This window comes from Curtobacterium sp. MCBD17_034, assembly GCF_003234515.1.
Classification (GTDB): Bacteria; Actinomycetota; Actinomycetes; order Actinomycetales; family Microbacteriaceae; genus Curtobacterium.
The window spans coordinates 399,975-515,317 of record NZ_QKTN01000001.1; the positions used below are offsets into that span (position 1 = coordinate 399,975).

Annotated in this window: 99 protein-coding genes (2 of these 99 cut by a window edge); 60 read left to right on the forward strand and 39 right to left on the reverse strand. The window is 72.1% G+C overall.

What is annotated here, in order from left to right:
• A protein-coding gene (locus DEI92_RS01990) for a DUF4190 domain-containing protein (protein ID WP_111012151.1) crosses the window boundary here: on the forward strand, positions 1–308 show its 3' portion. It extends 229 nt beyond the left edge of the window; 308 of the gene's 537 nt are visible here — the last part of the coding sequence; its start codon lies beyond the left edge, outside the window; it ends in the stop codon at positions 306–308.
• 137 nt (positions 309–445) lie between these two features.
• On the opposite strand, the gene DEI92_RS01995 is transcribed toward DEI92_RS01990, so the two are convergent.
• The gene (locus DEI92_RS01995) at positions 446–1,636 is read right to left on the reverse strand and encodes a class I SAM-dependent methyltransferase (RefSeq protein ID WP_111012152.1); all 1,191 of its coding nucleotides are present in this window, start codon (positions 1,634–1,636) and stop codon (positions 446–448) included.
• A gap of 213 nt (positions 1,637–1,849) precedes the next feature.
• Between DEI92_RS01995 and DEI92_RS02000 the strand changes: the two genes are divergently transcribed.
• From DEI92_RS02000 to DEI92_RS02035, 8 genes are all read left to right on the forward strand, one after another.
• The gene (locus DEI92_RS02000; protein WP_111012153.1) at positions 1,850–3,028 is read left to right on the forward strand and encodes an EfeM/EfeO family lipoprotein; all 1,179 of its coding nucleotides are present in this window, start codon (positions 1,850–1,852) and stop codon (positions 3,026–3,028) included.
• Positions 3,025–4,344: an iron uptake transporter deferrochelatase/peroxidase subunit gene (gene efeB, locus DEI92_RS02005; protein WP_111012154.1), complete on the forward strand. Its 1,320-nt coding sequence runs from the start codon at positions 3,025–3,027 to the stop codon at positions 4,342–4,344. Before DEI92_RS02000 ends, efeB begins: the two co-directional genes overlap by 4 nt.
• Before the next feature lie 57 nt (positions 4,345–4,401).
• Complete coding sequence (locus tag DEI92_RS02010; protein ID WP_111012155.1) at positions 4,402–6,117, forward strand: phospholipase C; 1,716 nt, start codon at positions 4,402–4,404, stop codon at positions 6,115–6,117.
• Between the two features lie 138 nt (positions 6,118–6,255).
• A complete protein-coding gene (locus tag DEI92_RS02015) occupies positions 6,256–7,257 on the forward strand; it encodes an NAD(P)-dependent oxidoreductase (RefSeq protein ID WP_111012400.1) in 1,002 nt (333 codons plus the stop codon).
• Between the two features lie 118 nt (positions 7,258–7,375).
• Positions 7,376–7,672 carry a co-chaperone GroES gene (gene groES / locus DEI92_RS02020; RefSeq protein WP_111009800.1) on the forward strand — a complete coding sequence of 99 codons (297 nt, stop codon included), beginning with the start codon at positions 7,376–7,378 and terminating at the stop codon, positions 7,670–7,672.
• A 193-nt stretch (positions 7,673–7,865) separates the two neighbouring features.
• Complete coding sequence (gene rarD / locus DEI92_RS02025) at positions 7,866–8,828, forward strand: EamA family transporter RarD (protein ID WP_258369900.1); 963 nt, start codon at positions 7,866–7,868, stop codon at positions 8,826–8,828.
• A 256-nt stretch (positions 8,829–9,084) separates the two neighbouring features.
• The gene (locus DEI92_RS02030; protein ID WP_111012156.1) at positions 9,085–10,425 is read left to right on the forward strand and encodes an ABC transporter substrate-binding protein; all 1,341 of its coding nucleotides are present in this window, start codon (positions 9,085–9,087) and stop codon (positions 10,423–10,425) included.
• Between the two features lie 98 nt (positions 10,426–10,523).
• The gene (locus tag DEI92_RS02035; protein ID WP_111012157.1) at positions 10,524–11,324 is read left to right on the forward strand and encodes an SDR family oxidoreductase; all 801 of its coding nucleotides are present in this window, start codon (positions 10,524–10,526) and stop codon (positions 11,322–11,324) included.
• A gap of 152 nt (positions 11,325–11,476) precedes the next feature.
• Here the strand turns inward: DEI92_RS02035 and DEI92_RS02040 are convergent, their stop codons facing one another.
• On the reverse strand, positions 11,477–11,764 hold the full coding sequence (locus tag DEI92_RS02040; RefSeq protein WP_220037435.1) for a DUF3253 domain-containing protein: 288 nt from the start codon (positions 11,762–11,764) through the stop codon (positions 11,477–11,479).
• An 11-nt stretch (positions 11,765–11,775) separates the two neighbouring features.
• Positions 11,776–14,226 (reverse strand): phosphoketolase, encoded by a 2,451-nt coding sequence (locus DEI92_RS02045; RefSeq protein WP_111012158.1) that lies wholly within the window; start codon positions 14,224–14,226, stop codon positions 11,776–11,778.
• Between the two features lie 163 nt (positions 14,227–14,389).
• Between DEI92_RS02045 and DEI92_RS02050 the strand changes: the two genes are divergently transcribed.
• On the forward strand, positions 14,390–15,400 hold the full coding sequence (locus DEI92_RS02050) for an aldo/keto reductase family protein (RefSeq protein WP_111009796.1): 1,011 nt from the start codon (positions 14,390–14,392) through the stop codon (positions 15,398–15,400).
• Between the two features lie 6 nt (positions 15,401–15,406).
• Here DEI92_RS02050 and DEI92_RS02055 read toward each other — a convergent pair whose 3' ends face one another.
• Together DEI92_RS02055 and DEI92_RS02060 are read right to left on the reverse strand one after the other, a co-directional pair.
• Positions 15,407–16,045, reverse strand: a complete 639-nt coding sequence (locus tag DEI92_RS02055; RefSeq protein ID WP_111012159.1) for a DUF1992 domain-containing protein — start codon at positions 16,043–16,045, stop codon at positions 15,407–15,409.
• Complete coding sequence (locus DEI92_RS02060; RefSeq protein WP_111012160.1) at positions 16,042–17,859, reverse strand: glycoside hydrolase family 15 protein; 1,818 nt, start codon at positions 17,857–17,859, stop codon at positions 16,042–16,044. The genes DEI92_RS02055 and DEI92_RS02060 overlap by 4 nt, the downstream gene beginning before the upstream one ends.
• Before the next feature lie 448 nt (positions 17,860–18,307).
• Between DEI92_RS02060 and DEI92_RS02065 the strand changes: the two genes are divergently transcribed.
• Positions 18,308–19,474: an RtcB family protein gene (locus tag DEI92_RS02065; RefSeq protein ID WP_111012161.1), complete on the forward strand. Its 1,167-nt coding sequence runs from the start codon at positions 18,308–18,310 to the stop codon at positions 19,472–19,474.
• 21 nt (positions 19,475–19,495) lie between these two features.
• Here the strand turns inward: DEI92_RS02065 and DEI92_RS02070 are convergent, their stop codons facing one another.
• The gene (locus DEI92_RS02070; protein WP_181434591.1) at positions 19,496–20,122 is read right to left on the reverse strand and encodes a TMEM175 family protein; all 627 of its coding nucleotides are present in this window, start codon (positions 20,120–20,122) and stop codon (positions 19,496–19,498) included.
• 68 nt (positions 20,123–20,190) lie between these two features.
• Between DEI92_RS02070 and DEI92_RS02075 the strand changes: the two genes are divergently transcribed.
• On the forward strand, positions 20,191–21,060 hold the full coding sequence (locus DEI92_RS02075) for an SMP-30/gluconolactonase/LRE family protein (protein ID WP_111012162.1): 870 nt from the start codon (positions 20,191–20,193) through the stop codon (positions 21,058–21,060).
• A 124-nt stretch (positions 21,061–21,184) separates the two neighbouring features.
• Positions 21,185–22,279: an alpha/beta fold hydrolase gene (locus DEI92_RS02080; protein ID WP_146249075.1), complete on the forward strand. Its 1,095-nt coding sequence runs from the start codon at positions 21,185–21,187 to the stop codon at positions 22,277–22,279.
• A 28-nt stretch (positions 22,280–22,307) separates the two neighbouring features.
• Here the strand turns inward: DEI92_RS02080 and DEI92_RS02085 are convergent, their stop codons facing one another.
• From DEI92_RS02085 to DEI92_RS02100, 4 genes are all read right to left on the reverse strand, one after another.
• On the reverse strand, positions 22,308–23,501 hold the full coding sequence (locus tag DEI92_RS02085) for an NAD(P)/FAD-dependent oxidoreductase (protein WP_111012164.1): 1,194 nt from the start codon (positions 23,499–23,501) through the stop codon (positions 22,308–22,310).
• A 14-nt stretch (positions 23,502–23,515) separates the two neighbouring features.
• On the reverse strand, positions 23,516–24,316 hold the full coding sequence (locus DEI92_RS02090; protein ID WP_111009788.1) for an SDR family NAD(P)-dependent oxidoreductase: 801 nt from the start codon (positions 24,314–24,316) through the stop codon (positions 23,516–23,518).
• A 159-nt stretch (positions 24,317–24,475) separates the two neighbouring features.
• Positions 24,476–25,000: a Dps family protein gene (locus DEI92_RS02095; protein ID WP_111009787.1), complete on the reverse strand. Its 525-nt coding sequence runs from the start codon at positions 24,998–25,000 to the stop codon at positions 24,476–24,478.
• Between the two features lie 110 nt (positions 25,001–25,110).
• On the reverse strand, positions 25,111–25,620 hold the full coding sequence (locus DEI92_RS02100) for a MarR family winged helix-turn-helix transcriptional regulator (RefSeq protein WP_111009786.1): 510 nt from the start codon (positions 25,618–25,620) through the stop codon (positions 25,111–25,113).
• Positions 25,621–25,837: 217 nt separating this feature from the next.
• Here DEI92_RS02100 and DEI92_RS02105 point away from each other — a divergent pair, with 217 nt between their 5' ends.
• The 5 genes from DEI92_RS02105 (at position 25,838) to DEI92_RS02125 (ending at position 32,096) form a co-directional block, all read left to right on the forward strand.
• Positions 25,838–27,490: a glycoside hydrolase family 13 protein gene (locus DEI92_RS02105; RefSeq protein WP_111009785.1), complete on the forward strand. Its 1,653-nt coding sequence runs from the start codon at positions 25,838–25,840 to the stop codon at positions 27,488–27,490.
• Positions 27,491–27,627: 137 nt separating this feature from the next.
• The gene (locus DEI92_RS02110) at positions 27,628–29,571 is read left to right on the forward strand and encodes a DUF11 domain-containing protein (protein WP_146249076.1); all 1,944 of its coding nucleotides are present in this window, start codon (positions 27,628–27,630) and stop codon (positions 29,569–29,571) included.
• Positions 29,572–29,723: 152 nt separating this feature from the next.
• A complete protein-coding gene (locus DEI92_RS02115; protein WP_258368540.1) occupies positions 29,724–30,365 on the forward strand; it encodes a DUF308 domain-containing protein in 642 nt (213 codons plus the stop codon).
• Complete coding sequence (locus tag DEI92_RS02120) at positions 30,362–30,616, forward strand: hypothetical protein (RefSeq protein ID WP_111009783.1); 255 nt, start codon at positions 30,362–30,364, stop codon at positions 30,614–30,616. The genes DEI92_RS02115 and DEI92_RS02120 overlap by 4 nt, the downstream gene beginning before the upstream one ends.
• 82 nt (positions 30,617–30,698) lie before the next feature.
• A complete protein-coding gene (locus DEI92_RS02125) occupies positions 30,699–32,096 on the forward strand; it encodes an MFS transporter (RefSeq protein WP_146242903.1) in 1,398 nt (465 codons plus the stop codon).
• On the opposite strand, the gene DEI92_RS02130 is transcribed toward DEI92_RS02125, so the two are convergent.
• Positions 32,066–33,040 (reverse strand): LysR family transcriptional regulator, encoded by a 975-nt coding sequence (locus DEI92_RS02130; RefSeq protein ID WP_111012166.1) that lies wholly within the window; start codon positions 33,038–33,040, stop codon positions 32,066–32,068. The two genes, DEI92_RS02125 and DEI92_RS02130, sit on opposite strands and share 31 nt — an antisense overlap.
• An 81-nt stretch (positions 33,041–33,121) precedes the next feature.
• Between DEI92_RS02130 and DEI92_RS02135 the strand changes: the two genes are divergently transcribed.
• The gene (locus tag DEI92_RS02135) at positions 33,122–34,399 is read left to right on the forward strand and encodes an MFS transporter (protein ID WP_111012403.1); all 1,278 of its coding nucleotides are present in this window, start codon (positions 33,122–33,124) and stop codon (positions 34,397–34,399) included.
• Positions 34,400–34,414: 15 nt separating this feature from the next.
• On the opposite strand, the gene DEI92_RS02140 is transcribed toward DEI92_RS02135, so the two are convergent.
• Positions 34,415–35,329, reverse strand: a complete 915-nt coding sequence (locus DEI92_RS02140) for a cation diffusion facilitator family transporter (protein ID WP_111012167.1) — start codon at positions 35,327–35,329, stop codon at positions 34,415–34,417.
• Positions 35,330–35,386: 57 nt separating this feature from the next.
• On the opposite strand from DEI92_RS02140, the gene DEI92_RS02145 reads away from it, so the two are divergent.
• Positions 35,387–36,061, forward strand: coding sequence for a DUF4166 domain-containing protein (locus tag DEI92_RS02145; protein ID WP_111012168.1), 675 nt, complete (start codon positions 35,387–35,389; stop codon positions 36,059–36,061).
• An 83-nt stretch (positions 36,062–36,144) separates the two neighbouring features.
• On the forward strand, positions 36,145–37,155 hold the full coding sequence (locus DEI92_RS02150; protein ID WP_111012404.1) for an epimerase: 1,011 nt from the start codon (positions 36,145–36,147) through the stop codon (positions 37,153–37,155).
• Here DEI92_RS02150 and purB read toward each other — a convergent pair.
• On the reverse strand, positions 37,110–38,495 hold the full coding sequence (purB, locus tag DEI92_RS02155) for an adenylosuccinate lyase (RefSeq protein ID WP_111012169.1): 1,386 nt from the start codon (positions 38,493–38,495) through the stop codon (positions 37,110–37,112). The two genes, DEI92_RS02150 and purB, sit on opposite strands and share 46 nt — an antisense overlap.
• The gene (locus DEI92_RS02160; RefSeq protein WP_111009897.1) at positions 38,492–39,016 is read right to left on the reverse strand and encodes a low molecular weight protein-tyrosine-phosphatase; all 525 of its coding nucleotides are present in this window, start codon (positions 39,014–39,016) and stop codon (positions 38,492–38,494) included. Before DEI92_RS02160 ends, purB begins: the two co-directional genes overlap by 4 nt.
• 297 nt (positions 39,017–39,313) lie before the next feature.
• Between DEI92_RS02160 and DEI92_RS02165 the strand changes: the two genes are divergently transcribed.
• On the forward strand, positions 39,314–41,992 hold the full coding sequence (locus DEI92_RS02165) for a LuxR C-terminal-related transcriptional regulator (protein ID WP_146249077.1): 2,679 nt from the start codon (positions 39,314–39,316) through the stop codon (positions 41,990–41,992).
• Between the two features lie 119 nt (positions 41,993–42,111).
• On the opposite strand, the gene guaB is transcribed toward DEI92_RS02165, so the two are convergent.
• Positions 42,112–43,614: an IMP dehydrogenase gene (gene guaB / locus DEI92_RS02170; RefSeq protein ID WP_111009777.1), complete on the reverse strand. Its 1,503-nt coding sequence runs from the start codon at positions 43,612–43,614 to the stop codon at positions 42,112–42,114.
• A 432-nt stretch (positions 43,615–44,046) separates the two neighbouring features.
• Between guaB and DEI92_RS02175 the strand changes: the two genes are divergently transcribed.
• The 12 genes from DEI92_RS02175 to guaA all read left to right on the forward strand — a co-directional run bounded on the left by DEI92_RS02175 (position 44,047) and on the right by guaA (position 56,559).
• A complete protein-coding gene (locus tag DEI92_RS02175; protein WP_181434632.1) occupies positions 44,047–45,357 on the forward strand; it encodes a branched-chain amino acid ABC transporter permease in 1,311 nt (436 codons plus the stop codon).
• Between the two features lie 10 nt (positions 45,358–45,367).
• Positions 45,368–46,354: a branched-chain amino acid ABC transporter permease gene (locus DEI92_RS02180; protein WP_111009776.1), complete on the forward strand. Its 987-nt coding sequence runs from the start codon at positions 45,368–45,370 to the stop codon at positions 46,352–46,354.
• Positions 46,347–47,354 (forward strand): ABC transporter ATP-binding protein, encoded by a 1,008-nt coding sequence (locus DEI92_RS02185; RefSeq protein ID WP_111009775.1) that lies wholly within the window; start codon positions 46,347–46,349, stop codon positions 47,352–47,354. The genes DEI92_RS02180 and DEI92_RS02185 overlap by 8 nt, the downstream gene beginning before the upstream one ends.
• A complete protein-coding gene (locus tag DEI92_RS02190) occupies positions 47,351–48,103 on the forward strand; it encodes an ABC transporter ATP-binding protein (protein ID WP_111012171.1) in 753 nt (250 codons plus the stop codon). Before DEI92_RS02185 ends, DEI92_RS02190 begins: the two co-directional genes overlap by 4 nt.
• A gap of 147 nt (positions 48,104–48,250) precedes the next feature.
• Positions 48,251–48,445: a hypothetical protein gene (locus tag DEI92_RS02195; protein WP_111012172.1), complete on the forward strand. Its 195-nt coding sequence runs from the start codon at positions 48,251–48,253 to the stop codon at positions 48,443–48,445.
• 116 nt (positions 48,446–48,561) lie between these two features.
• A complete protein-coding gene (locus tag DEI92_RS02200; protein WP_111009773.1) occupies positions 48,562–49,680 on the forward strand; it encodes a GuaB3 family IMP dehydrogenase-related protein in 1,119 nt (372 codons plus the stop codon).
• An 82-nt stretch (positions 49,681–49,762) separates the two neighbouring features.
• The gene (locus tag DEI92_RS02205; RefSeq protein WP_111009772.1) at positions 49,763–51,586 is read left to right on the forward strand and encodes a glycerol-3-phosphate dehydrogenase/oxidase; all 1,824 of its coding nucleotides are present in this window, start codon (positions 49,763–49,765) and stop codon (positions 51,584–51,586) included.
• Between the two features lie 131 nt (positions 51,587–51,717).
• Complete coding sequence (locus DEI92_RS02210) at positions 51,718–52,248, forward strand: cation:proton antiporter regulatory subunit (RefSeq protein ID WP_111009771.1); 531 nt, start codon at positions 51,718–51,720, stop codon at positions 52,246–52,248.
• 4 nt (positions 52,249–52,252) lie between these two features.
• Positions 52,253–53,668, forward strand: a complete 1,416-nt coding sequence (locus DEI92_RS02215) for a cation:proton antiporter (protein ID WP_111012173.1) — start codon at positions 52,253–52,255, stop codon at positions 53,666–53,668.
• 12 nt (positions 53,669–53,680) lie between these two features.
• Positions 53,681–54,520, forward strand: coding sequence for an SURF1 family cytochrome oxidase biogenesis protein (locus DEI92_RS02220; RefSeq protein ID WP_181434593.1), 840 nt, complete (start codon positions 53,681–53,683; stop codon positions 54,518–54,520).
• 9 nt (positions 54,521–54,529) lie between these two features.
• A complete protein-coding gene (locus tag DEI92_RS02225; protein ID WP_111009768.1) occupies positions 54,530–54,982 on the forward strand; it encodes a DUF3817 domain-containing protein in 453 nt (150 codons plus the stop codon).
• Complete coding sequence (gene guaA, locus DEI92_RS02230) at positions 54,979–56,559, forward strand: glutamine-hydrolyzing GMP synthase (protein ID WP_111009767.1); 1,581 nt, start codon at positions 54,979–54,981, stop codon at positions 56,557–56,559. Before DEI92_RS02225 ends, guaA begins: the two co-directional genes overlap by 4 nt.
• 198 nt (positions 56,560–56,757) lie before the next feature.
• Here guaA and DEI92_RS02235 read toward each other — a convergent pair whose 3' ends face one another.
• Complete coding sequence (locus DEI92_RS02235; protein WP_111012175.1) at positions 56,758–57,630, reverse strand: Bax inhibitor-1/YccA family protein; 873 nt, start codon at positions 57,628–57,630, stop codon at positions 56,758–56,760.
• Positions 57,631–57,865: 235 nt separating this feature from the next.
• Between DEI92_RS02235 and DEI92_RS02240 the strand changes: the two genes are divergently transcribed.
• A complete protein-coding gene (locus tag DEI92_RS02240) occupies positions 57,866–58,900 on the forward strand; it encodes a glycerophosphodiester phosphodiesterase family protein (protein ID WP_111012176.1) in 1,035 nt (344 codons plus the stop codon).
• A gap of 10 nt (positions 58,901–58,910) precedes the next feature.
• Here DEI92_RS02240 and DEI92_RS02245 read toward each other — a convergent pair whose 3' ends face one another.
• Positions 58,911–60,377, reverse strand: a complete 1,467-nt coding sequence (locus DEI92_RS02245; RefSeq protein WP_111012177.1) for an MFS transporter — start codon at positions 60,375–60,377, stop codon at positions 58,911–58,913.
• Between the two features lie 51 nt (positions 60,378–60,428).
• Between DEI92_RS02245 and DEI92_RS02250 the strand changes: the two genes are divergently transcribed.
• Complete coding sequence (locus DEI92_RS02250; protein WP_111012178.1) at positions 60,429–61,037, forward strand: TetR/AcrR family transcriptional regulator; 609 nt, start codon at positions 60,429–60,431, stop codon at positions 61,035–61,037.
• Positions 61,038–61,128: 91 nt separating this feature from the next.
• Positions 61,129–63,597, forward strand: a complete 2,469-nt coding sequence (locus DEI92_RS02255; RefSeq protein WP_111012179.1) for an ATP-dependent helicase — start codon at positions 61,129–61,131, stop codon at positions 63,595–63,597.
• 36 nt (positions 63,598–63,633) lie between these two features.
• Here the strand turns inward: DEI92_RS02255 and DEI92_RS02260 are convergent, their stop codons facing one another.
• From DEI92_RS02260 to DEI92_RS02285, 7 genes are all read right to left on the reverse strand, one after another.
• A complete protein-coding gene (locus DEI92_RS02260) occupies positions 63,634–64,179 on the reverse strand; it encodes a GNAT family N-acetyltransferase (RefSeq protein WP_111012180.1) in 546 nt (181 codons plus the stop codon).
• Between the two features lie 19 nt (positions 64,180–64,198).
• Positions 64,199–64,861, reverse strand: coding sequence for a pyridoxal 5'-phosphate synthase (locus DEI92_RS16410; protein WP_181434594.1), 663 nt, complete (start codon positions 64,859–64,861; stop codon positions 64,199–64,201).
• A gap of 187 nt (positions 64,862–65,048) precedes the next feature.
• Complete coding sequence (locus DEI92_RS16415) at positions 65,049–65,741, reverse strand: hypothetical protein (protein WP_181434595.1); 693 nt, start codon at positions 65,739–65,741, stop codon at positions 65,049–65,051.
• Positions 65,742–65,895: 154 nt separating this feature from the next.
• Positions 65,896–66,693 carry a hypothetical protein gene (locus DEI92_RS02270; RefSeq protein ID WP_111012182.1) on the reverse strand — a complete coding sequence of 266 codons (798 nt, stop codon included), beginning with the start codon at positions 66,691–66,693 and terminating at the stop codon, positions 65,896–65,898.
• The gene (locus tag DEI92_RS02275) at positions 66,690–68,486 is read right to left on the reverse strand and encodes a putative T7SS-secreted protein (RefSeq protein WP_111012183.1); all 1,797 of its coding nucleotides are present in this window, start codon (positions 68,484–68,486) and stop codon (positions 66,690–66,692) included. Before DEI92_RS02275 ends, DEI92_RS02270 begins: the two co-directional genes overlap by 4 nt.
• A gap of 2 nt (positions 68,487–68,488) precedes the next feature.
• Positions 68,489–68,815, reverse strand: coding sequence for a hypothetical protein (locus DEI92_RS02280; protein ID WP_111009758.1), 327 nt, complete (start codon positions 68,813–68,815; stop codon positions 68,489–68,491).
• A gap of 76 nt (positions 68,816–68,891) precedes the next feature.
• Positions 68,892–69,188, reverse strand: coding sequence for a WXG100 family type VII secretion target (locus DEI92_RS02285; RefSeq protein WP_111009757.1), 297 nt, complete (start codon positions 69,186–69,188; stop codon positions 68,892–68,894).
• A 179-nt stretch (positions 69,189–69,367) separates the two neighbouring features.
• On the opposite strand from DEI92_RS02285, the gene DEI92_RS02290 reads away from it, so the two are divergent.
• Positions 69,368–73,810 (forward strand): FtsK/SpoIIIE domain-containing protein, encoded by a 4,443-nt coding sequence (locus DEI92_RS02290; protein ID WP_111012184.1) that lies wholly within the window; start codon positions 69,368–69,370, stop codon positions 73,808–73,810.
• Positions 73,811–73,824: 14 nt separating this feature from the next.
• Here the strand turns inward: DEI92_RS02290 and DEI92_RS02295 are convergent, their stop codons facing one another.
• The 6 genes from DEI92_RS02295 to DEI92_RS02320 all read right to left on the reverse strand — a co-directional run bounded on the left by DEI92_RS02295 (position 73,825) and on the right by DEI92_RS02320 (position 78,757).
• Positions 73,825–74,430 carry an FHA domain-containing protein gene (locus DEI92_RS02295; protein WP_111012185.1) on the reverse strand — a complete coding sequence of 202 codons (606 nt, stop codon included), beginning with the start codon at positions 74,428–74,430 and terminating at the stop codon, positions 73,825–73,827.
• Complete coding sequence (locus DEI92_RS02300) at positions 74,430–75,065, reverse strand: hypothetical protein (protein ID WP_111012186.1); 636 nt, start codon at positions 75,063–75,065, stop codon at positions 74,430–74,432. The genes DEI92_RS02295 and DEI92_RS02300 overlap by 1 nt, the downstream gene beginning before the upstream one ends.
• An 80-nt stretch (positions 75,066–75,145) precedes the next feature.
• Complete coding sequence (locus tag DEI92_RS02305; protein WP_111012187.1) at positions 75,146–75,910, reverse strand: oxygenase MpaB family protein; 765 nt, start codon at positions 75,908–75,910, stop codon at positions 75,146–75,148.
• Positions 75,911–75,924: 14 nt separating this feature from the next.
• Positions 75,925–76,224: a hypothetical protein gene (locus DEI92_RS02310; protein ID WP_111009752.1), complete on the reverse strand. Its 300-nt coding sequence runs from the start codon at positions 76,222–76,224 to the stop codon at positions 75,925–75,927.
• Positions 76,225–76,362: 138 nt separating this feature from the next.
• A complete protein-coding gene (locus tag DEI92_RS02315) occupies positions 76,363–76,797 on the reverse strand; it encodes an ester cyclase (protein ID WP_111012188.1) in 435 nt (144 codons plus the stop codon).
• Between the two features lie 304 nt (positions 76,798–77,101).
• Positions 77,102–78,757, reverse strand: coding sequence for a RecQ family ATP-dependent DNA helicase (locus tag DEI92_RS02320; RefSeq protein WP_111012189.1), 1,656 nt, complete (start codon positions 78,755–78,757; stop codon positions 77,102–77,104).
• A 192-nt stretch (positions 78,758–78,949) separates the two neighbouring features.
• Between DEI92_RS02320 and sucC the strand changes: the two genes are divergently transcribed.
• The 8 genes from sucC (at position 78,950) to DEI92_RS02360 (ending at position 90,104) form a co-directional block, all read left to right on the forward strand.
• Positions 78,950–80,119 (forward strand): ADP-forming succinate--CoA ligase subunit beta, encoded by a 1,170-nt coding sequence (gene sucC / locus DEI92_RS02325; RefSeq protein WP_111012190.1) that lies wholly within the window; start codon positions 78,950–78,952, stop codon positions 80,117–80,119.
• Between the two features lie 14 nt (positions 80,120–80,133).
• Entirely contained in the window at positions 80,134–81,024 is an 891-nt protein-coding gene (gene sucD, locus DEI92_RS02330; RefSeq protein WP_111009748.1) for a succinate--CoA ligase subunit alpha, read from the forward strand.
• Between the two features lie 64 nt (positions 81,025–81,088).
• Positions 81,089–82,813 carry a DUF6350 family protein gene (locus DEI92_RS02335; protein WP_111012191.1) on the forward strand — a complete coding sequence of 575 codons (1,725 nt, stop codon included), beginning with the start codon at positions 81,089–81,091 and terminating at the stop codon, positions 82,811–82,813.
• An 82-nt stretch (positions 82,814–82,895) separates the two neighbouring features.
• The gene (purN, locus tag DEI92_RS02340; RefSeq protein ID WP_111009746.1) at positions 82,896–83,489 is read left to right on the forward strand and encodes a phosphoribosylglycinamide formyltransferase; all 594 of its coding nucleotides are present in this window, start codon (positions 82,896–82,898) and stop codon (positions 83,487–83,489) included.
• Positions 83,486–85,150, forward strand: coding sequence for a bifunctional phosphoribosylaminoimidazolecarboxamide formyltransferase/IMP cyclohydrolase (gene purH, locus DEI92_RS02345; RefSeq protein ID WP_111012192.1), 1,665 nt, complete (start codon positions 83,486–83,488; stop codon positions 85,148–85,150). The genes purN and purH overlap by 4 nt, the downstream gene beginning before the upstream one ends.
• Before the next feature lie 451 nt (positions 85,151–85,601).
• Positions 85,602–87,413, forward strand: a complete 1,812-nt coding sequence (locus tag DEI92_RS02350; protein ID WP_111012193.1) for an ABC transporter ATP-binding protein — start codon at positions 85,602–85,604, stop codon at positions 87,411–87,413.
• Between the two features lie 167 nt (positions 87,414–87,580).
• Positions 87,581–89,389, forward strand: a complete 1,809-nt coding sequence (locus DEI92_RS02355) for an ABC transporter ATP-binding protein (RefSeq protein ID WP_111009894.1) — start codon at positions 87,581–87,583, stop codon at positions 89,387–89,389.
• Between the two features lie 190 nt (positions 89,390–89,579).
• The gene (locus DEI92_RS02360; protein ID WP_111012194.1) at positions 89,580–90,104 is read left to right on the forward strand and encodes a DUF805 domain-containing protein; all 525 of its coding nucleotides are present in this window, start codon (positions 89,580–89,582) and stop codon (positions 90,102–90,104) included.
• Positions 90,105–90,125: 21 nt separating this feature from the next.
• Here the strand turns inward: DEI92_RS02360 and DEI92_RS02365 are convergent, their stop codons facing one another.
• From DEI92_RS02365 to DEI92_RS02375, 3 genes are all read right to left on the reverse strand, one after another.
• Positions 90,126–91,274, reverse strand: a complete 1,149-nt coding sequence (locus DEI92_RS02365) for a glutathione-independent formaldehyde dehydrogenase (RefSeq protein WP_111012195.1) — start codon at positions 91,272–91,274, stop codon at positions 90,126–90,128.
• A 104-nt stretch (positions 91,275–91,378) separates the two neighbouring features.
• Positions 91,379–91,699, reverse strand: a complete 321-nt coding sequence (locus tag DEI92_RS02370) for an MGMT family protein (protein ID WP_181434597.1) — start codon at positions 91,697–91,699, stop codon at positions 91,379–91,381.
• A gap of 8 nt (positions 91,700–91,707) precedes the next feature.
• Positions 91,708–92,160 carry a GNAT family N-acetyltransferase gene (locus DEI92_RS02375; RefSeq protein WP_111009740.1) on the reverse strand — a complete coding sequence of 151 codons (453 nt, stop codon included), beginning with the start codon at positions 92,158–92,160 and terminating at the stop codon, positions 91,708–91,710.
• A 124-nt stretch (positions 92,161–92,284) separates the two neighbouring features.
• On the opposite strand from DEI92_RS02375, the gene DEI92_RS02380 reads away from it, so the two are divergent.
• The 6 genes from DEI92_RS02380 to DEI92_RS02405 all read left to right on the forward strand — a co-directional run bounded on the left by DEI92_RS02380 (position 92,285) and on the right by DEI92_RS02405 (position 101,108).
• On the forward strand, positions 92,285–93,625 hold the full coding sequence (locus DEI92_RS02380) for an ROK family transcriptional regulator (RefSeq protein ID WP_111012196.1): 1,341 nt from the start codon (positions 92,285–92,287) through the stop codon (positions 93,623–93,625).
• Between the two features lie 215 nt (positions 93,626–93,840).
• A complete protein-coding gene (locus DEI92_RS02385) occupies positions 93,841–95,199 on the forward strand; it encodes an extracellular solute-binding protein (RefSeq protein ID WP_111009738.1) in 1,359 nt (452 codons plus the stop codon).
• A gap of 103 nt (positions 95,200–95,302) precedes the next feature.
• Positions 95,303–96,250 carry a carbohydrate ABC transporter permease gene (locus DEI92_RS02390; protein ID WP_111012197.1) on the forward strand — a complete coding sequence of 316 codons (948 nt, stop codon included), beginning with the start codon at positions 95,303–95,305 and terminating at the stop codon, positions 96,248–96,250.
• A gap of 2 nt (positions 96,251–96,252) precedes the next feature.
• Entirely contained in the window at positions 96,253–97,167 is a 915-nt protein-coding gene (locus DEI92_RS02395; protein WP_111012198.1) for a carbohydrate ABC transporter permease, read from the forward strand.
• 142 nt (positions 97,168–97,309) lie between these two features.
• The gene (locus DEI92_RS02400) at positions 97,310–100,447 is read left to right on the forward strand and encodes a glycoside hydrolase family 38 C-terminal domain-containing protein (RefSeq protein WP_111012199.1); all 3,138 of its coding nucleotides are present in this window, start codon (positions 97,310–97,312) and stop codon (positions 100,445–100,447) included.
• Between the two features lie 202 nt (positions 100,448–100,649).
• Positions 100,650–101,108 (forward strand): Hsp20/alpha crystallin family protein, encoded by a 459-nt coding sequence (locus tag DEI92_RS02405; protein WP_111012406.1) that lies wholly within the window; start codon positions 100,650–100,652, stop codon positions 101,106–101,108.
• A 150-nt stretch (positions 101,109–101,258) separates the two neighbouring features.
• Here the strand turns inward: DEI92_RS02405 and DEI92_RS02410 are convergent, their stop codons facing one another.
• Positions 101,259–101,657, reverse strand: coding sequence for a phage holin family protein (locus DEI92_RS02410; RefSeq protein WP_111009734.1), 399 nt, complete (start codon positions 101,655–101,657; stop codon positions 101,259–101,261).
• A 69-nt stretch (positions 101,658–101,726) separates the two neighbouring features.
• On the opposite strand from DEI92_RS02410, the gene DEI92_RS02415 reads away from it, so the two are divergent.
• The 5 genes from DEI92_RS02415 (at position 101,727) to DEI92_RS02435 (ending at position 107,555) form a co-directional block, all read left to right on the forward strand.
• Positions 101,727–102,800, forward strand: coding sequence for a histidinol-phosphate transaminase (locus DEI92_RS02415; RefSeq protein WP_111012200.1), 1,074 nt, complete (start codon positions 101,727–101,729; stop codon positions 102,798–102,800).
• Positions 102,801–102,829: 29 nt separating this feature from the next.
• On the forward strand, positions 102,830–103,972 hold the full coding sequence (locus DEI92_RS02420; protein WP_111009732.1) for a thiamine pyrophosphate-dependent enzyme: 1,143 nt from the start codon (positions 102,830–102,832) through the stop codon (positions 103,970–103,972).
• Between the two features lie 86 nt (positions 103,973–104,058).
• On the forward strand, positions 104,059–105,018 hold the full coding sequence (locus DEI92_RS02425) for an alpha-ketoacid dehydrogenase subunit beta (protein WP_111012407.1): 960 nt from the start codon (positions 104,059–104,061) through the stop codon (positions 105,016–105,018).
• Positions 105,019–105,073: 55 nt separating this feature from the next.
• A complete protein-coding gene (locus DEI92_RS02430; RefSeq protein ID WP_111012201.1) occupies positions 105,074–106,573 on the forward strand; it encodes a dihydrolipoamide acetyltransferase family protein in 1,500 nt (499 codons plus the stop codon).
• Positions 106,574–106,706: 133 nt separating this feature from the next.
• Complete coding sequence (locus tag DEI92_RS02435) at positions 106,707–107,555, forward strand: CPBP family intramembrane glutamic endopeptidase (protein ID WP_111012202.1); 849 nt, start codon at positions 106,707–106,709, stop codon at positions 107,553–107,555.
• Positions 107,556–107,567: 12 nt separating this feature from the next.
• Here the strand turns inward: DEI92_RS02435 and DEI92_RS02440 are convergent, their stop codons facing one another.
• Positions 107,568–107,981, reverse strand: coding sequence for a hypothetical protein (locus DEI92_RS02440; RefSeq protein WP_111012203.1), 414 nt, complete (start codon positions 107,979–107,981; stop codon positions 107,568–107,570).
• Positions 107,982–108,095: 114 nt separating this feature from the next.
• Here DEI92_RS02440 and glgX point away from each other — a divergent pair, with 114 nt between their 5' ends.
• Positions 108,096–110,114: a glycogen debranching protein GlgX gene (glgX, locus tag DEI92_RS02445; RefSeq protein ID WP_111012204.1), complete on the forward strand. Its 2,019-nt coding sequence runs from the start codon at positions 108,096–108,098 to the stop codon at positions 110,112–110,114.
• A 36-nt stretch (positions 110,115–110,150) separates the two neighbouring features.
• On the opposite strand, the gene DEI92_RS02450 is transcribed toward glgX, so the two are convergent.
• Both DEI92_RS02450 and DEI92_RS02455 read right to left on the reverse strand, forming a co-directional pair.
• On the reverse strand, positions 110,151–111,671 hold the full coding sequence (locus DEI92_RS02450) for a glycosyltransferase family 39 protein (protein WP_146249079.1): 1,521 nt from the start codon (positions 111,669–111,671) through the stop codon (positions 110,151–110,153).
• Positions 111,668–112,966 (reverse strand): glycosyltransferase family 2 protein, encoded by a 1,299-nt coding sequence (locus DEI92_RS02455; RefSeq protein ID WP_220037436.1) that lies wholly within the window; start codon positions 112,964–112,966, stop codon positions 111,668–111,670. Before DEI92_RS02455 ends, DEI92_RS02450 begins: the two co-directional genes overlap by 4 nt.
• Positions 112,967–113,251: 285 nt before the next feature.
• On the opposite strand from DEI92_RS02455, the gene DEI92_RS02460 reads away from it, so the two are divergent.
• Positions 113,252–114,022, forward strand: coding sequence for a GntR family transcriptional regulator (locus DEI92_RS02460; protein ID WP_258368534.1), 771 nt, complete (start codon positions 113,252–113,254; stop codon positions 114,020–114,022).
• On the opposite strand, the gene DEI92_RS02465 is transcribed toward DEI92_RS02460, so the two are convergent.
• Positions 114,019–114,471 (reverse strand): PTS glucose transporter subunit IIA, encoded by a 453-nt coding sequence (locus DEI92_RS02465; RefSeq protein WP_111009725.1) that lies wholly within the window; start codon positions 114,469–114,471, stop codon positions 114,019–114,021. The two genes, DEI92_RS02460 and DEI92_RS02465, sit on opposite strands and share 4 nt — an antisense overlap.
• Positions 114,468–114,926 (reverse strand): glucose PTS transporter subunit EIIB, encoded by a 459-nt coding sequence (locus DEI92_RS16995; RefSeq protein WP_375334600.1) that lies wholly within the window; start codon positions 114,924–114,926, stop codon positions 114,468–114,470. The genes DEI92_RS02465 and DEI92_RS16995 overlap by 4 nt, the downstream gene beginning before the upstream one ends.
• Between DEI92_RS16995 and DEI92_RS02475 the strand changes: the two genes are divergently transcribed.
• Positions 114,890–115,343, forward strand: partial view of a PTS transporter subunit EIIC gene (locus tag DEI92_RS02475; RefSeq protein WP_111012206.1) — the 5' portion only. The gene runs 794 nt beyond the window's last position; only the first 454 of its 1,248 coding nucleotides appear in the window; the start codon lies at positions 114,890–114,892; its stop codon lies off the right edge, out of view. The genes DEI92_RS16995 and DEI92_RS02475 overlap by 37 nt on opposite strands.

Below are 115,343 nucleotides of genomic sequence, written 5' to 3' on the forward strand. Positions count from 1 at the left end.
ACGGCCAGCCCAATCCCTACGGGCAGCCCGGGTCGGGGTACCCGCAGGCGTCGTCGAGCTGGAACCTGTTCTCGATCCTCGCCATCGTGTTCGGCTTCGTGGTGGCGCCCCTCGGGGTGGTGTTCGGGCACATCAGCCTGCACCAGATCAAGCGCACGGGGGAGCAGGGGCGCCCGCTCGCGCTCACGGGGCTCATCGCGGGCTACGTGATCACGGCGCTGTGGGTCGCCTACATCGTGTTCATCGTCATCTTCTTCGCGTTCGTCGCGTCGCACAACGGCGACTACTCGAACTACCCGAACACCTGATCCCGGGCCTCCCCGGCCGCCCCGCCCCGGCCGCCCGCCGACGGCGGTCCTCACCGAGATCGCACAACACGCCGCTCACCTTCGAAGGTGAGCGGCGTGTTGTGCGATCTCGGCGGATGGGGCAAGCAGGACCGGCGTCAGGGGCGATCGCACAGGACGGCCGCGTGCCGTCCCTCCAGGCGGGTGAGGACGAGCGTCGCCTGCCCGGACCCGCCCTGCAGGCGCAACCGCCGACGGAACTGCGCGGGGTCCACATCGACGCCGCGCTTCTTGATCTCCACCCGGCCGACGCCGTCCGCTGCCAGCCGCGCGCCGATGCGCTTCGGGTCGAGCGGCAGGACGTCGCGGACGCGGAACACCTGGGCGAACGGGGTGTCGACGGGTGCGTCCGTGCTCAGGTAGGCGATGCCCGACGAGAGCATCCGGCCGCCGAGTCGCCGCCCGAGATCTCCGATGAGCCGAGCTCGGATGACCGCGCCGTCCGGCTCGACGAGGTACTCGCCCAGCGGGCCGACCTCGACGTCCTCGGCGTCGGCCGGACCCGTGAGCTCGGCGACCCCGTGCGCGCCGATGACGGTGGCCGCGCGGCGGACGCCCGGCCGCGCGAGGGAACCGAACCACAGCGCGAGTTCGACGACCTCGCGGTCGACGCTCGTCCACTGCGCCTCGGCCGTGTCGGGGACGAGGTCGCGGTCGACGCCCGGCCCGAGCTTGACCCCGGTGGGCAGCTGCGTCGCCGCGGCGAACACCGTGTCGAGGGACGGGGACCAGTCGTCCGGGTCGTCGAGCCGCCGTGTGTCGCTGTGTCCCGCGGTGCGCCGTGCCGGGTCGAGCCACACGCCGTCGACCCGGCCGACGTCGAAGCGGGCCGCGTCCCCGAGCTCGACCCGGGCCGCGGGCCACGGTGCCAGGTTGTGCGTGGCGATCGCGGCGGTGACCTCGTCGCGGTCGACGGCGACGACCTCGAGGTCGAGCGCCGCGAGCGCGAGCGCATCACCACCGATGCCACACCCGAGGTCGGCGACGCGTGTGAACCCGGCGGCGGCGAACCGGCCGGCGTGCTGTGCGGCGACGCGGAGGCGCGTCGCCTGCTCGAGACCGGCCTCGGTGAACAGCATCCGGCCCGCGAAGTCGCCGAACTTCGCCCGGGCCCGCTGACGGAGTCGCGCCTGCGTCAGGACCGTCGCCACGAGCCGTGGATCGTGGCCCTCGGCGCGGAGGCGCGACACGGCACGCACGACGTCGTCGCCCTCGGCCAGGCCCGGTACACGGTCGAGGAGCGCCATGCCCTCGGGTGTGAGCAGCTGTGCGAGGTCGGCGGCGTCCATGCCCCGATCCTCCCAGTTCCCGCACGACGGTTCGGCAAGCCCCCACTTCCGTGACCGTCGGCGGACGGCTGTCTGAACAGTCGGTGACGACGGTGAACGCAGGGGAAACCCGGCCTCGGAGCGGGCTTACGGTGTTCCGCGGATCCCCCCGGAAGGGGGTCCGATCAGGGCGTCCCGTGCTGCTCCACGGGGCCGGGAGCGGAAGGGGCTCGGGTGTCGAATCGGTTCGCGTACGGAGTCGTCGGGCTCGTCGTCGCACTCGTCGTGACGGCCGGCATCGTCGTGCCGCACCTCCTGCCGACGCGCGCCGTCCCCGGACACTACGACGTCGCCGCGGGTACCGACGTCTGCGGGACGGGATGGACCGACCCCGCGGACGGCACGCAGACGCTCCGCATCACGAACACCTCGATCGCGGGCGTCGAGGTGCAGCTCGAGGACCCCCGGTCCGGGGCGGTGTACCTCGACGCCGAGGGGCTCGGTGCCGGCGCGTCCCAGACCTACCGCGTGCGCCTCGGCTCGGGCGCCTACCGGTTCCGCTGCCTGCCGGCCGACGCCGACGCGGTGGTGGGTCCCGTCGTCCACCTCCACGGCGCGGTGCACGTGGCCGACGCGACGCCCGGGGTCGTGCCCGTCACCCGGAACGACCTCATCCCGGCCGCCAAGGCGTACGGCGACTGGATCGAGGGTCGACTGCCCGTGCTCGAGGCCGACGTCCGGCGGGTCGCCGCCGACCTGCACGGCGGTGACCGCGCGGCCGCCGAGCGGGACTGGCTGACCGGGCACACGGAGTACGAGCAGCTCGGCGCCGCCTACGGGGCGTTCGGCGACGCCGACACGGCCATCGACGGCACCCCGGCGTCGGGGCGGACCGCACTCGACGACCCGGACCTCACCGGGTTCCACCGCCTGGAGGCCCTGCTCTGGTCCGGCGCACCGGTGTCCGCGAGCGCTCCGGTCGCCGACGCGCTCGTCGCGGCCGTCCAGCACCTCGAGGCCACGTTCCCGACCGCCCGCATCGACCCGCTCGACATCGGGCTCCGCGCACACGAGATCCTCGAGAACGCGCTGCAGTTCGAGGCCACGGGCGCGACCGACGCCGGCAGCCACACGAACCTGGCCACCATCGCCGCGAACGTCGCCGGCACGGAGCGGGCCCTCGACCCGATCAGGGGGATCCTCCGCACCCGGTACCCGCACCTCGCCGCGACCGATGCGGCACTCGCCGCGCTCACGGCGCGCGTCGACGAGGGCCGCCACGCCGACGGCACGTGGACGCCGCTCGCCGACCTCACGACCACGCAGCGGGAGGACCTCGACGCGTCCATCGACCGCGCACTCGAACTGCTCGCGCCCGTCGCGGCGATCTGCGACATCCGGAGGACCTCGTGACCGACCAGCCCCAGTGCCCGCACGCCGCGGCACGCCGTCCCTCCCGCCGTGGGTTCCTGGCGGGAGCGGCCGGAGCCGGCGCCGGGGCGGCGGCGACCATGACCGCGGCTCTGGCACCGGGCCTCCCGGCCGTGGCCGACACGACCGCGGCGAGCGCCGGGAACCCGGCGAGCGACACCGCGACCGACGGTGGTGCCGCCGCGTCGTACGCGTTCCACGGCGCCCACCAGGCGGGCATCACCACACCGGCCCAGCGGTCGGCGGCCTTCGTGGCGCTCGACGTGACCGCGGCTTCCCGGTCCGAGCTGCGCGACCTGCTGCGCACGATCACGGAGCGCTCGCGGTTCCTCACCCGCGGCGGACAGCCGACCGACGTCGGGATCACGGCACCGCCGTCGGACTCGGGCGTGCTCGGACCGGACGTGCCCGCCGACGGTCTGACGATCACCACGAGTGTCGGGGCGTCGCTGTTCGACGACCGGTACGGCATCGCGGACCAGAAGCCCGCGCGCCTGCGGACCATGGAGGACTTCCCGAACGACGCGCTCGACCGGGCGATCTGCGACGGCGACCTGCTCCTGCAGGTGTGCGCGAACAACACCGACACGGTCGTGCACGCGCTCCGGGACGTCACGCGGGCGACGCGCGGTGCGATGCAGGTGCGGTGGCGACAGGACGGCTTCGTGTCCCCGCCGCGGCCGAGTGGCACGCCGCGGAACCTGCTGGGGTTCAAGGACGGCACCGCCAACCCGTCGACGAGCGACCGGACGGCCATGGACGACCTCGTGTGGACCCGGGCGGGCCGGACCGAGGACGGCGTCGTCGAGCCGGACTGGGTGACCGGCGGCAGCTACCACGTCGTGCGGACGATCCGGATGCTCGTCGAGTTCTGGGACCGCGTGTCCCTGCACGAGCAGGAGACGATGATCGGCCGCCACCGCGACTCCGGCGCCCCGCTCACCCGAACGCACGAGTTCGACGACCCGGACTACGCGGACGACCCGACGGGCGACGTCATCCAGCTCGACGCACACATCCGGCTGGCGAACCCCCGCACGGCCGCGGCGAAGCGTCAGCAGATGCTCCGTCGCCCCTACAACTACGACGCCGGCACCGACGCGAACGGGAACCTCGACATGGGGCTGCTGTTCACGTGCTTCCAGGCGGACCTCGAACGGCAGTTCGTCACGGTCCAGAAGCGCCTCGCCGACGAACCGCTCGTCGACTACATCTCGCCCGTCGGCGGCGGCTACTACTTCGCCCTCCCCGGTGTCCGCCACGCGGACGACTGGCTCGGGCGACCACTGCTCAGTTGACGCACTGTTCCACACACCACCAGACAGGGGACACCAGTGATCCGACCATCCGCGCTCATGCGGTCGACGAAGGGGCGATTCGCACTCGCCGCCGGAGCGACCGCCGTGGCCGCCGTGACCGTGGGGGCCATCGCCATCGCGCCGCTCACGGCATCGGCCACGAACCAACCGGCCTCGTCGTCGCGCACGAGCACGCCCATCAAGCACCTCGTGGTGTTGTTCGACGAGAACGTCTCGTTCGACCACTACTTCGGGACCTACCCGAACGCGACGAACACCGACGGCACGACCTTCGCCGCCGCCAAGGGCACGCCGAGGGTGAACGACCTCGTCACCTCGGGCACGCTGACGAAGAACCCGAACCTCTACGCGCCGAGCCGGCTCACCCCGTCCCACGCGCTCACCTGCGACCAGAACCACGGGTACGCCGCCGAGCAGAAGGCCGAGGACGGCGGGAAGATGGACGCCTTCGTCCAGAACACCTCGACCGACACCTGCACGGGCGAGTACGGCAGCCCGGGCCTGGCCATGGACTACTACGACGGCAACACCGTCACGGGTCTGTGGAACTACGCCCAGAACTACGCCATGAGCGACAACGCCTGGGACACGACCTTCGGGCCGTCCACCCCCGGTGCGCTGAACCTCGTGAGCGGCCAGACGCACGGCGGCGTGGCGGTCGACTCCGTGACCGGCGCCGTGGTCAAGGGCTCCACCGCGGTCGCCTCGGCGAACGCGGACGGTGTGGGCACCGTGATCGGTGACCCCGACCCCGCCTACGACGACTGCTCCGACAGCGACCACACGTCGACGTCGAACCTCGTCGCCATGCAGGGCAAGAACATCGGTGACCTGCTCAACGCCAAGGGCGTCACGTGGGGCTGGTTCCAGGGCGGCTTCACGCCGACCACGAAGTACGCGGGCTCCGGCACGTACGCCAAGTGCGACGCCACCACCGCGAACCTCGGCGGGACCGCGGCGAAGGACTACTCGCCGCACCACAACCCGTTCGCGTACTACAAGTCGACGTCGAACCCGCACCACCTGCCGCCGACGAGCGACGCGATGATCGGGCACAGCGACCAGGCGAACCACGAGTACGACCTGTCGGCGTTCACCACCGCGCTCGCGCAGGACAACGTCCCCGCCGTGTCGTTCCTCAAGGCCCCCGAGGCGCAGGACGGCCACCCGGGCTACTCCGACCCGATCGACGAGCAGCAGTTCCTGACGCGCGAGATCAACGCCATCGAGCAGTCGAAGGCGTGGTCCTCGACCGCGATCGTCATCAACTACGACGACTCGGACGGCTGGTACGACCACCAGGCCCCGACGATCCTCAACGGGTCGAAGGACACGGCGACTGACAGCACCATCTGCACGAACGCCCGTGCCGCGGTCGCCGGCGGGTACCAGGACCGCTGCGGCCCCTCGCAGCGCCTGCCGTACCTCGTCATCTCGCCCTTCGCCAAGCAGAACGCGGTCGACCACACCCGGATCGAGCAGACGTCGACCACGGCGTTCATCGAGGACAACTGGGGCCTCGGCCACATCGGGGACGCCTCGTTCGACCGTCGCGGTGGATCACTCGCCGGGATGTTCGACTTCGCGCACCCGCAGCAGCGCGAGGTCCTGCTGGACACCACCACCGGCGCCGTCGCGAAGGTCGTGTCGACCGTCCCGACGCACACGCCGGCCCCGCCGCACGGGCCGGGGAAGCCGGGGAAGCCGGGGAAGCCGGGCTGGGGCGGTGGGCACCACCACCACCACCACTGACGCCGCCGCGCGTCGGCGGGGGACGTGACCGCCTGACGGCCGGGAGGCACGGTGCAAGCCCGCACCGTGCCTCCCGTTCGTCGTCGGTCCGGGGCCGCGGCCGCTCGCGGTCCCGCGCGGAGGAGCACGATGGAGGACATGAGCAACGTCGCCGTCATCGGAGCCACCGGTCACATCGGGAGCTTCCTCGTGCCCCGCCTCGTCCGGAGCGGACACCACGTGGTCGCCATCAGTCGCGGGCACCGCGCCCCCTACGTGACGGACGCCACGTGGGACGACGTGGAGCGGGTCGTGCTCGACCGCGAGGGCGACCCCGAGGGGTTCCCACGCGCCGTGGCCGACCTCGGGGCCGACGTCGTCGTCGACCTGACGAGCTTCACCGAGGACGACGCCCGGGGCCTCGTCGAGGCGCTCCGCGGGCGCGCCGGGCACCTCGTGCACTGCGGCACGATCTGGGTGCACGGTCCGTCGCTCGTCGTCCCCACCTCGGAGGACGACCCGCGGGGGCCGATCGGCGAGTACGGCACGCGGAAGGCGGCGATCGAGGACCTGCTGCTCACCGAGTCCGCCTGCGCCGACGGGCTCCCCGCCACCGTGCTCCGCGCCGGCCACATCACCGGCCCCGGGTGGCCCGTCATCACGCCGCTCGGGAACCTCGACGCGACCGTCTGGGAACGCCTCGCCGCGGGGGAGCCGCTCACCGTGCCGGACCTCGGGCTCGAGACGCTGCACCACGTGCACGCCGACGACGTCGCCCAGGCGTTCACGCTCGCCATCGAGCGGCCGGACGTGGCCGCCGGCCGCGTCTACAACGTCGTGTCGCCGCGCGCGATGAGCGTCCGCGGGCTCGCCGAGGGCGTCGCGAGCTGGTTCGGGCGCACGGCGGACCTCCGTCCGGCCTCGTGGGAGGCGTTCCGCGCGTCCACCACGCCGGAGCACGCCGACACGACGTTCGAGCACGTGCGCCGGAGCCACGCGATGAGCATCGACCGGGCCGCGACGGAGCTCGGGTACGCGCCGGGCTGGACCTCCCTGGAGGCCCTCGCCGACGCCCTCGTGTGGCTCGCGGACCACGGCCAGGTCGACCTCGGTGGCTCCGTGCCCGAGGTCGTCCGGACGCTCGCCGCCGGCCGGCGGTAGGCTCTTGGCACTCGGATTGACCGAGTGCCAGACCACCCCCTACAGTTGGGGTTGGCACTGCCCCCGGGGGAGTGCCAGCCCCAGTTTTTCTTCAGTACCGAGAAAGAAGAGGTCAGCCGTGGCTGTCAGCATCAAGCCGCTCGAAGATCGCATCGTCATCCGTCAGGTCGAGGCGGAGCAGACCACTGCGTCCGGTCTCGTCATCCCGGACACGGCGAAGGAGAAGCCCCAGGAGGGCGAGGTCGTGGCCGTCGGCCCGGGTCGCATCGACGACAATGGCAACCGCGTGCCGCTCGACGTCGCGGTCGGCGACAAGGTCATCTACTCGAAGTACGGCGGAACCGAGGTCAAGTACTCGGGCGAGGACCTCCTGGTCCTGTCCGCGCGCGACGTGCTCGCCGTCGTCGTCCGCTAGGACAGCACCAGCAGCAGGACCAGCTCCAGCAGGCCCCGTCGGTTCCGACCGGCGGGGCCTGCTGCTGTCCCGGCCCGGCACCCGGCGTCCGCACGTCAGCCTGGCGCGCGTCCCGTCGGACGACAGCGGTTGCGTCGCTCGGGAACGCGCCAGCCGGGCGACCACGGTGTCGTCGGTGCCTAGGATCGGACGCGTGCCAGCACGACCCGCGTCCGCCGAAGCCCGATCGGAAGCGGCCGTCGGCGTCGTCCAGGCCCTGGCCGCGTACGGGCTCTGGGGCCTCATGCCGCTGCTGTTCGTGGCCATGGCACCGGCGGGAGCCACCGAGATCGTCGCGTGGCGGATCCTCTTCGCACTGGTGTTCTGCGCCGTCCTGACGGCGGTGCTCCGCGCGTGGGGTCGCCTGGTCGCACTGCTCCGACAACCGCGGGTCATGGGCGTGATGGCGCTCGCCGCGTTCCTCATCGTCGTCAACTGGACCGTGTACGTCGTCGCCACGACCACCGGTCACACCGTCGAGGCGGCCCTGGGGTACTTCATCAACCCGCTCGTGACGATCTTCCTCGGCGTCGTGCTGCTGGGGGAACGCCTCCGCGCCGCACAGTGGGCGGCGGTGGGCATCAGCGTCGTGGCGGTGGTGATCGTGGCCGTCGGGTACGGCCGGATGCCGTGGATCTCGCTCGCCCTCGCGTTCTCGTTCGGGCTCTACGGGCTCGTCAAGAAGCGCGTGAGCGGGGTCGTCGACGCGGTCAGCGGCCTCACCATCGAGACCATGTGGCTGACCCCCGTCGCGGTGATCGGCCTCGTCGTCGTCGCCACCGCGTCCCGTGGGGGGATCACCCTCACGGCGAACGGCTGGGTGCACGCGCTCATCACCATCGCGGCTGGGCCGGCGACCGCGGTGCCGCTGCTGCTGTTCGCGTCGTCCGCACGCCGGCTCAGTCTGTCGACGCTCGGCCTGACGCAGTACCTGACCCCGGTCCTCCAGCTCGTGGTCGGCGTCTGCCTGCAGCACGAGCCGATGTCGCCGGAGCGGTGGGTCGGGTTCGCGCTGGTCTGGGTGGCGCTCGTCGTCCTGTCGACCGACGGTCTGCTCGCCGGGCGCCGAGCCCGGCGCCCCGTCAGCGACCCTGTCCGCGTCGACCCCGTGGTCTGAGCGCGTCGACAGGCTGACGCTGCGACGGGCCTCCGGGCCGAGCGCGAGCAGCGCCGGCACTGTGCACCCGCTGGGTCCGCATCGCCGTTCCCGTTCGTTCCCACAGGTTCGGTCACGGTTCAGCAACGAAACACCACCCTGACGAGACCGCCACACGGCCGAAACAATCGAACCCTACGTTTGCTCGCATCCCAGCGGACGCACAGCTGCTCGACGATCGAAGCGGTCGCGGCCGCTCAGAGAAAGGGCATCACGGATGATCAGAACCAGCAGCGCCGCCAAGGCGTTCGCGATCGCGGGAGCAGCCGCCATCCTGCTCGCCGCGTGTTCGACGGAGAGCGCCGGCAGTGGTGGCGCATCCGGTGCGGCGTCGGCATCGTCGTCGTCGGGCAAGGACCCGGCGGCAAGCTGCAAGGCGCCGTCGAAGCCCAGCCAGGACGCGCTGGAGTACGGCACGCTGCTGCCCCTGACCGGCAGCCTCGCCTACCTCGGGCCGCCTGCCATCGCCGGTGCAGGACTCGCGATCGATGACATCAACGCCGCTGGCGGTGTCATCGGCAAGGACGTGAAGATCTCGACCGCCACCGACTCGGGTGACAGCACCGACATGACGGTGTCGTCGTCCGCGGCCCAGAAGCTCATCGCGGCCAAGGTCCCCGTGGTCCTCGGCGCCGAGTCGTCATCCGTGACCCTGAACGTGGTCGACCAGATCACGAGCAACTGCACGATCGAGATCTCGCCGGCGAACACGGCGACCGACCTGTCCGGCTACTCGTCGTACTACTACCGGACCGCGCCGCCGGACACCGTCCAGGGGTCCGCGCTCGGACAGCTCGTCGTCGGCGACGGCAACGCCAAGATCGCGTTCCTCGTCTTCAACGACGCCTACGGCACCGGCCTGCGGAACACCGTGCAGAAGGCCGTCGAGGCCGCGGGCGGCAGCGTGGTCTACGGCGGGAAGGGCAAGGGGCAGGAGTTCCCGCCCGGACAGACGACGTTCTCGTCCGAGGTGACCGCCGCGCTGGCCGCCAAGCCGGACGCGATCGTCATCCTCTCGTTCGACGAGACGAAGTCGATCGTGCCCGAGCTCGTCTCGCAGGGCTGGGACATGTCGAAGACCTACATGTCCGATGGCAACACCGCGGACTACTCGAAGGACTTCGACCCGAAGACGCTCCTCAACGGTCAGGGCACGATCCCCGGTTCGGACCCGAAGGCCGCGTTCAAGACGAAGTTGACGACGTGGTACAAGACGAACGAGGGCAAGGACCTCCACGACTTCGCCTACGCCGCCGAGTCGTACGACGCCATGGTGCTCACCGCGCTCGCGGCAGAGGAGGGCAAGGGCACCGACGCCGGTACCATCCAGGCGCACATGGCCTCGGTCTCCGGTGCCGAGGGCGGGACGAAGTGCTCGACCTTCGCCGACTGCAAGAAGCTCGTCGACGCCGGCACGAAGATCCAGTACACCGGACCGTCCGGCGTCGGGCCGTTCAACGCCGACAACGACCCGTCGAGCGCCTACATCGGCATCTACAAGTACGACCAGGACAACAAGCCGGTCTACCAGAGCGCCATCCAGGGCTCGACCAAGTAGGTCACGTCCGTCTGATCGCAGGGCGGTCCCGGGGCACCGGGGCCGCCCTGCGTCGTCGCTGGATGCACGGTCCGGCGGCTGGGGGTACCGTCCGCGGCATGAGTGACTTCCAGCCCACCACCGCCATCGTCACCGGAGCCGAGTCGGGGATCGGGAGGGCCACCGCGGTGGCGCTCGCCGAGGCCGGGATGGACGTCGGCATCACGTACCTCGAGGACCTCCGCGGCGCGGAGGACACCGCCGCCGAGGTCCGCGCCCACGGACGCCGCGCGGTCGTCATGCAGATCGACGTGACGGACCTGCAGCGCTGCGGGCAGGTCATCGACCGACTCGCGGAGGAACTCGGCGGCGTGGACGTGTTCGTCAACGATGCCGGCACCGGCGACAACGCACCGTTCCTCGAGATGACCCTCGACCAGTGGCGGCACACCGTCGCGACGGACCTCGACGGCGCCTTCGTGTGCATCCAGCACGCGGCCCGACGCATGGTCGAGGCCGGTCGTGGCGGTCGCATCATCGGCATCACGAGCGTGCACGAGCACCAGCCACGCGTCGGGTCCGCCGCGTACGACGCCGCGAAGCACGGCCTCGGAGGCCTGCTCAAGACGGTGGCGCTCGAGCTCGGACGACACGGGATCACCGTGAACGCCGTGGCGCCCGGCGAGATCGCGACGCAGATGACGGGCAACGAGGACACCGACCCGCACCCCATCGACCGGCCGGGGGTCCCGCTCGGACGCCCCGGGGATGCGCGCGAGATCGCCGCGGTCGTCGCGTTCCTGGCGTCGCCGCTCGCGTCGTACGTGACCGGCGCCTCGTACGCGGTGGACGGGGGCATGCTCCAGATGGGGCCGCAGGCCGGGTCGCACCTGCAGTCGGACGACTGGCGTCAGGCCTGAGTCGCCTCCGCACTGGGCGGCGGAGCCGGCCTGCTGTCGGCGCGCGCCGCCCGTGCGGCCTCACGCTGCGGACGTCGACGGGATCGATCACGGCGGTTCCTCCGACTCGCCGCGGATCGATCGCCGAAGGAGGGCGATGGGGAGGAACGGCGTCAGCGCGGCCGGCGGATCCGGATCGGACCGTGGATGTGGTCGGGATCGATCACGGACCCGCGCTGGGTGATCTCGACCTCCCCGCGCGCGACCATGCGGCGCGCGGCCTGCCGCGTCGGCTCCATCAGGCTGCGCCAGTCGTCGCCGCCGAGTGCCCGTGCCGCCTCCGACGGGCAGGTGCTCGACGTGGCGGCGCGCGTGTCGAGCAGATGGGCGATCGTCGCCTCGAGGGCGTGATCGGTGTCGGTCAGGACGCCGTCCCCGGCGGTCCGCTGGTCGTCACCCACGACTGCACGCCTCAGTGGTTGTCGTCCGACGAGTCCGCACCCTGCTGCACCCCGCCGGCGACGCCCTGACGGTGTCCGTCGGGGTCGTCCTGCGGCCAGCCGTTGAACTGCCAGCCGGCGACCGCCGGGTGGTCCTCACCGCGCTCGTAGGCGAACCGACGTGCCGCGTCCCGGGCCTCCTGGCAGGCCTGCATGAGACCGGCGTACCGGTCGGCGTCCACGTGGGACAGGGCGTCGGCGGCGAGCGCGAAGCGGTCCATGTCGTTGAGCATGACCATGTCGAACGGCGAGGTGGTGGTGCCGCGCTCCATGTAGCCGTGCACGTGCATGTCGTCGTGGCCGTGCCGGTTGTACGTCATCTGGTGGACGAGTGCGGGGTAACCGTGGAACGCGAAGACCACGGGCGTGCCGGGCAGGAACAGGGCGTCGTAGTCGTCGTCGCTGATCGGGTGCTCGTGGTTCCGCGGGTCCCCGAGCGCGAGGAGGTCCACGACGTTCACCATGCGGATCGCGACCTCGGGCGCGTTCGCTCGGATGAGGTCGATCGCGGCGATGGTCTCCAGTGTCGGGACGTCACCGGCGGAGGCCATGACGAGGTTCGGCGTGGCGCCCTCCGCGACGGTGCCCGCCCAGTGCCAGACCCCGACGCCGGCGGCGACGTGCGCGACGGCCTCGTCGATCGGGAGCCAGTCGGGCTCGAGGTTCTTGCCCGCGACGATCACCTCGACGCGCTCGGTGGTCTCGAACGCGTGTCGGGCGACGGCGAGCAGCGAGTTCGCGTCCGGCGGGAACTTGACGCGGACGAGGTCCTGCTGCTTCGAGGCGACGACGTCGAGGAACCCGGGGTCCTGGTGTGAGAACCCGTTGTGGTCCTGCCGCCACACGTGCGAGGACAGCAGGATCGTCAGGTTCGAGACCGGGACACGCCAGTCGATGTCCGCGGAGGACTCGAGCCACTTGAGGTACTGGCCGACCATCGAGTCGATGATGTGCGCGAAGGCCTCGTACGTGTTGAACATGCCGTGCCGGCCGGTGAGCACGTACCCCTCGAGCAGCCCCTCGAGCGTGTGCTCGGACAGGACCTCGGTCACCCGGCCCTCGAGGGCGAGGTGCGCGTCGTCCGGTTCGAGCTCGGCGCGCCAGACGCGGTCCGTCGTCTCGAACACCGCGTCGAGTTTGTTCGAGATCGTCTCGTCCGGGCCGAACAGCCGGAAGTTCGACGGGTTGCGGCGGATGAGGTCCCGGAGCCACGGACCGAGCGTCCCGGTGGCGGACGTGTTGGTCGTGCGGTCGTCGGGGACGTCCACCGCGTAGGGCTCGAGGTCCGGCAGGTCGAGCGCCACCCGGAGCCGGCCGCCGTTCGCGTGGGGGGTCGCGCTCATGCGCTTGTCGCCCTCGGGGCGGATCGTGCCGAGGATCCCGATGGGCTGGCCCTGCTCGTCGAACAGTTCCTCGGGGCGGTAGGAGCGCATCCACTCCTCGAGCTGCCGGCGGTGGTCGTCGGAGTCGCGGACGCCCGGCAGTGGGACCTGGTGCGCACGGAAGGTGCCCTCGACCCGCTGGCCGTCGACCTCCTTCGGCCCCGTCCAGCCCTTCGGCGTCCGGAGGACGATGAGGGGCCACCGCGGGCGCTCGGTGCCCGAGCCACCGCGTGCCGCCGCCTGGAGGTCCTCGATCTGTCCGAACGCACGTCGCAGTGCGGCGTCGAACAGGGCGTGCACGGCGAACGGGTCGTCGTCGACCCGGGCGGAGTCGACGATGATCGGCGCGTACCCGAGCCCGCGGAAGAAGGCGACGAGGTCCTCTTCCGGGATCCGAGCGAGCACGGTCGGGTTGGCGATCTTGTAGCCGTTGAGGTTGAGGATCGGCAGGACCGCGCCGTCCTTGACCGGGTCGAGGAAGGTGTGGGCCTGCCAGGACGCCGCGAGCGGACCGGTCTCGGCCTCACCGTCGCCGATGACACACGCCACGACGAGGTCGGGGTTGTCGAGCGCCGCGCCGTAGGCGTGCGACAACGAGTAGCCGAGCTCCCCACCCTCGTTGATCGAGCCGGGCGTCTCCGGGGCCGCGTGGGACGGGATGCCGCCCGGGAACGAGAACTGCTTGAAGAACTGCCGGAGACCGTCGACGTCGGGTGTGATGCCGGGGTAGAGCTCGCTCCAGGTGCCGTCGAGCCACGCGTTCGCGTCCATCGCCGGACCGCCGTGCCCGGGTCCGCACACGTACAGCACGTCGTGTCCGCGCTCGCTGATGAGCGCGTTGAGGTGTGCGTACACGAGGCTCAGCGCGGGCGAGGTGCCCCAGTGTCCGAGCAGCCGGGGCTTGATGTCCTCGCGGCGGAGCGGGCGGGTGAGCAGCGGGTCGTCGAGCAGGTAGATCTGCCCGACGGTGAGGTAGTTCGCGGCGCGCCACCACGCGTCGATCGCGAGGAGCCGGTCAGAGGTCGAGGCGCTGTGCGACATGGCCCCCACCGTAGGCGCGCTCGAGCGTCACCGTCCACAGGACCGGACGCACGTGCACAGGTCGCCCCCGTCCACAGGACCGGAGACGCCGGTGCGCGCGGTCCCGGGTCGGGACTACCGTCGACCCCGGCGCCGCACCGACGCGGCCCGGGAGGAACGACACATGGAACACCGCTACCTCGGCGACTCGGGACTCAAGGTCTCGGAGATCACCTACGGCAACTGGCTCACCCACGCATCGCAGGTCGAGAACGACGCGGCCATCGCCTGCGTGCGGGCGGCACTCGACGTGGGCATCTCGACCTTCGACACCGCGGACGTGTACGCGAACACGGGTGCCGAGACCGTCCTCGGCGAGGCCCTGAAGGGCGAGCGGCGGCAGTCCCTCGAGATCGCCACGAAGGTCTTCGGGCCGACCGGGCCCAAGGGACACAACGACACCGGTCTGTCGCGCAAGCACATCCTCGAGTCGATCGACGGTTCGCTGCAGCGGCTCCAGACCGACTACGTCGACCTGTACCAGGCGCACCGCTTCGACCACGAGACCCCGCTCGAGGAGACCATGCAGGCCTTCGCCGACATCGTGCGTCAGGGCAAGGTCCTGTACATCGGCGTCTCCGAGTGGACGTCCGAGCAGATCGAGAAGGGCCACGCGCTCGCGAAGCAGCTCGGGGTCCAGCTCATCTCGAACCAGCCGCAGTACTCGATGCTCTGGCGCGTGATCGAGGGCGAGGTCGTCCCCACGTCGGAGCAGCTCGGCATCTCGCAGATCGTCTGGTCGCCCATCGCCCAGGGTGTCCTGACGGGCAAGTACCAGCCGGGCCAGCCGCTCCCCGAGGGATCGCGGGCGACGGACGAGAAGGGCGGCGCGCAGATGATCTCGCGCTGGATGCGCGACGACGTGCTCGAGCGGGTACAGCAGTTGCAGCCGATCGCGCAGGAGCTGAGCCTGTCCATGGCGCAGCTCGCCGTGGCGTGGACCCTGCAGAACGACAACGTCGCGTCCGCCATCATCGGGGCGTCCCGTCCCGAGCAGGTGCACGACAACGCCGGCGCGGCCGGTGTCCGGATCCCGGCAGAAGCCCTCGCCCGCATCGACGAGGTCCTCGGCGACGTCGTCGAGCGCGACCCGGCGAAGACGAACGACAGCTCGCCGAAGACGCGCGAGGCCTAGGAGCGGTCAGCGGCGGCGCCACCACCGACGCCGCCGCTGCCGTTCCTCCGCATCGGCGGCGGCCTGCTCGGCCGCTGCGGCGCGCTCGACCGCGAGTCGGGTCTCCCGGCGGTCGCGCCACCGCTCGATCTCGACGTCGACGTCCCGGACCGGCGTGACGACCGGCGGGCCGCCCATGAGCTGCCGCCGTGCCTCGACGACCCGCGCGTCGAAGTCCTCGACGATCTCGCGGACGCGTCGCTCGCTCGACTCCTCGTCGAGCCGGGCGTCGAGTTCCGCGTCCTCCTTCCGGAGGGCGAGCGCCGGCGGTCCGAGGCCGGTCAGCTCCTCGCGTTCGACGTAGCGCCGGATCCACCAGTCGGGGTCGTGCCGGCCGTCGTTGTCCGGCAGGGGTTTGCCGCGCAGCGGGTTGTGCTCGAACACCCCACGTTCGTCACCCTCCTCGATGAGCGCGTTGGCGTGCGCGACCATGTCCCGGGCACCCCGGAGCCGTCGCTCGGCACGGACCTCGTCGGGGTCGAGCGATCGCGATGCGGGCGTGCCCGATGCCTCCGTCTCGCGCGCCTGCTCCTCGGCGTACTGCGCGAACCGGTACCGAGCCGCTTTCCGCAGCCGGTCCATCCGGGCGTCGGGGTCGTTCGTCATCCTTCGCGGGCCATCTCCTCGATCGTGATCGCCGCGTTGATGAGCGCGAGGTGGGACAGGCCCTGCGGCAGGTTCCCCATGAACTCCCCCGTGTCGGCGCTGATCATCTCGGCGAACAGCCCGACGTCGTTCCCCTGCGCGACCATGTCGTCCATGAGCGCCCTGGCTTCGTCGTCACGTCCCACGCAGGCCAACGCCGACGCGAGCCAGAACGAGCAGGCCACGAACGGCGACTCCTCGTCCTCGAGCCCGGAGTAGCGGTAGACGAGCGGTCCGACCGACAGCTGCTCCCGGATGGCGTCGATCGTCGCGGACATCCGCGGTCCCCGGTCGAACGACGACGAGGCGTGCAGCAGGATCGACGCGTCGAGGGCATCGGTGTCGGGGTGCATGACGTAGTGGCCGAGTTCCTCGTTCCAGCCGTGCTCAGCCACCCACTGCTCGATGAGCTCGCGGTTCTCCACCCACTTGTCGCGCGGGCCGCCGATCTGGCCCTTGTCGTGCAGTTCGATCGCCGCGTCGAGTGCCTGCCAGCAGCCGATCTTGCTCGTCGTGTAGTGGTGGGCCTCCTGGAGCTCCCACATCCCGGAGTCCTCCTCGACCCACTTGTGGCAGGCCTCGTCCGCGAGCCGCTCGAGCACGTGCGCCGTCTGCCGGTCGAGGACGTTCCCCTGCGCGACGTACTGCCGCATGATGTCGAACACGTCGCCCCAGACGCCGAGCTGGAGCTGGTCCGCTGCACGGTTGCCCTCGGTCACCGGACCGATGCCGCGCCAGCCGGGCACGTCACGTTCCACGACGCCGTCCGACCGCGCGCCGGAGAGCCGGTAGAAGATCGGCATGCCGTCGCCGTTGTCCGCGATGGTCCGCATGAGCCACGAGACGGCGGCGTGCGTCTCCTCGCGGAGCCCGAACCGCGTCAGCGCGCGGACCGAGTAGGCGAGGTCGCGCACCCAGGCGAACCGGTAGTCCCAGTTCTTGTCGCCGTGCTCGTCCTCGGGCAGCGACGTGGTGGCCGCGGCTGCGATCGACCCCGTCGGCGCGAAGATGAGCAGCTTGAGCGCGAGGGCACTGCGGTGCACGGCGTCCGCCCAGGGGCCGTCGTACGCGAACTCCTTCGACCAGGTCTCCCAGTTGCGGATGGTGCGGTCGACACCGCGCATCGTCTCGTGCGGGTCCGGGATGAACAGCGGCTCGTCGAGCGTCCCGATGACCGACAGGATCGACCTCGAGCCCTCGGACGTCCGGAACCGTCCGGAGAACCGCGGGCCGTCCTCGTGCACGGGCTCGAACCCGAGCTCGACGATGGCGATGCTCACGCCGTCCACCGCCACGATCGAGCCGTTCACCGTGTCGAGTCGTTCCGGTCGGGCCTGCCCGAGGAGCGTGCCCGGCTGGACCGCCCACTCGAACTCGACCGCCCCGCGGACGCCCTGCACGCAGCGCCCGAGTTGGGCCCAGGGCAGTCGTCCGGCCACGCCGGTGGCCATGGCGTCCGTGACCGTGGCCTCGCCGTCGGCGGTGGTCCACGTCGTGCAGAGCACGTTCGTGCCGGGCAGATAGCGGCGCTCCATGTGCGCCGGGCCGGTCGGCTTCAACGCGATGTGCCCGCCGTGCTCGGCATCGAGGATGCTCGCGAAGGGAGCGGGGGAGTCCATGGACGGCACCGGCAACCAGTCGATGCGGCCGTCGCGCCCGACGAGCGCCACGGTGCGGCCGTCGCCGATGGCCGCGTAGGAGCGGAGGGGGGCGTAGCCGTCGGTGCGTTCGGCGTTGTCGGAGGAGTCCGGGGTGTCCGGAGTGCGCTCGGGCATCCTCCTACTCTGCTCCCCTCGACTGCGAGCAGTCCGGCTGCCGTTCCCACCTCCGGTCCACGTGCGCACACCGACCGGTGCGACCCGCGCCGGGGCCTCCCGGGCGTGTCGCGGTTGTGCAGCTCGGGCGTGTCGCACTATGGTCGGTGCTCCGTGCCCGCCCTGGGCACCCGACTGGAGGACCGCCGTGCGCGTCGAACAGCAGCCCCGGAAGCGGAACGAGCAGCAGCTCGTGCCGCTCATGTGGCGTGCGCTCGAGCAGCGGCCCACCAGCAGCTATCCCGTGTAGGCACGGTCGTCCTCCGACGCCCGTGCCCACCAGGCCCAGGGCGTCTTGCGCACCCGTCTCCCGTCGACCACATCGGTCACCGACCATCGTGTCGGTCGGGAGGGACGGTGCCGGTCCGCCCCGGACCGTCACCATCCCGATCCGACGGAAGGCGGAACGATGCAGAAGATCAACGACCGATTGCTCTCGTGGGCGAGTCTCCTCGAGGAGACGACCGAGCAGCAGGCACGGACCACGGCCGCGATGCCCTTCGTGTTCCCGCACGTGGCGCTCATGCCCGACGCGCACCTGGGGCTCGGCGCGACCGTGGGCTCCGTCATCCCGACGCTCCGCGCGGTCATGCCCGCCGCCGTCGGCGTGGACATCGGCTGCGGCATGATCGCCGTCCGGACCCAGTTCGACCGCGCCGACCTGCCGACCGACCTGCGCCCGCTCCGCGAGCAGATCGAGCGGGCGGTCCCGCTGTCGGCCGGGGCCGCGAACCGGAAGGTCGTCGCGACGGCCGCGCCCCGCATCGCGGAGCTCGAGGCGCTCGCCGACGCCGCGGGGTTCGACCCCGCGCGAGCGCTCGGGGGATGGCGCGAGCAGCTCGGCACGCTCGGGAGCGGCAACCACTTCATCGAGGTGAGCGTCGACGAGACCGACCGCGTCTGGCTGTTCCTGCACTCGGGCAGCCGGGGTGTCGGGAACAAGATCGCCCAGCGGCACATCGCGGTCGCGAAGCGGCTCATGGAGCGCTGGTGGATCCAGCTGCCCGACGCCGACCTCGCGTACCTGGTCGAGGGGACGCCGGAGTTCGACCGGTACATCGCCGAGCTCCGGTGGGCGCAGCACTACGCCCTGCTCAACCGCGAGGAGATGATGGACCGCGTCGTCCGCCAGCTCAGCGAGGTCATGGGGGTGCTGGTGGACGAGCAGGAGCGCATCAACTGCCACCACAACTTCACGCAGCAGGAGCGGCACTGGGGCAAGGACGTGTGGGTGTCGCGGAAGGGTGCGATCTCGGCGCGCGAGGGGCAGCTCGGACTCGTGCCGGGGTCCATGGGCACGGCCTCGTACGTGGTCGAGGGGCGCGGCAACGCGCAGTCGCTCGCGTCGTCACCGCACGGAGCCGGGAGGTCCTACTCGCGCTCCGCGGCTCGGCGCACCTTCACGCACGAGCAGCTCCGCGCGGCGATGGCGGGGATCGAGTTCCGGGACACGGATGCGTTCCTCGACGAGATCCCGGCGGCCTACAAGCCGATCGACCAGGTGATGGCGGACGCCGCCGACCTCGTGACGATCCGTCACACGCTGCGGCAGCTCGTCAACGTCAAGGGCGACTGACGCCCCGGGCGCCGCGCCGGGTCACCCCGGCGTGGCGCTCGTCCAGCGTCGGCGGAGCACCCGCTCGACCGGCCCGGAGGCGAACAGCAGCAGGAGCGCGAAGAAGTTGACGGCGGGCACGAGGCTCCCCACCACGGCGGCCAGGAGCAACAGGCCGGCGCTCACGGCCGAGCCGAGGAGCTGCTGGCGGGCGGCGGTGCGCTCGCGGTCGGTCAGGTCATCGCGGCGGAGGAACGCCCGCGCGATCCCGGCGAGCGCCGCGGTGGCGAGCACGAGCGTGCCGACGTAGAGCTCCACGGTGAGGGGGCTCGGCCGGTACGCGGTGATGATCGCCGTCGGCAGGGGCAGCGCGACGATCGCGAACGTCCACACGAGGTTCCACCGCACGACCGCTCGGCTCAGGCGTGTGACGGTGCGGAACAGTTCGTGGTGGGACCACCAGAACCGCGCGATGACCGCGAAGCTGAGCACGAACCCGCCGAACTGCGGCACGTGCTCGCGGAGCAGCGCGCCGACGTCGCCGTCCCGGTGCGCGGCCTCGGGCACGATGTCGACGAGCGGCAGCACGAGCAGCGTGATCGCGATCGCCGCGACCGCGTCGGTGAACACCACGAGTCGCTCGGTCTCCGACTCGCGCTGCGCATCCACGGGATGAGTATGGAGCACGCGTCACGTCCGGGGTGCGTCCTCAGCGCGGCCCGGGTAGACCGGGGTGCATGTCCACCGCCACGACCGGTCCCGTCCGCGTGTTCACCGATGCGAAGGCAGCGCTCGTCGAGAGCATCGTCTGGGACCCGGACGGCCAGCGCCTGCACTGGACCGACATCCCGCTCGGCACCCTGCACACCGCGACCGCGGACGGCGTCGTGGTGTCCTCGGTCCCGCTGCCGCCGCCGCTCGCGTCGTTCCAGCCCCGTGCCTCCGGGGGGTTCGTCGCGGCGCTCGGGGACCGCGTGGTCCTGACCGACGCCGACGGTGCGATCGACCGTGAGCTCGCGACCGTCGAGCACGCCAAACCGGACATGCGGTTCAACGAGGGCAAATGCGATCCCTTCGGCCGGTTCCTCGTGGGGAGCATGGACCTCCAGGGCGACGGCGACGCGGCCCTCTACGCGATCGACCCGGACGGCACCGTGCGCGTGCTCCGAGGCGGGTTCGGCACGACGAACGGGATGGAGTGGTCGCCGGACGGCAGCGTCATGTACGTCACGGACACCGCGGTCTCCACGATCTTCCGCGGCTCCTACGGGCCGGACGGCGAACTCGGCGACCTGGAGCCCTTCGTCAGTGGTGCCGCGCACGACGGCCTGGTGCGCGACGACGAGGGCTGCTTCTGGGGCGCGATCTACGGCGAGGGGCGCGTGGAGCGCTACTCGCCCGACGGCGAACGCCTGGAGGTCGTCGACCTGCCCGCCCCGAACGTCACCTCGGTCGCGTTCGGGGGCGTGGACATGAGCACGCTGTTCATCGGCACCGCGCGCGAGAACCTCACGGAGGAGCAGCTCGAGCAGGCGCCGCTCTCCGGCGCCGTCCTCGCGGTGCCGACGCGGGTGCGCGGGATCCCGGCCCACCGCTTCGCGGGCTGACCGCGCAGGGTGACGGGAGGGACGGGCCGGCCGCATCCCGCGCCTCCCGGCCCGTCGCGCCACCCGTTCGGGGGTGCGGCCGTTATCGTCGGTCATCCGCCCGAGCGAGCACCCGGAGGTCCACGTGTCCGACGCCTTGCCGAACGCCACCGTCACCGTCAGTCGCGTCCCGGTCGACGGCACCACCGTCCGCGTGAGCACGATCGGCGCCCCCGGGGACCGTGCGTTCGTGCTCGTCGCGGGCCTCGGCGTCGCGGCGACCCACCGCGAGCGGCTCGCCTCGAACCTCAACGCGTTCGGCCCGGTGCACGCCCTCGACCTGCCCGGGTTCGCCGGGGTCCGACGGTTCCGCGGGACCGTCTCGATCGAGCGGTACGCCGACGCGGTCGAGGCCGTCATCGACGCGCTCGGGCTCGTCGACCCGGTCCTCGTCGGGCATTCGATGGGGGCGCAGGTCGTCACGGAGGTGGCGGCCCGCCGGCCCGACCTCAGCGACGTCGTCCTGATCAGCCCGGTCGTCGACAGCGCTGCGCGCACGGTGAGCGAGTCGATGGTGCGGTTCGCCCGCTCGGTCGTCCACGAGCCGGCCGCGATCCGCTGGCACGCCCTCACCGCGTACGCGTTGTGCGGCTGGCACTGGTTCCGGGCGGTCCTGCCCCGCATGCTCGCGTACCCGATCGAGCGTCGGGCGGAGGCCGTGCAGGCCCGGGTGCTCGTCGTCCGCGGTGAGCACGACGCCCTCGTCCCGCGCGACTGGGTGCGGCGGCTCGGGCGGGTGTTCCCGTACGCGGTCCTCCGTGAGGTCACGGGCGGCGCCCACGCCGTCGTGCACGCGCAGGCGGACGTCGTCGCGGCGCTCGCCGTGGCGCACGTGCGCGGGGACCTGCCGGACCGCGGCGTGGCGTCGCTCACCGCGGTGGCAGACACGACCACGAGGTCGGACCTCGACCGACTGCGCCCTGCGGAGGCGTGGCACGTCCTCGTCGCGCGCATCCGTGACCTCGTCGGCAAGGTCCGCGGGGACGACCTGGTCGCGGCCGGGAAGACCGAGCACGCTCGCGCCACCGCCCACGACGACGAACCGGTCGCCGACGCCGAGCAGGTGATCGCGGACGGCGAGCTCGCCGCGGGGTCGGAGGACGGCGCCGAGCGCCGCGCCGACGGCGACGAGCGGTCGACGCCGGTCCGTGGGCCCGAGCGCGTCGAGGACGCGGCCTGAGCGACGGACGGAGGCTGGGCCTCCCGGCTCAGCCCCCGGTGGGGATCCGGCCCGGCAGCATGTCGGGGGTGAGCGCTTCCGCCTCGGCGAGCACCTGGCGCGCCGCGTCACGCTGCCCCTGCACGTTCCACAGGAGCACGCCGCGGGTCACGTCCCCGTCGAGGTAGTACACGACGCCCTGTTCGAGCGGGGCCGCCCAGTCCTCGACCGTGCGGAGCGTCGCCTGGACGCGGCCGACGGCCTCGTACCCGATGTCGAACACGTTCGAGTAGTAGTAGGGCGTGTGGGTGTACGGCTCGTCGGCACCCGCGAGGTTCCGGCCCGCCTGCCGGCCCTGTTCCTGCGCGTTGTCGACGTGCTCGACGCGGCGGCGGCCGAGCACCAGGTCCGGGTACTCGGCCACGTCGCCCGCGGCGAAGACGTCCGGGTCCTCCGTCACGAGCGTCGCCGAGACCACGATGCCGTCATCGACCGGGAGGCCCGCATCCCGTGCCAGGTCGACGTTCGGCGTGATCCCGAGCCCGGAGACGACCGCGTCGGCGCGGAGCTCGCGGCCGTCGTCGAGCGTGACGATCACGCCGTCGTCGGTCCCATGCCCGTCGGTGACCCTGTGGCCGCCGACGAGATCGACACCGGCGTCGCGGTACCGGCGCTCGAACGCCGCCGCCAGGCCCGCCGGGAACATGGAGCCGCCGAGCACGTCGTCGGGGTGCACGAGCGTCACGGTCGCGCCGTTCTGCACGAGCGCCGCGGCGAGTTCCGTGCCGATGTACGAGCCGCCGACGACGATGACGTGGGCGTGCTGGTCCGCGAACCTCCGCAGTCGTCGGTAGTCCTCGGCGCTCCGGTAGTCGATCACGCGGTCGTCGTGCTCGATCGGCAGCGGCGTGGGTGTTCCGCCGGTCGCGATGAGCAGCCGCTCGTACCCGAACCGCTGTCCGTCATCGGTCGTCACCGTCTTCGCCGTACGGTCGATCGCGACCACCGTCGTGCGCAGGTGGATCTCGGCGCCGGTCGCGTCGGCCGTGTGCAGGTCGACCTTGTCCCAGCTGAAGTCCGGATCGGTCCAGAGTTTCTTCGACAGCGCGGGGCGGGCGTAGGGGGTGTCCACGTCGGTGCTGAGGATGCCGATCGAGCCCTGCTCGTCGATCTCGCGGATGCCCTTGGCGGCGGCGTCGGCGACCATGCCCCCGCCGATCACGAGGTAGCGGTGGTCGGTCATCGTGTGTCTCCCGGTCAGATGGTGGCGACCGAGCCGGCGTCGACCCGGTAGTTGGACCCGTTCACGAACGAGGCGCGGTCGCTGCAGAGGAACGCGATGACGCTCGCGACCTCGTCGGGCTCGCCGCGGCGGTGCAGCTCGAGGTAGGGGCGCTCCTCGTCGAGGAACGACTCGATGGCCTCGTCGAAGCCCTGGCCCGTCTGCTCGGCCCGCTTCGTCATCATGGCGTCCGTCATCGGGGTGTGGATGAAGGCGGGGGAGACCGTGTTGACGAGCAGCCCCTCCTTCGCGTAGCTCCGGGACAGTCCCTTGGCGAACGAGAGCACGCCGGCCTTCGCCGCGCAGTACGGCAGCTCGTCGTCGTAGGGCTGGAGGGCGTCCTCGCTCGTCACGTAGACGATCCGGCCCCAGCCACCGTCGCGCAGGTCACCGATGAACTCGCGCGTGATCCGCACCGGGCCCATGAGATCGATGTCGATGGTCGACAGCCAACCCTGCTCGTCGATCTCGTGGAACATGCCCTGGGCGCCCGTGACCCCCGAGGACTGCACGAGGATGTCGATCACGCCGACGGACTCGCGGACCTGGTCGTGGAGGCGGGTGAGGCTCGCGCTGTCGGTGACGTCCGCGGCGAACGCGAAGAGCCGGCCCGGGTGGGCCTCGAGCTTCGCGGCCGAGTCGTCGAGGGCGGCCTGGTCGAGGTCGGTGATCACGACGGTGGCGCCCTCGCTGAGCAGGAGCTTGGCCGTCTGCCAGCCGATGCCGGAGTCCGCGCCGAAGACGAGCGCGATGCGGCCCGAGATGCCGAGGTCCATGGGGTGGTGCTCCTGTCTGTCGTTCTGCGTGCGCGCACGACGACGGCCGCGTCGGCGGATGCCGCCGCGGCCGGTCGCCGGTGCGCCGTGGCCCGGATGGGCGGGTGGCCCGGATGGGCGGGTGACCCGGATGCGCGGGTGACCCGGAGAGGGGTCGGCTCAGCTCAGGCTGGTCGACTGCGCGCTCTCGACGCTCTCGGCGTTCGGAGCGGTCGTCGCCGCCGACAGCGTCTGCTTCGGCGTGCGGTTCTCGGCGCTGACCATCCAGGCGAGCTGCTCGAGGCGGTCGATGATCGCGTGCAGGATGTCCGCGGTCGACGGGTCTTCCTCGTCGACCTCGTCGTGCACGTCGCGCATGGTCCCCACGGCCTGGTAGAGGCGCAGGGTGATCATGTCGACGACGTCGTGGGTCGAGACCTCGCCCTCCGGGAACTCGTCGAGGCTCGAGGTGGCGCCGACGGTCTTCGAGCGACCGTCGGGCGTGGCGTAGAGGGCGCGCATGCGCTCCGCCACGGTGTCGGAGAACTCACGTGCCTCCGTGACGATCTCGTCGAGCTGGAGGTGGAGGTCCCGGAAGTTGTGTCCGAGCACGTTCCAGTGGGCCTGCTTGCCCTGGACGTGCAGGTCGATGAGGTCCACGAGGACCTTCTGGAGATTGCCGGCGAGCTTGTCCGATGCGTGCATGATGGCTCCGTTCCGAGGTTCGGTGACGGTTCCCGGTCTACCCGGTGCGGCATGGTCGACGCTCAGCCGACGTCCGGACACGCGTCCCCCGTGACCGGTCGGCCGGGCGGTCAGTCCTCGTGCGGGTCGACCATGTCGACCGCCGCACGGACGTCCTCGAGGAAGGTCATGACGACCCGGGCCTCGTCCGCCGTGAGGGACTCCGCGATGTGCATCATCCGCCGGTGCATGCGACCGAGCGTCGCGCGGACCTCGGTGTCCGTGTTGGTCGTCGGGACGATGACGAGTGCACGACGGTCGGTCGGGTGCGGCTCACGCCGGACGTGGCCGCTCCTGACGAGGCGGTCGACCAGGATCGTCGTCGACGCCGACGAGATCTTGAGGTAGGCGGCGAGGTCCTTCGGGCTGATGGTGCGGTCCGCCCGCTGCGCCTGCAGCAGGAACCGGACGGCCAGGAGGTCCGTCTCGCCCATGCCCATCGCGTCACGGGTCCGGCGACGCATCGCCGTCTCGGCCCCGCGGTAGCGGCGCAGGGCGTTCAGCACGTCGACGCCCCGCTGGGTCGCATCGTCGTCGGGGTACCAGTACCCGGACGGCTCGGTGACCTCCTGCGTGCTCATGCACACCACCCTAACCTGCCTACTTGCTAGACCGGCTAGCGAACGCCGGGACGTACAGGAACCACTCGGGCGGTGGTGCGCGCAGTGGCTGGGCGTGGCGGGCAACGGCCAGCTCGCGCTCGGGATGCGGCCCTCTCTCGGGTCCGCGATCCCTCCGAGCCACCGCCGCGTAGCGTGACGGACGCACCGAACCCGCCGCGAGAGGAACGACGCTTCCGTGTCCACCCAGCCACCGGTCCCCGGGACCGACCAGCCGACCCCGTCCCTCCACGACCCGGACTGGTGGCGCCAAGCCGTCGTCTACCAGGTGTACCCACGGAGCTTCGCCGACGTCGACGGCGACGGCGTCGGTGACATCGCCGGGGTGACCGACCGGGTGCCGTACCTGCGGGAGCTCGGCGTCGACGCGATCTGGCTCAGCCCGTTCTACCCGTCCGCCCTCGCGGACGGCGGCTACGACGTGGCCGACTACCGCGACGTCGACCCGAAGCTGGGGACGCTCGCCGACTTCGACGCCCTGGTCGCGGCCGCGCACGCCGCCGGGATCCGGATCATCGTCGACGTCGTCCCGAACCACACCTCCGACCTGCACGTGTGGTTCCAGGAGGCACTCGAGTCCCCACGGGGCTCCGCCGCCCGGGCCCGCTACGTGTTCCGCGACGGCTCCGGTCCCGACGGCGCGGAGCCGCCGTCCGACTGGGTCTCGAACTTCGGCGGCTCCGCGTGGACCCGGGTCGCCGACGGCCAGTGGTACCTGCACCTGTTCGCGCGGGAGCAGCCCGACCTCGACTGGTCGAACCCGGAGGTCCGCGCCGACTTCGAGCAGACGCTCCGCTTCTGGTCGGACCGCGGGGTCGACGGCTTCCGCGTCGACGTCGCGCACGCCATGGCCAAGGACCTGTCGGAGCCGTTCCGGCCGAGCGACCAGGACCACCTGCCCCTCGACGGCAGCGACCCGCTCTACGACCGCGACGAGGTGCACGAGATCCTCGGGTCCTGGCGACGGGTGCTCGACGAGTACGACCCGCCGCGGAGCGCGATCGCCGAGGCGTGGGTACCCGCCCGCCGTCGCGTGCTCTACGCCCGACCGACGGAACTCGGGCAGGCGTTCAACTTCGACCTGCTCGAGGCCCCGTTCGACCCCGAGGCCTTCCGCGCGATCATCGACGAGAACCTCGCGCAGGCGAGCCAGTCCGGGGCCTCGAGCACCTGGGTGCTGTCGAACCACGACGTCGTGCGGCACGCCACGCGGTACGGGCTCCCGGACGGGGCGGACTCGGGCGCCTGGCTCATGAGCGACGGCAGGGAGCCGGTGCTCGACCGCGACCGCGGGCTCCGTCGTGCCCGTGCCGCGTCCCTCCTCGTGCTCGCGCTGCCCGGGTCCGCGTACGTGTACCAGGGCGAGGAGCTCGGCCTCCACGAGGTCGCGGACATCCCGCACGACCGCCTGCAGGACCCGAAGTGGGCGCGCTCGGAGCACACGGACAAGGGCCGTGACGGCTGCCGCGTGCCGATCCCGTGGACCCGGTCCGGCTCCTCGTTCGGGTTCGGGCCGGACGGGGCACACCTGCCGCAGCCCGCCGACTTCGGGACGTGGAGCGTCGAGGCCGAGGACGGCGTCGACGGCAGCACGTTGGAGCTGTACCGCGCGGCGCTCGCGTTCCGTCGGACGCACCGCGGCGGCGAGGACCTGACGTGGCTCGAGACGCCGGACCGGGTGGTCGGGTTCGCGCGCGCCGACGGATGGCGCTCGGTCACGAACTTCGGCACCGACCCCGTGCCGCTGCCCGAGGGCGCCGTCGTCGTGGCGTCGTGCCCGATCGAGGACGGGCTGTTGCCGGGCGAGAGCACGGTGTGGCTCACCGCGTGAGCTGACGGCGGACCGTCCAGTGCGTGCGGTGGGCGGCCCGTCGGTCCGCCGTCCACAGCCGGGAGGCCCGGGCGCGGCCTCCACAACCGGTCCGCTCCGGCCTCGGGGGAGCGACTCCGGTCCCCAGCATGGGCGGCATGACATCAGCACCACGAGCACATCCACCGACACCAGCACGACCCGGGACGCCGGGCGCCGTACCCCGCGCCGCGGCGCTGCGGCGACTGCGGCGCATCGCCTGCGGAGCCCTGGCACTCTCCGCGCTGAGCGCCGGGGCCATGCTCCCCGTGACGAGCGCCCACGCAGCCGAGCTCGCGTTCCCGTTCCACACCGACTTCGACTCGGCCGACGGCGGGACGCTGTCCGGCGACGCCGAGGTCGGGGACGGCTGGCTGCGACTCACGGACGCCGTGCGGAGCGAGGCGGGCTCCTGGGCCACCGACGACGTGTTCGCGTCGGACCTCGGGCTCGAGATCGAGTTCCGGTACGCGATGCACGGCGGCACCGGGGCGGACGGCCTGCTCATGTCGCTGTCGGACGGTGCCGTCGCGCCGGGGGTCGGGCGACCCGGCGCGGCGCTCGGGTACAGCTGCTACGACGACTCGGGCCACTACGGCACCTGCGACGTCGCCGGCATGCCCGGGGCGTTCGTCGGCGTCGGGTTCGACCTGCGCGGCAACTTCTCACGCCCGTTCAACGGGTCCGGCCCCGGCCCCCAGCCCGACCACGTCGTGCTCCGCGGCTCGGGGAACGGCACCGACGGCTACCGGTTCCTCCGCGGCGCGGTCGGCCCCGACGGTGGAGTGGGGACGCAGTCCCGGTCCGACGAACGGACGGTGCACGTCACGTTGCTGCCGGCCGCCGACGGGGTCCTCGCACTCACGGTGCGGTCCGACTCCGGACCGGGTACCCGGATGCGGACCGTGATCGACCAGGTGGCGCTCGAGGGTGACGGACAGGCGCCGCTCCCGGACACGCTGCGCCTCGGGTTCACCGCCTCGACCGGCAACTCGACCAACGCCCACGAGGTCGACGACCTGACCGTGTCCATCCCGACCGACGTCGGCATCACGCAGGAGATGCCGGAGCGCGTCGTCGCGGGCACGCACGTCCGGTACACGGCGACCGCGACGAACCGGGGGCGGAACGGCTCCGCGCGCAACGACGTGGTGATCGCGACGCCGACCGAACTGCACGACGTCCGCTGGACGTGCGCCGCCACGGCCGGTGCCGCGTGCGGTGCGGGGTCCGGCGCCGGTCCGGAGATCGCGACGACGGCCGACATCGACCCGGGGGCCACGGTCACCTGGACGATCGAGGGCGACCTCGCTGCGGACGCCACGGGGCAGATCGCGAGCGCGGCACGGATCACCACGCCACCATCGCGCGCCGACACGAACACGGCGGACAACGCGTCGACGGTCCGGGCCGCGATCGGGACCGACGCCGCGCTGCGCACCGAGAAGGCCGCCGAGCTGCTGCCCGGGGACGTCGAGCTGCTGCCCGGGGGCGTGTTCCGGTACACGATCACCGCGGTCAACGGCGGACCGTCCGACGCGCGCCGGGTCGGTGCGGTCGACGACCTGCCGGAGCCCGTGCGCTTCGTGGGGTCCGAGGACGGCTGTCGCGCCGACGGTCAGCACGTGACGTGCTCCTCGGCGGTCACGATCGCACCGGGCGAACGGCACCGGTTCCGCTTCGACGCCCAACTCGACGCCGGGTACCGCGGCGACGGCGCCGACGTCCTCAACGTCGCGATCGCCACCTCGCCCGACGACCCGGACGACGGCGACCCGTCGGACCCCGTGCCGCTGCCCGGACCGATCGGCACGATCGAACCGCCCGTCGTGACACCGACCACCCCGCCCCACGGCGGTGAGCACCCGACCGCGACGCCACGGCCCTCGGCCTCCGCGACACCGGTCGCCGTCGGAGCGCACCCGGCCCGGCTCGCCTTCACCGGAACCGTGGGCACGGCTGCTGCGGTCCTGGTCGCAGCGATCGCCGTCGTCACCGGCCTGGGCGTCCGCTCGGTCCGTCGCCGACGTGAGCTCGAGCGACAGGAGGACCCCGCGGCCTGACCGGTCCGTGTCGCGCGCCGTCGGCCCGCGGGGTCGGCGGCGCGCGCTCGCGGTTCGAGCATCCTCAGCCGCGACGCCGCCGGCCGGACGGGCCCGCATCGGCCCGGCGGTACCATTGACCGTACGATCAGCCTGCCCAAGAGAGGGATTCCGTGTCCGACACCGTGGACGACGCCGCGCAGCGTGCCCGGTACTGGACGGTCCCGTTGTCCCGGGCACTGCCCGCCGCGGTCGTGGCGATGGTGATCACGTTCTCGTCGAACCACGCCACCTCGCTCGGGCTGGTGCTGTTCGGCGCCTTCGCGATCGTCGAGGGCGCCCTGCTCGGCGTCGGCAGCCTGCGCCGACTCGACGACCCCCGGTCCCGTCGCCTCGCCGTCGTGCAGGCTGCGGTGACCGTCGCCGCCGGCGTCGTCGCGCTGTTCCTCCCGTCTGCGGGACTCCCGGCGTTCCTCGCGGTCGTCACCGCGTTCGCGGTCGTCACCGGGGGCATCGAACTCCTGCAGGGCGTCCTCGCGCGGCGTACGTCGCCCTTCGCCCGCGACTGGATGACCGTCGGGGGCCTCACGGTCCTGCTGGCGATCGCGTTCCTGCTGACGCCTCCGGACTACTCCAAGGACCTCGGCGGCATCGAGCACGTCAGCGGCACCCTCGATTCGTCGATCATCCTCGTCGGCCTGCTCGGCGCGTACCTCGCCCTGACGGCGGTCTTCCACGTGATCGCCGCCCTCTCGCACAAGTGGGGGACCTCGGCACCCACGCCGTCGGCCCCGAACGGAGCACCACACGCATGACCACCCCAAGCCGCCGCGACCGGCTCCGCCCGGTCGAACTCCTCGCGATCTCGGCGATCGTCGCGGTGTTCGTCGGACTCGTCGTCCTGATGTCCACCCGTCAGCCCGAACTCGCGGCGGTGTTCCTCTGCATCGCGTTCATCGTCGTCATCGTCGTGCTGGCGATGTTGCAGCTGGCGGCCACGAGTGAGCAGGACGACAACGACATGCTCGGCGGACACCGGAAGGACGAGGGCGACGACCACCACTGACCACGACCGACGCGAGTCCGTCCACGCACGCAGCCCCCAGCAGGGCGACCCGGACCTCCCGTCGCGGTACCGCCACCGGTACGTGATCCTGACGGTCTGCTGCCTCAGTCTCTTCATCGTCTCGTTGGACGCCACCGTCGTGAACGTGGCGCTGCCGTCGATCGGCCGTGAGCTCCACAGCACGATCTCCGGACTCCAGTGGACGATCGACGCATACACGCTGGTCCTCGCGAGTCTGCTCATGCTGTCGGGGTCCACCGCGGACCGCATCGGCCGACGCAGGACGTTCCAGGTCGGGCTCGTCCTGTTCACCGTCGGCTCGCTCCTCTGTTCGTTGGCGCCGAGCGTCGGCTGGCTGGTCGTGTTCCGGATGGTCCAGGCCGTCGGCGGCTCGATGATGAACCCGGTCGCGATGTCCATCATCACGGCGACCTTCGACGACGCCAAGGAGCGTGCTCGCGCGGTCGGCGTCTGGGGGGCGGTGGTCGGCGTCTCGATGGGGGTCGGTCCGCTCGTCGGTGGAGCCCTGACGGACACGATCGGTTGGCGGGCGATCTTCTGGATCAACGTGCCGATCGGCATCGCGGCCGTCGTGCTGACGTTCGCGTTCGTCCCGGAGTCCCGTGCGGCTCGCCCCCGGCGCTTCGACGCCCCGGGTCAGGCACTCGTGGTCGTGTTGCTCGCGGCGCTCGTCGGCGGACTCATCGAGGGTCCACGGCTCGGGTGGGGCTCGGTCGCGGCGATCGCCCTGTTCGCCGCCGCAGCGCTCGCGCTCGTCCTCATCGTCGTGGTGGAACGGCGGCGCCGGGAGCCGCTCGTCGACGTCCGGTTCTTCCGGAGCATCCCGTTCTCGACGGCCGTGCTCACGGCGGTCGGTGCCTTCGGCGCGAACGGTGCGTTCCTGTTCCTCAACGCGCTGTACCTCCAGGAGGTCCGGCACATGTCACCGTTCGAGGCCGGGCTCTGGACGCTCCCCGCCGCGGTGGCGACCATGGTCGTGTCGCCGTTCTCCGGTCGCCTCGTCGCCTCGGTCGGCACCCGGATCCCGCTCGTGCTCGCGGGTGTCGGCATCGGTTCGGGCGCGGCGGTCCTCACGACGATCGGCGCGGACACGCCGATGTGGATGCTCGTCGTCGCCTTCGCGCTGTTCGGGTTCGGCTTCGGGATGGTGAACGCGCCGATCACGAACACGGCGGTGTCCGGCATGCCCCGTGCCCAGGCGGGATCGGCTGCGGGGGTCGCGTCGACGAGTCGCCAGACCGGGGTCTCCCTCGGCGTGGCGCTCGCCGGGACGGTCACGGGAGCGAGCGGAGCGGCGGCGGTCCACGCGAGTTTCGCGGTCGCGACGCACGCCATGTGGTGGATCGTCGTCGGCATCGCCGTGGGCGTCGTCGTGATCGGCTTCGTGTCGACGACGGCGCGCGCCCGGCGTTCGGTGGAGGCGATCGGTCACCTGCTCGAGGAGCCGTCCGCGGCCTGATCCGAGCCAGCGCTCCGCTCGGCGCTGCCGACGCGGCCGGTGCTGCCGTCGGTACCGCCGCCGGTGCCGCCGTCGGTACCGCCCACGACCGCTCGGGCGAGGGCGCGTGTGGCGCGGTTCAGAGCGGCGCCGGCAGCGGTGGCGAGACCGACTCGCAGCGGCTCGACCGGGTCCGCGAGTTCGAGCACGACGGCGTCCCCGGCGGTGCCGGGGTCGGGGACGACCGCGACGCCGAGCCCGGTCGCCGCGAACCGGACGACCGACGGCAGGTCGTTCATCTCGGCCACGATGCGGCGCCGGATGCCCCGGTCGCGGAGCGCCGCGTCGAGGATGATGCGGTTCCCGAACCCGCGCGCGGTGTCGACGAACGGCTCGTCCGCGAGTTCGGCGAGGGACACGACAGCGTGGTCCGCGAGTCGATGCCGCGGTGCGACGTACACCCGGAACGGCAGGGCGCGGAGCGGAGTCACCGCGATCCCCGGCGGGTCCTGCGGCAGTGCGGTGAAGGCCAGGTCGAGCCGGCCGGCCCGGAGGTCCTCCGCCAGGCCGGTGGTCCCCGCCGCGGAGGCGCTGAGGTGCACGTCGACGAGCGGGTGCCGCGCGTGGAAGGTCGTGATGATCCGCGGCAGGTCGACGATGTCCATGTTCGCGAAGATCCCGACGCGCACGCGGCCGCGGAGCTGCGCGTCGGCGGTGACGGCGCCGTCCCGGAGGCGCTCGACCGCGCCGAGCGCGGCCCGGGCGTCCGGCAGGAGCGCCTCGCCGAGGGGGCTCAGGGTCAGACGGCGACCGACCCGGTCGAACAAGGCCCCGCCGAGCTCGCGCTCGAGGCTCTGCAGACCGGCGGACACGGTCGATTGCGCAGCGAAGAGCCGGGCGGCGGCGCGGGTGACGTTGCCCTCGTCGGCGACGGCGACGAACTGTTCGAGCAGGCGGGTCTCCATGCGTCCATCATCGTCCACGTCGATGGACGCCAGCGGTCCTGTCCGTTGGACACGATCGGCGCAGTCCTGCACGCTCGGACCATGACCACCACCGCTCCCCGGACCGAACCCGTGCCGCTGCCCGATCCCGTCGCTGGTGCCGGACGCCCGGAGCGGTCCGCCCGACCGACCCCGAGCCGTCAGCGCCACGCGGCCGGGTTCTGGATCGTCGCGGGGAGCTTCCTCAGCGTCATGGCGTTCGCCGCCGTCCCCGCACCGCTGTACGCGCTGTACCAGGCACGCGACGGCTTCCCGACCTTCACCGTGACACTCGTGTTCGCGGCGTACGCCGTGGGGGTCATGATCGCGCTCTGGCTCGCCGGGCACCTCAGCGACGTCCACGGACGCCGACGGCTCATCCTCGTGTCGGTCGCGCTCGAGCTCGTCGCCGCCGTGCTGTTCCTCGTCTGGAACGACGTCCCGGGCCTCCTCGTCGCGCGGTTCATCAGCGGACTCGGTGTCGGCACCCTGACGGCCTCGGCCACGGCCCACCTCGGTGAGCTCCGGGTCCGAGCGCGCCGGGACGGTGGCGCGGGCGGGAACGCGAGCGTCGTCGCCGGAGCGGTCAACCTCGGCGGCATCGGGGGCGGTGCTCTCGTCGGCGGTGTGCTGGCGCAGTTCGTCCGGCACCCCCTCGTCGTGCCGTACGCCGTGTTCGTCGTGGTCCTCGCGGTCGCCTTCGTCGCCATGCTCGTCGTCCCGGAGACCATCGACACGGGGCGGGTACGCCCGGCCTACCGACCCCAGCCGATCACCGCGCCGTCCGGGGCGGCGGGACCCTTCTGGGCGGCGGGTGCCGGGGCGTTCAGCACCTTCGCCGTGCTCGGCCTGTTCACGTCGATCGCGCCGACGTTCCTCGCGACCACCTTCCACGTCACGGACCGGCTCGCCGCCGGTGCGACGAGCTTCGGGGTCTTCGCGGGCGCTGCGGTCGCGCAGATCGCCCTCGCCCGCCTCGCGATGCGTGCGCAGGTCCGCTGGGGCATGCTGCTCGTCACCGTCGGACTCGCCGGGGTCGCGGTCGGCGCGCTCGTCCTCGTCGTCGCGGTGTTCGTCGTGGGCAGCGTGCTCGCCGGTGCCGGCGTCGGACTGCTCTTCCGGGCCTCCATCGCCGGTGCGGGCGGTCTGGTCGGGCCGGAGCGGCGCGGCGGTGTCCTGGCGGCGACGTTCCTCATCGGCTACGCGGGGATGGTCGTCCCGGTGGTCCTCGCCGGCGCGGTGCTGCTCGTGGTCGCGCCGCTGCCCGTGCTCCTCGGGTTCGTGGTCGTCGTCATCGCACTCGCGCTCTGGGCCGGCAGCCGTCTCGCAGCCCGGGCCTGAGCCGCGCCGCCGGGGTCAGGCGTGGACGTCGTGCTCGTGCCGCTGGTGTGACGCGGGCTCGAGCTGGAAGGTCGAGTGCTCGACCGGCACGTCGAAGTGCTCGGCGACGCACTGCTGCAGCTCGTCGAGGATCGTCGGCGCGTGCGCGGAGGTGAAGCAGTGGTCGTCGATCACGACGTGCGCGGTGAGGGTCGGCACCCCGGTGGCGACGAGTGACGCGTGCAGGTCGTGCACGGCGCGCACGTGGTCGAGCCGGAGGATGTGACCACGTACGGCGTCGAGGTCGAGCCCGGGCGGGGTGGCCTCGAGCAGGACGTCGGTGGTCTCGCGGAGCAGCCGGAGTGCGCGCGGCAGGATGAGCGCACCGATGAGGATCGCGGCGACGGAGTCCGCGCGCTCCCAGCCGGTCAGTGCGACGACGATCGCCGCGGCGACCACCGCGAGGGACCCCAGCGAGTCGTTCAGCACCTCGAGCCGCGCCGCCCGCGCGGTGAACGTCCCGCCTCCGGAGCGTGTGAGCGCCGCCAGCGCGACCGCGTTGCCGACCACGCCGAGGACACCGAACACCAGGAGCGGCACCGCGGGGACGGGGACCGGCGTGACCAGGCGCTGCACGGCCGTCACGAGGACGACGATCCCGACCCCGAGCAGGACCGCGGCCTGCGCGACGGCGCCGAGGACCTCGGCGCGTTGGAAGCCCCAGGTCCGTCTGGCCGTCGGTGAGCGCTGCGCGAGCCGCACCGCGACGAGCCCGATCGCGAGACCGCCCGTGTCGACGACCATGTGCCCGGCGTCGACGAGGAGCGCCAGGGAGCCGGTCACGACGGCGCCGACGACCTCGGCGACGAGGATCGCGGCGGACACGCAGAACGCCACGGTCAACGCCCGAGCGCTGGCCGACCGCGCGCCGTGCTCGTGGTGGTGGCCCATGCCGCCATCGTAGGCATCCGCACCGACCGGGCACCGGGGACGTGACAGGATCCGACCGTGACCCCGAGCGCACGATCGCCCTACGAGGCGAGCACCCGTCCCGGCGCCCTCGACGCGCTGCACCCCCGCTTGCGTGGCTACTTCGGCGCGATCCCCGCGGGGCACGTCGGACGGGGCACCGGCGTCCTCGACGTCGTCGGGACGCCACGACGCTGGATGTGGCCGCTGCTCGCCTGGTTCGCCCGCGACGCGGTCATGGCGCCGGTGTGGGAACGCGACGTGCCGTTCACCGTCGAGAACCGGCCGGCCGTCGACCGGGAGGGACGCATCGCCGTCCTCGCTCGCCGGACGTTCCACTTCCGGTCCGGGCCCTGGGTGATGCAGGACGCGATCACGGCGGACGCCGATGGGCTCGCCGACCACCTGGGGCGGCGCGGCCGGCTCGTGGCCGCGCTCGACGTCGCGGTCGCCGACGGCGCGCTCCGCCTGGTCTCGACCCGCGTGTCGTTCCGGGTGCTGGGACGGATGCTGCGCCTCCCGGCCGCCGTGGCACCGCGGGTGGTCCTGACCGAGCGGTACGACCCGGGCATCGACCGCCAACGCGTGTCGCTGACGCTGTCGGCGCCGCTCGTCGGCACGCTGTACCGGTACGAGGGGTCGTTCGTCCACGGTGTCGTGCCCGACGATGCGGACGCCCCCGGGGGAACCGGCGGACCGGGGAGGCGTCCATGAGCGACAGCGGGAGCGACAGCGGGAGCGAGCACGGTGCTGGCGGCGGCGGCGGCGGCGGCAGCGGCAGCGGTGGTGGCGACGCGGTGCGGCCACGCGTCGTGGTTGCCGGTGCGTCCGGCTTCATCGGCCGGTACCTCGTCGACGCGTTCCGCGCCGAGGGCGCCGACGTCACGACCGTGGGACGGACCGGCGACGTCGTGTGGGGCGACACCCGCCGGATCACCGAGCTCGTCGACGGCGCCGACCTGGTCGTCAACCTCGCGGGCAAGAGCGTGGACTGCCGGTACGGCGCCCGCAACCGTGCCGAGATCCTCCGCTCGCGGGTCGAGACCACGCGCGAACTCCGGGACGCCATCCGGGCGGCGCGACGGCCGCCGCGGGTCTGGTGCAACGCGTCGACCGCGACCATCTACCGGCACGCGGAGGACCGCCCGCAGACCGAGTCCGACGGCGAGATCGGCACGGGGTTCTCCGTGTCGGTCGCCCGGGCGTGGGAGGCGGCGTTCTTCGACGGGGACCTGCCGGGCACCCGTCGGGTCGCGCTCCGCATCGCGATCGTGCTCGGCGACGGCAGCGCCCTCGTTCCGCTCATCCGGCTGGCGCGGCTCGGACTCGGCGGTCCGCACCTGGACGGACCGTGGTTCGCGACGCGTCGCCGTCGCGCCGCCGGGACGTTCCACGAGGACCGGCACACGCACGGGAGGCAGCGCTTCAGCTGGGTGCACATCGCCGACGTGCTCGGTGCCATCCGGTTCGTGCGCGACCATCCGGAGATCGACGGGGTCGTCAACGTCTGCGCCCCACACCCCACGGACGACCGCACCATGATGCGGACCCTCCGCGAGATCGTCGGGCGGCGTTTCGGGCTCCCGCTCCCGCGCTGGATGCTCGAACTCGGGTCGATCGCGATCCGGACCGAGACGGAGCTCGTGCTGAAGAGCCGGTGGGTCGTCCCCGCGCGCCTGGAGGGAGCGGGCTACCGCTTCGTGCACCCGGAACTCCGCGGAGCGCTCGCGAGCGCCGTGGCGGAGCACCGGCAGCGCGGTCGTCAGGAGTCGAGGAACCCGACGAGCTCGTCGGCGAGGCCGGTGTAGGTCGCCGGGGTCAACGCGGCGAGCCGCGCCTTCGCTCCGTCGGAGATGTCGAGTCCGTTCACGAACGCGACGAGGTCCTCGCGGCCGACGCGGCGGCCCCGGGTGAGCTCCTTGAGCAGCGCGTACGGGTCCTCGATCTCGGAGCGGCCCGCGGTCACCTCGGCGCGGATGACGGTCTGGATCGCCTCGGCGAGGACCTCCCAGTTGCCGTCGAGGTCGGCGGCGAGGCGGCCCTCGGCCACGGCGATCTCACCGAGCCCGCGGCGCAGGTTGTCGAGGGCGAGCAGGGAGTGCGCGAAGGCGACCCCGATGTTCCGCTGCGTCGTCGAGTCGGTGAGGTCGCGCTGCATGCGGCTCGTCACCAGTGTCTCGGACAGCGTCGAGAACACCGCCGTCGAGAGCTCGAGGTTCGCCTCGGCGTTCTCGAAGCGGATCGGGTTGATCTTGTGCGGCATCGTCGACGACCCGGTGGCGCCGGCGACCGGGATCTGCGTGAAGTACCCCATCGAGATGTAGGTCCAGACGTCCGTCGCCAGGTTGTGCAGGATGCGGTTCGCGTGCCGGACCCGGTCGTACAGCTCGGCCTGCCAGTCGTGCGACTCGATCTGGGTGGTGAGCGGGTTCCACACGAGCCCGAGCGACTCGACGAACGCCCGGGAGAGTGCCGGCCAGTCGGCCTCGGGATCGGCGGCCAGGTGCGCCGAGAACGTGCCGGTCGCGCCGGAGAACTTGCCGAGGTACTCGGTGTCCTCGACCTGCGCGAGCACCCGCTCGAGGCGGTGGACGACGACGGCGAGCTCCTTGCCGAGCGTCGTCGGCGTCGCCGGCTGTCCGTGCGTGTGGGCGAGCATGGGGACCGCGCGGAGCTCGACCGCCCGGGTGCGGAGCGCCTCGGTGACGGCTCGGGCGGCGGGCAGCCAGACGTCCTGCACGGTGTCGCGGATGGTGAGCGCGTAGGCGAGGTTGTTGACGTCCTCGCTCGTGCAGGCGAAGTGCGTCAGCTCGGCGATGGCGTCGAGCCCGAGTTCGGACAGCCGGGCGCGCACGAAGTACTCGACCGCCTTGACGTCGTGTCGGGTGGTGGCCTCGAGCCCGGCGAGCTCGTCGATCGCCGCCTGCCCGAAGTCGTCCGCGACGGCGCGGAGCGCTGCTCGGTCGTCGATCGACAGCGGCGACGTCGCGAACATCGCGTGGTCCGTCAGGAACACGAGCCACTCGACCTCGATCCGGACGCGGGCCCGGTTGAGGCCCGCCTCGGAGAGGTGTTCCCCCACCGTGTGCACGACCGGGAAGTACCGCCCGTCGAGCGGGCTGATCGGCTGCGGGGGAAGGGGTGTCATGGGGCTCCCTGACGGACTGCCGGTTCGATCTGGTGGAAGAGGGCCCGCGACGCGCGTTCGATGGTCGCGAGGACCCGGTCGAACTCGTGCCGATCCGCGTAGTACGGGTCGGGCACGTCGGCGTGCTGCGGCCAGGCCTCGTCGTACCGCAGCATGAGCGTCACCTTCGCGGCGTCGTCCATCGTGGGGGCCCACGATCGCAGGATGCGCTCGTGGGAGCGGTCGAGTGCGACCACCAGGTCGAACTCCGGGAACCGGTCCGGGTCGAACTGACGGGCGCGATGCCTGGACCCATCGTATCCGCGTGCCGCGAGGGCGGCGATCGTCCGCTCGTCGGCCGGTTCGCCCACGTGCCAGTCGCCCGTGCCGGCGGACGAGACGGCGAAGCGGTCGGCGACCCCGGCCTCCTCGACGATGCGGCGGAAGACGACCTCGGCCATCGGGGACCGGCAGATGTTGCCGCTGCAGACGAAGGAGATGCGGAACGGCGACGAGGTCGGGACGTCGGCGGCCGAGGGCATCTGCACATCATGGCGCACCGTCGGCCACGACGCGAGGGCACCCCCGTCCACCGGACGGTCCGTCGTCGGTCGTGCTCGACCCGCGAGCGGTGTCGAGATACCCTCAGGGCGGGAGGGTCTTGCCCTTCACCTCTGGGTACCGGGTGAAGTGGAACGACCCGGTGTTGTTCCGGAATGTCACCCGTGGGCGAGATAACGGCGATGTACGAAGTTTCGCCGTCGCGTCCGCCTGATCACGCACCTAGCCTCCTCGTACCCAGTCAGGGGTACGTGATGTGGTCATCGGAGCGAACGCGTATGGAAGAGATGCTGACCTCGGTCGGGACGGAACAGGCGGCGGACGTCGCCCGGGCGCGAGGCGGAGGTGGTCGGACACCGCGGCCGGGCTACCCGCGACCGCGCCGATTCCAGCTGCGTCGGCCGCGGTGGCTCGAGGCGCTCGACGACGCCGCTCGCGCGCAGATCGTGTGCGTCCGTGGTCCGGCCGGGACCGGGAAGACCACCGTGGTGGCGGACTGGGTCGACCGCGAGGTCACCGAGGGCGGACGACGCGTCGCGTGGCACGGCGCCCGCGAGACCGACACACGGTGCGGGTTGTGGCGGAGCGTGGTCGCCCAGCTCCGACGGGAAGCGGACGGATCGCAGCCCGAGCACCCCGACCGCGATGACGCGCCGGACGAGGAGGTCGTGGCGGCGTTGCTCACCCGACTCGACGGCGACGAGGTCATCGTGCTCGACGAGTTCGACCGGCTCCGCGACGCCGGGATCGCGGCGGCGGTGGAGGACGACGTCGCCTGGCTGCTCGAACGCACCCGCTGCATGGTCGTGGTCGTGTCGCGGCGCAGCACGGCGTTCGAGGGGAGTGCGGTCGCGGCCCGGTTCGACGTCGAGGTCCTCGACACGTCCGGCCTGCTCTTCACCCAGCAGGAGACCGCGGCGGTCCTGACGCTCCGCGGTGTCGCGTTCGACAGCCCCGCCATCACGATGGTGCACGAGCGGCTGTCCGGCTGGCCGACCGCGGTGCAGCGGCTGACGAACCAGCTCGCGCTCGAACCGCACCGGGTGTGGCACCGCGACGAGCTCGAGCCCGTCGTCCGCCGCATCGCCGTCGAGATCGTCGACGAGTTGACGTCGGGGCTGCGGGGGACGGCGTCGTGGCCGGCGATCGTCACCGGCGCGGTCCTCCCGTTCATGAACAAGGACATGCTCGTCCGCGACGAGGGCGACGCGGCGCAGGTCGCGCAACTCCTCGACGTGGCGGAACGAGCCGGGCTCGGCGCGTGGACCCGCGTGCGCGGTCGCTCCCGCTTCACGCTCACCCCCGTCGTCAAGCGCGTCCTCACGGAGCAGCTGGCCCTGCAGGAGGACCGTTCCATGCCCGACATCGCGGCCGCCGGAGCGCGTCTGCTCGAGGGGGAGGGCGAGATCCGGGAGGCTGTTGGCCTCGCCGCCGCCGCGCAGGACTGGCCGTACCTGGCCGCGCTGACGCGACAGCACTACGCGGTGCTGTGCCGCGACCACCACGCCGAACTCGTGGCGATCCTCGCCGTCGTGCCGCGTGACCACATGGAGACGGACCCCTGGCTCCTCCACCTGCAGGCGGCCATGCACTTCGCCGACGACGGCGGGCGGACGGCGGTGCCGGCCGCGGCCTTCGCCCGGGCCGACGCCGCGGCGCGCGAGCGGTTGAAGTCCGACGTCGGAGCGGAGAGCGTCCGCGACTCGGTCCTCCGCGTCGTGTCCCTCCGCCGCGCCGGGAGCTTCGGACGGGCCCTCGCGGTCGCCCGGTCCCTGCCGGACCTGCTCACGGCGATGCGCACCACGCCGGCAGCGGGCGTGCGCCTGAGCGCGGACGGCCACATGCAGGTCGGCATCACGCACCTGCACGACGGCAGCCACGAGGAGGCCCTGCAGCACTTCGCGCCGCTCGCCCGCTCGAACGAGGACCCGCACCTGCGCATCCAGGCGATGGGCTACTCCGCCTACCTGCACGTCCTGCGCGGGGACGTCCGGCGTGGTCGGGAACTCGTGACCCTCGCGATGCGCGACGGCAGCTGGTTCCCGTGGCGGCACAGCGTGTGGGCGGTCCCCGTCCACGTCGCCGCCGCCCTCGCCGCACTCGAGACCTGGGACCTCCCGACGGTCGACCGGCACATGCGGGTGCTCGACACCCTGCCGTACGACCTCGAGGACTGGCCGCTCGTCGTGCACCTCCGCGCCTTCCGACTGTTGCTCCAGGGCGACGGCCTCGGAGGGTTCGGGGTGATCCGCGACGCCGAGGGCCACTACGGCCGTGACGCCCTGAGCAACCACCACCAGGGGCTCATGCACGTCCTCAAGTCCGACCTGCTGCTGCTCGCGCGGCAGGCGAAGGCCGCGCTCGCCGGCCTCCGCCCGTTCCTCGACGGGCGCGAGAGCGTCGCCGGCGCCCAGGCGCGCGCGCTGCTCCTCGCGGGCAACGCGCCACATGCCCGTCTCTTCGCCGACCGGCTCATGTGGCGGAGCAACCCGAGCCCCCGGACCCGGACCGAGCTCCACGTCGTCCGCGCGGTCGCGTCCTGCCGGCTCGGCGACCTCGACGCCGCGCGGACGTCGCTCGACGAGGCGGCGACGGTGAGCAGCGCGCGGGGCCTGTCCACCCCGTGGTGGCTCGTCCCACGCGACGAACTCGAGGGGTTGTTCGACCAGGTGGCCCCGCACCTCCGGCCGGTGCTCGCGGACGCCCCGTCGGTGTACTCGAGCGACCTCACGGTGCCGCGGCTGACCCGCCGCGAGGGGGTCGTGCTCACGCGGCTCCGGGCACAGGGCTCCATCGAGGACATCGCCACCGACCTGGGGGTGTCGCCGAACACCGTGAAGACGCAGGTGCGGAGCATCTACCGCAAGCTCGGCGTCGGCTCCCGTGCGGAGGCCGTGCGGGTCGCGTACGAGTGGCACCTCATGGGAGCGCCGGAGGGGCAACGGGCCGACGTCTAGGGCCGGGCCACCCTCCCCGCACCAGCGACCGCGCGTGGGCCGCGGAACGGCGGCGGGCCCGCGGAACGGCGACGGGCCCGCCGACCGGAGTCGACGGGCCCGTCCACGGGGAAGCCGTGTCAGCCGCGGTAGTTCGGCGCCTCGACGACCATCTGGACGTCGTGCGGGTGCGACTCCTTGAGCCCCGCCGCGGTGATCCGGACGAACTTGCCGCGGGCCTTGAGCTCGGGCACCGTGCGACCGCCGACGTAGAACATGGACTGCCGGAGGCCGCCCACGAGCTGGTAGACCACGTTGCCGAGGGCGCCGCGGTAGGGCACCTGGCCCTCGATCCCCTCGGGGATGAGCTTGTCGTCCGAGGGGACGTCCGCCTGGAAGTAGCGGTCCTTCGAGTACGAGGTCTTCTTGCCGCGGGTCTGCAACGCGCCGAGCGACCCCATGCCGCGGTACGTCTTGAACTGCTTGCCGCCCACGAACACGAGGTCCCCGGGGGACTCGTCGCAGCCGGCGAGCAGCGAACCGAGCATGACCGTGTCGGCCCCCGCGACGAGCGCCTTGGCGATGTCGCCCGAGTACTGCAGGCCGCCGTCCGCGATCACCGGCACTCCTGCCTCGCGCGCGGCCAGTGAGGCCTCGTACACGGCCGTGACCTGGGGCACCCCCACGCCCGCGACGACGCGCGTCGTGCAGATGGAGCCCGGACCGACGCCGACCTTGACCGCGTCGACACCGGCGTCGATGAGCGCCTGCGCGCCCGCGCGGGTCGCGACGTTGCCGCCGATCACGTCGACCCCCGCGAACGCCGGGTCCGCCTTGAGCCGGCGCACCATGTCGAGGACGCCCTCGCTCTCGCCGTTCGCGGTGTCGACGACGAGCACGTCGACGCCCGCCTCGAGCAGTGCCGTCGCCCGCTGCCAGGCATCGCCGAAGAAGCCGATCGCGGCACCGACGCGCAGGCGGCCCTCGGCGTCCTTCGTGGCGTCCGGGTACTTCTCGCTCTTGTCGAAGTCCTTGACCGTGATGAGCCCGCGGAGCCGGCCGGACGCGTCGACGAGCGGGAGCTTCTCGATCTTGTGCTGGGCGAAGATCGCGACCGCCGCCTCGGGGTCGATGCCCTCGGGCGCGGTGATGAGGGGCGCCTTGGTCATGACGTCACGGACGAGTGTCGTGCTCTGCTCGAACGGCGCGACGAAGCGCATGTCGCGGTTGGTGATGATGCCGACGAGCGTGCCGTCGGACTCCACGACCGGGAGTCCCGAGACGCGGAACTGCCCGCAGAGTGCGTCGACCTCGGCGACGGTGGCGTCGGGCCGCGTGGTCACCGGGTTCGTGATCATGCCCGACTCGCTCCGCTTGACCTTGTCGACGGCAGCCGCCTGGTCGGCGATCGACAGGTTGCGGTGCAGGATGCCGATCCCGCCCTGGCGGGCCATCGCGATCGCCATGCGCTCCTCGGTCACGGTGTCCATGGCCGCCGACAGGAGCGGTACGGCCACCTCGATGCGCTTGGTGAGGCGCGAGCGGGTCGACGCCTCGCTCGGGATGACGTCGGTGTGCCCGGGGAGCAGCATGACGTCGTCGTAGGTGAGTCCGATGAATCCGAACGGATCCGGCTGGTCCATGGGTCCCTCTCGTCGTTCCGGGCTGGCTGCAGGTGCTCCGGCCACGACGTCGGGTACCGGATGGGACATGGTAACGCGGGCGCGTGGGCCCGCCATTCCCGCAGCCGGGCGCCGTCCGACCGGGTGGGAGGCAGGACCTGAGCGGTCCGCCCGGGTTCGGCTGAGCGGACGCTGGGTCACCACTCGCGCTCCTGTGCATCATCACGGTTCCGTGACGAAGCACGCAGGGAACCTGATGGAAACACAGGTGACACAAACGCTCCGTACTGTCGGCGCAACCGCACGGACCGCCCGATCGGACGGAGGTCGTGCCGGAACCGTCGACGTCCGACGGTCCGAGAGGGAGGCTCAGTGGGTTCCACGACGTCGACGGGCACGGCGCCGCACACGCGCCGTCCCCGCACCCGGGTGGGCCGGCACCGCCCGGTCGTCCTGCTCCTCGCCGCACTGCTGTCGCTCGCCGCGGTCGTGGGCCTCCAGTGGGCGTCCGCGCCGCGCGCGGTCGCGGCCACGGCGGCGACCTGCACGGTGAGCGACGCGAACGGCTGCATCCAGGGCACGATCCTCGACTCGGACCGCGAGCCGGTCCGGGGAGCGGAGGTCCGGGTCATGGGACCCGGTGGGTTCGCCGAGACCTCCACGACGGAGGACGACGGTCGCTGGTCCGTCCGCATCACGACGTCGGGCCGGTACCGGGTCTCCCTCGACCAGACGACCCTGCCCCAGGGGCAGTACCTGGCCGACGCGCAGCAGGACGCGCGCCCCGTGCAGGCCACGGTCGGGTCGAACGCCGGCACGATCTTCCAGCTGACCACCGTCAAGGGCGCGACGAGCGCGAGCCTCGACGACGGTTCGGGCGTCACCTGGGGTCGGACCTGGCAGCAGCTCGCATCCGGCATCCGCCTCGGGCTGCTCATCGCGCTCGCGTCGGTCGGCCTCTCGCTCATCTACGGCACCACCGGGCTCTCGAGCTTCTCGCACGGCGAGCAGGTCACGCTCGGCGGGCTCCTCGCCTACCTGTTCGCGAACGTCCTGGGGTTCGACATCTGGCTCGCGGGGATCATCGTGGTCGTGCTCTGCGCGGCGACCGGGTACCTGCAGGACGCCGTGATCTGGCGCCCCCTCCGACGGCGGCGGATCAGCCTGACGCAGCTCATGATCGTGACGATCGGACTGTCGATCGCGCTCCAGTACGCGTTCCAGTACTTCTTCGGGGCGGCGACGGTGCGGATTCAGCAGGGCAACCCGCGCACGGTCGACTTCGCCGGCGTGACGCTGACCGTGCAGTCGTACGTCGCGATGGGCATCGCGGTGCTCGTGCTGGTCGGGACCGGCCTGTTCCTCGTCCGGACCCGCCTCGGCCGGGCCACCCGCGCGGTGTCCGACAACCCCGCACTCGCGGCGGCGTCCGGCATCGACGTGGACCGGGTGATCCGCTTCGTGTGGACCCTCGCCGCGGGCCTCGCCGGCCTCTCGGGCGTCATGCTCGGGCTCGTCCTCAACGGGGTGAACTGGCAGACCGGGCTGCAGCTGCTGCTCCTCATGTTCGCGGCGGTCACGCTCGGCGGCCTCGGCACGGCGTACGGCGCGCTCGTCGGCTCGATGGTGATCGGCATCGTCGTGGAACTCACGAACCTCGTGCTGCCCGGCGACTTCAAGTACGCCACCGCGCTCGTCATCCTCATCCTCGTGCTGCTGCTCCGGCCGCAGGGCATCTTCGGACGCGCCGAACGGATCGGTTAGGGAACGGACCATGGACTACCTCGTCAGCCTGCTCACGTCGCTCTCGGCCGAGGCGATCGCGCCCACCACGGCGGCGTTCGCCATCGCCGCGATCGGCCTCAACATCCACTTCGGGCTCACCGGACTGGTCAACATGGGACAGGCCGCGTTCCTGTTGCTCGGCGCGTACGGGTACGCGATCGCGGTCATCCACGGCGTGCCCGTGGGACTGGCGATCGTCATCGCACTGCTCACGGCGATCGTGTTCGCGGTCGTCCTCGGCATCCCGACGCTCCGGTTGCGGGGGGACTACCTCGCGATCGTCACGATCTCGGGCGCCGAGATCATCCGGATGGTGGGGCGTTCCAGCCTCCTGACGACGGTCACGGGCGGGTCGAACGGCCTCACCGGGTCGAGCTACCGCGACTCGTTCAACGCGCTGTCGTTCCTGCCCGAGGGCAGCACCCGGATCCTCTGGTTCGACTTCACGAACAACGGCGTCAACGGCTGGTGGATCCGCATCGTCGGTTGGGGCCTCGTCGCTCTGTTGTCCCTGATGCTGTTCGCGCTCACGCGGAGTCCGTGGGGGCGCGTCCTCAAGGCGATCCGCGAGGACGAGGACGCCGTCCGCTCCCTCGGCAAGAACGTGTACTCGTACAAGATGCAGGCGCTCGTGCTCGGCGGGGTGATCGGTGCGCTCGCCGGCATCGTGTACGTCTTGCCGTCGTCCGTGCAGCCGGACGCGATGGGCCGCTCGATGACCTTCTTCATCTGGACCGCACTCATCCTCGGCGGGGCGGCGACGGTCTTCGGCCCCGTGCTCGGTTCGGTCCTGTTCTTCGTCGTCCGGCTCGCCATCCGCACGCTCGCGAGCGACGTCATCCCGAACTCGATCATGAACACGCAGCAGGCCGAGCAGTTCTCGTACGTCCTCGTCGGGGTCGCGCTCATGCTGCTCATCGTGTTCCGCCCGCAGGGACTCCTCGGGAACAAGAAGGAGCTGACGTTCAGTGTCTGACCCCACGACCGCGGCCGTCGCCCTCCGGGACGTCCCGCACGCGCCCGGTTCCGCCAAGCCCGACCCCGTGCTCCGCGTCGATCGCATCACGCGGCGGTTCGGTGGGATGACGGCGGTGGACGTCGACCACCTCGAGGTGCAGCGCGGCGCGATCACGGCCCTCATCGGACCGAACGGCGCTGGCAAGACCACCTTCTTCAACCTGCTCACGGGCTTCGACAAGCCGAGCTCCGCGCCGCGCGCCCTCGCCCGGCGGCGCCCGGAGGACGCGGCGTGGGAGTTCGACGGACGTCCGCTCGGCTCGGTCGGCGCGGCCGCGGTGGCCCGCGCCGGCATGGTGCGGACGTTCCAGCTCACGAAGGCGCTGTCCCGGCTCACGGTGCTGCAGAACATGCTGCTCGGCGCCACGGACCAGCCCGGTGAGCGGTTCTTCACGGCCCTCGTCAAGCCGCTTTGGGCCAAGCGGGAGGCCGAGATCACCGAGAAGGCGCGCGAGCTGCTCGCCCGCTTCTCGCTCCTCGACAAGCAGGACGACTACGCCGGGTCGTTGTCCGGTGGGCAGCGGAAGCTGCTCGAGATGGCGCGGGCGCTCATGTCCGATCCGACGATGATCATGCTCGACGAGCCGATGGCGGGTGTGAACCCCGCGCTCACCCAGAGTCTGCTCGGGCACATCCAGGGCCTCCGCGACGACGGCATGACCGTCCTGTTCGTCGAGCACGACATGCACATGGTCCGGCACATCTCGGACTGGGTCGTCGTGATGGCCGAGGGGCGCGTGGTCGCCGAGGGGCCCGCGGCCAGCGTGATGGAGGACCAGGCCGTGATCGACGCCTACCTCGGCGCGCACCACGACACGGACCTCGGTGACGACGCGCTCCTCAGCGACGAGACGCTCGACGAGCTCGAGCAGGAGGTCGCGGCCGAGGACGCCGCCCACGACCAGGACCACCCGGCGCCGCCGACCGCGAGCGACCACATCGGAGGAACCACGCGATGACCGCCACCATCGGGGAGCCCGTGCTGCGGGCCGAGAACGTCGTGGCCGGCTACCTGCCGGGCGTCGACATCCTGAACGGCTGCGACCTCGTGTGCGCGCCGGGGGAGCTCATCGGCATCATCGGCCCGAACGGCGCCGGCAAGTCGACGCTCCTCAAGGCGCTGTTCGGGCTCGTGACGGTCCGGAGCGGCAGCGTGACCCTCGAGGGCGAGGACATCACGAACCACCGGGCCGACAAGCTCGTGCGGGCCGGGATCGGGTTCGTCCCGCAGACGAACAACGTGTTCCCGTCACTGTCGATCCAGGAGAACCTGCAGATGGGGATGTACCTGCGGCCACGGAAGTTCGCCGAACGGCTCGAGGTGGTCTACGACCTGTTCCCCGTCCTCGGCCAGCGACGGGGTCAGCGGGCCGGATCGCTGTCCGGCGGCGAGCGACAGTCGGTGGCCATGGCCCGCGCCCTCATGATGGACCCGAAGGTGCTCCTGCTCGACGAACCGAGCGCCGGGCTGTCGCCGGTGCGGCAGGACGAGACGTTCATCCGCACCCGACGGATCAACAAGGCGGGCGTCTCGATCGTCATGGTCGAGCAGAACGCCCGCCGCTGCCTGCAGATCTGCGACCGGGCGTACGTCCTCGACCAGGGACGCAACGCCTACTCGGGCACCGGCCGTGCGCTCGCGGACGACCCGAAGGTGATCGAGCTGTACCTCGGTACCCTCGCGAAGGACGTCGACGCCGCCGGGTAGGCCGCGCCGACCGCGGGTGCCGCCGTGGGGGCGGCATCCGCCGGGAGGGCCGGACGAGGTCGCGCGAGCGCCGTGCGGTCCTCCCGCCCCCCGGCACCACGCCCGGGAGGCCCGGACCGCGCCCGCCCCGCTGCTAGCGTCGGGTCCGTGCCCACGTCCGGCCGCCGCCCCGCTCCCGAACACCGCCCCGTCCTCGACGGCGTGGTGTGGGTCGTGTTCGCCCTGCTCTTCGTCGGCGCGGCCCTCGTGCTCAAGGTGTTCGCGGTGCTCGTCGTCGTGCTCCTCGTCCTCGCCGTCGGACTCGGGCTGACGCTCCGGCTGCTCCGCCGCTCGCGTCGGTGACGCGCGCGGCGGCCGGTGCCGTGCCTCCCGGCCGTGCCCGACGCGTCGCTCGCGGACCGGTGCGCACCGTCCGGCCGGCCCGTTCCCGGGTCGGCCCGGCCCGCTAGTCTGACCCGGTGACTGAAGTCGAGATCGGGGCCGGCAAGCGCGGACGACGGGCGTACGCCTTCGACGACATCGCGGTGGTGCCCTCGCGGCGCACGCGCGACCCGCGCGACGTGTCCGTGCAGTGGTCGATCGACGCCTTCACCTTCGACGCGCCGATCATCGCAGCGCCCATGGACTCGGTGGTCTCGCCCGCGACCGCGGTGCACATGGGCCGCCTCGGCATGCTCGGTGTCCTCGACCTCGAGGGCCTCTGGACCCGGTACGAGGACCCGGAGCCGTACCTCGCCGAGATCCGCGAGCTCGCCGACGGCGACGTCACGGCCCGCATGCAGCAGATCTACGCCGAGCCGATCAAGCCCGAGCTCGTGACCGCCCGCCTCGCCGAGATCCGCGCCGCGGGCGTGCCGGTCGCCGGCGCGCTGAGCCCGCAGCGCACGCAGGAGCTGTACCAGACCGTCGTCGACGCCGGTGTCGACCTCTTCGTGATCCGGGGCACCACCGTGTCGGCGGAGCACGTGTCCCAGAACCAGGAGCCGCTGAACCTCAAGGAGTTCATCTACGAGCTCGACGTGCCCGTGATCGTGGGCGGCGCGTCGACGTACACGGCCGCGTTGCACCTCATGCGGACGGGCGCCGCGGGGGTCCTCGTCGGCTTCGGCGGCGGTGCGGCATCGACGACACGCGCGGCGCTCGGCATCCACGCGCCCATGGCCACCGCGGTGGCGGACGTCGCCGGTGCCCGGCGCGACTACCTCGACGAGTCCGGCGGCCGCTACGTGCACGTCATCGCCGACGGTGGGCTCGACACCTCGGGCGACATCGTCAAGGCGATCGCGGTCGGTGCCGACGCCGTCATGCTCGGCACGGCGCTCGCGCGCGCCACGGACGCCCCGGGCGGCGGCTACCACTGGGGCGCCGAGGCGCACCACCCCGAGCTCCCGCGCGGACGCCGGATGCACGTCGGCTCGATCGCGCCGCTCGAGGACGTCCTCGCCGGCCCGACCCCGACGAGCGAGGGCCGGGCGAACCTGGTCGGCGCACTCCGCCGGTCGATGGCCACCACCGGATACTCCGACGTCAAGGAGTTCCAGCGAGTAGAAGTGGTCGTGGCGCCGTACCACGCCTGACCCGCCCGCTCGGCGGTCGTCCGGAGCCCGGCGCCGCGGGCTGCGTCGCCGGCGTGGCCGTCCACGCGGTACGGAGGCGGACATGGCCAGGACGACGGTCTCGAACTCGAACAAGATCGGTCCGGAGGAACGTGCGGCGGCCATCCAGGCCCTGAAGTCACGCGAACTCGACGTGCTCGTCATCGGGGGCGGCATCGTCGGCACGGGGAGCGCGCTCGACGCCGTCACGCGCGGGCTGAGTGTCGGCATCGTCGAGGCCCGGGACTGGGGATCGGGGACCTCCAGCCGCTCGTCGAAGCTCGTGCACGGCGGGATCCGGTACCTGGAACAGCTCAACTTCGCGCTCGTCCGCGAGGCCCTCATCGAGCGCGGCCTGCTCCTGCAGCGACTCGCCCCACACCTCGTCAAGCCCGTGAAGTTCCTCTACCCGCTCAACCACCGGGTCTGGGAGCGGTTCTACATCGGCATCGGCATGGCGATGTACGACGCATTCAGCTGGAGTGGCGGGCGACCCCCGGGCGTCCCGCACCACCGGCACCTGTCGAAGCGCCAGGTGATGCGTGCGATCCCGAGCCTCGCGAAGGACGCCCTCGTCGGCGGGATGACCTACTACGACGCCCAGGTCGACGACGCGCGGTACGTCGCGTCCCTCGCCCGCACCGCAGCGGCGTACGGCGCTCACGCCGCCAGTCGGGTGCGGATCGAGGGCTTCGTCAAGGTCGGCGAGCGCGTCGTGGGGGCGAAGGCGCACGACATCCAGACCGGTGAGCGGTTCGACATCCGCGCGAAGCAGGTCGTCAACGCGACGGGCGTGTGGACGGACGACACCCAGGCGATGGTGGGGGAGCGAGGCCAGTTCAAGGTCCGCGCCTCGAAGGGCGTGCACCTCGTGATCCCGCGTGACCGGTTCCAGTCGACCATGGGCATGATCCTGCGCACCGAGAAGAGCGTGCTGTTCGTGATCCCGTGGGGCCGGCACTGGCTCGTGGGCACGACGGACACCGACTGGGACCTCGACAAGGCGCACCCCGCCGCGACCGCTGCGGACATCGACTACATCCTCGAGCACGTCAACCAGGTCCTCGCGGTGCCGCTGACGCGCGAGGACGTCGAGGGCGTCTACGCCGGACTCCGCCCCTTGCTCGCGGGCGAGTCCGACCAGACGTCGAAGCTGTCCCGCGAGCACATCGTCGCGCACACCGTGCCCGGGCTCGTCGTCGTCGCGGGCGGCAAGTGGACGACCTACCGCGTGATGGCGAAGGACGCGATCGACGAGGCCGTCGCCGCGCTCGACGGCCGGATCCCGGAGTCGATCACGGACGAGATCCCGCTGCTCGGCGCCGAGGGCTACCCGGCCGCGTGGAACCGGCGCGGCAGGACGGCCCGGGCGTACGGGCTGCACAAGGTCCGGCTCGAGCACCTGCTCAACCGGTACGGCACCCTCGCCGACGAGGTCCTCCGGCTCGTCAGCGAGGACCCGACGCTCGCCGAGCCGCTGCCGGGGGCCGACGACTACATCGGCGCCGAGGTCGTGTACGCGGCGAGCCACGAGAGCGCCCTGCACCTCGAGGACGTCCTCGCCCGGCGGACGCGCATCTCGATCGAGGCGTGGGACCGCGGCGAGTCGGCCGCACCCGTGGCCGCGCGGCTCATGGCGGGCGTGCTGGGCTGGGACCGCGAGCGCACCGAGGAGGAAGTGGGCAACTACCTCAAGCGCGTCGCGGCGGAGCGGGCGAGCCAGCTCGAGCCGGACGACGCCTCCGCCGACCGCGTGCGGCTCGAGGCGCCCGACATCGCGTTCGGCTTCGAGGAGGACGACGTCAAGGTCGGCGGCCCGGGTCGCCAGGACGGCGGCCGCGCCGAGGACGAGCAGGTGATCGGCGAGAAGACGACCGAGCCGCGCTGACGGCGGCGGCCCCGACCGGACGGCGGACGGCAGGGACGGTGCGGGCGCGCCCCGCTCCTCCCGGTCCGCGGCGGCGGGAATCGCGCGAGCGCGTGCGCGGTTAACATGGGCGACAACAAAGGGAGTCATCCATGGTCGACGTTCATCGCGTCAAGCTCCCCGGCGTCGGCGTACTGCACAGCTTCTACACCGACGACGGTGGCAAGTGCGGGGTCATCACGCACCGGTCGGGGCACTCCGACCTCATCTCCTTCGCTGACGTGTCGGACGGCGCCGACCGTGCGCAGAAGGTCTCGCTCCGCCTCAGTGAGGACGAGGCCCACACGCTCGCCGAACTGCTCGGCGGCACCCGGATCACCGAGGGCCTGTCGAAGCTCGACGAGATCCCCGGGCTGTCGATCGACTGGTTCAGCGTCGACTACGAGGACGCCATCGCCGGCAAGCCGCTCGGCGACCTGGCGGCCGCGGGCATCATCGGCCTCACCGTCGTCGCGGTCGTCCGTGGCGACTCGGCGAACCCGGCGCCCTCCGGCGACTTCGTCGTGTTCCCGGGCGACACCATCGTCGTCGCGGGTTCCCCGGAGAAGGTCGCGCGCGCCTTCGCCTACTACCGCAGCGGTGTACTAACGGCGGCGTCCGTCGAGGCCCCGCCCGGAGGATAGGGCGATGCACCTGGGTGGTGAGCTGCTGACCATCGGCGGCCTGTTCCTCATCGCCTACGTCCTCGGACGTCTCGGCAAGCTCATCGGCCTGCCGGCCATCCCGATCTACATGGTGGTCGGACTCATCGCGAGTCCGCACTCCACGTGGATCGGGCTGAGCATCGAGTCGCACACGATCGAGCTCATCGCGACGTTCGGGCTCGTGCTGCTGCTGTTCAACCTCGGGCTCGAGTTCGACCAAGAGGAGTTCTACGGCAACGCGGGCAAGTTGCTCGTGTCCGGCGGTACCTACGTCGCGATCAACATGGGCGTCGGGTTCGCGTTCGGCTTCTCGCTCGGCTGGGGCACGCGCGAGGCCCTCGTCGTCGCGGGGATGACGGCGACGAGTTCGAGCGCGATCGTCACGAAGCTCCTCATCGAGCTCCGGCGCCTCGCGAACGACGAGACGCCGATGATCCTCGGCGTCACGGTCATCGAGGACGTCTTCATCGCCATCTACCTGGCGATCGTGTCCGTCGTGCTCAGCGGCGACACGAACATCTGGGCGGTCGTCGGCAAGCTGGCGCTGTCGTTCGGGTTCCTCATCGTCATGTTCTCGCTCGCGCGCTCGGGCGGCAGGTTCGTCTCGCGTGCCTTCAACACCCGTGACGACGAACTGTTCACGGTGCTGTTCTTCGGGCTCGCGGTGCTGTTCGGGGGGCTCGGAGACCTGCTCGGCGTGACGGACGCCATCGGCGCGTTCGTCATCGGCCTGCTCTGCGGTGCCACCCGGTACCGCGACCGCATCGAACAGCTCGCGCTCCCGATGCGGGACGTCTTCGGCGCGTTCTTCTTCGTCAACTTCGGTCTGGGCCTCGACGTCTCGACGTTCGGCGTCGTCGTGTGGCCGGTGCTCGGCGCCGTGCTCATGACCGTCGTCCTCAACGCGATCGCCGGCCAGGTCGTGGCGCGGATGAACGGGTTCGGCGCCCAGGCGGGCATCAACACCGCCGTGATCCTCGTCAACCGCGGCGAGTTCGCGCTCATCCTCGCGACGCTGTCGGCGGCCGCGGGCCTCGAGGCGCGGATCACGGCGTTCGCGGGGCTGTACGTCCTCGTGATGGCGATCCTCGGTCCGCTCCTGGCCGTGAACGCCGACCGGATCGGCCTCCTCGTGCTCCGCCCGGAGCGGCGGCGTGCGCGTGCTCGGACGGCGGCGGAGCAAGCGCGGCGAGCTGAGCGTGATCGCATGTTCGCCGAGGAGATCGCCCTCGTGGAGGCAGCGGGCAGCGAGACGCGCGAGAATGGTGCACCGGAGGAGGCGCCGGTGCTCGTGGAGGACCGCGAACCCGTACCGGCGTCGCCGATCGACCTCCACGCGGAGCAGGCCGGGCAGCAGTCCGACGTCCGCGCCGAACGACAGCGGGATCCGGAGTACTGACACATGTGGGCTGTGGCGCGTCGACCGCGGTGGATCGGTCTCCTGGTCCTGGCGCTCGCCCTCGCGGCGCTGTTCGCGTTCCTCGGGCGGTGGCAGCTCGAACGGGCGATCGCGACGGCGAAGGTCGGTCCCGCCTCGACCGAGAACCAGCAGGTGCTCGACCGCGTCACGAAGCCGCAGCGCTCCATGCCGGAGGACCTCGCCGGTCAGCGGGTCTCCGTGCGGGGGCACTTCGTCGCGGGCGACACGGTGGTGCTCACCGGGCGCAGCGGCGGTGGCCGCTTCCAGACGGTCGGGCACTTCGTCGACAGCAGCTCGGGCGCCAGTCTCCCGGTCGTCATCGGGTACGCGGACGCGCGGCGGGTGGCCCTCGCGGGCGGTGCCCGGGCGGCCACGGGTCGTACCGTCACGGTCGAGGGCCGCTACTACCCGTCGGAGTCACCCGACCAGGACGCGTTCCAGAAGGGCGAGCACAGCGCGGTGGCCGCGGCGTCGCTCGTCAACGAGTGGCACGACTTCGACGGCGACATCTACGGCGGGTACGTCGTCGCCACGCATCCGACCGCGGCGCAGGCGCACCTCGGCACCATCGCCGACCGGGCACCCACCCGGAACGTCCAGTTCAACTGGCTCAACCTCTTCTACGCGGTCGAGTGGGTCGTCTTCGCGGGCTTCGCGGTGTTCCTCTGGTACCGCTTCGTCAAGGACGCCTGGGAGCGTGAGCAGGACGAGGCGGCCGGTGACGACGACGGGCCGGACGACGACCGCGATCCCGACCCGGACCTCCCGGTCGGCTCTGCGGGTGCTCAGGACTCCCAGCTGCTCGCCGGGGCCCACGCGGGCCACCGGTAGGATCGGTCCATGGCCCTGACCGTCCGCACGCGTGACATCCGCAAGATCCCGGGGGCGGTCCGCCTGTACCGGGTCTCCGCGTACATCACGGGTGTCATGCTCCTGCTGCTCGTGCTCGAGATGGTCCTCAAGTACACGCCGATGCACACCGAGATGCAGCTGGGCGGCAACGGCTTCTTCGTGCCCGAGGGCACCTCGGGCAAGGCCCCCGGCACGTTCGACCTGTCGATCGGGATCCTCATCGCGCACGGCTGGCTGTACGTGCTCTACCTCTTCGCCGACTTCCGCCTGTGGAGCATCATGCGCTGGAAGCCGCTGCGCTTCCTGCTCATCGCCCTCGGCGGTGTCGTCCCGTTCCTGTCGTTCTTCGTGGAGCACCGCATGGCGGGCATCGCGCTGGCGACCCACCATGAACTCGTCGCGCAGCACCAGCAGGCGCGCCAGAAGGAGGCCGCTCGGTGAGCGAGACCGACCAGCGTCCCGTCCTCGTCGTCGACTTCGGCGCCCAGTACGCGCAGCTCATCGCCCGTCGCGTGCGCGAGGCGAACGTCTACAGCGAGATCGTGCCGCACACCGTCACGGCCGACGAGATCAAGGCGAAGGACCCCGCCGCGATCGTCCTGTCGGGAGGGCCGTCCAGTGTCTACGAGGCCGGCTCGCCCGACCTCGACGAGGGCATCCTGGAGCTCGGTGTGCCCGTCCTCGGCATCTGCTACGGCTTCCAGGTGATGGCGAAGTCACTCGGCGGCGAGGTCGCGAACACCGGCCTCCGCGAGTACGGGGCCACCGACGTCGAGCTCGTCGGTGACGGCGGCACGCTGCTCGGCGGCCAGCCCGCGGCGCAGACCGCCTGGATGAGCCACGGCGACTCCGTGCGCACCGCGCCCGAGGGCTTCGAGGTCCTCGCGTCGAGCTCCTCGACCCCGGTCGCGGCCTTCGGGTCCGACGAGCGCAAGCTCTACGGCGTGCAGTGGCACCCCGAGGTCAAGCACTCCGCCGAGGGCCAGCGGGTCATCGAGAACTTCCTGCACAAGGCGGCGGGCCTGCCGGGTGACTGGAACGCCGGCAACGTCATCGCCGAGCAGGTCGAGCGGATCCGCGAGCAGGTCGGCTCGGCGCGGGTCATCGCCGGTCTGTCGGGCGGTGTCGACTCCGCCGTCGCCGCCGCGCTCGTGCAGAAGGCCGTGGGCGATCAGCTCACCTGCGTCTTCGTGGACCACGGCCTGCTGCGCGCCGACGAGCGGAAGCAGGTGGAAGAGGACTACGTCGCCTCGACCGGCGTCCGGCTCGTCACGATCGACGCCGAGCAGCAGTTCCTCGACGCGCTCGCCGGTGTGTCCGACCCCGAGCAGAAGCGCAAGATCATCGGGCGCGAGTTCATCCGGACGTTCGAGTCCGCGGCCGAGGCCCTGGTGCTCGAGGCGAAGGCGGACGACGACGCGGGCGAGGTCAGGTTCCTCGTGCAGGGCACGCTCTACCCCGACGTCGTCGAGTCCGGCGGCGGGACGGGCACCGCGAACATCAAGTCGCACCACAACGTCGGCGGCCTGCCCGAGGACATGACGTTCGCGCTCGTCGAGCCGCTCCGGACCCTGTTCAAGGACGAGGTCCGGGCGATCGGCCGCGAACTCGGCCTGCCCGAGGTCATCGTCGGGCGGCAGCCGTTCCCCGGCCCGGGCCTCGGCATCCGCATCGTCGGCGAGGTCACGAAGGACCGCCTCGACCTGCTCCGTGCGGCGGACGCGATCGTCCGCGCCGAACTCACCGCGGCGGGCCTCGACCAGGAGATCTGGCAGTGCCCCGTGGTGCTGCTCGCCGACGTCCGGTCGGTCGGCGTGCAGGGCGACGGGCGGACCTACGGGCACCCGATCGTGCTGCGCCCCGTTTCCTCGGAGGACGCCATGACGGCGGACTGGACGCGCCTGCCGTACGACGTCCTCGCGCGGATCTCGAACCGGATCACGAACGAGGTGCGGGACGTCAACCGCGTCGTGCTCGACGTCACGTCGAAGCCGCCGGGCACCATCGAGTGGGAGTAGGGGCCGCCGGGCCAGGGGCCCCGGCCCCGGGGCCGGTCTGCTCACGCTGACGACAAGTGCGCATGCGCCCGCATGCGCACTTGTCGTCTGTGCGCGCACTTCCCGCTCCGCTACGGCGCCCGGACACGGAAGAGCCCCGCCGACGGGGACGCGTCGGCGGGGCTCGGTCCGGGGTGCGGGGACGAGGTCCGGGAGGGCCTAGTTGTTCCGCAGGATCGCGAGGATGCGCAGGATCTCGAGGTACAGCCAGACCAGCGTGACGATGAGTCCGAACGCTGCGGTCCAGCCGTAGATGCGCGGGGCGCCACGCTCGACGCCGGTCTTGATCTGGTCGAAGTCGAGCACGAGCGAGTACGCGGCCATGAGCACCACGAGGATGCCGATGAGCACACCGAGCGGGATGCCGAACAGCGTCACGTTCAGCAGACCGAACGCGCTGTGCGTGACACCCGTCCACATGAGGACGAGGTTCACGAGCGAGAACGCGAGGTACCCGAGCATCGCGACGAGGAAGAACCGCGTGGCCTTCGGGGTCGCACGGACCTTGCCGGACGTGAAGAGCAGGAGCGTCACGGCGAAGACGCCGAGCGTGCCGAACACCGCCTGGGCGACGATGCCGTCCCACTGGGTGTTGAAGACCTGCGAGATCCCGCCGACGAAGAGGCCTTCGAGCCCCGCGTAGGTGAGGACGAGGGCGGGTGAGGGCCTGCGCTTGAACGTGTTGACGAGCGCGAGCACGAAGCCCCCGATGACGCCGACGATCATGAGCGCCGGGACCATCCACCCGATGACCGCGCCGACGACGAGCACACCGAAGGCCACGAGCGTCTTGACGATCGTGTCCTCGTAGCTCATGCGGTCGGTCTCGACCGGGCCGGCCGCCGGGCGGTCGTACATGTACTGGAGCTGCTCGGGCGTGAGCGGCTGGCCGCCGGCCCGGCCGTAGGGGGCCTGCTGTCCGTACGGGGCCTGGCCGGAGGGGGCGCCGGCGCCGTGGGCACCGTTGCCCCATGCGTTGCGGCCCGCGTCGTTGAAGGCGGGGGACTGGTCGAAACCGGGCTTGAACGCCATGGTGTCCTCGTTGTTCCTGTTCTCTGGGTGCTCTGCGGCCGGGTGTGGTCCGGCTGTCGGGGAGCGTCGCGGGTGCGAACATCCGTGTTCTCTCAGCCTAGGGTCGTTCGACGGCGCCTGGCTGGGGATTCGCGATGAGCGGACTGCGGGCCTCCTGGTGGTGACGGGCTGCCATCACCGGTGTGCTCGCGATCCTGTCGCCGTCCTCTGGGAGAACGCCCGTACGCTCGTGCGCATGCCCGACGAGCACGCGCGCACGGCGTCTCCACAGCCCCGCGTCATCGCCCACCGGGGCGCCTCCGGGCACCGTCCCGAGCATTCCCGCGCGGCCTACGACCTGGCGGTGACGCTCGGCGCGGACGCGATCGAGCCGGATCTCGTCGTGAGCCGGGACGGTGTGCTCGTCCTGCGTCACGAGAACGAGATCTCGGGCACGACGGACATCGCGTCCCGACCGGAGTTCCGCGACCGGCGCACCACGAAGCGCGTCGACGGTCAGCGCGTCACCGGCTGGTTCACCGAGGACCTCACGTGGGAGGAGCTGCGCACCCTCCGCGTGCGTGAGCGCCTCCCCGCCCTGCGGCCGGCGAGCGCGGCGTACGACGGCAGCGGGGGGATCCTCCGCTTCGAGGACCTCCTCGCACTGCTCGACGCCGCACCGCGCCCGGTCGGGCTCGTGGCCGAGGTCAAGCACGCCACGTTCTTCGCCGAGCAGGGGTTGCCCCTCGACGAGCTCGTCGACGCCGTCCTCGGCGAGGCCGGCTGGCGCTCCGATCCGCGCCTCACGTTCGAGAGCTTCGAGAAGCAGGTGCTCCTCGACCTGAGGGCCCGGGGAACGGGCGGTCGCTCCGTCTACCTCATGGAGCGGCGGGGCGCGGCGGCCGACGAGCGCGCCCGCCACGGCTCCGCCGCCCCGACGTACGCCGCGGAGCGCACCGACGCCGGCCTGGCCGGGCTCGCGTCGCGCTTCGACGGCATCAGCGTGGACCTGTCGACCCTGATGGCGGGTGTCGACTCGGTCGCCGTGGGCGACGACCGGGAGGTCCGCAGCGGCCTGGTCGAGCGGGCCCACGCCGCCGGGTTGACGGTGTTCACCTGGACGCTCCGCGCGGAGAACCGGTTCCTCCCCGCGCCACTCCGGCGCGACGGCGACCTCGCGGCGCACGGGGACTGGGCCCGCTGGTTCACCTCGGTGATGCGCACGGGCGTGGACGGCGTGTTCGCGGACCAGCCGGACCTCGCGCTCGCCGCACGGTCGATGCTCCGCTGAGCGCCCCCGCTCAACCGAGCGGCACGGCACGTCGGCCGCGGGCGATCCCCCAGGCGACGAGTGCCGCGGCGACGACGGTGAGGACGAGGGACCCGGTGGTCACGGCCTCCCGGAACCCCGCGGTCTGCGCGGCGGTCCACCCGCCCGCGGTGAGCCGACCGACGGCGGACGCGGCGAGGACGGTCCCCGTGACGGCGAGACCGATGCCGGACGCGACCTCGGTGGCCGTGTCGACGAGCGCGGCACCGATCGTCGTGCGCGCCGACGGCAGGCCGCGGAGGACGTTCACGCCCGCGACGACCCCGACGACGCGCATGCCGGCCGCCTCGAGCACGAGCGCGGCGGCGACCCAGGGGTAGCCGAAGCGCCCGAGCACTCCGTACACGGCGAGGCCGGCCACCACGGCGGCCGCGCTCGACCACGCCGCCCGGTCGATCCCGACGCGGTGGACGAACCGGCCGACGAACGGGCCGCCCGCGACGAGGACGGCGACCTGCGGGAGCATGCCGAGGGCGGCCAGTGCCGGTGCCCAACCCCAGTCCAGCTGGAACTGCAGGGTCACGAGGTACCCGAGCCCGGCGGTGGCGAGTCCGGCGGCGGCCTTGAACGCGAGTCCGCTCGAGACGCGGGGCAGGGCGACCAGGGCGAGGTCGAGCAGGGGGTGCCGCGCGGTGCGTTCGCGGAGCACGAAGAGCGCCGCGGCCACGAGGGCGGCGAGGCTCGCGGCCCACGGCGCGCCGTCCTGCGCACCACGGTCGATGAAGAGCGTCGGTGCGACGAGGCCGAGGACGATCGTCGCCGTGCCGAGCGCCGCGCCGAGGACGTCGATCGGCGCGCGGTGGAGCTCCTCGGGCTCGTCGGGGGCCACGCCCCGGCGGACCCCGATGATCGCCAGCACCGCGATCGGGGCGTTCACGAGCAGGAGGACCTGCCACGGCGCGACCGCGAGGACGAACCCGCCGACGGTCGGTCCGATCGCGAGCCCCACGAGTCCGACCGTCGAGATCAGGGTGGTCGCGCGGACGCGGAGGTCGTCGCGGTCGAAGAGCCGGAACGCCAGGGCCATCGAGCCCGGCGTCGTCATCGCGGCGGCGACCCCCATAACGACCCGGACCGCGATGAGCTCGCCGGTCGAGCCGACGAGTGCGGTCGCGAGACTCGTCACCGCGAGCAGGACGAGCCCGACGAGCATGACGCGCCGCCGCCCGAACCGGTCGGCGATCGCCCCGAACACGAGCATCGACCCGCCGAACACGACGGCGTAGGAGCCGGTCACCCACTGCAGCCCCGTCGTCGTCGTGTGCAGATCCCGGCCGATCGTGGGGAGTGCGACGTTGAGGATCGCGTTGTCGAGCATCTCGAACAGGAACACGGCCGACAGGCCGAGCAGGGCGGGCCACGCCTGTCGGAGCGAGGTGGGCGCGCGCCGGGTGGCTCGCGCTCCTGGGACGATGGCGCTGGAGGTCGGGTCAGCCATGACGATGACCTTACGTGAGTAAGTTGAGTGACACAAGCAAGTGGAGGAACGATGCCACGGACCACAGCGCGCGGTGGACCCGAGACGCGAGCCAGGATCGCCGCGATCGCGTCCGGCCTGTTCCACGAACGCGGTTTCGACGCCGTGACCGTCGCGGAGGTCGCGCGGGCCGCCGGCGTGTCCAGCGTCACCGTCTTCAACCACTTCCCGCGGAAGGAGGACCTGTTCCTCGACCGCTCGCTCGACGCCGCCGAGCTGCTCCGTGCGGCGGTGCGGTCGCGTCCCGCCGGCACCGACGTCCTGGCTGCACTGCACGCCGTGGCCCTGCGGCTCGTCGACGAACGGCATCCCCTGTCCGGGCTCGACGACCGGTCCGGTCCGTTCTTCCGGACCGTGGCGGAGTCCTCGGCCCTCGTCGCCCGGGCGCGCGAGATCGGCGCGGAACTGCAGCGGACCCTCGAGGACGCGGTCCGGGAGGACGGGTCGTCCGACGGTGATCCGACCCTGCTCGCGGCTCTCGTCGTGGCGGGCTACGCCACCGTCCTCGTGGTCACCGCGCGTCACGTGATCTCGGGGACCTCGGCTGACGCCCTCGTCGACGACCACCGGGCGCGGTTGGGGCAGCTGTTCGACGCGCTCCGGCACGGTCTCGCCCGCTGAGCTCCCGGCGCCGCGGGAGGCGCGGATGCGGGCCGCGGTCGGGCGTCGGACCGGTGGCGGTGTCCGTGGTCGCGCCTAGACTGACCCGGTCATGACGATCGTGCTCGACCCCTTCGACTCCGCTCCCGACGACGGGGCGGGTCGACCCGCGCGCAGCGGCACCGCCACCTACGACGACCCCTTCACCGCCGGCCTCAACCCGCAGCAGAAGGCCGCGGTCGAGTACCGCGGCGAGTCCCTCCTCATCGTGGCGGGCGCGGGATCCGGCAAGACGAGCGTGCTCACCCGGCGCATCGCGCTCCTCCTGGCCAACCGCGAGGCCTGGCCGAGTCAGATCCTGGCGATCACGTTCACGAACAAGGCCGCGGCCGAGATGCGCGAGCGTGTCCAGGCGCTCGTCGGCGGGGCGGCCGAGGGCATGTGGATCTCGACGTTCCACTCGGCGTGCGTGCGCATCCTCCGACGCGAGTCCGAGCGGTTCGGGTTCACGTCGTCGTTCACGATCTACGACTCCGCGGACTCGCGCGCACTGCTCAAGCGGATCCTCAAGGACCTCGAGGCCGACGCGCTCGGGCTGACGGTGGGTGCCGCCGCCAACAAGATCTCGAAGCTCAAGAACGAACTGCAGGACGTCGAGTCCTACGCCCGCGACATCAACACGAACGACCCGCAAGAGGTCATGTTCCTCGAGGTGTTCCGGCAGTACTCACGCGAGCTCCGGCGAGCGAACGCGTTCGACTTCGACGATCTCATCGGGCAGACGGTGTTCCTGTTCCGGGCGTTCCCCGACGTCGCCGCGCTGTACCAGCGGCGCTTCCGGCACGTGCTCGTCGACGAGTACCAGGACACGAACCACGCCCAGTACGCCCTGATCCGCGAACTCACACGCCCGGTCGCACCCGAGCAGGTCGACGCGCTCGAGGCGTCGGGGCAGCACGTCGACCGCATGCGGGAGCCCGACGGGTCGATCGCACCGGCGTCGCTCACCGTGGTCGGCGACTCCGATCAGTCGATCTACGCCTTCCGCGGCGCGGACATCCGGAACATCGTCGAGTTCGAGCGGGACTTCCCGAACAGCCGGGTGATCCTGCTCGAGCAGAACTACCGGTCGACGCAGAACATCCTCGACGCCGCCAACGCCGTGATCGCGAACAACTTCGACCGGCAGGCCAAGAACCTGTTCACGGACGTCGGGGCCGGCGAGAAGATCACGGGCTTCACGGGCTACACCGGGCACGACGAGGCCCAGTTCGTCGCAGACGAGATCCAGCGGCTGCACGACGACGAGCACATGGACTACCGCGACATGGCGGTGTTCTACCGGACGAACTCCCAGACCCGTGCGCTCGAGGAGATCTTCATCCGCGCGGCGATCCCGTACCGGGTGCTCGGCGGCACGAAGTTCTACGAGCGTGCCGAGATCAAGGACGCCATGGCGTACCTGATCACCGTCGCGAACCCCGCGGACCCGCTCTCGCTGCGCCGGATCCTCAACGTCCCGAAGCGCGGCATCGGCGCCGTCACCGAGACGGCCCTGCAGCGGTACGCCGACCAGAACGAGGTCTCCCTGCGCGAGGCCCTCCGGCACGCCGACGAACTCGGGTTCGGGCCGAAGGTCCGCACGGCGATCACCGACTTCGCGGCACTGCTCGACGCCGTCGCCGAGAAGGCCCCGACGCAGCCCGTGGTCGACACCCTGACGCAGCTGCTCGACGGCTCGAAGCTGCTCGAGGTGCTCCGGATGTCGCCGGACGCCCAGGACGCCGCCCGCGCCGACAACATCGACGAGCTCGTGGCGGTCACGCGGGAGTTCCAGAAGAACAACCCCGACGGCACGCTCTCGGACTTCCTGACCGAGGTCTCCCTGGTCGCCGCGGCCGACGAGCTCGACGACTCCTCGGGCACCGTCTCGCTCATGACGCTGCACACCGCGAAGGGGCTCGAGTACGACGCGGTGTTCCTCACCGGCATCGAGGAGGACCTGCTCCCGCACCGCATGTCCGCCGGCGAGCCCGGTGGCCCGGCCGAGGAACGCCGTCTGTTCTACGTGGGCATCACCCGCGCTCGGAAGCACCTGTTCCTCTCGCTCGCGATGACGCGCGCGCAGTTCGGTGACGTCAACGTGGCCATGCCCTCGCGGTTCCTCCAGGAGATCCCGGACGGGCTCATCGAGTGGAAGCAGTCACCGGGCATGGCGAACAGCCGTGGTGGCACGCAACCCCGCGCCCTGAACGCCCGGCGCGAGGGCGGCGTCGGACCGGGCGGCGGCGCGGGCTGGCGCGGACGGGGCGGCGGGTTCGCGGGCGGCAGCTTCGACCGGGCCACGGCCGCGGCGAAGACCCGCCCGAAGACCGAGTGGTCGAACAGCGTCTCGGGGCAGGTGCGCGACAACGGCGACATGGAGCTCGCGCCGGGGGACCGGATCTCGCACGTCGACTTCGGTGAGGGACGCGTCACCGCTGTCACGGGCAGCGGGGCGAAGCGCATCGCCGAGGTCCAGTTCGACACGGCCGGGCGCAAGAAGCTCCTCATCAAGATCGCGCCGATCGAGAAGCTCTGACGGTCCGCGGGAGCCGGGTCGGGCCTCCCGTCTTGCTCAGCGCACCATGCGCACGGTCGCGCCGATCGGCGGGAACGCGCCGGTGGTGCCGTCGGTCCTGAACCCGTTGCGCCGGTAGAAGGCCTGCGCCCGCGGGTTGTCGGCCGCGACCCACAGCGACGCCGGCCGGTCCGCGAGCGCCGCGTCGAGGAGCGCCTGGCCGATGCCGGTGCCGTGTGCGGCGGCGAGGACGTACAGCATCGTCAGCTCGGTGGGGTGGCGCGCGGCGGGCGGATGCGCGGTGGTCGCCTCGGTCCGCTGTTCGGCGGGCTGATCGTGTTCGGCGGGCTGATCGGGGGCGCCGAGATCGGCCGTCGTGGCGAACCCGACGACCGCACCGTCGACGACCGCGACCACCGTGCCGAAGGACCCGGCGGCGAGGTTCTGTTCCCACCGCGCGACGCGCGGCTCGATCTGGAAGGCGGGATGGTCCTCCCCGTCGACGAGGTGCGCGTACGTCTCGCGCCACGACACGGCGTGGACCGTCGCGATGCCGCGGGCGTCCGCGGCGGTGGCGGTGCGGACGACGGCGCGGTGTGCCATGACCTCAGGGTAGGACCGGTCAGGGCTGCAGTCGGTCGACCCGCCAGGAGCCCTCCGCGCTCCGGTAGCGGAGGCGTCGGTACACGCGGTCGCGGGTGCTGAGCCAGAACTCCGCCACGTCCGGCACGAGGCGGTACGCGGCCCACGCCGGTGGACGCGGGACGGCGTCACCGTGCTCGTCGAGCAGGGCGTTGGCCTGCGCGATCAGGTCGTCCACGACCGACCGCGGGTCGTGTTCGGCGGGGAACGCCGCGGACTGGTGGGACGCCGCGGTCGCGGCCCGGGACTTCGGGGAGCGCGCCGAGAACAGGGCGTCGGCCGCGGCGTCGTCGAGGCGCACGACGTGCCCCTCGAACCGGAGCTGCTGCCCCGTCTCGCGCCAGTAGGCGTGCAGGGCGGCGTTCGGGTTCGCCGTGAGCTCGACGCCCGTGGGGGTGTCCGTGCCCGTGCCGAACAGCAGCCCCTCGTCGGCGAGCTCCTTGACGTCGACGGTCCGGGCGCTGAGCACACCCGTGGGGCTCGCGGTGGCGAGGGTCATCGCGAGCGGTTCGCGAACCTCCCGGGCGGTCGCGGCGTCGAGCCAGCGTCGCGCGAGCGTCATCGGGTGGTCGGGGTGGGCGGTCAGGCCGTCGAACTCCGGGAAGCTGGCGGTGTCGTCGCGGGTGATGCGGTCCGTGGTCACGAGCCCACGATGCTCCTGCGGGCGTGCGAGCGCATCACGACCACGGGCCTTCGAGCGCGTGCTGGGCCGGACTCCGTCGCTTCTGCCAGCGGGTCCGACGGTGATCCGCGATGGGTACGACGGGTCCTCCGGGCCCCCGCGGCTCGATCCGCGCGGGCTGTCCGTGGGCGTCACCCCCGTCGTGCGTTCACGTCGTCGTCGGATCCGTCGCACCGAGCGCGGTCGACACGGGGTCCTGCGTCCTGACCCACATCGCGTGCTCGACGGGCAGTTCGTCGATCCACGTCGTGGTGACCGGATCGGGCACGCCCAGCGACGACGACACGTCGTACACCGCCTCGGCGTACCGCAGCGCGGCGTCCTGATCGCGAGCGGTGACGACCACGAGCAGGTCTTCCGGAAGGGACTCGACCGCATGTCGGAAGACCCACACGCGCGGTGTCTCGGCGGTGGCGGGAGCGTGGGCATGGAGTGCCTCGATGAACCGCCGATCCCGACGCGTCACCCGATCGAGCGCGACCTGCGCGCCGACGGGAAACGGCCCACTGGCGCTCACCAGCGCCGCCTTCTCATCGGGCTGCACGACCTGCGGGAAGGGGCGGTCGATGTCGACCACGAGACCCCACTCGTCGGGGATCCGACGGAGGAGCTCGTGCACCGGGATCGACAGCATCCGGGCAGGGGTCCCCGCAGGGATGCGAGCGAGGGCGTCCTCGGGCACGGTGAACCCCAACACCAGTGCGACACCCGCTGGCGTGCTGACCGCCAACGGAACACCCTGCTCTTCGTGTCGGAGGACGATGACCTGTGCCTCGGCGAACCCGTACTTCGAGCGAAGCATCATGTCGCGGTGCGCGTTCCGCGGAGGCGTCAGGGGCATGGGGTCATCCCGTCGTCGTCGGTGGTCGAGGGAGGCGGTACCGGGCTCCCGGGCTCCCCGTCGAACTCCATCATGGCCGCGATGCGCTGCCCGTTTCGACTGCGGTCACCGGTTCCGGCCGCGACGGATTCCGCGTGTGACGTCGGCGTCCGGTTCACGGTTCGAGGACCAACGCGAATCGGGGTCGTTCCGCGCGGAACGGTTGGGGGAAGTCGCGCACGATGCCGTGGCCGTCGCCGAAGTCCTCGACGAGGACACCGGCCGGCAGTGCCGCCGTCGCGAGCAGCTCCGACCAGACGTGGTGGCCCGACACCCGGGCGCCCGCCGAGTGCTCGACCAGTCCGGACAAGCGCCGGTAGCGGCCGAAGGCGGAGTGCACGCGCGCGCCCGCGCCGCGGAGCTGAGCCACCAGTGCGGGGAGACGGCCCCATCCGCCCTGCGGGTCAGCGGGGTCGCGGAGCGCGGCACGGAGCGGGATCGGACGCCGCATGACCGGATCGGCGGTGTCGGTCGCGACCGTCTCCGTGCCCGGACGAGCGAAGCGGAGGTCCACGGCGTACCGCGAGCCGCCAGCCTCGAGCCCGTCGCGGACCCGCAGTCCGTCACCGTCGTGCCCGAGGGCCGGTACGGCCTCGTACGTGGTCCCCGGCGGCAGCACCCACCGCGCCGCGAACTCGGCGGGCGTCGGCACGGGACCGAGCAGCGTCATCCGTCGGTCAGCGATGATCTCGTTCCCTCGCTCCATCGCTGGCCCTCGGTGTTCGAGGAGTTCGTACCCGGACGCCTGGTACCAGTTGACGAGGCCGAGCAGCCGCCCGTACTCGGGCCACATCGGGACGGGCGACGGCGGCACGACGAGCCGACCCGTGCCGTCGCCGGCGGGCTGGGTCGCCCAACTCGCCGAGCGCGGCAGGATCTCTTCGCCGCCCCGCGTGATCCCGCGGGGGCTCACTGCGCAGCGACGACGTGATGCCGGAGGTCGTCGGCGTAGTCCCAAGGCGTCGCCACGACGAGGCCGCGAGCACCGACACCCATGGAACGGAGTGCGGAGCCGTACTCCTCCATCCGGAGCGTGCCGGGGAGGGGATGGACACTGGCAGGATCCATGAGAGGCCGGTCGATCGACTGGAAGGCCGTGCCCCACGACGAGCGGTCACCTGGGATGAAGACCTCGCTCGCGCCGCCTGCGCCGTACTGCGGATTGGCCACTGCCGATCCGATGGCGTGCGGCAGGGGCTGGGTGACCAGGTAGGTCTCGCCCTGCGGCCGGAAGGTCTGGAACGGGCCGCTCGCGTCGTGCACTCCGACCTGCACGCTGGCGGCGTACTGCGCGGCGTCACCACCAGTCGTGATGAGATCGTGTGCGGGTCCCTCGCTCATCACGTAGAACTCGCCGTTCCCGACCACCTGCAGGCGTTGGCCGACGATGGACGTCGGTCGACCCGAGCGCCACGGGTCGACCCCCGGATAGCCGCTCTTCCAACCGCTCGTTGTGCCCTGCCAGTGCCGGGCGCGAGCGGCGACCGAGGGGAGGTCGGACCGCCAGTACGCCTCCACGCCATCGCGGAAGGCGCCGCGCGCGTTCCGCACGTCCCGCACCCCGGCCGGGAGCCCCGCGACGACGAACGCGCGGAGCGACTCCACCGACCGGAGCGCCGTCCCGTGCCGCACGTTGGCGACGAGGTGCGGGAGCGCGGTGAACGACCGCGCCGTGTTCACCACTTCGGAACCGACGTGCCTGCCTGCGGAGGCGATCCCGCCCGCGAGTCCCGCGCCCTTGGCGAACTCCTCGCCGACCCGGGCCGCGGTGGTGATCCCCTTGCCCATCGGGATGCAGTCGAGGGCCGCGAACGCGAGGTCCCACCCGTCCGCCTGGCCCTTGGTCATCTTGTAGACGGTGTCGGCGAGCACGAGGAGCGCGACACCCGCGACGATCCAGGCGATCGGACCGCCGACGATGAGCGCGATGACGCCCCCCACGGCCACGACGACCTTGGCCACGGAGACGATGTCGCTCCAGACCTCGGACTGGAACACCTCGTCCCAGACGGACTGCTTGCCGAGACCGGCGTCGGCCGCGTGGCCGATCGCGGTCGCCGTGCGACGTTCGCCGTCCTCCCAGTCGCCACGGGCCTCGGCGACCAGACGCTTCGCGGCGTCGATCCGGGACTGCGCGGCGGTGATGGAGCTCTGTGCGGCGTCGACCCCGTCGGATGCCACGGCGGCGTTGTCGGACGCGGCGCGCAGCTGCGCCGGGGTCGGGACCTCCGCGCCGGCGGGCGGCGTCGAGCCGGCGGGGTGCGCGGCGGCGAGCGCGGTGAGACGGGAGGCCGTCGCCGCGTAGTGCGCCGCGGTCACCTGGGCGTCGTCGAGCCGGTGACGGGCGGCGTCGAGGTCGCCGGCTGCGTCCTTGGCGTCGGCGAGGGCACCGTCGGCGCGGTACTGCGTGTGGTCGACGACGTCGGCCCACCCGAGGAGCGCGGTGGCGACGTCGGCGTACGAGTGCACGAGCTTCGCGAGGTCGGTGGGGGTGTCCTGGATCGCGCGGACGAAGACGTCGGCGGCTTCACCCTGCCAATCGGTGAGCCAGCCCGAGCCGCGGACGGACCGGAGGCGCGTGGTCGCGTCGTCGGCGGCCTCCGAGATGCGCTGGTACTCACGGGCCATCATGCGGACGACGGTGGGGTCGCCGGGGACCGGGTCGAACCCCTGTTCCACGACCGCCCAGCCCGTGGGACGGGACACGGCTACCGCGCCGATCCGGCGGCGGTGGGCCCACCGGCCTGGTCGTCGACCCGCAGGGCGGAGGCGAGGTGGGCGTCGGTCTCGCGGTAGGCGCGCTCGGACGTCGTGAGCATGGCAGCGAGGGCCGCGGTGGAGTCCGTGATCTTCCGGCGCTTGTCCTCCCACCGGTGGTCGAAGTCGTGCAGCGCACCCTGGACGACCCGCGATCCGATCTCGTCGTCGGATGCGTCGACCTGCTTGTGCGCACGCTCCAGCGTGCGGTGCACGGTCGTCAGGTCCCGTTCCAGTTCGCCGAGACCCATGAGGTCGACGAGCAGCCGGTCTGCCATGGCGATGTCCCTCCCCGTCGCGCGGATACGCCCACGACCCGTGCGCCGCGGACGGCGCACGGGTCGTGGAGCGATGTCAGCCCTTGAGGCCCGATGCGAGCGACTCGTCGGTCTCGGACAGGGTCTGCGACGCCTTCGTCAGGAATGACGAGAGCCCGTCGAGGCCCTGCACCGTCTGCGTGACGCCCCGGTTGAACTCGTCGTAGGACTCACCGAACGCCACGGACGACTTGTCGGTGACGTAGCCGTCGGAGATGAGCTGCTGGATCTTGCGCTGCAGCGCGGACAGACGGTCCTCGATGTCGGCTTGCCCCGCCTTGAGGTCGGATGCCGCTGCCTCGAGGTCCGCGTAGGACACGTTGATGTTCGCCACTGGTGCTCCCTTTCCCCGGAGTCATGCTGTATTTCCCCCCGTTCGGGGCGTTCCACGGCGCGACACTACCATCGACGCGTCGGGCGCACAGCGGTTCTCCACAGTTCATGCAATCGCATGTGCTAGGGGTCCCGCTGTCAGAGGTGCCCGCCACGATGGCGGGGCGAGGGGGGAGCAGGATGACGTTCACGTTCACGATGGTGGACCGCGACAGCGGGCAGACGGCCAACGTCCACGTCGACGGCGACACCGGGCGGGCGGTCCGCGAGGTCGTGGCCGAGGCCGAGCGGCTGCTCGCGACCGATGTCACGTCCGCCACCGGCCCGGCGACCTACTTCGTGGGCGAGCGCCCGTTGGACCTCGACGCGTCGATCGCCGCCTCCGGTGTCCGTGACGGCGTGGTGGTGAGCCGGAGCGCCGAGGCCGTCCCACCGCCTCCCGTCCGTGCGCTGTCACTCGGCGAGGTCCGGATCGTGTCCGGACCGCACGCGGGCACGGTCGTCCGGGCCGACGCGGGGATCGTCACGATCGGCTCGGGGGCGGCGGCCCAGCTCCGCGTGGAGGCCGCCACCCAGGCCGACGGCCTGGCGGACGCCGCCGCGGCGCTCGGCGGCCAGGGCGTGCCCGACATCGCGCTCCTGGTCTCCGTCGGTCCGGACGGCGCGACCGTGCGCCCGGTCAACGGGTACGCGGGTGCCGCGCTCGACGGCGATCCCGTGGTGGCCGAGACCACATGGGACGAGGACGCGCAGCTCACGATCGGGTCGGCCTTGCTCGCGTACGGACGCCCTCGGAGCCGCGGAGCGCACCTCGCGCTCGCCGAGGACGGCATGGCCCTGGAGTACAACCGGCCACCCCGCATCCTGCCGCCGGACGACCACGCGCGGTACCAGTTGCCGGTGCCGCCGGTCGAGCCGCCGGCCAGGGCCCTGCCGATCCTCATGGCCCTGGCCCCGATGGGCATGGCCGTCATGTTCGTGTCGACGACGGGCCGCTGGATCTACCTGCTCGTCGCCCTGCTCTCGCCCCTCGTCATGGTGATCACCGGGTTGCAGGGCCGACGGCAGGGCAAGAAGACCCACCGGCAGCGGGTGGCCGAGTACGAGGACACCCGGGCGCGGATCGAGGCGGACGCGACCGAGTCCCTCCGACGTGAGCGTGAGCGGTGGATCGCCGGCGCGCCCGATCCCGCGGACGTGTACGAGACCGCCGTCGGGCCGCTCCCGCGCCTCTGGGAACGCCGCCCGACCGACCCCGACCACCTGCTCGTCCGCGTCGGCACCGCGACGCAGCGGTCCGAGGTGACGCTCGAGGACCCCGAACAGCTCTCGCACAAGCGGACGGTCACCTGGGACGCTCGCGACGTCCCGGTGCGGATCGAGCTCGCGGAGCGGGGCGTGCTCGGGATCGCGGGCCCGGGGGACGACGCACGCCGGATCGCGAACTGGGTGGTCGCGCAACTGGCGACGCTGCAGAGCCCGAAGGACCTGACGTTCGCGCTGCTCACCGACTCGACCAGGACGGGCCTGTGGGAGTGGATGTCGTGGCTCCCACACGTCCGCCGCGACGGCGCCGACCAGCCGGTCACGAGCATCGCGTCCACCGCGGCCGGTACCGCACGGCTCATCGCGGAGCTGTCCGCCACCATCGACGCCCGGAAGGAGGCCGGTGTCCGGGTCGGTCGGCAGGCGCAGCACGCCGGCCAGATCGTGGTCGTCATGGACGGCGCGCGCCGGCTCCGCGCCATGCCGTCGCTCGTCCAGGTGCTCAAGGAGGGCCCGGCGGTCGGCGTCTTCAGCATCTGCCTCGACCTCGACGAGCGCCTGCTCCCGGAGGAGTGCGACGCCGTGGTCGTCGTCCGCGACGGCCGCCTCCGCGTCCGCCAGCAGCGGAGCGAGCGGATCGACGACGCCCGCCCGGACCTGGTGGACCAGGACTGGCTCGAGTGGGTGGCGCGGTCGTTGTCGCCGATCGTCGACGCGAGCCCCGACGTCGAGGACGGCGCGGTGCCGTCGTCGTCCCGCCTGCTGGACGTGCTCGCGCTCGAACCGCCGACGTCCGAGGCCGTCCAGGCGCGCTGGATGCTCGGCGGGCGCAGCACGACGGCCGTGATCGGCGAGTCCATCGACGGCGCCTTCGCGATCGACCTGCACCGCGACGGGCCGCATGGGCTCGTCGCCGGCACGACGGGGTCCGGCAAGTCCGAACTGCTGCAGTCGCTGGTGGCGTCGCTCGCGGTGGCGAACCGCCCGGACGAGATGGTGTTCGTCCTCGTCGACTACAAGGGCGGCGCGGCGTTCAAGGACTGCGTCGACCTGCCGCACACGGTCGGGATGGTGACCGACCTCGACACCCACCAGGTCGAGCGCGCGCTGGAGTCGCTCGGGGCGGAGCTCCGCCGCCGCGAGCACGCCCTGGCCGCGGTCGGCGCCAAGGACCTCGAGGACCACCAGGACCTCCGCGCGAAACGGGCGGCGGCGGGTGACGCCTCGGTCCCCTCCTTGCCCCGTCTGGTCATCGTGATCGACGAGTTCGCGTCGCTCGCCCGCGAACTCCCGGACTTCGTGAAGGGCCTGGTGAACGTGGCGCAGCGGGGCCGCTCGCTGGGCATCCACCTGGTGCTCGCGACCCAGCGGCCGGGCGGCGTCGTGTCGCCCGAGATCCGGGCGAACACGAACATCCGCATCGCGCTGCGGGTGACCGACCAGTCCGAGAGCCAGGACGTGATCGGGGCGAACGACGCGGCGCGGATCGCGAAGACCACGCCCGGACGCGCCTACGTCCGGCTCGGCGCGGCGTCGCTCCTGCCGTTCCAGACCGGTCGCGTCGGGGGTCGCCGTCCGGGGGGCGTCGGCGAGGACGCGGACGTCGCTCCGCTCGTGCGCGAGCGGAGCTTCGCGGACCTCAGCGAACCGGCACCGCGCCGCGCTGCGACGGCCTCCGACCTGGCCGACGTCGAGGTCACGGACCTCAGCGTGCTGGTCCGGGCCGTCGGCGACGCGGCCATGGCGATCGGCGTCCCCGAGCAGCGCAAGCCGTGGCTCCCACCGTTGCCGTCGCTCGTGACCCTGGCCGACGTGGAGGCCGTGTCCGCGGCGACGGCGCCGCTCGCGGTGGCCTGGGGGCTCGAGGACCACCCGGACCGGCAGGAGCAGCGGCCCCTGGTGTTCGACCTCGACCAGGACGGCCACCTGTTCGTCATCGGCTCGCCGCGGAGCGGACGCAGTCAGGCGCTGCGGACCCTCGCCGGCGCGATGGCCCTGCGGCTCGGTGTCGGGGACGTGCACCTCTACGGCATCGACTGCGGCAACGGCGCCCTCCTGCCGGTCGGCGCGCTCCCGCACTGCGGTGCCGTGGTGCAGCGACACGAGCCGGAACGTGTCGCGCGGCTGGTGACCACCCTGCTCGGTCTCGTCCGGACCCGGCAGACGGCCTTCGCCCGCGGCGGGTACGGGTCCATCGCGGAGCAGCGCGAGGCCGCGCCCGCCGCCGACGAGGTCCCCATGCCCCACGTCGTGGTCCTGCTCGACCAGTGGGAGGGCTTCATGTCCTCGCTGGCCGAGGTCGAGAACGGCGCACTGCACGACGCCGTCCAGACGCTCCTGCGCGAGGGCGTCGGCGTCGGCGTGCACCTCGTCGTCACCGGGGATCGGACGCTCACCGCCGGGCGCATGTCGAGCCAGGTCGAGCGGAAGCTCCTGCTCGCCCTGGCGGACCGCGGTGACTACGCGTACGAGGGCGTGAACGGCAAGAAGCTGCCCGAGATCATCCCGCCCGGTCGGGGGTTCCGCAACGCCACGGCCACCGAGACCCAGATCGCCGTGCTCCCCGGTGGCGCCACCGGGCGGGCGCAGGCCGACGCCCTCCGCGGGATCGGTGACGAGGTCCGAGCGTTGGTGGCCGCGGACGCGCCCCGGCCGGTCCGGGTCGACGCACTTCCGCGGGGGATCACGCGCTCCGAGGCGGTCCGGTACCTGCCGGTCGCCGATGCGCGCGCCGGGAGGATCGGGGTCGGTGTGGGCGGCGACGAGCTCCGCTTCCACACCCACGACTTCGTCGACGACACCGCGGTGTTCGTCGTCGCGGGGAGCGCCCGCTCGGGCAAGAGCACGACGTTGGTCGCGATGGCCCGACACGCCCTGGACACGGGCGGGAGCGTCGTCGCGGTCGTCCCGCGCGACTCACCGCTGCGCGCACTCGCGGCCGAGCACGCACGGTGCACCGTGTTCACCGATCCCGGACTCAGCGCGGACGACCTCGCCGCGGCGGTCGAGGGGGCGGAGGGCTTCACCCTCGTGCTCGTCGACGACGCGGAGCTGCTCAAGGAGACCGATGCCGAGCCGGTGTTCCGCGCGATCATGGCGTCGGAGCGGGGGCGCCGCGTCGGCCTCGTGCTCGGCGGTGACGTCGAGGGCGTGGCGAGCGGGTTCCGGGGCTGGCAGGTGGACGCCAAGAAGGCACGACGGGGCCTGCTCCTCGCCCCGCTGAGCACCGTCGACGGCGACCTGATCGGTGCGCGCCTGACCAAGAGCGCGCTGGGTCAGGACCGCATGCCCGGGCGGGGGTTGCTGCACGACGCGGACGGCGTCCTCCGGGTGGTGCAGGTGCCGGAGGGCGACTGATCGCGTGCGCGCCGTCAGTCGAGCGGTGTCTCGGGCACGAGCGCGGTCGCCGGTTCGGTGCGGAGCACGTGACCCCCGAAGACGACGACGTCGTCCGGGCGGATCGTGGTGCGCTGGCCCCGCGAGAGCATCGTGGAGGGGAACCCCGGGCGGTGCAGCTCGGCGCCGTTGGCGGAGTCCGCGTCGAGGACCCAGAACGAGCCCTCGGCCCCGAACCCGAACGCCAGGTGGGTCCGGCTGAGCAACCGATCCGGGTCGTCGAGCGCGATCCGGTGCGCGGTGTCGTCGTCGATCCCGGCGGCACGGAGCGACGGGTCGCGTCCGAGGACCCCGGGGCCACGCACGAGCACGCGTCGGTCGTCGTCGAGCACGAGGACGACGGCAGCGGCGGGCCGCGCCGGCGCCGTGGCGTCGGTGGCCGCGGTGTGCCCGAGCGGCCGCTCCGGGAGCACCGCGAGGAGGTCCCGCACCCGTCCGGCACTCGCCCGCGGCGCGGGCGGTGGCGTCGTCACGACCCGTGCGAGTCGGCCGTCCGCGGCCATGCGCGTGATGTCGTCGGGCGCGACCCGTTCGGGCACGACGGTGACCGGGCGACGACGGCGACGGAACCGGAGGCGCATCACCGCGCCTCCCGATCCGTGGCACCGCTCGCGCCCGCGTCGATGAGCTCGAACGTGTCCGTCACCGCCTCGAACAGGTCGAACAGCGCCTCGGCGAGGTCCACCGCGGGTGAGGCGACGCTGACGAGCGCCACCTGGTCGTCCATCGGCACGAACGTCTGCATCGTCGCGACGGGGAACGACCGCTGCCCGGACGGATCGACGATCCGGCTGATGCCCCAGGTCCGCGGGACCCGGCCGACGCGGGGGAGGTCGTGGAGGTCGACGTGCGCGCGCGCAGCCTCGTCGTCACCGCTGTCCCGATCGGCCAGCGTGGCGACCCGGTCGGTCAGCGCCGTGAGCGGATCGTCGTCCCCGCCGGGCGCCGGGAGCATGCTGACCGTCAGCGCACCGGACACGATCCCGTCGTCGCTCGGTTCCGCGAACGCGGCGCAGTACCGCGCGCCGGAGTCCCAGGCGGACCGGGCGAACCGTCGGAGGATCCGGACGATCTCGGTGCGGTGCTCCCGCAGGGTCGGCTGGTCCCCGATCCGTTCCTGCACGAGGGCGCTGATCGCGTCGTCGCGGTGCTCGGGTCGGACCGGCAGCTCGAACCAGGTCCGCGGCACGGTGATGGCGAAGTGGTCGGCCCCCATGCCGACCACCGTAGCGGCTGACGCTCAGCGCCTGACGCTCAGCGACTGACGCTCAGCGGCCGAGGCTCAGCGCCTGACGCTCAGCGGCCGACGACGGTGGTGCGGCGTGCGGCCGCCCGTCGGAGCGACCGCAGCAGCACCCGGAACGGGAGGCGCCGCACCGGTCCCGGGACCGCCGCCACGACCCGGCGCAGCACGGCGACGGTGCGGTCGTACCGGCGTTGCTCGGAGCCTCCCCACGCGAACCCGTACGCCGTCCGCAGGTCGGGGGGCAGCATCCCGACGGTGACGATCCGCGCGATCGGCATGAGCGCGCGGATCCAGACGGGCGCGAAGCGCGGGTGGAGCAGGTCGCGGACCACCCCGCGTGCTTCGTCGGTCACGCGGAGCGCCGCTGAGGTCCGGCGCCAGTACGCGTCGAAGGCCGCGGGCGTCGAGGGCCACCGGCCCGCGGGGACCCGGAGCGCGCCGCCGAGCGGCTCGTACGCGGTGAGCACAGCGGCGGCCAGCGCCGGGTCGACCGGACCGCGGAGCAGCTCGTGCATGCGGAGCGCCGACTCGTACAGGGTCGCGGCGACCCAGAGCTGGTGGTCCGGGTCGTCGGCGCCCTGCACGCGTCGGTGGGCGTGCTCGACGAACGCTGCTGCGGCGCGGGCGTCGGCGGGCGAGCCGAGCACGACCGCGTAGACGTACTGCAGCGTGTGCACGAGCCGCTGCTGCGGTCGGTGCGCGAAGTCACTGTGCCGGGCGACACCGGCCGCGACGACCGGGTCCGCGATCTGCAGCAGGATCGCGCGGCCGCCCGCCATGACGAGCGAGCCGTCCGCCGCGAACCGGCGGACCACGGGGGAGACGCTCGTCAGAGCGACCGGTACTCGTCGTTGCCGAAGTCGACGCCCTGGGACTCGGGCTCGTCCTCGCCGTCGTTCTCCCAGAGGATCGGTTCACCCTCGCGCGGGGCGCCGCCGGTCGGTCCGTTCGCCGTGCCGTCGCCCGGTTCCGGATCAACGGTCTCGCCGGCGACGGCGTCGTTCGTGACGGTCTCGATGGACTCCTGGATCGCGTCCGGGTCCTCGTCGAACGCGACCTGGTCGTCGGTCGTCGTCTGCTCGCGGAGCTCGGTGGCGTCGTCGTCCGGTCCGATGGCGGGGTCGCTCATGGGGTCCTCCCGTGGTGCTGGTGGTGGGGACGGCCGTGGTGCCGTCCTCGTTCGTTCGTACTCGGTCCGGCCGGGGTGTGCCTCCGGACGGTGGCCGGCGTCGCTCCGCGCCGGGCGTCCGGAGCGGGGTGGTCGGCGTCAGGCCGTGACGAAGTGCGTCTCGCCGCCGGTCAGGTGCAGCTGCTCGGCGAGGCCCTTCTCGTCGGTCGCGCCCCAGCGCTCGACGATCTTGCCGTCCTCGAACCGCGCGGTCTGCAGTCCCCGGACGCGGAAGGTCCGGCCGGTGGGCGCGTGGCCCTGGAACTCGCCGCTGTGCGTGCCGGTGATCGTGAACACGACCGAGACGGAGTCGTCGTCGGCGACGAGCGTCTCGGGCTGCAGGGCGACGTCCGGGAACGCGGTCGTGAACTCCTGCCAGAAGGCGACGATGCCCGCCAGCCCCGGACCGGCGCCCGGAGCCGGGTCGTGGTCGACGACGTCCTCGGCCCACACCTCGCCGAACCGGTCGAACGCACGCTGCTGGAGCAGTTCGCCGAGGTGCTGCTGGGCCTTCGTGTTGACGTCCTTGCTCATGGTGACTCCTGTCGTCGGGTCGGCGCGGGTGCGCCGCTGGGCCACCGCGTCGGGTGACGGTTCCTGGGTACCCGCACCGGGCCTCCCGGCCCCGGCATCCGGAGGTGCCGCACAGGCAACGCCGTGGCGACGCATCGGACCGCGATCCGCCACGCGGTGTTCACCGGGCGGTCACCTGCGCGACGCCCGCATGGGCCAGGCTGCTCTGGCTCGGGGGAGTGGAGCGCGGCCGCCGACGGGTGGTCGAGCGGCCGCGCCTTCCCCCGACCCGCGCCGGGCCGCCGGCAGCGGGTGACGACGGCCGTCAGACGGTCCGCAGGAGGCCCCGCTCGCGCACCGCGTCGATCGACAGCACGCGGTACCCCACCGACTCGAAGAACACGGTGATCCGGTCCTCCTCGGTGCTCATGACGGTCCCGTGACCCCACTCGTCGTGCTCGACCTCGGAGTCCGGCGGGTACGCGGCGTCGTTCGAGCCGTCCGCCACGTGGGCGTCCTGCGCGTACGCCGAGCCGGAGGCACACGTGTCGCAGTTGCCGCAGGGCTGGGGCAGCTCGTCGCCGAAGTAGCCGAGCAGGAACTGGCGTCGGCAACCGAGGGTCTCGGCGTACTGCCGCATCATCGCGATGCGCGACTCCTCGATCCGCTCACGGTCCTCGGCGCGGGCGACCGCGGCGTCGGCGGCGGCGTCCGCGTCCCGCGCGGCGTCGTCGTCGGTGCGGACGAGGCCGTCCTCGGTCTCCTCGAGCGCCCCGCCCTCGACGAGGGCGTTCGCGTAGCGGCCGAGGGACCGCGTGGGCACCTCCGCCGCCTCGGCGAGCTCGGGACGACGGATCGCGCCGTCGTCGGGCACGGCGTCGAACACCGTCCGGAGCTTCGCCTTGGCGGGCGTGCCGGACGCGAAGAACCGCCGCAGCCCGAGGTCCTCGGCCCGGTAGTGGAGGGTCGTGGTCGCCGGATCGCCGTCGCGTCCGGCCCGGCCGATCTCCTGGTAGTACGCGTCGACGGACTCGGGCACGTCGGCGTGCACGACGAAGCGCACGTCCGGCTTGTCGATGCCCATGCCGAACGCGTTCGTCGCGACGACGACGTCGAGGGTGCCGGCGAGGAACGCCTCGTGCACCTCCTGCCGCTCGGACGCCTTGAGTCCGGCGTGGTACGCGCGGACGTTCCGCCCGCGGTCCGCCAGCTCGTCCGCGTACCACTCGGTCTCCTTGCGGGTCGCCACGTACAGCAGACCGGGGACCGGGAGGGCCGCCACCTGCTCGACGACGGCGGCCCGCTTGCCGTCGTCGTCGCTGTGACGCACGACCTCGAGCCGGAGGTTCGGCCGGTCGAACCCGCGGCTCAGCTCGAGCGGGTCCCGCATGGCGAGCCGCTCGACGATCTCGGACCGGACCGGACCCGAGCCGGTCGCGGTCATGGCGAGGACCGTCGGGTGACCGAGCCGCTCGACGACCTCGCCGAGGACGAGGTAGTCGGGGCGGAAGTCGTGCCCCCAGCTCGACACGCAGTGGGCCTCGTCGACGACGAACAGGCGCACGCCGAGGTCGAGCAGGCGTTCGACGACCTCGTCCTTCGCGAGCTGCTCGGGCGCGAGGAACACGTACTCGGCGTCTCCGCTCGCCAGGTCGGCCCATGCCTGTTCGACCTCGCCCGCGGACCGGGTCGAGTTGACGGCGACCGCACGGGGTCCGCCGGTCTGCTCTCGCGCCTCGAGCCCCGCCACCTGGTCGTCCTGCAGCGCGATGAGCGGGGAGACGACGACGGTCGGGCCGTCGATGAGGAGCCCCGCCACCTGGTAGATGCCGGACTTGCCGTAGCCGGTCGGCATCACGGCGAGGGTGTCGCGTCCGCCGACCACCGCGTCGATCGCCTCGGCCTGGCCGGCGTGCAGGGCCTCCCAACCGAAGACCTCGCGGGCGGTCGCCTCGGCACGGTCGCGGATGTCGTCGCTCATGCACGACACCCTGCCGGAGCGCCGCTCGGAGGCGACCCGGCGGCCGGGGTACGACCGGCCCGGAGCGCTAGGCTGGCCGCGGCCGTTGTCTCGACATCGAGCGACCTCGACGTCGAGTGCGACCGTCCGACCAGCGCCGACGCACGACGACGGCGCTGCCCGAAGACGCACATCGCGGTGAGGAAGAACAGCGTGGATCTTTTCGAGTACCAAGCCAGGGACCTCTTCGAGTCCTCCGGCGTCCCCGTCCTGCAGGGCATCATCGCCGACACCCCCGACGAGGCCCGCGCGGCGGCCGAGCGCATCGGCGGGGTCGTCGTGGTGAAGGCGCAGGTCAAGGTCGGCGGGCGTGGGAAGGCCGGTGGGGTCAAGGTCGCGAAGACCCCCGACGAGGCGTACGAGGCCGCGCAGGCCATCCTCGGGCTCGACATCAAGGGCCACACCGTGCACCGCGTGATGGTGGCGCAGGGCGCGCAGATCGCCGAGGAGTTCTACTTCTCCGTGCTGCTCGACCGCGCGAACCGCTCGTACCTGTCGCTCGTCAGCGTCGAGGGCGGCATGGAGATCGAGCAGCTCGCGGTCGAGAAGCCCGAGGCACTCGCCCGCGTCGAGGTCAACCCGCTCACCGGGATCAACGACGCCGAGGCCGAGCAGATCGCACGCCAGGCCGGGTTCCCCGAGGACCTGATCCCCGCGGTCGTGCCCGTGTTCGTCGCGCTCTACGGCGTGTTCCAGGGCGAGGACGCCACGCTCGTCGAGGTCAACCCGCTCGTCCGCACCGAGGACGGCCAGATCCTCGCGCTCGACGGCAAGGTGTCGCTCGACGACAACGCGGGTTTCCGGCACGAGGACCACGCCGCGCTCGAGGACAGCGCCTCGGCCGACCCGCTCGAGGCGAAGGCCGGGACGCACGGCCTCAACTACGTCAAGCTCGACGGCGAGGTCGGCGTCATCGGCAACGGAGCCGGGCTCGTCATGTCGACGCTCGACGTCGTCGCGTACGCGGGGGAGCGCCACGGCGGCGTCAAGCCCGCGAACTTCCTCGACATCGGCGGCGGCGCCTCGGCGGAGGTCATGGCGAACGGCCTCGACGTCATCCTCGGGGACCCGCAGGTGAAGAGCGTCTTCGTCAACGTCTTCGGCGGGATCACCGCGTGCGACGCCGTCGCGAACGGCATCGTCGCCGCGCTCGGGATCCTCGGCGACGCGGCCACGAAGCCGATCGTCGTGCGGCTCGACGGCAACAACGTGGACGAGGGCCGGCGCATCCTCGCCGAGGCGGCACACCCGCTCGTCACCGTCGTGGCGACCATGGACGACGCGGCCGAGAAGGCCGCCGAACTCGCCGCGGCCGCGGCCTAGAAGGGACCAGCACCATGTCCATCTTCCTCGACAAGGACTCGAAGGTCATCGTCCAGGGCATCACCGGCGGCGAGGGCACGAAGCACACCGCGCTCATGCTCAAGGCCGGGACGAAGGTCGTCGGCGGCGTGAACGCGCGCAAGGCCGGCACGACGGTCACACACGGCGACGTCACCCTGCCCGTGTTCGGCTCGGTGACCGAGGCCATCCAGGAGACCGGAGCGGACACGTCGATCGTGTTCGTCCCGCCGGCCTTCGCGAAGGACGCCGTGATGGAGGCCATCGACGCCGAGATCCCCCTCGTCGTCGTCATCACCGAGGGCATCCCGGTGCAGGACGCGGCGGAGTTCTGGGCACACGCGAAGGCACTCGGCGGGAAGACCCGGATCATCGGGCCGAACTGCCCCGGCATCATCACGCCGGGCGAGTCCCTCGTCGGCATCACCCCCGCGAACATCACGGGCAAGGGGCCGATCGGCCTCGTGTCGAAGTCGGGCACGCTGACCTACCAGATGATGTACGAGCTCCGGGACCTGGGGTTCTCCACCGCGATCGGCATCGGCGGCGACCCGGTCATCGGCACGACGCACATCGACGCGCTCGCTGCGTTCGAGGCCGACCCCGAGACGACCGCGATCGTCATGATCGGTGAGATCGGCGGCGACGCCGAGGAACGCGCGGCCGACTTCATCAAGGCCAACGTCACGAAGCCGGTGGTGGGCTACGTCGCCGGGTTCACGGCGCCGGAGGGCAAGACCATGGGGCACGCCGGGGCGATCGTGTCCGGCTCGGCCGGCACGGCCGAGGCGAAGAAGGCGGCGCTCGAGGCCGCCGGGGTCCGCGTCGGCAAGACCCCGAGCGAGACCGCGGCCCTGCTGCGGGAGGCAGTCGCCGCACTCGGCTGAGTGTCGCCCGGCCCGCCGCGCGCCGACCCGGTGTGCGGCTGGCCCTCCCGTATCCTCGTCCGCGATGAACCGCCCGGGCACCGCTCTCTTCGCCGCCGTCGAGGCCGTCGTGACGGTCGCCGTCGGCGTCGGGATCGCCCTCGTGCCGCTGACGCTCCTCTGGGGCATCGAGTACGGCCTGCAGGTCCCGTGGCTCGCGTTCTGGCGGGCGGCGGGCAGTGTCTGGCTGATCGGCCACGGCGTCGACGTCACCTTCGTGCTCGACGCCGCCACCGCCAAGGCGACCGGCCTCAGCGGCGCCGACGCGCCCATCGTCCTGACGATCGCGGCGCTCGGGTTCGCGGTGATCACCGCGTGGCTCGGCGCACGCGCCGGTCGACGCCTCGCCGAGACCGAACACCGCGTGACCGGCAGCATCGCCGGCATCGTCGTCGTCGCCGCGTTGGCGCTCGCCGTCGCGCTGTCGACCGTCAGCGTCGCGGGTCGTCCCTCGATCTGGCAGTCGGTCCTGCTGCCGACCCTCTGGTACGCCGTGCCGCTGCTCGTGGCGGCCGAGGTCGCCCGACGCCGCCGGGGCGCCGATCCCGACCCCGCGACCGCCGCGGTGCTCGACGCCGTCGACCGGATCCCGGGCCCGTGGCGCTCCGTGACCGACGTGGCGCTGCGCGGCGGTCTCGGCGTCGTGGCGGTGCTCGTGACCGCGGCGGCCCTGCTCGTCGCCCTGCTCGTGCTCGGGTCGTACGCCCAGGTCATCACGCTCTACGAGCAGTCGCACGCGGGACTCGTCGGCGGCCTCGCGATCACGGTCGGTGAACTCGCGTTCCTGCCCGACCTCGTCGGCTGGGCGATGGCGTGGATCGTCGGCCCCGGGTTCGCGATCGGCACCGGGTCGGACGTCTCGCCGATCGGCACGACCCTCGGTCCGATCCCGGGCATCCCCGTCCTCGGCGCGCTTCCCACCGGAGGACACGCGTTCGGCCTGCTGTCCGTGCTGGTGCCCGCCGTCGGGGCGTTCCTCGTCGCCGCGCTGCTCCGCCCGCGGCTCGTCCGCGCCCTCGCGGAGGGGAACACGGCCGGACGCCGCGCCATCGCCGGCGTCGGCATCGGCGTGGTGGCGGGGCTGGCGACGGGACTCGCCGCGTGGCTGACCGCCGGTTCCCTCGGCCCCGGACGACTCGTCACCGTCGGGCCGTCCCCCGTCGCCGTCGGGGCACTCGCCGCGCTCGAGGCCGGTGTGCCGGCGGTCCTCGCGCTCGCGGTCGGCAGCGACCTGGTGCGGTGGCCGGAGCGCGACTCCTGGCTGCCCCGCCGTGAACGCTGGCGCGACGACGATGCGGAGGCGGCCGCCCCGCTCCCCGTGGACACCATCACCGAGGACGACGACGGCGGCTTCCTCGGCGCGCTCGACCGGGCCGGGGCGGCGGACACGACGACGGTGGGCGGCCGCACCGGTGGCCACTCCCGGTTCCGCGTGACGGGACGCAGCGGTGCGACGATCGCGCACCCCGAGCAGCCGACCGAGCCGGTGTCCGACGGGGACCCGGAGGTCGTCCGCGAGCTCGAGCGCGAGCGCGAGCGGGAACGCGAGGCCGCGCTGCCCCAGCTCCCGCTCGGATGGGCGGCCCGGCCGTCCGGGCACGCCGAGACCAGAGGGTCCGACGGCGCCGAGTCGACGTCCCCCGAAGCGGTCGGCGGCGAGGCCGACCAGTGGGACACCGACGTCGTCGACGAGATCCCCGAGCACGAGCTCCCGTGGTGGCGTCGGCCCAAGGGCGACGCCGGCCGCTGAACGACAGCCGCGGCGACGCCGCCCGCTGAACGACACCCGCGGCGACGCCGCCCGCTGAACGACACCCGGTAGGCTGGCGACCGTGCTCGAACTGGTGGTGCTGATCTCCGGTGCCGGATCGAACCTCCGCGCGCTGCTCGACGCCGCACGGGACGCCGAGTACCCCGCACGGGTCGTCGCGATCGGTGCCGATCGCGACGCCGAGGGGCTCGACCTCGGCGAGGAGTACGGCATCCCGACCTTCACGGTGCCCTTCACGGCGTTCGCGACCCGGCAGGAGTGGGGTGCCGCCCTGGCCGAGCAGATCCGCCCGTGGACGCCCGACCTGCTCGTGCTCTCGGGGTTCATGCGGCTGCTCCCGCACGACGTCGTCGCCGAGTTCAGCCCCGCGATCGTCAACACCCACCCCGCCCACCTGCCCGAGTTCCCCGGCGCGCACGCCGTGCGGGACGCCCTCGTCGCGGGCGTGCGGGAGACGGGCGCGAGCGTCATCCTCGTCGACGACGGCGTCGACAGCGGCCCGATCATCGTCCAGGAGCGGATCCCCGTGGAGCCGGACGACTCCGAGTCCACGCTGCACGACCGCATCAAGCACGTGGAGCGACGGCTGCTCATCCAGACCGTCCTCGACATCGCCAACGGAACCGTCGACCTGAAGGAACTCGCCCGCGCATGAGCGTCCACGCCGCCGATCCCAGCCTCTACCGCGAGCGCGACCGCGTCGCCGTCCGCCGCGCGCTCATCTCGGTGAGCGACAAGTCCGGCCTCCTCGACCTCGCCGCGGCCCTCGACGCCGCCGGGGTCGAGATCGTGTCCACGGGGTCGACGGCGAAGGCCATCGCCGACTCGGGCATCGGTGTCACCGAGGTCGCCGCGATCACCGGGTTCCCCGAGTCCCTCGACGGCCGCGTGAAGACCCTGCACCCGGCCGTGCACGCGGGTCTGCTCGCCGATCTGCGGCTCGAGTCGCACGAGCAGCAGCTCGCCGACCTCGGGATCGCGCCGTTCGAGCTCGTCGTCGTGAACCTCTACCCCTTCGTCGAGACCGTGGCGTCGGGTGCGGACACGGCGACGGTCGTCGAGAACGTCGACATCGGCGGCCCCGCGATGGTGCGCGCATCCGCGAAGAACCACGCCAACGTGGCCGTCGTGGTCTCGCCGTCGTCGTACGCCGAGGTCATCGCCGCGGTCCGGTCGGGAGGCACGGACTTCGCCCTCCGCCGTCGGCTCGCCACCGCGGCCTTCGCCCACACCGCGGCGTACGACACCGCCGTGGCCGCGTACTTCACCGAGCACGTCGCGGGCGGCCCGACGGTCCATGGCGACGTCGCGCAGCCGGGAGGCCCGGGGAACGGATCAGCGGACGGGTCCGGCGCCAGCGGCTTCGCACCGACGATCCAGCTCGAGGGCTCGCTCGCGGCGGGTCTCCGCTACGGCGAGAACGCGCACCAGGCCGCCGCGCTCTACACCGCCGCCGACGGCCACGGCATCGCGCAGGCGACCCAGCTGCACGGCAAGGAGATGTCGTACAACAACTACGTCGACGCCGACGCAGCGCTCCGTGCCGCGTACGACTTCACGGAGCCGGCGGTCGCGGTCATCAAGCACGCGAACCCCTGCGGCATCGCGGTCGCGGCACCCGACGCGGCCGACCCGATCGCCGACGCCCACGCCCGTGCCCACGCGTGCGATCCCCTGTCCGCGTTCGGCGGGGTCATCGCGGCGAACCGCCCCGTGTCGCGCGGCATGGCCGAGGCTGTGGCGGACATCTTCACCGAGGTCGTGATCGCACCCGCGTTCGACCCCGAGGCCGTCGAGATCCTGTCCGCCAAGAAGAACATCCGGCTGCTCACCCTGCCGGCCGACTTCGCCCTGGCGCCCCGCGAGGTCAAGCAGATCTCGGGCGGGTTCCTCGTGCAGGACGCCGACCGGTTCACGACGTTCGACCAGGCGACGTGGGACCTCGTGTCCGGGGACGCCGCGGACGACGCCACCCTCGCGGACCTCGCGTTCGCGTGGAAGGCCTGCCGGGCCGTCAAGTCGAACGCGATCCTCCTGGCGAACGCCGGGGCGAGCGTCGGCGTCGGCATGGGCCAGGTGAACCGGGTCGACTCGTGCCACCTCGCCGTGACCCGGGCGGGCGACCGCGCCGCGGGGTCGGTGGCCGCCTCCGACGCCTTCTTCCCGTTCGCCGACGGGCTGCAGGTCCTCATCGACGCGGGTGTCCGGGCGGTGGTCCAGCCCGGCGGGTCCGTGCGCGACGCCGAGGTGATCGCCGCGGCGAACGCGGCCGGCGTGACGATGTACTTCACGGGCGAACGCCACTTCTTCCACTGACGCCCGCCGCGCCGCCCCGGCGACACGCCGCACCGCATTGCATCGTGCGACTGCCTGCGAATAGTCTGTGAGGCTCCGACCGGCCTCGACACGCCCCACCAGCGCGGCCCGGTGGTCGGCGTGACGATGACGACGACTGGAGTGACGATGAACGCGATGACCAGCACCCTGGCTCCCGCCGGCCTGGACGCCTTCGGAGTCGTCGCCCCGTCCGTCGAGGGACCGACGTTCCGCTAGTCGCCCCCGCGGGGACCAGCACGCCGCCGACGGACCAGCGGTCCGCCGCTCGCGGCGCGTGACGCCTCGGCGTCCGCCCCCGCCCGCCCCACCCGGCCACGCCCATCGTCACCATGACGTCGGGCGGAGGTCCCGCCTCCCGGCCCGCCCGACGGGTCGGAGGTCGCATCAATCCGCACTCCGGTCCCGACCGGTTCGACGATGAGGTCTCCCCATGTCGAGAACGCCCGCTGCAGCAGCGCGTCCGTCCACCTTCCGCGCCATCGCGCGGATCTACCCCTACGTCCAGCCCGCGATCGGGCGCATCGTGCTCGGCATGGTCGCCGCGATGGTCGCGTCGCTCGTCGCGCTCGCGATCCCGTTCGTCCTGCAGGCCCTGGTCGACGGGCCGCTGAAGTCCGGCGACCGTGGCCAGATCGTCCCCGCGGGCCTGGCGGTGCTCGGCCTCGGGGTGCTCGAGGCCCTCATGATCGCCGCGCGCCGTCGCCTGGTCCTCCGGCCGGGCACGTACGTCGAGTCGCGCATGCGGAACGCCCTCTACGCCAAGCTCCAGGACCTGCCGGTCGCGTTCCACGACCGGTGGCAGTCGGGTCAGCTGCTGTCGCGGTCGGTGTCGGACCTCAGCCTGATCCGACGCTGGTTGGCGTTCGGCATCGTGCTGCTCGTCGTCAACATCGTCACGATCATCGTCGGCTTCGGCGTGCTGTTCACGTGGAGCTGGCTGCTCGCGCTCATCTTCATGGTCGCGTCGATCCCGATCTGGATCAACGGCCTCGTGTTCGAGCGCAAGTACTCGGTCGTCGCCCGGCGCAGCCAGGACCAGGCGGGTGACCTCGCGACGAGTGTGGAGCAGTCGGTGCACGGCATCCGCGTGCTCAAGGCGTTCGGCCGCGGCCGGTACAAGCTCGACGAGTTCAGCGAACAGGCCGAGCAGCTCCGAGGCACCGAGATCGAGAAGGCCCGGGCCATCGCCGGCATCTGGCTGTGGCTCCTGCTCGTGCCCGACGTCGCGTTCGCACTGTGCCTGCTCGCCGGGATCTGGCTGGCGTCGCAGGGCCACCTGACGGTCGGGGAGCTGTTCGCGTTCTTCTCGGCAGCGGCGGTCCTCCGGTTCCCGATCGAGTCCATCGGGTTCCTGCTGTCGATGACGTTCGACACCCGGACCGCGGTCGATCGGTTCTTCGAGGTCATGGACTCCGAGAACACGATCCAGGACCCGGAGCGCCCGCGCACGATCACCGACCCCCGTGGTGCGTTGACGTTCACCGACGTGCACTTCCGCTACCAGGACGCGCCCGCGGGCACGCCGGACCTCGTCGACGGGGTGGAGCTCGTCCTGCAGCCGGGCGAGACGATGGCGCTCGTCGGGCTCACCGGGTCGGGCAAGACGACGTTGCTCGCCCTGGTGCCGCGTCTGTACGACGTCACGGGCGGCTCGATCACGATCGACGGTGTCGACGTCCGCGAGCTCACGCGCGAGGAACTGCGGCACCGGGTCGGCGTCGCGTTCGAGGACGCCACGCTCTTCAGCGCCTCGGTGCGGGACAACGTGCTCCTCGGCCGCCCGGACGTCTCGGGGGACGAGGCCGAGGCCCTGCTCCGCGAGGCGCTCGACGTCGCGCAGGCGGAGTTCGTCGACCGGCTCCCGGACGGCGTCGACACCCGCGTCGGCGAGGAGGGCCTGAGCCTGTCCGGCGGGCAACGGCAGCGGCTCGCACTGGCCCGGGCGATCGCCGCCCGACCGAGCGTGCTCGTGCTCGACGACCCGTTGTCGGCGCTCGACGTCGACACCGAGGCCCGGGTCGAGGCGGGACTCCGACGCGTCCTCGCCGAGACGACCTCGCTCATCGTCGCGCACCGCCCCTCCACCGTGACGTTGGCCGACCGGGTCGCGCTCATGCAGGACGGGCGCATCACCGCCGTCGGGACGCACCACGACCTGATGGCCACGAACGACCACTACCGCTACGTCATCTCCTCGCTCGACGAGGACGACGCGACCGCGCGAGAGGAGGCACTGGCATGAGCGACCCCCAGCGGACGTCGGCCAGGCCGGACGCCCCCGGCGAGCCCGAGGACGAGTACCAGACCGAGTTCGAGGAGCGGGCCCAGCCCGCCACGGACACCGCACAGCCGGGAGGCCCGGCCGCCGCCGTCACCGCGGCCGACGACGGGCAGCCGGTCACCGCCTCCATCACCGTGCGCGGTGTGCGCGGCGAGGAGCGGGAGCACTTCACGAAGGCCGAGAGCCGACGGCTCCGGCGTCGGTCGCTCGCGCTCATGCGCTCGCTGCTCGGACCGCTCCGGCGCGACCTGTGGACGATCGCGATCGTCGTGGTGGTGTCGACCGGCGCGCAGGTGGCCGGTCCGACCCTCATCGCGTACGGCATCGACAGCGCGCTGCCGTCGGTGCTCCACCGACAGGACTGGCTCCCCGCGTACCTCGTGGTGGCCGGCTACATCGTCGTCGCCGTCGCGGGCGCGCTGCTCACCGCCTGGTACACCGTGCTCGCGGCGAAGATCAGCCAGAAGATCCTGCTCGACCTGCGCAAGCGCGTGTTCCTGCACACCCAGCGTCTGAGCCTCGAGTTCCACGAGACCTACACGTCCGGGCGGATCATCTCGCGCCAGACGAGCGACCTCGACTCGATCCGCGAACTCCTCGACTCCGGGCTGAACCAGCTCATCCAGGGCGTGCTCTACATGGTGTTCACCGCCATCGCGCTCGTGTCGCTCGACCCGACGTCCGGCCTCGTGCTCGCGATCGCCCTCGTGCCGCTGTGGTTCCTGACCCGGTGGTTCCAGAAGCGCTCGCAGCAGCTGTTCCGGGCGACGCGTGTCACGAGCGCCCGGGTGATCGTGCACTTCGTCGAGACCATGACGGGCATCCGGGCGGTGCAGGCGTTCCGCAAGGAGTCCCGCAACCGCGACGAGTACGCCGGGTACGTCGAGGACTACCGCGCCGCGAACGCCAAGGTGTTCAACCTGTTCGGGACGTTCGATCCGGGCCTCGTGCTCATCGGCAACGCGACGCTCGCGGCGGTCGTCATCATCGGCGCGTTCCGCGTCGTCGATGGCTCGCTCGAGATCGGCGCCCTGCTCGCCGTCGCCCTGTACGCCCGGCGGTTCTTCGACCCGGCCGAACAGCTCGCGATGTTCTACAACGGGTACCAGTCGGCGTCCGCTGCGATGGAGAAGATCTCGGGCGTGCTCGAGGAGGAGCCGAGCGTGCCGGACCCGGTCCGGCCGCAGCACCTCGCCCAGGCGAAGGGCCGCGTCGACTTCGACGACGTCGTGTTCGCGTACAACGCCGAGACGGTCGTGCTCCCCGAGTTCGACCTGCACATCCCGGCCGGTCAGACGATCGCGCTCGTGGGGTCGACGGGCGCGGGCAAGTCGACGCTCGCGAAGCTCATGGCGCGGTTCTACGACCCGTCACAGGGCTCCGTGCGGCTCGACGGCATCGACCTGCGCGATCTCGACCCGCGGGACATGCGGCGCGCGATCGTCATGGTCACGCAAGAGGCGTACCTGTTCTCGGGGTCCGTCGCGGACAACATCGCGCTCGGCAAGCCGGGGGCGTCACGGGCCGAGATCGAGCGGGCGGCGAAGGCCGTCGGCGCCCACACGTTCATCGAGGCGCTGCCCGACGGGTACGACACCGACGTCAACAAGCGCGGTGGCCGGGTGTCGGCGGGCCAGCGGCAGCTACTGTCGTTCGCCCGGGCGTTCCTGGCGGACCCGCGCGTGCTCATCCTCGACGAGGCCACGGCGTCGCTCGACATCCCGAGCGAGCGGCTCGTGCAGGAGGGTCTCGAGACCCTGCTCGCCGACCGCACCGCCGTGATCATCGCGCACCGGTTGTCGACGGTCGCGATCGCCCACCGGGTGCTCGTCATGGAACACGGGCAGATCGTCGAGGACGGCACGCCGGACGACCTCATCGCGGGGACCGGCCGGTTCGCCCAGCTCCACGCGGCCTGGCGGGACAGCCTGGTCTGACCGGCCGGCCCCGGTCCCGCCGGCCCCGCGCCGGCCGCTCCGGTCCTCCCGCCGGCCCGGTCCTCCCGCCGAGATCGCAGAACACGCCGCTCACGTCCTCATGTGAGCGGCGTGTTCTGCGATCTCGGCGACTCCGAGGACGGCGCGGGGGCGGCGCGGGGGCGTCCCGGGACAGGGCAGGATGGTCCCCATGAGCGACGGTGCCCGACCGACCACGACCCGACCGGACCGGACGGGAGGCCCGGCTGCGGCCCTCCCGATCGGCGTGCCCTGGTACGGCGCCCCGCTGCCCGTCGCCGTCCGCCGGTTCTGGCGCGGCTACGTGGTGCTGCGGGGCCGCGCGAGCCGCAGCGAGTGCTGGTGGTGGCTGCTCGTCGCGGCGCTGGTGGGTCTCGTGTTCGGCATCGTGGCCGGGATCGTCTTCGGAGCCACCGTGGCCACGCTGCCCTCGGGCACGACCACGAGCGGCGTCCCGGACGGGCCCGTCATCGCGATCGTCGTCGTCGTGGCCGTCAGCGCGGTCTGGGGCCTCGCCACGCTCCTGCCGACGATCGCGCTCGGGGTCCGACGCCTGCACGACACGGGACGCAGCGGGTGGTGGCTGCTGCTCGACCTCGTCCCGGTCGTCAACCTCGTGCTGCTCGTGCTGCTCGCCCTGCCGACCGCCCCGCGGGGCGACCGCTACGACCTGGAGGCCGGGCCCGCGACCGCCTGACGGCCGCGGCCCGGCGACCGGTCAGGCCGAGGCGGGGTGCAGCACGACCTTCGTCCAGCCCTCGTCGCGGGCGTCGAAGTGCCGGTACGCGTCCGGTGCCTGGTCGAGCGGCAGGTCATGGCTCACGATGAAGGACGGTTCCGCCTTGCCCGCGGCGATGAGGTCGCGGAGCTGCCGGTTGTACCGCTTGACCGGCGCCTGCCCGGTGCCCATGTGCTGGCCCTTGAAGAAGAACGTGCCGTAGTCGAGCGCGATCTGCCCGTTCTTGGCGAGCTCGTCCGAGGCGCCCGGGTCCTGCGGCAGGTAGACACCGACGACGCCGATGCCGCCCGTGAACCGCACGGACGCGATGAGGCGGTTCAGCACGAGGTTCGGCTGCTCGTTGCCCTCGGGGTCGTGTGCCTGGTACCCGACGGCCTCCACACCGGCGTCCGCCCCGAGCCCCATGGTCTGGTCGAGGACCGCCTGGACGGGGTCGACCTCGGCGTCGTTGATCGGGATCGCACCGATCGACTCCACCAGACGCAGGCGGTCCGGCTGCCGGTCGACGACCATGACCTTCGCGGCGCCCTTGATCGTGGCCGACAGTGCCGCCATCAACCCGACCGGGCCGGCGCCGTACACGACGACCGAGTCGCCCGGCTTCACCCCCGCGAGCTCGGTGCCGTGCCATCCCGTGGGGAAGATGTCCGACAGCATCGCGTAGTCGTTCTCCTTCTCGACCGAGTCCTCGCCGAGACGGAGTGCGTTGTAGTCACCGAACGGCACGCGGAGGAGCTCCGCCTGCCCGCCGCGGTACGGACCCATGTCCGCGTAGCCGTACGCCGCACCGGCCGTCTCCGGGTTCGGCTGCGTCGTCAGGCAGAAGCTCGACCAGCCGCGCTCGCAGTTCTTGCAGAAGCCGCAGCCGATGTTGAAGGGGAGGACGACGCGCTCGCCGACCGAGACCTTCTCGACCCCGGAGCCGACCTCGATCACCTCGCCGAGGTTCTCGTGACCGAAGACGCTGCCCGGCTCGATGTCCGTCCGGCCGTCGTACATGTGCAGGTCCGACCCGCAGATGTTCGTGGCGGTCACCCGGATGAGGATGTCGGTCGGCTTCTCGATCCGGGCGTCGGGGACGTCCTGGACGCTGACGTCGCGCGGTCCGTTGTAGACGACTGCTCGCATGGTGCTCCTCCTGTTCGTCGCCGGACGACGGGAACGCCCGGCCCCCCGGGACGGTACGCGCGGTGCAGGCCGACTCCGGTCAGGGTGTGTCCCCCACGAGCGGTTCAGGAGGGCGACCAACGCGCCCGACGCATGTCGACCCTCCAGGTCGGGGTGCCCGGCCGGAGCGGGGTCCCCTCGGTGCGCCAGTGCTCGAGGGCCCGGGCCTCGTGCTCGACGGGCGGCAGACCCCCGGCGCGGACGACGCGCCACCACGGCAGACCGTGGCCCTCGTGCGCCATGACCCGGCCGACCTGCCGCGACGCCCGAGAGCCGAGCACCGCCGCGACGTCGCCGTACGTCATCACCCGGCCGGGCGGGATGCCGCGGACCACATCGGCCACCGCGGCGCCGAAGTCCGTGCCGGGGTCTCCGGGCTCGTCCACCACCGGGTTCAGAGGGTCAGGGCGGCGAAGTGCTCCCCGTACTGGGTCTCGCCGATGACCTGGAACCCGATCGCGCGGAAGAACGGCTCGGGGCCGTCGTCGCCGGGCTCGAACATGACGGTGAGCCGGTCGAACCCGCGCGAGCGGGCTTCCTCTGCCAGGCCGTGCACGGCGAACCGGCCGACTCCGCGGCCCTGGGCCGAAGCGGCGACGTTGAGCCGCCAGATGCAGCTGCGGAGCTCCTCCTGGCTGTTCTCGGCGTCGAAGTTCCCCATGATGAACCCGACGACCTCGTCGCCGTCGAGCACCACGCGCGGCCAGGCCGTCGTCGGTCGGACGTAGGCCTCGGCGATGGAGTGCGACACCGGCTGGACGTACTGCTCCTGCCCTGGCTTGAGCGTGAGCGAGTTCGCCGCGACGATCGTCGCGGCGGAGAGGGGCTCGAGGCGGAGGTCCGTCATGCCGGTCAGGGTAGCGGTGCTCCTGCGAGCGGACCAGAGGGGCTGCCACGAGCTTCCGGAGAACCAGGACGCCCGGGCGTGGCGGGTCGGGCGATAGGGTCGGCCCCGGACGAACGGAGGAGCGATGGCCGAGCATCGACGCGGTGCCAACCTCCCGGCCATCGGCGGGTTCAACCGCACCGTGGTCCTCGACGCGATCCGCCGGAGCACCGACGGGCTGAGTCGCGTCGAGCTCGCCGACCGCACGGGGCTCAGCCCCCAGACCGTGTCCAACGTCACCCGGCACCTCATCGACGCGGGCATGGTCGTCGAGTCGGGCACCGTGGTCGCGGGCCGCGGCAAACCCCGCACGATCCTCCGACTCGAGCCCACCAGTCGGTACGCCGTCGGTGTCCACGTCGACCCGGCGGTCGTCACGAGCGTGCTCCTCGACCTCACGGGGGCGGTCGTCGCCGGGGCGAGCGTCCCGACGCCCTCCGCGGCGAACCCGGACGACGTCGTGTCGACGATGGCCGACGCGGTCGAGCGACTCGTCACCGACGCGGGCGTCGACCGCGCGGCGGTGCTCGGCGTCGGGGTGGCCTCGCCCGGACCGATCGACCCGGAACGGGGCGTCGTCCTCGACCCGCCGTTCCTGCCCCGGTGGCGGGACGTCCCGGTGCGCGACGCGCTCGCCGCGGCCACGGGCCTCCCGGTCCTGCTCGAGAAGGACGTGACGGCCGCCGCCGTCGGCGAGATGTGGCTGACCGACGAGGCGTCGGCCTGGAACTTCGCCTTCGTGTACTACGGCACCGGGTTCGGCGTCGGGCTCGTGATCGACCACGAGCCGCTCCGCGGATCGGGCGGGAACGCCGGCGACGCCGGCCACATCATGATCGACCAGGGCCTGCTGGCCGAACTGCCCGAGGGACCGGCCGCGCGCCGGATGTCGGACCGCGGCAGCCGGGGGGTCGGCACCGCGCCGGTGACGACCCGGGCCACCCGGTCGGGGGAGGGCCGGGCCGAGGTCGGCGACACCGTGACGCCCGAGCGCCTGGTCCGCTTCGGCGCCGCGGCCGGACTGGACATCGGCGCGCCCTGGGCGACCGGGGACGGCCCCACCGACGTGGCCGCGGTCGACGCCGCGTTCTCCGAGCTGTCGGCCCTGGTCGCGGAGGGCGACCCGATCGCGCGGGCGATCGCCGCGGCGGCCGGCACCGCGATGGGCCGTGCGGTCGTGGTCATCGTCAACCTGCTCGACGTGGACCGCGTCGTGTTCGGCGGACCCTTCTGGTCGCGCATCGCCGTGGAGGCCCTGCCCGCGGCCGCGCAGGCGATCGCGTCGTCGCCGGTCCTCGTGGCGAAGCACCCCGTCGTGGTCGAGCAGAGCGAGATCGACGAGGACGTCACCGCCGTGGGAGCGGCGTGTCTGGTGCTCGACACGACGTTGTCGCCCCGGGCCTCCACCCTGCTCATCGACCGCTGAGCGCCGCCCCGGCCGCCGGTCGGCCAGGCAGCCCCCTTTCCGCGAAATCGCACTCGTTGTCGCTCTGAGCGCGTGCTGAACGGCACCGAGTGCGATCTCGCGGGATCGGGGCGAAACGCACCCCCGTGGTGCTTGACAAGCATTAAGTCCATACGGTGGACTAATCGCGGACCGGGCAAGGGAGCCCGAAGCGTCCTGTGGAGCAAAGGAGCACCATGAAACGCCCTCGTCTCATCGCCGCGGTCGCAGCAGCAGCGGTCGCAGCCCTGGCCCTGGCCGGGTGCAGCAGCTCGGGATCCTCGAGCAGCGACACCATCAAGATCGCCTACCAGAAGTTCGGCAGCTTCCAGCAGCTCGACCATCACATGAAGGACGTCAAGGCGGCGTTCGAGAAGAAGTACCCGAACATGACCGTCGACCTGGTGCCGATCCAGGCGCAGGAGAACGACTACTACACGAAGCTCGCGCTCATGAACAAGGCGTCGGCCACCGCGCCCGACGTCATGTACGAGGACACGTTCCTCGTCAAGGCGGACGCGCAGGCCGGGTACCTCCTGCCGCTCGACAAGTACACGGCCAAGTGGAGCGACTGGAGCAAGTTCTACACGAACGCCAAGCAGGCGGGGCAGGGCGTCGACGGCAAGACCTACGGCGTCCCGATGGGCACCGACACCCGGGCCCTCTGGTACAACAAGGACATCTTCAAGAAGGTCGGGCTGCCCGTCCCGTGGCAGCCGAAGACCTGGCAGGACGTCCTCGACGCGGCGAAGACGATCAAGGCCAAAGACCCGAGCGTCATCCCGTTCCACATGTACTCGGGCAAGCCGCAGGGCGAGGCCTCCACCATGCAGGGCTTCGAGATGCTCCTGTACGGGGCGGACGGCAAGGGCAACACCCTCTACCAGAACAAGAAGTGGGTGACGGGCTCGAAGCAGTTCGTCGACGCGCTCCAGTTCGTCAAGGACGTCTACCAGGGCGGCCTCGGCCCGACACCGCAGCAGGAACTCGACCCGAACGTCGGCACGACCGTCGCGAACACGTGGCTGCCGAAGGGCCAGCTGGCGATCGACCTCGACGGTTCGTGGCAGTCCGGCACGTGGCTGAAGACCGGGACGGCCCCGTGGTCGCAGTGGTCGAGCGTGCTCGGTCAGGCGCCGATGCCGACGCAGAACGGCCAGGCCCCGGGCTACAACAGCATGTCCGGTGGCTGGACGCTCGCGGTCGGGGCGCATTCCGGGAACCCGCAGGCCGCGTTCAACTTCATCACGATGGCGTTGGACAAGCAGGGGTCGCTCAAGTACGACATCCAGAACAGCCAGATCGCGGTGCGCAGTGACGTCGCCGAGGACCCGACCTACGACGCGTCCAACCCGACGTTCAAGTTCTTCTCCGGACTCGTGGAACACACGAACTTCCGCCCGGCGACGAGCGACTACAGCCAGATCTCGAACGCCATCCAGGTGGCCATGGAATCCGTGATGACCGGGCAGCAGACGCCGAAACAGGCGGCAGCGACCTACGACAAGGCGGTGATCGGGGTGGTCGGTCAGGACCACACCGTCCAGATCAAGTAGGTGGGCCGGCCGGGAGGTGCGGTGCCAGCCCGCACCGCGCCTCCCGGCCCGACCCGGTCACCCCACCCCACCGGCCACGACCCAGCGAAGAGGCGGTACCCCGATGGCAACCCAGATCGCGCCGGCCCTGCCCGGCACCCGCGGACCCCGACGAACGGACCCGCCCCGGCGGCGGAGCGGACACGGCCTGCGCACGGCCGCACGGGCGACGCCGCTCGTGCCGGCGATGGTCCTCATCGTCGTGTTCCTGGTCGGGCCGATCATCTCGTCGTTCTACGGCTCGTTCACGAACTCCGCGCTCACCGGCGCGGCCGCGTCGAGCCAGCAGTTCGTCGGACTCAAGAACTACGTCGACCTGTTCCAGGACAAGGACTTCCCGAAGTCCGTGCTGCTGACGCTCGTGTTCCTCGTCGGCTCCGCGGTGATCGGGCAGAACGTGCTCGGCCTCGGCCTGGCACTGCTCATGCGGGAGGCGAACCGGGTGATCCGGGCACTCGTCGGCACCTTCGTGGTGGCCGCGTGGGTGCTCCCCGAGATCGTCGCGTCGTTCGCGGCCTACGCGTTCTTCAACGACAAGGGCACGCTCAACACGTTCCTGTCGATGATCGGGATCACCGGCGCGAACTGGCTCTACACGTACCCGATGATCGCGATCATCCTGGCGAACATCTGGCGCGGGACCGCGTTCTCGATGCTCGTCTACTCGGCGGCCGTGCAGGAGGTCCCGGACGAGATCACCGAGAGCGCCGAGGTCGACGGTGCCACCGGCTGGCAGCGGCTCGCGTACATCACCCTGCCGGTCATCCGGCGGAGCATCTCGACGAACCTCATGCTCACCACCCTGCAGACCCTGTCGGTGTTCACCCTCATCTACGTGATGACCGGTGGCGGCCCCGGCACGAACAGCTCGACCCTGCCGATCCTGGCGTACCAGGAGGCGTTCAAGTTCTCGCAGCTCGGGTTCGGGACGGCCATCGCGACGATCCTCCTCATCGTCGGCGCGGTCTTCTCGATCGTGTACATCCGGGCGCTGAAGCCGGAGGTGGACTGACCATGGCCATCACGATCGACCAACCCACGGCCACCGCGCCGGGGAACGCGCGCACGGGTGCCCGCGACCACGCCCGGTCGCTGCACATGACGAGCCCGGGGCACCGGACGATGCGCTGGGTGGCGAACGTCGTCCTGGCGATCGTCGCGATCTGCTTCGCCGTGCCGCTCGTCTGGCTCGTCCTCGCATCGTTCGACGCGAGCGCGACCCTGAGCGTCAAGCTGCCGACGCACTTCACCCTCGACAACTTCACGAAGGTCCTCACGCCGCAGCTCGCGTTCGTGCCGTTGCTCAACAGCCTCATCCTGTCGGGCGGGTGCGCGATCGTCACGGTCGTCATCGCGATCCTCGCCGCGTACCCGTTGTCGCGCTACCGGATGCGGGTCAACAAGCCGTTCCTGTACGGGATCCTGTTCGGGACGGGCCTGCCGATCACCGCGATGATGGTGCCGGTCTACAGCCTGTTCGTGTCGCTCAACCTCATCGACAACGTCGCCGGGACCGTGTTCTTCCTCGCCGCGACGAGCCTGCCGATGGCGATCTGGATGGCGAAGAACTTCATGGACTCCGTGCCCGTGCAGCTCGAGGAGGCCGCCTGGACCGACGGTGCCTCGATGATGGCGACGCTGACCCGGATCGTCGTGCCGCTCATGCGTCCGGGGATCGCCGTCGTGTTCATCTTCGTGTTCATCCAGGCGTGGGGGAACTTCTTCGTCCCGTTCGTCCTGCTGCTCTCGCCCGACAAGCAACCCGCCGCGGTCAGCATCTTCAACTTCTTCGGGCAGTACGGATCGGTGGCGTACGGGCAGCTCGCCGCCTTCTCGATCCTCTACTCCGTCCCGGTGATCGCCCTCTACGTGATCGTCTCCCGCGGCCTCGGCGGCGGGAACGCGCTGGCGGGCGGCATCAAGGGCTGACGCCCGGGAGGCCCGACCGCGATCCGTCACGGACCGCAGCCCCGCCACGCCCCGGCCCGTCCACCAGCGCCGGTCCCGCCACGACCGGATCCGTCACCACCGACCCCTCCACACGCACGCCCGTCACCAGGAAGGCATCCCCGTGCACCACGACGAACCCCTCGTCAAGAGCCGCATCGCCCGGCTCGTCCGCGACCGCATCGACCCCCACGTGCACCGCCGGACCGCTCCCGTCACGATCACGGCCTGGCAGGTGCCGGACGAACCCGTGCCGTTCGCCGAAGCCGTCGCGCAGCCGTCCGAGCCGTTCGCGATCGGCGACCCGTGGGGCGGCAAGCCGTGGGGCACGACCTGGTTCCACGTGACGGGGACCGTGCCCGACGACTTCGGCACCGCCGAGGGCACGAGCGTCGACCTCGTCGTCGACCTGGGGTTCAGCGCGCGACAGGCCGGGTTCCAGGCCGAGGGGCTCGTCTTCCGGCCCGACGGCAGCACCGTCAAGGCGATCGAGCCGCGCAACACCGCCGTGCCGATCACGGCCGGGCCCGGCGGTGCGGTCGACCTCTGGATCGAGGCCGCCGCGAACCCCGACGTCGGCGGGCACTTCGCGTACGACGCCACGCCGCTCGGATCGAAGCACACCGCGGGGAACGAGCCGATCTACCGCCTCCGGGAACTCGCATTCGCGGAGCGGGACGACGTCGTCTGGGAGCTGCAGCAGGACCTGTGGGTGCTCCGCGGGCTGCTCACCGAACTGCCGACGGACTCGACGCGCGGCGCCGACATCCTCCGCACGCTCGAGCGCGCCGCCGACGCGATCGACCCCGACGACGTCGCGGGCACCGCCGCCGACGCCCGAGCGGTGCTGCGCGACGTCCTCGACGTCCCGGCCTCGACGGCGTCCCACCGCGCGGTGGCCGTCGGGCATGCCCACATCGACTCGGCGTGGCTCTGGCCGGTCCGCGAGACCATCCGCAAGTGCGCCCGGACGTTCTCGAACGTGCTCGAGCTCATGGACCGCGACCCCGAGTTCACGTTCGCCTGCTCGAGCGCCCAGCAGTACGCGTGGATGCGCGACCACTACCCGGAGGTCTTCGCCCGCATCAAGGAGCGCGTCGCCGAGGGGCGCTGGATCCCGGTCGGCGGCATGTGGGTCGAGTCGGACACGAACCTCCCCGGCGGTGAGGCGCTCGCGCGGCAGTTCGTCGCCGGCAAGCGGTTCTTCATCGAGGAGCTCGGGTTCGAGCCGCTCGAGGCGTGGCTGCCCGACTCGTTCGGGTACACCGGCGCCCTGCCGCAGATCGTCCGCGCCGCGGGCTCCCACCGGTTCCTGACGCAGAAGCCGTCGTGGAACGAGACGAACGTCATCCCGCACACCTCGTTCCTGTGGGAGGGCATCGACGGCTCCCGGGTGTTCACGCACCTGCCGCCCGCCGACACCTACAACTCGGAGCTGTCGCCGGAGGACCTGCACCGCGGCGAGCGCCAGAACAAGGAGCGGGGCACCGCCGACGTGTCGATGCTGCTCTACGGCTTCGGCGACGGCGGTGGCGGTCCCACGCGGGAGATGCTCGCGGCGGCGCACCGGCAGCACGACCTCGAGGGCTCGCCGCGGGTGGACCTCGGCACGCCGGCGGACGCGTACGAGGATCTCGAGCGCCTGCTGCCGACGCCCGCGGTCTGGTCGGGCGAGATGTACCTCGAGTTCCACCGCGGCACCTACACGTCGCAGATCCGGACGAAGCAGGGGAACCGGCGGTCGGAGCACCTGCTCCGCGAGGCCGAGCTCTGGGCGACCACCGCAGCCGTGCGACTGGGGCTCGAGTACCCGTACGCGGAGCTCGAGGACGCCTGGCACACCGTGCTGCTCCAGCAGTTCCACGACATCCTCCCCGGGTCGAGCATCGCCTGGGTGTACGAGGTCGCGGAGGAGCACTACGCGGCCGTCGCGGCGACGCTCGAGGGGCTCATCGGCGCGTCGACGTCCGCGCTCGCCAACGGGGGAGCCGCCGCGCTCGCCGGGGTCGCCGCCTCCTCGACCGCGATCGCTGACGGTGCGGGCCCGCTCGACGCGCCGACCACCGCGGACGCCCTCGGCGTCGGCGGTGACGGGACGACCGGCGCGGTCGTGCGCTTCAACGCGGCGCCGGTCCGCGCGGAGGGGGTGACCGCGCTGGCTGGCGAGGTCGTCCCGGAGCCGGAAGCCGTTCCTCCCGTCCGGCGGGGTGACACGTGGGTGTTCGACACCGGTGTCGTGGTGGCGACGGTCGACGACGACGGGCTCGTGGCGTCCGTCGTCGACGCCGCGTCGGGGCGCGAGGCGATCGCCCTCGGCACCCGGGGCGCGCTGTACACGGTGTTCCGCGACACCCCGAACCAGTGGGACGCCTGGGACATCGACCGGTCGTACCAGCGGCACGCGACCGAGCTCGCGACGGCCGACACGATCGCGGTCGAGGGGGACCGGCTCGTCGTGACCCGTGCGTTCCACGACTCCACCGTCACCACCCGGTTCTCGGCCCTCCGCGGCGAGCCGGAACTCCACGTCGAGACCGAGGTCGACTGGCACGAGCAGCAGAAGTTGCTCAAGCTCGGGTTCCCGATCGACGTCAAGGCCGACCAGGCGTCGTCGGAGATCCAGTTCGGTCACATCGACCGGCCGACCCACCAGAACACCTCGTGGGACTTCGCGCGCTTCGAGACGAGCGCGCACCGCTGGGTGCACGTGGCCGAGCCGGGGTTCGGGGTCGCGGTGGCGAACGACTCGACGTACGGGCACGACATCACCCGCGTGACGCGGCCCGACGGCGGGACCACGACGCTCGTCCGTGAATCGCTCGTGCGTGGGCCGAAGTTCCCGGACCCGTCGGCGGACCAGGGTCGGCACGTGTTCCGCACGGTCCTCCGGGTGGGAGCGACGGTGCTCGACGCCGCCGACAGTGGGTACCGGCTGAACCTGCCGGTGCGCGCGGTCGCGGGGGACACCCCGGTCGAACCGATCGTCACCGTGTCGGACCCGGCGGTGTTCGTGGAGGCCGTCAAGCTCGCGGAGGACCGCTCCGGCGACGTCGTCATCCGCCTGTACGAGGCACGCGGCGGGCGGGCGACGGACGTGCTCGTCGACCTCGGGTTCCCCGTGGCCTCGGTCACGCGGACCGACCTGCTCGAGCGTGACCTCGCCGCTGGCGAGCCGGGCTCGGGTGCCTGGGGTGCGGACGAGCCCGTGACGCTGACGCTCCGTCCGTTCGAGATCGCGACGCTGCGGGTGCGGCGGGCCTGACGGTGGTCCCGGCCAGCCAGCCGGACCGGTCAGCCGGACCGGTCGGCCGGCCCGGCCGGCCCGGCCGACCGGGATCTCGGCGAAGACTCGGCGACCTCTCGGCATCCTTCTAGCACTCGACCTGCCCGAGTGCTAATCTGGTCACAGCTTGAGTCGATGCGACTCAAGTCCTCGATCACTCGACACGAAGGAGCTGATGACGATGGCCAACTTCGACCCGTTCCGTGAGCTCGACCGCATGGCGAGCAGCCTGTTCGAGAGCCGCGGTCCCCGTGTGATGCCGATGGACCTCTACCGCGACGGCGACCACTACGTCCTGAGCGCGGACCTGCCGGGCATCGACCCGGGCTCGGTGGACATCGACGTCGACGGTCAGCTCCTGACGATCCGCGCCGAGCGGACCGTCGGGGCCCCGGACGGCGCCAAGTGGATCACCCGCGAGCGTCAGTCGGGCTCGTTCCTGCGCCAGCTGACGCTCGGGCAGGGGCTGGACACGGCGCGCATCGCGGCGAGCTACGACAACGGCGTGCTCAGCGTCACGATCCCGGTCAGCGAGGCCGCCAAGCCCCGCCGGATCGAGGTCACGACCGGCAACCCGAGCGGCCAGACCCTCCGCGTCGGTGCCGGCGCCGAGGCCGGTCCCGCGGAACTGCAGTCCTGACGCACGCGAAGGGCCCCGACCATCGGTCGGGGCCCTTCGTCGTGCCCACCACTCCGGCGAGATCGCACTCGTTGCCGCTTTGGACCCGTGCCAAGCGGCAACGAGTGCGATCTCGCGGGTGAGAGGGGGCGGAGAAGGCGAAGGGCGGGGTCAGGCCCGGGCGTGCCGGATGACCGGGCGGGCCAGGAGGCCGATGAGCCAGGCGAAGACGGCGAGCACGAACGCGCCGACGATGCCCCACCCGAAGCTGTCGACCCGCAGACCGAAGCCGATCGAGGTCGAGATCCCGGCGACGACGAGCAGCAGGACGGCGTTCACGATGAACGACACGAGCCCGAGCGTCAGGATGTAGATCGGGAACGCGACGATGCGGATCAGCGTCCCGATGATCCCGTTCACGAGCCCGAACACGAACGCGACGAGCAGGTAGGTCAGGACGGTGGCGACGAGCCCCTGATCACCGAAGGCGTCGACGTGCACACCGGGGACGATGAGCGTCGTGAGCCAGAGGGCGACGGCGTTGACGACGAGTCGGACGAGGAATCGCATGCCCCCATACTGCCCGCGGTGACCGCCCTGCGCCGAGGGCCGGACGGTGTGCGTCGCTAGGCTGACCGGGTGACCCAGCAGCCCGTCCGCCTCCGTCCCGAGATCGCGGCGCTCCCGGCCTACCGACAGGGCCGTCAGGCGCCCGGCGACGCCTTCAAGCTCTCGAGCAACGAGAACCCGTTCGACCCGCTGCCCGGCGTGGTCGAGGCCGTCCAGCGCCAGACCGCGTACAACCGGTACCCGGACGCCTCGGCGATCGCGGTGCGGGCGGTCCTCGCCGCACGGTTCGGACTGACGGTGGACGAGGTCCACGTCGCGTCCGGCAGCGTCGCGATCCTGCACGAGCTCGCCAAGGCCGCGGCGGGCCCGGGTGACGAGGTCGTCTACGCCTGGCGGTCGTTCGAGGCCTACCCCGGACTCGTCACGGTCGCGGGGGCCGAGAGCGTGCAGGTCCCGAACCGGCCGGACGGTGGCCACGACCTGCCGGCGATGGCGGCCGCGGTCACGGAGCGGACCCGCATGGTGATCGTCTGCTCGCCGAACAACCCGACCGGGCCGATCGTCACGGGCGCCGAGTTCGCCGCGTTCATGGAGTCGGTGCCGACCGACCTGCTCGTGGTCCTCGACGAGGCCTACGCCGAGTTCGTGACGGACCCGGACGCCGTCCGCGGCGCCGGGCTGCTCGAGCGCTACCCGAACCTCGTCGTGCTCCGGACGTTCTCGAAGGCGTACGGGCTCGCGGGCCTCCGCATCGGCTACGCGCTCGGCCCGGCGTCCGTGCTCGACGCCGCCCGGTCGACCGCGATCCCGCTGTCGGTCACGGCGCAGGCCCAGGCGGCCGCGCTCGTGAGCCTGGAGCGCGAGCCGGAACTCCTCGAGCGGGTCGACCGCATCGCGGCGCTCCGGGACCGCGTGCGCGACGCCCTGCTCGACCAGGGCTGGCGCGTCCCGGTCGCGCAGGGCAACTTCGTCTGGCTGCCGACGGGTGAGCGCACAGCCGCCGCCGCCGAGGCGTTCGAGCGGGCCGGGATCATGGTGCGCGCGTTCGCTCCCGAGGGCATCCGGGTGTCGATCGGGGAGTCGGAGGCTGTCGACACGCTCTTGCGGACCGCCCAGCACGTTGTCGGGAGTCTCACGGAGTAGGGCCTCGCGCGGCCAGTAGGTTGGTCCGCATGCCTTCCCCCGCCGCGGGTCCCGCGACGACCACGATCCGCATCCTCGACCCCGACGGGCGGTTCGTCGAGGACGACACGAACGCCGAGTACGCCGCTGTCGCGCGGAACATCCCCGACGACGTCCTGCTCGGTCTGCACCGCGACATGGTCGTCACCCGACGCTTCGACCACACTGCGGCGAACCTGCAGCGACAGGGCCAGCTCGGCTTGTGGGCACCGAGCCACGGGCAAGAGGCCGCCCAGGTCGGGTCCGCGCACGCCCTGCGTCCGCAGGACCACGTGTTCCCCTCGTACCGGGAGCACGCCGTCGCCCTGACCCGCGGTGTCGACCCGATGGAGATCATCGGCGTGTTCCGCGGCAACGCCCACGGCGGGTGGGACCCGGACGCCCGGGGCAACACCCACATCTACACGCTCGTCATCGGCTCCCAGGCCCTGCACGCCACCGGCTACGCGATGGGGCAGCGGCTCGACGGCGTGGTCGGCACGGGCGACCCGGGGGTCGACGCCTGCACGATCGTCTACTACGGCGACGGTGCGACGAGCCAGGGCGACGTCAGCGAGGCGTACGTCTTCGCCGCGAGCACCGGTGCGCCCGTGGTGTTCTTCCTGCAGAACAACCACTGGGCGATCTCGGTGCCGGTGTCGGTGCAGTCGCCGACGCCGCTCGTCGACCGGACCCGCGGGTTCGGGATCCCCAGTGTGCACATCGACGGCAACGACGTCCTCGCGGCCTACACGACGACCCTCGCGGCCGCCGACGACGCCCGCGCCGGTCGCGGCCCCCGCTTCATCGAGGCCGAGACCTACCGGATCGGCGCACACACCTCCTCGGACGACCCGACGCGGTACCGCGGCGACGACGAACTCGCCGCGTGGGTCGCGCGCGACCCGATCGTCCGGTCCGAGCGTCACCTGCGGGCGCGCGGCGTGGACGAGTCGTGGCTCGCCGCGATCGAGGAGGAGGCCGAGGACGTCGCGGCCGACGTGCGACGCCGGACCACGGCCCTCCAGGTCCCGCCGATGGAGGCCATGTTCGACCACGTGTACCGCGAGGCGCACCCACGCGTCGCCGAGCAGCGCGCGTGGCTGCGCGCGTACGAGGCGGCCCACGACACCGCAGGAGGCGATGCCGCGTGAGCGGGACCGAGGAGCTCGTCGACTACACCCTGCGCACCCACCCGGGAGCGGGGGCGGTCCCGTCGGATCCGGCCCCGGTCCTCCCGATGGCGAAGGCGCTGAACGCCGGGCTCGCCGCCGCGATGGAGCAGGACCCGCGGGTGCTGCTCATGGGCGAGGACATCGGCACGCTCGGTGGCGTGTTCCGGATCACCGAGGGGTTGCAGGAGCGGTTCGGGTCGCAGCGCGTCATGGACACCCCGCTCGCCGAGTCGGGGATCATCGGCACCGCGATCGGCCTGGCGCTCCGCGGGTACCGGCCCGTCGTCGAGATCCAGTTCGACGGCTTCGTGTGGCCCGGGTTCGACCAGATCACGTCGCAGCTCGCGAAGATGGCGAACCGCCTGCCGGCCCACATGTCGGTGCCCGTCGTGATCCGGATCCCCTACGGCGGCCACATCGGCGCGGTCGAGCACCACCAGGAGAGCCCCGAGACGTACTTCGCGCACACCCCGGGCCTCCGCGTGGTGAGCCCGAGCACCCCGAACGACGCCTACTGGATGATCCAGGAGGCGATCCGGTCGGCGGACCCGGTCGTGTTCCTCGAGCCGAAGAGCCGGTACTGGCCGAAGGGGCAGGTCGACCTGGTCGACGGCGGCGTCCCGATGCACACGACGCGCATCGCCCGGACGGGGTCCGACGTCACGGTGGTCGGGCACGGCGCGATGGTGTCGACGCTGCTCCAGGCGGCCGAGATCGCCGAGACCGAGGGCACGAGCCTCGAGGTCGTCGACCTCCGATCGCTGTCGCCCATCGACTGGGAGCCCCTGCTCGAGTCCGCTCGTCGGACCGGCCGTGTCGTGATCGCGCAAGAGGCCTCCGGCTTCGTCAGTCTCGGCAGCGAGATCGCGGCGACCATCGCCGAGAAGACCTTCTACACGCTCCAGGCACCGCCCCTGCGGGTCTCGGGGTTCGACATCCCGTTCCCGCAGTCGAAGTTGGAGCACCTGCACCTGCCCGACGCCGACCGCGTGCTCGAGGCCGTGGACCGCGCGCTCGCCTACTGATCCTGTCCGAGCGCGGTTCCCTGGCCGCGCCGGCCCGACCGAGAACGGAGTCACCATGCCCGTCGCAGAATTCCCGCTCCCCGATGTGGGAGAAGGCCTCACCGAAGCCGAGATCGTGCAGTGGCGCGTCGCGCTCGGGGACGAGGTCAGTGTCGACCAGGTCCTCGTCGAGATCGAGACCGCCAAGTCGCTCGTCGAGCTCCCCTCGCCGTTCGCGGGGACGGTGACGCGGCTGCTCGTGGACGAGGGCGCCACGGTGGAGGTCGGCGTGCCGATCATCCAGGTCGACTGCCCGGTCGAGGTCGCCTCCGGCGAGGTCGGCTCCGGCGAGAGCGGCCCCGCCGGGGCCCGCTCGGGCGCCGGAGCGACCGACTCCGCGTCGGACGGCACCGCGGCGGGTGCTGCGGGCCCCGACCGGTCGGGAGGCACGACCGCGGTCCTCGACGCACCGACCGTCACGATGACCCCGCAGATCGCCGACACCGCGATGCCGCTCGGCACCGACGAGGCGTCGGGCGCGGTCCTCGTCGGCTACGGGTCCGCCGCCGGTGCACCGTCGCGCCGCCGGCCCGGCGCCCGTCGCGCTGCCGCCGTGGCCGTCGAGGCGGGGCGAGCGACCGCTCGGGCCGACCAGGAGGCCGCGCACGAGGCGGCTGCAGCGCGTCGCCCCGCGAGCGTGCCGGCCGCGTCGGCGCTGCCGGTCGTCGCCAAGCCGCCGATCCGCAAGCTCGCGAAGGACCTCGGTGTCGACCTGACCGCCGTCGTCGCGACCGGGCTCGCGGGCGAGGTCACGCGCGACGACGTCATCCGCTCCGCGACCCAGGCCACGGTGTTCCGCAACCTCGAGACCCCCGAGTGGGGCGACGTGCGCGAAGAGCGGATCCCGGTCAAGGGCGTGCGCAAGGCGATCGCGACCGCGATGACGTCGAGCGCGTTCACCGCGCCGCACGTCAGCCTGTTCGTCGACGTCGACGCGAGCCGTGCGATGGAGTTCGTCGCACGGCTCAAGACCTCGCCCACGTTCGCCGGGGTCAAGGTGTCGCCGTTGCTCATCATGGCGAAGGCGGTGATCTGGGCGGTGCGGCGGAACCCCACCGTGAACTCGACGTGGACCGACCGCGAGATCATCGTGCACCACTTCGTGAACCTCGGGATCGCCGCGGCCACCCCGCGCGGTCTCATCGTGCCGAACGTCAAGGACGCCCAGGACATGTCGCTGTTCGAGCTCGCGCAGGCGCTCGAACGGCTCACGCTGACGGCGAGGGACGGCAAGACGACGCCCGAGGACATGACTGCGGGCACGGTCACGATCACGAACATCGGCGTGTTCGGCATGGACACGGGAACGCCGATCCTCAACCCGGGCGAGGTCGGGATCGTCGCGATGGGCACGATCAAGCCGAAGCCGTGGGTCGTCGACGGCGAGGTCCGATCGCGCATGGTCACCACGATCGGCGCGAGCTTCGACCATCGTGTGGTGGACGGCGACGTCGCCAGCCGCTTCGTGCAGGACGTCGCGTCCGTCATGGAGGAGCCGGCGCTCCTGCTCGACTGACGGGCGACGTCCGGAGCGGCGACGTCCGGAGCGGCGACGTCCCGGGTGGCGGGGCCCGCGCCTCGGCGTCCTCGATCACGCCTAGGCTTGGACCACGACCGATATACCAGGTTTCGTCCTCGAGGAGTCGCCCATGTCCGCTTCGCCCGTGCCCTCGCCTGGACCCCGCTCGGGTCCCGACCGCTCCGGCCGACCACGACCCTTCCCGGCGCGCATCGAGCGTCCGTGGCTGGCCGTCGCGGTCACGATCGTGGTGGTGCTGGTGCTCCCGTTCGCCGTCCTCGCCGGGCAGGCGGTCAGCACCGGGTCGGGCGTGAACCCGCTGTCGTCGTCGCAGGCGCTCCTGCACCAGTCGGCGGGCGAGGGCGTGCTGCTGGTCGTGTTCGCGGTGATCGTGACCGTGTTCGGCGGGTGGCGTCGGGTGCTCGCCGAGAGCGCGTCCGCTCGCCCGTGGTGGGCGGTGGCGGCACTCGTCGCGTACGTCGTGGTGGCGGTCCTGACGTTCCTCGCTCCGGTCCGCTCCGGCGCCGCCGGGTACCTTGGTGCGCTCGTCGTCGCCGTGGTCGCGGTCGCGGTGGTCGAAGAGCTCGTCTTCCGTGGGATCCTCGTGTCGGGGCTCCGCCGGGCGACACCGGAATGGGCGGTCTGGCTGGTGTCGACCGTGGTGTTCGCCCTCATGCACCTGCTCAACCAGGGTGAGGCGGCGGGTGGTCTCTACCAGGTCGTGACGACCTTCGTGCTCGGCTCGGCCTGCTACCTGGCCCGACGCGTGACGGGGGCGCTCTGGGGCGCCGTGCTGCTGCACGCGCTCTCCAACGGGATCCTCGGGTTCCGCGGGCACGCCGCCGTGGGCGTTCCGCCGCTGCTCGTGGTCGCCGCGACGGCGGTCATCGTGGTCGCCGCGGTCATGGGGATGGTCGTCGCGCTCCGTCGCGCTCCGCAGGACCGGGTCCACACCAGCGGCAGGGCGACCCCGCGCTGAGCGCGTGGTGGCTCAGCGGTCCTCGACGTCCTCGATGTCGTCGACGTCCTGTTCGACATCAGCGAGTCGCTGCTGCCACACGATGCTCGCGGCCGCACCGCCGAGCACCTCCGTGGGCTCACGGTCCTGCTCCTGCGCGAGCGCGCTCCCGAGGCCGGCCGTGAGGCTGCCGCCCATGGCCCCGAGGGTCTCGACGACCTGTTCCTGTCGCGGCGTGAGTGGTTCGTCGACGAGTTCGGCGACGACCTCGCGGAGGTTCTCCTCGCTCGCGCGGAAGGCGTCCTCGTCGCCGGTCGTCATCGCGGTCGCCTCGCCCACCATGGCGAGCCCGAGACGCGCTGCGTCGTCCTGGATCCGTGTCACCCGTTCCGTCTGTGTCGTCTCGGGGTCGTCCTGGTCGATCCGTCCGTGCTCCTGATCCGTCATGCCGGGGACGGTACGCGCTCTCCATGGACGCGCGTCGGGTACCCGGCTGTCCCCGGAACGTGGCCGTCGCGTCGGTTGCGGACACGCGCGGCCCTCGCCCGGTTGGATGGACGGATGAGCCGATCCTCCCGTCATCCCCTCGGTGTCACCCTCGTCGAGGATGGTGCCAACGTCGCCGTGTTCTCCGCCACCGCCGACCGCGTCGAGTTCTGCCGGTTCGACGAGGACGGGACCGAGCACCGCACCGAACTCACGAACCGCACCGGGTACGTGTTCCACGACATCGTCCCGGACGTCGCCGTCGGCACCCGGTACGGCGTCCGCGTGCACGGTGCGTGGGACCCGGCGAACGGGCTCCGCCACAACGCCGCGAAGCTCCTGCTCGACCCGTACGCCACCGCGATCGACGGCGACTACGAGTGGGGCCAGGCGCTCTTCGGGCACAAGATGGACGCCCCGGACGAGATCGACGACACCGACTCCGCCAGCGCCATGCCGAAGTGCGTCGTGGCCGATCGGGCGTTCGACTGGGACGGCGACGCCCCGCTCCGCACCCCGCTGTCCGACACGATCGTGTACGAGACGCACGTCAAGGGGTTCACGAAGCAGCACCCCGACGTGCCCGAGGAGATCCGGGGAACCTACGCCGGCATGGGGCACCCCGCCGCGATCCAGCACCTCGTCGACCTCGGCGTCACCGCGGTCGAGCTCCTGCCGACCCACCAGTTCGTCCAGGAGGCGACGCTCACCGACAAGGGTCTGCGGAACTACTGGGGCTACAACACCATCGGCTTCCTCGCACCGCACAACGAGTACTCGTCGTCGGGCACCGCCGGACAGCAGGTGCGCGAGTTCAAGGAGATGGTGAAGGCCCTGCACGCCGCCGGGCTCGAGGTCTTCATGGACGTCGTGTACAACCACACGGCCGAGGGCAACCACATGGGGCCGACCCTGTCGTTCAAGGGCATCGACAACACGTCGTACTACCGGCTCGTCGAGGGCGACGAGGAGCACTACTTCGACACGACCGGCACCGGCAACAGCCTCAACGTGGCCCACCCGGCCGCCCTCGCGCTGATCATGGACTCGCTGCGCTACTGGGTCGAGGAGATGCACGTCGACGGCTTCCGATTCGACCTCGCGACGACGCTCACCCGCCAGGGCGGCGAAGCCGAGAAGTTCTCCGCGTTCCTCGACATCATCCACCAGGACCCGGTGCTGCGTGAGGTCAAGATGATCGCCGAGCCGTGGGACACCGCCGGGTACCAGGTCGGCGGGTTCCCCGCGGACTGGTCCGAGTGGAACGGGAAGTACCGGGACGACCTCCGCGACTTCTGGCGCGGCACCCCGGGGTCGCTCGGCGCCGCCGTCCAGCGCGTGCTCGGCAGCCCCGACGTCTACGAGGCGTCCCGCCGCTCCCCGCTCTGCAGCGTCGACTTCGTCACGGCGCACGACGGGTTCACGCTCGCCGACCTGACGATGTACGCCGAGAAGCACAACGAGGCCAACGGCGAGGACAACAACGACGGCGAGAGCGACAACCGCTCGTTCAACGGCGGCATCGAGGGACCGACCGACGACGGCTCGGTGAACGACTACCGGAACCTGCAGCGCCGGAACTTCCTCGGGACGCTGCTGCTGTCGACGGGCGTGCCGATGATCCTCGGGGGCGACGAGATCGCCCGGAGCCAGGGCGGCAACAACAACGCCTACTGCCAGGACGACGAGATCTCGTGGTACGACTGGGCCGCCGCCGACCGCGAGCTGCAGGCGTTCACCGCCTCGGCGATCGCGTTCCGCAAGGCGCACCCGGCCCTGACCCCCGAGTGGTACCGCGTCGCGCCGGAGCACGGCGTCGAGACCGTGCAGATCCTCCGCGCCGACGGTGAGCCGTTCGGCGACGACGACTGGGAGGACCCGCTCAACATGGCGGTGACGCTGCTGCTCACCGACGGCGAGGACGTCGTCGCGGTGCTGCTCAACGCGTCCGAGACCGTCGTCGAGTTCACGCTGCCGGAGCGCCCGGGCGGCGGCGACTGGTCCCTCGGGCTGTCGAGCGACGCGGAGCAGCAGGTCGAGGAGGGCGCGACGACGCTCCTGGTGCGCGACGCGTCCTTCACCGCGCTCGTCTGAGCACTGCGCGCGGGACCACGGACGGGTGGTCGGGCGTCACGCCCGGCCACCCGTCCGTCGTGACACCCGCCACACGTCGACGCGGTCCTCGCCCGAACCGAACCGTCGTTCGAGCACGGCCCGTCGCACCGCCGCGTGGACGAGGGGCAGGTGCGCCAGGTCCTCGCGCACGGACACGGTCGTGACCACGTAGTCGACCGTGCGGCCGTCGTCGGTGCGGCGTCGGACCTCCGGATCGCTGTCGAGCTTGTGGAACCACACGACGTCGTCGGGGTCACGGCCGGCGCGCACGAGGTCGAGCCACATGGCGTCGTCGACCACCACGACCGCGTGTCGGCCGACGTGGGCGGCGAGCCACCGTTCGGCGGATCGCATCGGACGGTCGGCATCGGCGGTCGTCAGCCAGCGGAGGCCCTGCGTGGCGCTCGGCACCCAGAACGCGCCGACGGCGACCACCGCGAGCACGGTGCCGGCCGCCATGGCACGCGTCAACGACCGGGGGAACCGGCGGTCGTGTCGCAGCCATGCGCGGAGGCCGCCCTCCACGACGAGCGCCACGAGGACGGCACCGAACGGCAGGAGCACGACGACGAACGGGACGGGCAGGTACCCGCCGGGCCGGAGCGCCACGGCGACGTGTCCGAGCACGAGGGCGGCGATCGGGCGGAGCCGCTGCCGGGCCGTGGCGAGCACCGCGGCGGCGAGCCCGGCGACGACGAAGGGGGCGTCGAGGGACCACCACGACGCCAGCGTGCGCGCGGTGTCGCTCGTCGCGTCGAGGACGGAACCCCCGGCCTCCCGACCGGCGACCTGGAACCACGCCGACCCCAGGAGGCTCACGTGACCCGCGCCGGGGAGGAGTTCGTCCTTGATGGCGGCCGACACCGGGTACGCGGCGACGAGCAGGACGAAGAGCGGCACCGCGACACCGGCGGCGGTGCGGCGGACGGCCGGGTGCCCGCGCTGCGCGGCGACCCACGCCAGGAACGGGACGACGAGCACCGTCGTCTCCTTGGTGAGGACCGCGACCGCGCATGCGGCGGCCGCGCCGGCCCAGGCCGGCAGCTGACGGTGTCGCGCCGTGACCAGGACCGCCGCGAGCAGGACCCACGGCACGGCGAGGTCGTCGAGGTAGACCATCCGGTGGAACGCGACCGCCAGCGGCGAGATCGCGAAGACCGCCGCCGCGACGGTGGCCGCGACCGGGGAGCCGCCGAGGCGTCGGGTCAACAGCCAGGTCAGCACGGTGGCCGCGAGGGTGGCGGTGACCACGGCCTCCCGGCCGGCGAGCACCGCGGACTGGTGCCGTGCCAGCGCACCCGTCGCGCCGAACCACAGGGCGAGTTGCATCCACCCCGCCGGGGGATGGTCGTACCAGTAGGTGTAGTGGGCGAGCGCGCCCGAGTGCAGCGAGGACCAGGCCTGCGCGACGTACGTGCCCTCGTCGTCGGCGCGCTGCGGCGTGCGGCCGAGGCCGACGCACAGTGCCACGATCTCGACCACGAGCACGGGTCCGCACCAGACCACTCCCCGCAGGACCGCGGAGCGGCTGCTCACGCCGGGGCCCGGCCCGGCGTGGGGGCACCGCGCCGCTGACGCCGGTGCAGGCCGGTGTGCACCGTCTTCTGCCACGAGTGGTCGCCGCGCACCTCGCGCCACACCGCGACGACGGCCGCGACGGACAGGACGACCTGGAACGGGATCGCCCCGAGCACGAGTCGGACGTGGTCCGCCGGCCGGACCCGACGGCCGAAGGCGCGACCGAACTGGTCGAGCGCGAGGCACTCGACCACGAGCATGAGCGCGGACGGCGCCACGGGCGCGAGCGTCACGAGCGTCACGGGGACCGGGAGGCGCACCGCCAGCGTCTCGACGACGGCCACCGGGACCGACATGCCGATGAGCACCTGCGCGAACGGCATGCCGAGCACGACGCGGGCGAGCGTGCGCCGCCGCCACGACGGGAGGCCCTTCCAGGCGCCGCCACGCAGCACCTGGAGGAACCCCTGGTTCCAGCGCACGCGCTGGCGAAGGAGCCCCCGGAGGTCCGGCGGGGTCTCCTCGCGGGTCGAGTACGTCGGGTCCGTGACGACGTCGATCCGGGCGCCCGCTGCGGAGAGCCGGATGCCGAGCTCGCAGTCCTCGGCGAGGCAGTCGTCCTGCCAGCCGCCGATCCGCTCGAGCACCCGACGGCGGACGAACACGGTGTTCCCCGCGAGGGGCACGACCCCCGCCGCCGCGTGCGCGTGCAGCCGTGACCCGAACCAGAGCGCGTACTCGACCACGTTCCGGACGCGCCACCACGACCGAGCGTGGTTCATCAGCTGCACCCCGCCCTGCACCACGTCCGCGCCCGTCTCCGCGAACCGCGCGTCCACCCGCTCGAGGAGTCGCTCGTGCACGTCGTCCTCGGCGTCGAACACCCCGATGACGCTGCCCGTGGCGACCGTGAGCCCGCGGTTCAGGGCGCGCGGCTTCGTCTTCACCCGCCCCCGGTCGACCACCACGCGGACGTGGTCCGGGTGCCGGGCCGCCGCGGCCTCGGCGATCCGGGCCGTCGCGCGGTCGTCGTGCCCGACGATGACGATCACCTCGAACCGCGGGTGCGTCTGGGCGGCGAGCAGGTCGAGCGTGTCCGCGAGGACCCCCTCCTCGTGCCGGGCCGGCACGAGGAGGGAGAACGACCGCGTGCACGCCCGCGGCGTCCGGTCGAACCGGCTCCGCGCCACCCGCTCCGGTGATGCCTGCGTGTGCAGGGACCACAGGAGCGTGAGGGCCGCGAAGGCCGTCAGGGCCGCGGCGAGGGCGAGGTGCGTGGCGATCGCGGCGGCGAGGAGTGGCGCGTCGAGCACGGGGTCCCTCCACATCACGGGGCGTCGGGGGTCGGCGTCCCGAGACCGCATGGTGTGCGGGTCCGGACGTGTCGAGGACGTCGAACCGCACCGATCCGCCCGTCGGCGTCGCTCCTTTACGGCACGCACTCACCCGGGCGGGGATCCGCTGTCACCCGCGGTCCCGTCCGGCCGGATGACCCTGGCGCTCCCAGCGCTGTTCGCTACTGTGTGCTCGACTGGTCATGTCCGCACAGGACCAGCCCCCGGTCGCCGGGCCTCCACTGCGGGCGAGGAGTACGACGCGTGGCACGACGCAGCGACGAGGGTGCGGCACGACGGATCACCGAGAGCGCGATCCCGAAGCACGCGCAGCTCCGGCGGATCCTGCTCGAACTCGTGACCGAGCGACTGCAGCCGGGCGCCGCCATCCCCTCGGAGCGGCAGCTCATCACCGAGTACGGCGTGAGCCGCATCACCGTGCGCGAGGCCCTCGGCCAACTCGTCAACGAGGGCTACCTGACGCGTGTCCGCGGCAAGGGCACGTTCGTCGCGCACCGACCCGTGCAGTCGACGCTCCACCTCGCCTCGTTCACCGAGGAGATGCGTGCGCTCGGACACACGCCGACCACGGTCGTGCTCGTCCGGGAGGAACGGGTCGCGCCCGCGGACACCGCGGCCGCCCTGCACCTCGAGTCCGACGACGTCGCCGTCCACCTGAAGCGCCTGCGGCTCGCCGACGGCGTCCCCGTGTCGATCGACGACGCCTGGTTCTCGCGCGCCGCGTACCCGGGGCTCCTGGAGCACGACCTCAGCGGCTCGGTGTACTCGCTGGTGGCCGATCGGTACGGGCTGCCGATCGTCCGCGCGGTGCAGACGGTCGCGGCGGACCCGGCGAGCGACGACGTGGCGACACTCCTCGGCACGCGGACCGGGGCGCCCGTGCTCGTGTTCGACCGCGTGTCGTTCGCCGAGCCCGGCCCGGTGGAGCACACCCGGAGCTGGTACCGGAGCGACCGGTACCGGGTCCAGATGGAGGTCTCGGCCGAGGCGCCGCGGACGATCGCGCTGATCTAGGTCGTGTAGAGCGTCGCGCCCTCGGGCACGGAGCTGCCCACGGCGTCCTGGGGGACCGAGTCGGGCGTCGAACCGAGGACGACGACCGGGCACACCGGGGCGTAGCCGGCCGCCACGATCGCCGCCGGGTCGAACCGCACGACGGGGTCGCCGGCCGCGACGGTGTCCCCCTCGGCGGCGAGGAGCTCGAACCCCGCACCGCCGAGCTTGACCGTGTCGATGCCGACGTGCACGAGGACGTCCGTGCCCTCGGCGCCCTCGATCGCGAACGCGTGCGGGTGGAGCTTGACGATCGTGCCCGCCACGGGCGCCACCGCCGTCACGGACCGGGCGTGCTCGTCCGGGCGCACGGCGACGCCCGCCCCGACGAGCTGGCCCGCGAACACCGGATCCGGCACGTCGGCGAGCCCGACGACCGGTCCGGCGAACGGCGTGCGGACGTCCGTCACAGGATGTCCTCGATGTCCTGCGCCAGGTTGTCGGCCTCGGGGCCGACGATCACCTGCACGCCGGTGCCCATGGCGACGACGGCGATCGCACCCGCCTGCTTGAGCGCGGCCTCGTCGACGAGCGACGGGTCGACCACCTCGGTGCGGAGGCGCGTGATGCAGCCCTCGACCTCCTCGATGTTGTCGGCGCCGCCGAGTGCTGCCACGATCGCTTCTGCCTTCGACATGGGTCCTCCTCCAGGGGATGAACTGCGGTCTCGACGGGGCCGGGACCGGGTTGTTGACACGGACCACGCTGATGTGGAGACTACAGCGAACTGGTCATGACCGGACAGGACCGGCACTGTTCTCGAACAGTACCGACGCGGGATCCGGGCATCAACCACCCATGCTCCACCCGATGACGAGAGGATCCACCATGACCACGGCCGAAGCCGTCCCGGTGTCCACCCCACCGGCCAAGAAGCCCAGTCGCGCGTTCGCCAACCTGCAGCGGCTCGGCCGGAGCCTCATGCTCCCGATCGCGGTGCTCCCGGCCGCCGGCATCCTGCTCCGCCTCGGGCAGGCCGACCTGCTCGGCGCCATCCCCGGCTTCGGGCAGTGGGCCGCGGTCATCTCCGCCGCGGGCAACGGCGTCTTCACGTGGCTGCCGCTCATCTTCGCCGTCGGCATCGCGATCGGGTGGGCCAAGAAGTCCGACGGGTCGACCGCCCTCGCCGCGGTCGTCGGCTACATGGTGCTCTCGAGCGTGTTCACCGCGATGTCGCCCATCGTGCTCGGCACCCACAAGAACGCCGCCGGCACCGTGCCCACGATCAACTACGGGGTCCTCGGCGGCATCGTGATGGGGCTCGTGTCCGCGGTGCTCTGGC

Bases quoted from the DNA above. Each gene is read 5' to 3' on its own strand.
- DEI92_RS01995 (WP_111012152.1), bottom strand. From the start codon at position 1,636: ATGGACGCCGCCGACCTCGCACAGCTGCTCACACCCGAGGGCATGGCG.
- DEI92_RS02010 (WP_111012155.1), top strand. From the start codon at position 4,402: ATGCGGTCGACGAAGGGGCGATTCGCACTCGCCGCCGGAGCGACCGCC.
- DEI92_RS02015 (WP_111012400.1), top strand. From the start codon at position 6,256: ATGAGCAACGTCGCCGTCATCGGAGCCACCGGTCACATCGGGAGCTTC.
- DEI92_RS02030 (WP_111012156.1), top strand. From the start codon at position 9,085: ATGATCAGAACCAGCAGCGCCGCCAAGGCGTTCGCGATCGCGGGAGCA.
- DEI92_RS02035 (WP_111012157.1), top strand. From the start codon at position 10,524: ATGAGTGACTTCCAGCCCACCACCGCCATCGTCACCGGAGCCGAGTCG.
- DEI92_RS02045 (WP_111012158.1), bottom strand. From the start codon at position 14,226: ATGTCGCACAGCGCCTCGACCTCTGACCGGCTCCTCGCGATCGACGCG.
- DEI92_RS02050 (WP_111009796.1), top strand. From the start codon at position 14,390: ATGGAACACCGCTACCTCGGCGACTCGGGACTCAAGGTCTCGGAGATC.
- DEI92_RS02055 (WP_111012159.1), bottom strand. From the start codon at position 16,045: ATGACGAACGACCCCGACGCCCGGATGGACCGGCTGCGGAAAGCGGCT.
- DEI92_RS02060 (WP_111012160.1), bottom strand. From the start codon at position 17,859: ATGCCCGAGCGCACTCCGGACACCCCGGACTCCTCCGACAACGCCGAA.
- DEI92_RS02065 (WP_111012161.1), top strand. From the start codon at position 18,308: ATGCAGAAGATCAACGACCGATTGCTCTCGTGGGCGAGTCTCCTCGAG.
- DEI92_RS02075 (WP_111012162.1), top strand. From the start codon at position 20,191: ATGTCCACCGCCACGACCGGTCCCGTCCGCGTGTTCACCGATGCGAAG.
- DEI92_RS02085 (WP_111012164.1), bottom strand. From the start codon at position 23,501: ATGACCGACCACCGCTACCTCGTGATCGGCGGGGGCATGGTCGCCGAC.
- DEI92_RS02090 (WP_111009788.1), bottom strand. From the start codon at position 24,316: ATGGACCTCGGCATCTCGGGCCGCATCGCGCTCGTCTTCGGCGCGGAC.
- DEI92_RS02095 (WP_111009787.1), bottom strand. From the start codon at position 25,000: ATGCACGCATCGGACAAGCTCGCCGGCAATCTCCAGAAGGTCCTCGTG.
- DEI92_RS02100 (WP_111009786.1), bottom strand. From the start codon at position 25,620: ATGAGCACGCAGGAGGTCACCGAGCCGTCCGGGTACTGGTACCCCGAC.
- DEI92_RS02110 (WP_146249076.1), top strand. From the start codon at position 27,628: ATGACATCAGCACCACGAGCACATCCACCGACACCAGCACGACCCGGG.
- DEI92_RS02120 (WP_111009783.1), top strand. From the start codon at position 30,362: ATGACCACCCCAAGCCGCCGCGACCGGCTCCGCCCGGTCGAACTCCTC.
- DEI92_RS02130 (WP_111012166.1), bottom strand. From the start codon at position 33,040: ATGGAGACCCGCCTGCTCGAACAGTTCGTCGCCGTCGCCGACGAGGGC.
- DEI92_RS02135 (WP_111012403.1), top strand. From the start codon at position 33,122: ATGACCACCACCGCTCCCCGGACCGAACCCGTGCCGCTGCCCGATCCC.
- DEI92_RS02140 (WP_111012167.1), bottom strand. From the start codon at position 35,329: ATGGGCCACCACCACGAGCACGGCGCGCGGTCGGCCAGCGCTCGGGCG.
- purB (WP_111012169.1), bottom strand. From the start codon at position 38,495: ATGACACCCCTTCCCCCGCAGCCGATCAGCCCGCTCGACGGGCGGTAC.
- DEI92_RS02160 (WP_111009897.1), bottom strand. From the start codon at position 39,016: ATGCCCTCGGCCGCCGACGTCCCGACCTCGTCGCCGTTCCGCATCTCC.
- DEI92_RS02165 (WP_146249077.1), top strand. From the start codon at position 39,314: ATGGAAGAGATGCTGACCTCGGTCGGGACGGAACAGGCGGCGGACGTC.
- guaB (WP_111009777.1), bottom strand. From the start codon at position 43,614: ATGGACCAGCCGGATCCGTTCGGATTCATCGGACTCACCTACGACGAC.
- DEI92_RS02180 (WP_111009776.1), top strand. From the start codon at position 45,368: ATGGACTACCTCGTCAGCCTGCTCACGTCGCTCTCGGCCGAGGCGATC.
- DEI92_RS02190 (WP_111012171.1), top strand. From the start codon at position 47,351: ATGACCGCCACCATCGGGGAGCCCGTGCTGCGGGCCGAGAACGTCGTG.
- DEI92_RS02205 (WP_111009772.1), top strand. From the start codon at position 49,763: ATGGCCAGGACGACGGTCTCGAACTCGAACAAGATCGGTCCGGAGGAA.
- DEI92_RS02210 (WP_111009771.1), top strand. From the start codon at position 51,718: ATGGTCGACGTTCATCGCGTCAAGCTCCCCGGCGTCGGCGTACTGCAC.
- DEI92_RS02215 (WP_111012173.1), top strand. From the start codon at position 52,253: ATGCACCTGGGTGGTGAGCTGCTGACCATCGGCGGCCTGTTCCTCATC.
- DEI92_RS02225 (WP_111009768.1), top strand. From the start codon at position 54,530: ATGGCCCTGACCGTCCGCACGCGTGACATCCGCAAGATCCCGGGGGCG.
- DEI92_RS02235 (WP_111012175.1), bottom strand. From the start codon at position 57,630: ATGGCGTTCAAGCCCGGTTTCGACCAGTCCCCCGCCTTCAACGACGCG.
- DEI92_RS02240 (WP_111012176.1), top strand. From the start codon at position 57,866: ATGCCCGACGAGCACGCGCGCACGGCGTCTCCACAGCCCCGCGTCATC.
- DEI92_RS02245 (WP_111012177.1), bottom strand. From the start codon at position 60,377: ATGGCTGACCCGACCTCCAGCGCCATCGTCCCAGGAGCGCGAGCCACC.
- DEI92_RS02250 (WP_111012178.1), top strand. From the start codon at position 60,429: ATGCCACGGACCACAGCGCGCGGTGGACCCGAGACGCGAGCCAGGATC.
- DEI92_RS02255 (WP_111012179.1), top strand. From the start codon at position 61,129: ATGACGATCGTGCTCGACCCCTTCGACTCCGCTCCCGACGACGGGGCG.
- DEI92_RS02260 (WP_111012180.1), bottom strand. From the start codon at position 64,179: ATGGCACACCGCGCCGTCGTCCGCACCGCCACCGCCGCGGACGCCCGC.
- DEI92_RS16415 (WP_181434595.1), bottom strand. From the start codon at position 65,741: ATGCCCCTGACGCCTCCGCGGAACGCGCACCGCGACATGATGCTTCGC.
- DEI92_RS02280 (WP_111009758.1), bottom strand. From the start codon at position 68,815: ATGGCAGACCGGCTGCTCGTCGACCTCATGGGTCTCGGCGAACTGGAA.
- DEI92_RS02290 (WP_111012184.1), top strand. From the start codon at position 69,368: ATGACGTTCACGTTCACGATGGTGGACCGCGACAGCGGGCAGACGGCC.
- DEI92_RS02295 (WP_111012185.1), bottom strand. From the start codon at position 74,430: ATGCGCCTCCGGTTCCGTCGCCGTCGTCGCCCGGTCACCGTCGTGCCC.
- DEI92_RS02300 (WP_111012186.1), bottom strand. From the start codon at position 75,065: ATGGGGGCCGACCACTTCGCCATCACCGTGCCGCGGACCTGGTTCGAG.
- DEI92_RS02310 (WP_111009752.1), bottom strand. From the start codon at position 76,224: ATGAGCGACCCCGCCATCGGACCGGACGACGACGCCACCGAGCTCCGC.
- DEI92_RS02315 (WP_111012188.1), bottom strand. From the start codon at position 76,797: ATGAGCAAGGACGTCAACACGAAGGCCCAGCAGCACCTCGGCGAACTG.
- DEI92_RS02320 (WP_111012189.1), bottom strand. From the start codon at position 78,757: ATGAGCGACGACATCCGCGACCGTGCCGAGGCGACCGCCCGCGAGGTC.
- sucD (WP_111009748.1), top strand. From the start codon at position 80,134: ATGTCCATCTTCCTCGACAAGGACTCGAAGGTCATCGTCCAGGGCATC.
- DEI92_RS02335 (WP_111012191.1), top strand. From the start codon at position 81,089: ATGAACCGCCCGGGCACCGCTCTCTTCGCCGCCGTCGAGGCCGTCGTG.
- purH (WP_111012192.1), top strand. From the start codon at position 83,486: ATGAGCGTCCACGCCGCCGATCCCAGCCTCTACCGCGAGCGCGACCGC.
- DEI92_RS02350 (WP_111012193.1), top strand. From the start codon at position 85,602: ATGTCGAGAACGCCCGCTGCAGCAGCGCGTCCGTCCACCTTCCGCGCC.
- DEI92_RS02360 (WP_111012194.1), top strand. From the start codon at position 89,580: ATGAGCGACGGTGCCCGACCGACCACGACCCGACCGGACCGGACGGGA.
- DEI92_RS02365 (WP_111012195.1), bottom strand. From the start codon at position 91,274: ATGCGAGCAGTCGTCTACAACGGACCGCGCGACGTCAGCGTCCAGGAC.
- DEI92_RS02375 (WP_111009740.1), bottom strand. From the start codon at position 92,160: ATGACGGACCTCCGCCTCGAGCCCCTCTCCGCCGCGACGATCGTCGCG.
- DEI92_RS02380 (WP_111012196.1), top strand. From the start codon at position 92,285: ATGGCCGAGCATCGACGCGGTGCCAACCTCCCGGCCATCGGCGGGTTC.
- DEI92_RS02385 (WP_111009738.1), top strand. From the start codon at position 93,841: ATGAAACGCCCTCGTCTCATCGCCGCGGTCGCAGCAGCAGCGGTCGCA.
- DEI92_RS02390 (WP_111012197.1), top strand. From the start codon at position 95,303: ATGGCAACCCAGATCGCGCCGGCCCTGCCCGGCACCCGCGGACCCCGA.
- DEI92_RS02395 (WP_111012198.1), top strand. From the start codon at position 96,253: ATGGCCATCACGATCGACCAACCCACGGCCACCGCGCCGGGGAACGCG.
- DEI92_RS02405 (WP_111012406.1), top strand. From the start codon at position 100,650: ATGGCCAACTTCGACCCGTTCCGTGAGCTCGACCGCATGGCGAGCAGC.
- DEI92_RS02410 (WP_111009734.1), bottom strand. From the start codon at position 101,657: ATGCGATTCCTCGTCCGACTCGTCGTCAACGCCGTCGCCCTCTGGCTC.
- DEI92_RS02420 (WP_111009732.1), top strand. From the start codon at position 102,830: ATGCCTTCCCCCGCCGCGGGTCCCGCGACGACCACGATCCGCATCCTC.
- DEI92_RS02425 (WP_111012407.1), top strand. From the start codon at position 104,059: ATGGCGAAGGCGCTGAACGCCGGGCTCGCCGCCGCGATGGAGCAGGAC.
- DEI92_RS02430 (WP_111012201.1), top strand. From the start codon at position 105,074: ATGCCCGTCGCAGAATTCCCGCTCCCCGATGTGGGAGAAGGCCTCACC.
- DEI92_RS02435 (WP_111012202.1), top strand. From the start codon at position 106,707: ATGTCCGCTTCGCCCGTGCCCTCGCCTGGACCCCGCTCGGGTCCCGAC.
- DEI92_RS02440 (WP_111012203.1), bottom strand. From the start codon at position 107,981: ATGACGGATCAGGAGCACGGACGGATCGACCAGGACGACCCCGAGACG.
- glgX (WP_111012204.1), top strand. From the start codon at position 108,096: ATGAGCCGATCCTCCCGTCATCCCCTCGGTGTCACCCTCGTCGAGGAT.